Origin of the sequence: Synechococcus sp. NB0720_010 (assembly GCF_023078835.1) — a bacterium.
Lineage (GTDB): Bacteria > Cyanobacteriota > Cyanobacteriia > PCC-6307 > Cyanobiaceae > Vulcanococcus.
Map to the genome: position 1 here is coordinate 1,217,658 of NZ_CP090898.1, position 112,254 is coordinate 1,329,911.

Consider the following 112,254-nt stretch of genomic DNA (forward strand, 5'->3'; position numbering starts at 1 on the left):
CCTCGACGTTCTCCCAGGGGAGGTTCAGGTCACTGCGGCCGAAGTGGCCGTAAGCGGCGACGTCCTGGTAGAAGTCTCCGCCGCGCTGCTGGGGCAGGTTGCGCAGGCCGAAGGTGTCGATGATCGCGCCGGGGCGCAGATCGAAGTTCTCCTGAACCAGAGCGGTGAGGGCGTCATTGCTGACCACGCCGGTGCCGAAGCTCTCGACCAGGATGCTGACCGGCTTGGCCACACCGATGGCATAGCTCAGCTGAACCTCAGCCTTGCGGGCCAGCCCCGCGGCCACCAGGGCCTTCGCCACGTAGCGAGCGGCATAAGCCGCGGAGCGGTCCACCTTGGTGGGATCTTTGCCGGAGAAGGCACCACCGCCATGGCGGGCATAGCCGCCATAGGTGTCAACGATGATCTTGCGGCCGGTGAGACCGGCATCCCCTTGGGGACCACCGACCACGAACTTGCCGGTGGGGTTCACCAGGAAGCGGGTGCTGTCCTTAGAGGGCTTCAGGCTGAGGTCCGCGGTGGCGGGCTCCACCACATGGCTCCAGAGGTCCGCCGAGATGCGCTCACGGATGGCCTTCTCTTCGCTCACCCCATCGATCTCAGAGATGTGCTGGGTGGAGATCAAGATCGTGTCGATCGCCACGGGCTGGTCGTTCTCATAAACGACGCTGACCTGGGTTTTGCCGTCAGGCAGCAGATAGGGGAGGGTGCCGTTGTGGCGCACCTCAGCCAGGCGCCGCGAGAGGCGGTGGGCCAGGCTGATGGGGAGCGGCATCAGCTCCGGGGTCTCGTTGCAGGCGAAACCAAACATGATTCCCTGGTCACCCGCACCCACCAGATCCAGGGGGTCACCGGCGTGGTCGTCGGCCTCGTTCACGCCCTGGGCAATGTCCGGCGACTGCTGATCCAGGGCCACCAACACCGCACAGCTGTTGGCGTCAAAACCACCCGCGCGGGCTCCGGAGTAGCCGATCTTCTCGATCACACCGCGCACCAGGCCAATGTAATCAACCTTGGCGGTGGTGGTGACCTCACCAGTAATCAGGCAAAGCCCGGTGTTGACTACGGTTTCGCAGGCCACCCGGGACGCCGGGTCCTGAGCCAGCAGGGCGTCCAGCACCGCATCACTCACCTGGTCGCAGATTTTGTCGGGATGACCTTCGGTCACCGACTCTGAGGTGAAGACGTAACGACTCATTCCCGAGTGAAGCAAGTAATGCGTAGGGGCCAACTTAGGGGAGCGACGCACGCTCAACTCACTCCAGGCATGCACCAATGGATGCGGCTCCGCCAAGGGCGGTGGCGTGCGCCAGGCCGCGGTGTAACCCAGAGCCAAGGGATGGGGAATCCCTGCAGCGACGGCCATGCGCAGATCACTGTTGGCGTCGCCGATCAGGGCGCAGCGGCGCGGTTCAACGCCGAGCTCCGCGCACAGCCCGTGGACCGCCTCCGGGTCGGGTTTGCGCGGTCGATGCTCGGCGCTCCAGAGCCCGCAGAAGTAATCCCGCAGTCCATGGGCCCTGAGGAAGTGCTCAATGCCGGCCATGTCGTCGTTGCTGATCACAGCGCAACGCACCCCGGCCAACCGCAACTGCTCAAGCCAAGGCAGAAGGCCCTCGGTCGTCGCGCTCGTGGGCAGCGGGGCATCCGTGGAGCGGCGGGCATCCACGGCATCAGCCTCGGCAAAGACCCGCTCACTGAGGGCCAGCGCCTCGGGCCAGCCCAGACCGACCTGAACCAAGGCGGTGGCCGTCGCGATCAGGTTGTGATCGCGGCTAGCCACCGCCGTGATCCCCGCGGGACAGACGGAATCGGCACGCAGGCCATAGGCCCGTTGCAGCAAATCCTTGAGCGGCTCACGCCGCTCGGAGCTGACCAGCTCCAGACAGAGAAAAACCCTGGCTTCCGCCAGGGTGAGTAGCTGGGGCTCACTGATGCTGAGGGTGCCGTCCTTGTCGAACAGCACCGCATCAATGGCTCCAAGCTCCGTGCCACGCAACAGGAGCTCAGCCATGGCTCAGCTTCACTCGTAACCCATTTCGCCGTCTTCAGCCTGCTCAAGCAGCATCTGCTTGTAGCGAGCGGCCATTTCCTCAGCCTTCTCGAAGACCTTCTGGGGATCGGTGAGCATGTCACCGGGCTCGGGCTCGAGGGCTTTGGTCGAGAGGGAGATACGACCACGCTCGGCGTCGAGGTCGATGATCATGACCTTCATCTGGTCATTGACATTGAGGACCGTGTGAGGGGTCTCAATGTGCTCGTGGCTGATCTCAGAGATGTGCAGCAGGCCGCTGACACCGCCGATGTCGATAAAGGCGCCGTAGGGCTTGATGCCGCGGACGGTACCGATGACCACTTCGCCCACTTCCAGGCGGTTCATCTTGCGCTCCACCAGGGCGCGGCGATGGCTGAGGACGAGGCGGTTGCGCTCTTCGTCCACCTCAAGGAACTTCAGGGGCAGGAACTCAGCAACCAGCTCTTCCTTGGGCTTGCGGGTGCTGATGTGGCTGCCGGGGATGAAGCCACGCAGACCTTCCACACGCACCAGTGCACCACCACGGTTGGTGGCAAACACTTCGCTGTAGATGGTGGCGTCTTCCTTCTGCAGCTGACGAACACGCTCCCAGGCGCGCTGGTACTCGATCCGGCGGATCGAAAGGGTGAGCTGACCATCCTCGTTCTCTTCGCTGAGGATGAAGAACTCGCGCTCTTCGCCGGGCTCGAGCACGTCGCTGATGTGCTCAACACGGTTGATCGACACCTCCTGCATGGGCATGAAGGCGGCGGTCTTGGCGCCGATGTCAATCATCGAGCCCTTGGGCTCGATGGCGAACACGGTGCCCTTCACCACGTCGCCAGGCTTGAAGTTGTAGTCGTACTTGCTCAGCAGCGACGCGAACTCATCCAGGGTGAAGCCAACGCCGTCGAGATCGCGGGCCACAGCACGGCTGCTGGGGTCGTCGGCGCTGGGCACCTCTTCCGGAATATCCAGATCGAGCTCAGCAGCAGCGTCAACCACGTCTTGATCGACAGCCTCAACGGCCACGTCGGTCTCGCTGGTGTTGAGATCGGAAGGGGTCACGGTCATGGAGAGTCGGCGGACTGCCCGAGGCAGCGCGAAGGAACCGATGCGTCAGCCGCCACCGACGCAGGGGAATCCAAAACTATAGAGGTCAGCTGCGGACGGGCCCTTCAGGCGTCTCTAACCAACCGCTGCCAAGGATTTGCCCTTGGGCTTGCGGTTCAGACCGTCCAAGGTGGCGACGAAATCGGCAACGCTCTGAAACTGGCGGTAGACCGAGGCAAACCGGATGTAGGCCACATCGCTCATCCCCGCCAGGTGCTGCAGGGCTAATTCGCCGATGTCCTTGCTGGAGACTTCGCGGCCCGTGCGCCCCTGAAGCTCCAACTCCAGTTCATCGACGACCAGCTCAAGACGGCTGGGCTCGAGCCCGGTTTTATCGCAAGCCCGCAGCAGACCATGCAGCAACTTGCTGCGATTGAAGGCCTCACGATTCCCACTGCGCTTCAAGACCGTGATCGGTGCCGTCTCCACCCGCTCGTAGGTGGTGAAGCGGAACTCGCAGTTCAGGCACTCCCGACGGCGACGCACACTCCGGCCGGTGTCCGCGGAACGCGATTCGAGAACGCGGCTATCGGTGTGCTGACAGGAGGGGCACTGCATGCCCGAGATTCCGCCCGAGAAGATGCTCAAGTTTAGACAGAACAATTGCCTTTGAGAAGGGCTGCCGCAACTTGGGTCTTGCCAAGCAACAGGCCAACTCCCTGGTCGAGCCCGTGAGACTCAGGTGTCAATCAAGATCCCGCCAAGTCGAAATGAGATTGCCTTAAGGGAAGCCACGGCGTTCAAGCAACAAAAAACCCCCGCTTTTGGCGGGGGTCGTTGAACTCCTGAGAGTCAAATCACTTGCCGATCTTCGGGGGATCGCGGAAGGCGATCGCGAAAAACAGGGTGGAGATGGCTAACGCCAGGATCAGGATGTAAGCGAAGCTTTCCATGAGTTACCTCCGAGGCGCTCAGCTGAGGGTGGTGCCTGCGGGGGGCACATAGCCCTCCGGCAGACGACGGGTGGAACGGTCGCCCAGTTTCTGGAACAGACCGAACTCAACCTGCTCACCGAGATCGGGGTCGATACCGGCGAACACATCGCGGTAGAGGGTGCGAGCACCGTGCCAGATGTGACCGAAGAAGAACAGCAGCGCGAAGCAGGCGTGTCCGAAGGTGAACCAGCCGCGGGGTGAACTGCGGAAGGTGCCGTCAGAGTGATAGGTCTCACGGTCGAACTCGAAGGCTTCGCCGAGCTGGGCCTTACGAGCCAGGCGCTTCACGTCAGCAGGATCGGTGAAGGTCTGACCGTTGAGGGCGCCGCCATAGACGGTGGCGGTCACGCCGGTCTGCTCGAAGGAGTACTTCGCTTCAGCGCGGCGGAAAGGAATGTCAGCGCGGACGATGCCCTGGCTGTCTTCCAGAACCACAGGGAAGTTCTCGAAGAAGTTGGGCAGACGACGCACCTCGAGATCACGCCCCTGGCTATCGGTGAAGGACACGTGTCCGAGCCAGCCGGTGGGCAGGCCATCACCGTTCACCATCGGACCCACTCGGAACAGGCCGCCTTTGGCAGGGCTGTTGCCGACGTAGTCGTAGAAGGCGAGCTTCTCAGGAATCTGGGCGTAGGCCTGTTCCTTGGTGGCACCGTTGTCCAGAGCGGTCTGAACGCGGCGGTTGATCTCGGTCTTGAAGTAACCCTGGTCCCACTGGTAGCGGGTCGGGCCAAAGAGTTCGATCGGGGTCGCTGCAGCGCCGTACCACATGGTTCCGGCCACGATGAATGCGGCAAAGAACACAGCGGCAATGGCGCTGGCGAGAACGGTCTCGATGTTGCCCATCCGAAGAGCCTTGTAGAGGCGCTCGGGCGGACGAGTGGTGATGTGGAAGATGCCGGCAATGATGCCGACGATGCCTGCGGCGATGTGGTGGGCAACGATGCCACCGGGGTTGAAGGGGTTGAAGCCCTCAGGTCCCCAAGAGGGTTGAACCGCTTCAAGGTGGCCGGTGACGCCGTAGGGGTCAGAGACCCACATACCGGGGCCGAACACACCGGTCAGGTGGAACGCACCAAAACCAAAGCAGCCAAGGCCAGCAAGCAGCAGGTGGATGCCGAAGATCTTGGGGAGGTCCAGAGCAGGCTCGCCAGTGCGAGGGTCCTGCCAGATCTCCAGATCCCAGTAGGTCCAGTGCCAGATGGCGGCCAGCATCAAGAGGCCACTAAAAACGATGTGAGCAGCTGCCACACCTTCGAAGCTCCAGAAGCCGGGGTCAACACCGGTGGCACCGGTGATGCTCCAGCCGCCCCAGCTATCCGTCACGCCCAGGCGAGCCATGAACGGCATGACGAACATGCCCTGGCGCCACATGGGGTTGAGCACCGGGTCGGAGGGATCGAAGATGGCCAGCTCATAGAGCGCCATGGAGCCGGCCCAGCCAGCAACCAAGGCAGTGTGCATGAGGTGCACGGCGAGCAAACGGCCCGGGTCGTTAATCACGACCGTGTGCACCCGATACCAGGGCAATCCCATGGGGGTCAGGTCCGAGGAAACAATCCAGCCTTCCGCTTCAGAAAACCGAAATCGGAAGTCAGCGCGATCAGGGTTTGCCAGCGAAAGCCAGCAGACACTTGATCCGTGCTCGCGATCGTAAGGGGTTCAGCTGACGGAACGTTTTGATCGCCGCCGAGCTGAAACGTGCCGTGACGGGAAAACGACGCTGGGGCCCAAAGGCGTGGCCCCACCCGCGGCGGCGCGGTTACAAATCGCAATCCATTCCCTCAGAATGGAGGAATTCCGAACCTCCAGCCATGCCGGTCATTCGTTTTGTTCGCGAGGGGCGGGATGTGGAGTGCTATCCGGGCGAGAACCTGCGCGAGGTCGCCCTGCGCGAGGGACTTGAGCTGTATGGCCTGAAAGGACAGCTCGGGAACTGCGGCGGCTGCGGGCAGTGCATCACCTGTTTTGTTGATGTGGTGGGCGAAAGCAGTCCCGGCAGCCTCAGTGGCCGGACCGCCGTCGAGGAGCAGAAACTGCGCCGCCGTCCCCAGACCTGGCGCCTGGCCTGCCAAACCCTGGTCCAACAATCGGTGCTGGTGCTGACCCGGCCCCAGGTGCGTTTTGGGGACGCCGAGGCGCGCATCGCTGCGGCCAAAGCCAGCCCTCTACCCGCCGGACCCACGGCCTGGCCCGAGCCGGAGCCCCAAGACGAGGACAGCCTGGAATCCGCTGAGGACGCCGAAAGCACAACGAGGGATGAAGAGGCCTGATCAAGCCCCGTTGGCGGTGATACGGTCACCGAGCTCAAGACTTTTGCGATGGAAACCAACGACCTCGGCTTCGTCGCCAGCCTGATGTTCGTGCTGGTTCCGACGGTGTTCCTGATTGTTCTGTACATCCAGACCAGCAGCCGCCAGAGCTGACCGCTCCAGTTCAATGGTTCCGAAAAACCCTGGACGCATCCATGTGATGCATCCGGGGTTTTCTTTGTCTCAGTTCTGAATCAGCAGCAGAACAGCGAAAACCCCCTAGGGCCTGGAGTCCTAGGGGGTTTCTTCGTACTCGAGTCAGCCGCGACTGCAGGCGGCTACTGACGCCCTTCGGGTTCGCGCACCAGAAGAACCGGAGCCGGTGCATGGACCCTGATGTAGTCGCTCACCGAGGACCCAAGCAGACGATCGATATCGACCAGCCCGCGGGCCACCAGGGGACGACGGTCCTGCGAAGCAATCACGACCAAGTCAGCCTTGTGCTCTTCAGCGGCCTGACAGAAGCCGCGTCCGATGTCACCGGTGCCGTGGATCGCCTTCATCTCCACACCAAAGCCGCGGGCGCGCTGGACAGCCTTATCGAGCAACTCGTCGGCAGGGGTTGAACCGCCACGGGAAGGCGCGATGTCCTGGCGGCTGATGTGAACGCCGAGCAGGCTGCTGCCGGGCACATCACGCACTAATTCACAGGCCAGCTTCAGGGCATCGTCGCCAACCCCAGTGCCATCGATCGCCACCATCACGCGGTTGATGTGACGGACATAAAGGTCGTCACGCACCAGCAACATCGGGCGAGTCGAGAGCTGGAAGACGTACTGGCTGGCGCTGTTGCTCAGGATCGACTGGAGCCGGCCCAGGCCCCGCGAGCCCATCACGATCAGGTCGGCATCAAGCTCATCGGCCACCTTCAAGACCGTTTGCTTGGTGTCGCCCTGGCGAATGATCGTGTTGACCTCCGAAGGATTCAGCCCCAGCCGCTGAACGGCTTCAGCAACAATTCCAGCGGCTTTTTGGGAGTGCTCGGCATAGTCCTGACCCGCCTGCTCAGCGACGACATGGAGCAGATTGATGCGGGCCTGACGCACGGTTGGAATGTCGCGCAGCATGCGCACCATTTCCTCAACGTGACCTTTGCCTGAATCGGCGATCAGAAGATTGCGAAACACATCCCAGGGGCGCGTTGGGGCAGCCTATGGCTGAATTGCGCGCAACCTCGACTTGTGCCAGAGACCGTGACGGAGCAGCAACATGACCGCCCCTGGCGCCTCAAGCGCTCGGTCCTGCCGCAACACACCGACCATGCCGGAGTGATGTGGCATGGCAGCTACTTGGCCTGGCTTGAGGAAGCCCGGGTCGAGGCCCTCCGTCAGGCGGGACTGGCCTACAGCGCTCTCTCTGAGCGCGGCCTGGAACTACCGGTTGTCTCACTGCAGATCGATTACCGCCAAGCCCTCCTTCATGGCGAGCACGTACAAGTGCTGAGCTGGGTTCTGCCGCAACAGGGGGTCAAGCTGCCCTGGCGCAGCCAGTTCATCAAGACGGACGGCAGCGTCGCCGCCGAGGCGCGCGTGGAGCTGGTCCTGGTGGACCTCAGCCAAGGCCCAGGGCAGCGGCGATTGCTGCGCAGGGCACCTGAGGATCTGCGCGAGGCCCTCGCGCAACTCAGGGCAGGCCCAGGACCAGACTCAACCGTCTCGCTATAGTACAGACGTACTGTAGCGATTCAGTGGGTCAGCTCGTTCATGCCCCCTTCTGCGCCAGCCAGGAGCGAGGGCGGCCCCTCAGGATCCACTCGGGAGAGACCTCCCGGCTCTGGCGATCGATCTGGAGCCGCTGTCCCGGTGTGGGCCGGCGGCGGTTGGAGCAACTTGAAGGCCTGTTTGGAAGCCTGCATCAGGCTTGGCAGGCAACCGGCCAAGAGCTGGAACACGCCCTGAGCGGAACGCAGATCAATGCCAGAGCTCTGCAGCGCATCGAGCTCTATCGCCAACAGCTCGGGCCATCCCCCCTGAGCGATCCACCCACCCCCGATGAACGGCGTCGGTGGGGCGGCCAGCGCTGCCTCATGCCTGGAGACCCGGCTTTCCCACGGACTCTGGAGGACTTCGATCAACCCCCTCTGGCCTTGCATTGGGCCGGGCAAGGGAGCATCTGGGCTCCGCTGCGGCAGCGCCGCGCCGTTGCCGTCCTCGGAACCCGGCGCCCCTCGAAACATGGGCTCGCCATGGCCCAGGCCATTGGCCGAGCCCTAGCGCAGGCGGGATGGCCGGTGGTGGCTGGGCTATCGGAGGGCATTCAGGCGGCGGCCCATCAAAGCTGCCTCCAGGCGGGTGGAACGCCGGTGGCTGTCCTTGGAACACCGATCAATCAGTCATCGCCACGGGGGTTGGCCGGGTTGCAACAGGACATCTCAGCCCAGGGGCTGTTGCTCTCCGAATGGCCTGAGGGGACGGCATCACGGGCTGCCCATTTCAGCTTGAGACAACGCCTGGAGGTGGGCCTGGTGCAGGCCCTGGTCCTGGTCGAATGCCCGCAGCAGAGCGCAGCACTCCACACCGCGGAGTTGGGCTGGTCGCAAGGGGTTCCACTTTGGGTCGTCCCCGCCGATGCCGGACGCAGCAGTGCGGCTGGCAGCAATCGCCTGCTGGCCAGGGGAGGTACGCCCCTGCTGGATCCAGCGGACCTGGTCAAGCATCTGGGATGTGGCCCGAGGATCAAGCCGGTTCGGCCGCCGATGCCAAGGACGCACGCGACGTTGCTGCGGCGCGAGGCGGCCCTCATGGGAGCCCTCGGTCAGGGTGCAACGCTTGAGCAGCTCTGCCATTCACTGCGACTGAGCCCGGTGGGAATCAGTCAACGGCTGCTGCAACTGGAGCTGGCCGGATTGGTACGCAGCGCACCGGGGCTGTGGTGGCATCCCTGCTGAGACAGGGCTTCATAGGCTGATCCAATGGCGGAGTTGCTCACGGCTAAGGCAGTGCTGAGCTGGAGGCAGGCGATGCTCGGCCAGGGAGGCGAGAGCAGCGCGCTCGATTGGTTGCTCGATCTCAAGGGCGGGCTGCGCTGGCAGCAGTTACAAGCGCTCAGGCTCTACCCCGAATCCGAAATTGTGCTGGAGCAGGACCTCGGCACGCTCGAGCAGATCTGGAATCAACACCTCGAGCAGGCCATCCCCCTTCAGTACCTCGTTGGCCGCTGTCCCTGGAGGGACATCGAACTCGAAGTCGCACCAGGCGTGCTGATCCCTCGGCAAGAAACTGAAGTGCTGGTTGATCTGGCCTTGGACTGTGCCAAGGGGGCTCAACTGGGTTCAGCCCCGCGATGGGCGGAGCTCGGCACTGGCTCAGGCTGCATCGCCATCGCTCTGGCGAAGGGACTACCGAACGCCCAGGGGTTCGCCGTCGATCGTTCTGCCGAAGCGCTGCGGCAGGCAGAGAGGAATGCCAGAGAGATCCTGGGCTCGGCCTGCCTGGACTTCAGAGAAGGTGACTGGTGGGACGCGATCCGAGATCAGTGGGGCCAGCTGGATCTGGTGGTGAGCAACCCGCCCTACATCCCGGCTGCGGTCTGGGCGCAGCTCGAACCTGTGGTGCGTGAGCACGAGCCCGAACTTGCACTCAATGGGGGCAGCGATGGCTTGGAGGCCCTGCGAACCATTGCTGCAGGAGCAGCACTTGGCCTAGCGCCAGGGGGATGGCTACTGCTTGAGCATCACTACGACCAGAGCAGGGCTGTACTGGAGTTGCTCGAAGCGGCTGGACTGGTGAATGTGCAGGCCCACAAAGACCTCGAGGGGGTGCAGCGCTTCGCCAAGGCTCAGCGGCCACTCCAACCAGAGCAGAACCGGCCGTGAACCAATCCCTTGAGGCCGATCAATTCGCCGCTGTACTGCAGCAAGGCCAAGCCGGGGTCTTCCCGACGGACACCCTGCCGGCGCTGGCCACCAGACCAGAGCACGCCTCGCTGCTCTGGACGATCAAGGAGCGGCCTCAAAACAAGCCAGTGATCCTGATGGGTGCTGATGCTGAACAGCTCTTCAGCAACCTGGGGATGACGCCTGAACCGAACTGGTTGGGGCTAATCGAACTGCACTGGCCCGGAGCCCTGACGCTAGTGGTACCGGCTGAAGGGGAGCTGCTGGAACAACTCAATCCGGGGGGCTCAGCCCTGGGCCTTCGCGTTCCGGCCTGCGAGCAGGCCCGAGAGCTGCTGCGATTGAGCGGCCCCCTCGCCACCACGAGCACCAATCGCTCGGGAGAAGACCCCTGCACAAGCGCTGAAGAGGTGCAGGCGCGATTCCCCCAGTTGCTGCGCTTGGCCCCCGAACCCTGGCCAGCGCCCTCGGGGCAGGCCAGCACAGTGATCGCGCTGGAGCCAGGAGACGGTTGGCGCTTGCTGCGCGCTGGTGCTGTGATGCCCCAAGAGCTCCTGAGCTAAGCGGCCATGGCTTGGTTGCCCCTTCTACTGGTGGTCCTGCTGAGCCTGCATCAATGGCTGTTTCAGCCCCTGCAGGTGCTCAGCGCTGCTGTGTTTGAACTCAGGCCGCTGCCTTGGCTGATCCTTGCTGGCCTGGCCTGGCTACTCGCCGGCAACGGACCGACTGCGAAGCATTAGGTCAGGCCCCAAACCGCGCGAGAAGCCAAAAAAAAGCCCCCGGCTGAGCCGGGGGCGCTTGGTCGTCCCTCAAGGGATGCAAGTGTGCGGGTGATCGCTAAGGATCAGCCGAACTTGCCAGAGGTGGAAGCGATCAAGAAGGCGGCGTAGGTCACGAAGTAGCCCACGGTGAAGTGAGCCAGACCAACCACACGGGCCTGAACGATCGAGAGAGCCACAGGCTTGTCGCGCCAGCCCACCAGGTTGGCGAGCGGGGTGCGCTGGTGAGCCCAGACGATGGTCTCGATCAGTTCCTGCCAGTAACCGCGCCAGGAGATCAGGAACATGAAGCCGGTGGCCCAGATCAGGTGACCGAACAGGAACATCCAGGCCCAGACGGCGAGGTTGTTCGTGCCGAACGGGTTGTAACCGTTGATCAGCTGAGAGGAGTTGAGCCACAGGTAGTCGCGGAACCAGCCCATCAGGTAGGTGCTGGATTCGTTGAACTGAGCCACGTTGCCCTGCCAGATAGCGAGGTGCTTCCAGTGCCAGTAGAAGGTGAGCCAACCCACGGTGTTCAGGGCCCAGAAGACAGCCAGATAGAAGGCGTCCCAGGCACTGATGTCGCAGGTACCGCCACGGCCGGGGCCGTCGCAGGGGAAGGAGTAGCCGAAGTCCTTCTTGTCGGGCATCAGCTTCGAGCCACGGGCATCCAGAGCACCCTTGACCAGGATCAGGGTGGTGGTGTGCAGACCCAGGGCGATGGCGTGGTGCACCAGGAAGTCACCAGGGCCGATCTGCAGGAACAGATCGTTGCCACCGTCGTTGATGGCGTTCATCCAACCGCCCATGTAGGCGGCGCTGGCATTGCTAGCGGCGCTAGCGCCATTGGAGAGGAGCACGTCGAAGCCGTACATGGCCTTGCCAGAGGCGGCCTGCACGAACTGTGCGAAGACGGGCTCAACCAGGATCTGCTTCTCGGGGGTACCGAAGGCAACAACCACGTCGTTGTGGACGTAGAGGCCCAGGGTGTGGAAGCCGAGGAACAGGGAGACCCAGCTCAGGTGGCTGATGATCGCTTCTTTGTGCTCGAGCATCCGAGCAAGAACGTTGTTCTTGTTGGCCTCGGGGTCGTAGTCACGGATGAAGAAGATCGCACCGTGAGCGAAGGCACCGCACATCAGGAAGATGGCGATGTACTGGTGGTGGGTATAGAGGGCAGCCTGCGTCGTGTAGTCCTTGGCGATAAACGCGTAGGACGGCATCGAATACATGTGCTGCGCCACCAGGCTGGTCACAACGCCCAGGGAAGCCAGGGCCAGACCGAGCTGGAAGTGGAGCGAGTTGTTGATGGTGTCGTAAAGACCCTTGTGGCCAGCGCCCAGGTCACCAGGGGTGCCATTGGGGGGGTTGTGAGCCTCGAGGATCTCGCGGATCGAGTGACCGATACCGAAGTTGGTCCGGTACATGTGACCGGCGATCACGAACAGACAGCCAATCGCCAGGTGGTGATGGGCAATGTCGGTCAGCCAGAGGGCCTCACTTTGGGGGTGGAAACCACCCAGGAAGGTGAGGATCGCGGTGCCAGCGCCTTCTGAGGTACCAAACACCTGATAGGCGGTGTCGGGGTTCTGGGCGTAAACGCCCCAGTTACCAGTGAAGAAGGGAGCCAGGCCTGCCGGGTGAGGCAGCACGTTCAGGAAGTTGTCCCAACCCACGTGTTGACCACGGGATTCGGGAATGGCCACGTGAACCAGGTGACCGGCCCAAGCGATGGAGCTGAAGCCGAACAGCACCGCGAGGTGGTGGTTCAGGCGGGACTCAGCGTTCTTGAACCAGGCCAGGGAAGGCCGGAACTTGGGCTGAAGGTGGAGCCAGCCAGCGAACAGGGCCCAAGCAGACAGGATCATCATGAAGATGGAACCCTGGTACAGCTCGGCGTTGGTGCGCATGCCGATCGTGTACCACCAGTGGTACACGCCGGAGTACGCAATGTTCACCGGGGAGGAGGCGCCTGCCTGGGTGAAGGCAGTGATGGCGCCTTGGCCGAAGTGGGGATCCCAGATCGCGTGAGCGATGGGACGGACATGCAGAGGATCGGCGACCCACTGCTCGAAGTTGCCCTGCCAGGCGACGTGGAACAGGTTGCCCGAAACCCAGAGGCCGATGATCGCGAGGTGACCGAAATGGGTGGAGAAAAGCTTTTGGTAAAGCTTTTCCTCCGTCATTCCGTCATGGCTCTCGAAGTCGTGAGCCGTGGCGATCCCGTACCAAATACGACGGGTTGTCGGGTCCTGTGCCAGACCCTGGCTGAACGAAGGAAATTTCGTTGCCATTGGGAAAGGTCAGGAGAGGTCAGCCGACCGCAATGATGCGGGCCAGGAAGAACGACCAGGTGGTCGCGATGCCGCCCAGCAGATAGTGGGCAACACCAACGGCACGGCCCTGGGTGATGGAGAGCGCCCGCGGCTGAATGGCGGGAGCAACCTTCAGCTTGTTGTGAGCCCAGACGATGGACTCAATCAGCTCTTGCCAGTAGCCGCGACCACTGAACAGGAACATCAAGCTGAACGCCCAAACGAAGTGGGCACCCAGGAACATCAGGCCATAGGCACTGGTGGCAGAGCCATAGCTGTTGATCACCTGTGCGGCCTGAGCCCACAGGAAGTCACGCAGCCAGCCATTGATGGTCAGTGCGCTATTGGCAAAGTTGCCATTGGTGATGTGGGAGACGGAGCCGTCAGCATTGACGGTGCCCCACACGTCGCTCTGCATCTTCCAGGAGAAGTGGAAGATCACGATCGACAGGGAGTTGTACATCCAGAACAGGCCCAGGAACACGTGGTCCCAAGCCGACACCTGGCAGGTACCGCCACGGCCGGGGCCGTCGCAGGGGAAGCGGAAACCGAGGTTCGCCTTGTCGGGAACCAGACGGCTGCTGCGGGCATAGAGCACACCCTTCAGCAGGATCAGCACCGTCACGTGAATCGTGAAGGCGTGGATGTGGTGGACCATGAAGTCGGCCGTCCCCAGGGGGATCGGACCGGCGGCCACCTTGCCGCCGACGGCAACCACGGAGCCGTTGAACACTTCGCTCACGCCAGCAAGGGCGTTGGGAGCGGTGCTACCGGCTGCAGCAGCATGCAGACCCTGGATCCACTGCGCGAAGACGGGCTTCAGGGCAATGGCGGAGTCGCTGAACATGTCCTGGGGACGTCCCAGGGCACGCATGGTGTCGTTGTGGATGTAGAGGCCAAAGCTGTGGAAGCCGAGCCAGATGCACACCCAGTTCAGGTGGCTGATCAGGGCATCGCGAGCCTTGAGCACCCGGTCGAGCACGTTGTCCACATGCTTGGCGGGGTCGTAGTCGCGAATCATGGCGATGGCGGCGTGGGCGCCAGCACCAACGATCAGGAAGCCACCAATCCAGGTGTGGTGGGTGAAGATCGACAGCTGCGTGGGGTAGTCGATGCCGATGTAGGGATACGCAGGCATCGCGTACATGTGCTGAGCAACGATGATGCTCAGCGAGCCCAGCAGCGCCAGGTTCACAGCCAACTGGGCGTGCCAGCTGGTGGTCATGAACTCGTAAAGGCCGTCGTGGCCCTTGCTGGCGGGGAAGAGCAGGGGGTCGCCCTTCTGGCCCTCGAGGATCTCCTTGATGCTGTGGCCGATGCCCCAGTTGGTCCGGTACATGTGACCGGCAACGATGAAGAGCACGGCGATCGCCAGGTGGTGGTGAGCGATGTCGCTCATCCACATGCTGCCGGTCACAGGATTCAGACCACCTTTAAAGGTGAGGAAATCGCTGTAGGCCGCCCAGTTACCGGTGAAGAAGGCATTGATGCCAGCGCCGAAACCGGGGAACAGCTGAGCCAGCAGGTCCTGGTTAAAGAACTCGTGGGGCAGGGGGATGTCCGCCACGGTGGCGATGGTCTTGCCATTTAGCGACAGGGGGCTGCCGGCATCGATGGCGTCCATCAGCGCAGTGGTGGGCAGAGACACGTGGATCAAGTGACCCGCCCAGGACAGGGAACCCAGACCAAGCAGACCGGCCAGATGGTGGTTGAGCATGGACTCAACGTTCTGGAACCACTCGAGCTTGGGAGCTGCCTTGTGGTAGTGGAAGACGCCCGCATTGAGCATCAAACCGGCCATCACCAGGGCACCGATGGCCAGGGCCATGAGCTGGGTTTCAGTGGTGATGCCCCAGGCCCGCCAAACGTGGAAGAGGCCTGAAGTGATCTGGATGCCGTGGAAGCCGGCACCCACATCGCCGTTAAGGATTTCTTGGCCGAAGACAGGCCAAACCACCTGCGCACTGGGTTTGACGTGCGTGGGGTCGGCGAGCCAGCCGGAGTAGTTGGAGAAGCGAGCACCGTGGAAGAAGGCGCCGCTCAGCCAAACAAAGATCACAGCCAGGTGACCGAAGTGGGCCGAAAAAATCTTCCGGCTGACCTCTTCGAGATCGCTGGTGTGGCTGTCGAAGTCGTGAGCGTTGGCGTGGAGGTTCCAAACCCAGGTTGTGGTTTTGGGACCTTTGGCAAGGCTGCGATCGAAATGGCCGGGCTTACCGAACAGTTCGAAGGTGGCCGGGTTGTTCACCCGGTCGACCTGGGCCTTCGCCGTTTTCCCACGCTCTGGTGGGCTGATGGTCATCGAGAGGTTCCTCGAGGGACGGGGTCGAGGTGGAGGTCCACCCTTCTGGGCTGATCCTTCGACGAAGCGAGGGATCTCCAGTGGAGCCACGGACGCAAGCCAAGGACTCGCGCCATGGGCGCCGGGCCAAGAAAACCCGCTTCGACCGAGGCCGAAACTGCTCTTCCTGACTGGCGCTTTGGGCCCCAATAAGGGGACCGCTGGCGGAAGTATAAAAGCGGAATCCAAGCCTCTCGGCCCAGCAGTTACAAAGGTTCAACCCGGAGTCGGGCCAGTCAGGGACTGAGTTCTCGCGGGAGCAAAGAATCATCAAGTTTTCTCAGATTGCCCCCGTCTTGTTAAGCAAATAAGGCCATTTCCATAGCCCTATTTATCGAGAATCCGCTAGTCCTTCCGGTCAAATAGTCCGCAAACCTGCAGAATGTGTTCAGTCATTCGCCCAAACGAGTGGGGAGAGGCAAGCGCATGCGCCAGTCAGCACTAAAGGCCATCTCGGCCGTGGTGCTCTCGGTGTTGCTTATGGTCGCCAGTGGCTGCACATCCGGGACCAGCGCAAGAGGGAGCAGCTCAGAACCCTCTCCAGTCACCAGCTCCAAACCAAGTGGACAGCTGCAGGAAGTTGCCCCACCAGGAGCAGTGCAACAAGTCCGCGAAAGGTTGAACGACCGGGCGCCACAGATCGAGGTGTTGTCCCCTGCAAATGACAGCACTCTTCCGGCCGGCCCCTGGACGCTGAAGCTGAAGGTTCAGGACTGGCCCCTCTACGAAGACGAAACCAACGGACTGGGCCCCCACCTGGTCGTTCAACTCGACGATCAACCCCCTAGGCGCATCAGCAGCGCAGCCGAAGCCCAGGGACTCTCCATGCCGGAGCTCAGCCCTGGCAGCCATCGCCTGACGGTCTTCGCCGCCAGGCCCTGGGGGGAAGTGGTCAAAGCCCCAGGAGCCAGTCAGCAGTTACGCCTGCATCGGGTCGCCCGCAATCCGTCCCAACTGCCGGCTTCGGGCTCCCCGCAGCTGATTGCGGCCAGTCCCTCGGACCTGCAGCACAACGAGCCGGTCCTGATCGACTGGTTGTTGATCGACGCACCGCTGCAGCACCTGCGCGATGACGATGCCCGTTGGCGCCTGCGGGTCAGCGTCAACGGCGACAGCTTTCTGGTGGACCGGCAGACACCGCTTTGGCTCAAGGGCCTCAAGCGGGGCAGCAATGCGGTGCAACTGGAATTGCTGGACGGCCGAGGAGACCCCCTCAACCCACCCTTCAACAGCGTGGTGCGTGAGGTGGTGATCGACGCCAGCCCCAGACCGAGCTGGCAACAGGCCAGCCTCAGCGCTCAAGGCCTCGCGGCCCTGAGTGGCAGCCCGGAGCCAGAACCCGTCGAGCCGCCAGCGGCCGAGATTCAGACCAAGGAACCCGAGGCCGCTCCACCTCAGGCTGCGCCGCCTGAAGCGAGCGAACCGGAGCGCCCTGAGCCCCAGCCAGCTCCCCTAGAGAAGACACGCCCGGATCCCACCGAACCGCCAATGGCAGCTGAGGCGACACCCGCCCCAGCCGATCCCGAGCCGGAACCTGCTCCTGCGGAGCCCCCCTCGGCACCCGAACAAGCACCGGCGCCCCCCGCACCCACTGCGGTAGCACCCACGCCAGCGCCAGTAACACCAGTGCCCGCAGAGCGCACAGCTCCGAGCAGTCGTCTGGGTGGCTCGGCGCGGGATTTGGTCAGCAGTGACGGGTCCCTGATCGAAGCGCAGCCCAAGGGTCCCTTGGCCGGCCTGAAGGCGAAGCTGGGGGGATGAACGACAGCCTGATTTGGGGATTCAGCCTCAGCGCCAGCGGCCTCCCGCTGCTGCGACGCCTCCTGCAATCAGGCGAGATTGACCGTCTGGCCAGCCCGGCCGATGGAAACCACTGGGGGCCTGGGGAACTGCAGGCCCTGCTCGAGGCCAACTGGAGCACAAGTCGGGCCTTTGTGGCCGTCGGGGCCTGTGGGGCCATCACCCGACTGATCGCGCCTCAGCTCGAGAGCAAGGCCAGCGACCCAGCGGTGGTCGTCCTGGATCCAAGCGGACGCTTTGCCATCCCCCTACTGGGAGGCCACGGGGCTGGTGGCGAGGCCCTGGCTCGGACCCTGGCGGCCCGATGCCAAGGGGAAGCCGTGATCACCGGGGCTTCCTATGGAGAGGGCCGGGTTCCCTTGGACAGCTTTGGTCAGGCCTGGGGCTGGAGACGCAACAACGGCCCCTGGGATGCGCTCATGAAGGCAGCCGCCCGCGGCGAGGCGCTGGAGGCCCAACACCTGCAGGGCAATTCCCGCTGGCAAGAACTCCCCGGCCTGGCGCCAGGGGCCGAGGCCGCCACACAAAGGATTTCGGTCGGGATTGGGGCGGATTCGGGCTGCCGCTGGCACCCGCCCAGCGTCTGGCTGGGAATGGGCTGCGAGCGCAACACCAGCCTGAGCCTGCTGGAGCGCTGCTGCGACCAACTGATCGCGCAACACCAGATCGCACCGGAGGCGATCGCAGGCCTGGCCAGTGCCGATCGCAAAGCGGATGAGCCGGCGCTCTTGGCGCTGGCCGAACAGCGCGGCTGGCCCCTGCGCTGCTTCAGCGCTGAACGCCTGGCCACGGTGGAGGTTCCCAACCCCTCGGCGGTGGTCGCTGCCGAACTGGGAACCGCCAGCGTGGCGGAGGCCTCGGCCCTTCTGGCGGCAGGCCCGGAGGCAACGCTGCTGGCCGAAAAACAGATCAGCCGCGCCGAAGCAGGTGAACAGGGAGCGGCGACCGCAGCCCTGGCCCTGGCCGCCAGTCAATGGGCACCCCATCGCGGCCAGTTGCATCTGATCGGCAGTGGGCCAGGACGGCTGGACCTCCTGACCCCGGACGCCAAAGCGGCCCTCAGCCAGAGCTGCGTTTGGGTCGGCTACGGGCTCTACCTGGATTTACTGGAACCGCTGCGGCGCCCCGATCAACTGCGCAGTGATGGTCAGCTGACCCAAGAGCGAGAACGCTGCAGGCAGGCGCTGCGCCTGGCCTGCGAGGGACAGACCGTCTCCTTGGTCTCCTCGGGGGATAGCGGCATCTATGGGATGGCGGGACTGGCCCTGGAGCTCTGGCTCGAGCTCGATCCCCTGGACCGTCCGGGCTTCGAGGTCCATCCCGGCATCTCAGCCCTGCAGGTTGCCGCGGCCAGGGCCGGAGCACCGTTGATGCACGACTTCTGCACCATCAGCCTGAGCGACCGTCTGACCCCTTGGGAGGTGATCGAAAAACGCCTGGTGGCAGCGGCGGCAGGCGACTTTGTCGTCGCCCTCTACAACCCGCGCTCCAAGGGCAGGGATTGGCAGCTGGAGCGGGCCCAGCAGCTTCTGCTCTCCGGACGGCCTGCCAGCACGCCTGTGGTCCTCGCTCGCCAACTCGGGCGCCCCGAAGAGCAGGTGACCCTGCACGAACTCGGCGGCCTTCCGATCGAGCAGGTGGACATGCTCACCTTGGTGCTGATCGGCAACAGCAGCAGTCGCGCCGAGGACGGCCGGATGGTCACCCCGAGGGGATATCCAGGCGCGGAGCTGCAATAAGAATCGGGATGACAGGATTCGAACCTGCGGCCCCTTCGTCCCGAACGAAGTGCGCTACCAAGCTGCGCTACATCCCGATGGGCGGAGTGTAGGAGATGGTGGCCCAGTCGCTTCCTAGAGTCAGCCAGCCCTTTGGTGCCTTCGGCGCGCTCCTCATCCCTTGCTGAAACCCGACTGGCTGCGCGTCAAAGCTCCCCAGCGGGAACGGATCGGGGAAGTGGCCGATCTGCTGCTGGATCTCAAGCTCAACACCGTCTGCCAGGAGGCCAGCTGCCCGAACATCGGCGAGTGCTTCGCCGGGGGCACAGCCACCTTTTTGATCATGGGGCCGGGCTGCACCCGGGCCTGCCCCTACTGCGACATCGATTTCGATAAGAGCGTCCGCAGCCTCGATCCGACCGAGCCCGAGCGCCTGGGGGAAGCCACCGCACGGCTGGGCCTGAAGCATGTGGTGATCACCTCGGTGAATCGCGACGACCTGAGCGATGGCGGAGCCAGCCAATTTGTGGCCTGCATCGAGGCGGTCCGCCAGCGCTCTCCCCAGACCAGCATTGAGCTTTTGATCCCTGATTTCTGCGGGGACTGGGATGCCCTGGCCACGGTGATGGAGGCCGGACCCGATGTGCTGAACCACAACATCGAGACGGTGCCCAGGCTCTACAAAAAAGCCAGACCCCAGGGGATCTACGAACGCTCGCTCGAGCTGCTGCTGCAGGTGCGGGAGCGCTGGCCGAAGGCCTACAGCAAGTCCGGCCTGATGGTCGGCCTTGGGGAAAGCGACGAGGAAGTGATCGAGACCCTGCTGGATCTCAGGGAACACCGGGTCGACATCGTCACGATCGGCCAGTACCTCTCCCCGGGGCCGAAGCACTTGCCGGTGGATCGGTTCGTCACACCCGAGCAATTCGAGCGCTTCCGTCTCCACGGCGAGCAGGAGCTGGGCTTTCTCCAGGTGGTCAGCACTCCCCTGACCCGCAGCAGCTATCACGCCGGTGAGGTGCAGCGCCTGATGCAGCTGCACCCCCGCTAGGCCTGGCTTAAGCCTGGGGCTCCAGCAGAAATTCAGCTTCCAGAGCCTGGGCCGCAGCGCAGTCCCCAAGGGCATCCAGGCGCTGGTTCACCAGGCTCACGGGAGCATCCAGGCGGACACAGTGCTCGAGCAGGGCCAGGGTCATCTGGCGGGCAAAGAGCTGTTGAAAGGGTTGGGCGAACTCAGGAGGCATGGCTCCGTTGCGGTTGCCCAAACGCTATGGACGGTCTCGGATTGCAGCGGTCGAGCCAGCCGAACCAAAGGGTGGGGTGAGCCGACCCAGTGGTGCAGCAACCGAACCCGAAGGAGCGGAGAACCGGCGGCTCAGGCCGCCACCGCCTCCCGCTCCGCCAGGCCGACGTTGGCCTTCTCGCTGGGGGGAACCAGCACCTTGAAGCGCCCTTTCCAGCTGGACCAGTCGCCCAGGATCGTGGACGCCTTGCTGCTGCCGGTGGCCGCGAGATGGGCCTCGAGCAGAGGCTTGAGCATGGCCTCCTGCTCAGGGGTCGTGAGCTCACAGATCTCGACGATCTCAGGGTTGACGCGATCGCGCAGACCACCGTTCTCATCGAGGATGAAGGTGACGCCACCGGTCATGCCGGCGCCCACGTTGCGGCCCGTGCTGCCGAGCACCACGACCACACCACCGGTCATGTATTCGCAGCAGTGGTCGCCGGCGCCTTCCACCACGGTCTTGACGCCGCTGTTGCGCACAGCGAAACGCTCACCGGCACGGCCGAGGGCAAAGAGCTCACCACCGGTGGCGCCATAGAGGCAGGTATTCCCCAGGATCACCTGGGCACCGGGATCATTGCCACCGGCAGGGGGAACGACGGTGATGCGACCACCGTTGATGCCTTTGCCGACGTAGTCGTTGGCCTCACCCACCAGGCGCACATTCATGCCCTGAACGGTGAATGCGCCAAAGCTCTGTCCCGCCGCACCCTCATAGGTGAGGTCGAGTTGTCCCTGGAAGCCGGTGTTGCCATGGCGAGCCGCGATCTCACCGCCCAGACGGGCGCAGACGCTGCGATCGGTATTGATGATCGGCAGGGTCCTGGCGAGCTGGCCGTGGTTCTCAATGGCCGCCAGCAGCTCGGCATCGGCCAGCAGCTGATCCTCAAGGATCACGCCGTTGCCATGGGCCGCCTCGGCGTGGCGCAACCAGGCGCGATCGGCCGCCTGGGGGATGGGATCCAGCAGGCAGGAGAGATCCAGGGCCTTCGTTTTAGCCAGCTGCACGGCGCGGGGCTTCAGCAGGTCCGAGCGACCAATCAGATCCTCCAGACGGGCCACGCCCAGCACGCTCATCAGCTGACGCACTTCCTCGGCGACGAACAGGAAGAAGTTCACCACCTGCTCAGGCAGACCGGTGAAGCGCTTGCGCAGGGCCTCCTTCTGGGTGGCCACGCCGACCGGGCAGTTATTGGTGTGGCAAACGCGGGCCATGATGCAGCCCTCGGCGATCATCGCGATCGAACCGAAGCCGTATTCCTCAGCGCCCAGCAGGGCGGCGATGACCACGTCCCAGCCGGTCTTCAGGCCGCCATCGGCCCGCAGCAGCACGCGATCACGCAGGCCGTTCTCCAGCAGAGCCCGGTGAACCTCGGTCAGACCGAGTTCCCAAGGACCGCCGGCATGCTTGATCGAGCTCAGGGGCGAGGCACCGGTGCCGCCGTCATGGCCAGAGATCTGGATGACATCGGCATTGGCCTTGGCCACACCTGCCGCGATGGTGCCGATGCCGATCTCAGCCACCAGCTTGACGCTGACCTTGGCGGCGGGATGCACCTGGTGCAGGTCATGGATGAGCTGCGCCAGATCCTCGATGGAATAGATGTCGTGGTGAGGCGGCGGTGAGATCAAGGCCACCCCAGGCTTGCTGTTGCGCAACCAGGCGATGTAGGGATCGACCTTCGGACCGGGAAGCTGGCCGCCTTCACCGGGCTTGGCCCCTTGGGCCACCTTGATCTCGAGCTGCTTGCCGCTGCGCAGGTACTCGGGGGTCACGCCAAAGCGGCCCGAGGCGATCTGCTTGATCGCAGAGCAGGCGGTGTCGCCGTTTTTCAGACCCTTGATCGAGGGCAGGGTGGCGGAGAGGCCCTCCGCATTCACATCCCCCAGGACCTTGAAGCGAGCCGGGTCCTCGCCGCCCTCACCGCTGTTGCTCTTGCCGCCGATGCGGTTCATCGCGACGGCCAAGACTTCATGGGCTTCGCGCGAGAGCGCACCCAAGCTCATGCCGCCGGTGCAGAAGCGCTCACAGATGCTCTCGATGCTCTCGACCTGATCGAGGGGCAGCGGAGTGGCGGCGGGTTGCAGCTCCAGGAGGTCCCGCAGGGCCGTCACCGGACGGTTCTCCACCAGGGTTTTGTAGGTGGAGAAGTGGTCGTAGCCGGGCCCCTGCTTGATCGCCGCATGGAGCGCCTTGGTCATCTCCGGGCTGTTGAGGTGGTATTCCCCGCCGGTCCGGTACTGCACAAAGCCCATGAACTCGAGCTTGGTGCGGTTGAGTTCTGGGAACGCCTTGGCGTGGAAGGTCAGCGTCTCGCTGGCCAATTCCGCCAGGCTCAGACCAGCCACGCGGCTGGTGGTGCCCTTGAAGGCCCGCTCGATCAGATCGGCACCGACACCGATCGCCTCAAAGATCTGGGCTCCGTGGTAGCTGGCCAGCAGGGAGATGCCGATCTTGGAGAGGATCTTGCGCAGACCGTCTTCGAGGGCCTTGCGCACATTGGCCTGGACCTGATCGGGGGTCAGGGCGGGGAGCTTGCCCCGCTCAATCAATTTCTGCGTCTTGGGATGGGCCAGCCAATGACGCGTGGTCTCCCAGGTGAGCCAGGGGCAAACAGCGCTGGCGCCGTAGCCGATCAGGCAAGCCAGGTGGTGGGTGCTCCAGCACTGGGCGGTCTCAGCCACCAGGGAGGTCTGCAGGCGCAGTCCCTGGTTCAGCAGGTGATGGTGCACCGCACCCACCGCCAGGAGCGGGGGGATATAGGACGTGGTTGCCGTGATTCCCCGGTCAGAGAGCACCAGGATTTGGTTGCCGCTGCGCACGGCAGCTTCAGCGTCGCTGCAGAGCTGGGTCAGTGCAGCCTCAAGGCCGGCCGGTCCGCCGGTGATCGGCATCAGGGTCGAGAGCGTGCGGCTGGCAATGCCCTGCTGGGTGGCCGCCGCCAACTCGGCCTCATTGAGAATCGGGCTGTTGAGATGCAGAACCGCTGCCGCGGAGGCCTCGGGCTTGAGGGGAGAGCCCCGCTTGCCCAGATGCATCTCCAGGCTCATCACCAACTTCTCCCGCAGGGGGTCAATCGGCGGGTTGGTGACCTGGGCGAAGCGCTGCTTGAAGTAGTCGTACAGAAGGTGGGGCTTATCGGAGAGCACTGCCAAGGGGATGTCATCACCCATGCAGTAGGTGGGCTCCTTGGCCGCACCGGCCATGTCCTCGATCACCAGATCGAAGTCCTCGGCGGTGAAACCAAAGGCGGTTTGCTGCTGGAGCAGCTCCAGGTCAGCCAGCTGGCGCTCCTGGGTCCAGGGCTGGGCCGTCAGGGTGCGGCGGTGCTCCGCCAACCACTGGCCGTAGGGGTGACGCGCGGCCACCTCTTGCTTGACGTCCCAGTTATGGAGCAGGCGACCGTTCTCCAGATCAACAGCCAACATCTGGCCGGGGCCCAGGCGACCCTTCTCGATGATCCGGCTTTCCTCGAGCTCCACCACGCCGGTTTCCGAGCCCATCACCACAAAGCCGTCGCTGGTGATGCAGTAGCGAGCCGGGCGCAGGCCATTGCGATCCAAGGTGGCGCCAACGCTGCGGCCATCGGCGAAGACCAGAAGCGCTGGGCCATCCCAGGGCTCCTGGGTGCAGGCCGAATACTCATAGAAGGCCTGGACCGCTGGCTTGTCAGCCAGGGCCGGCTGATCGCGGAAGGCCTCCGGCACCAGGGTCAGCAGGCTCTCGGTGATCGGGCGACCACTGCGAACCAGCAGCTCGAGGGTGGCATCAAGGTTGGCCGAATCGCTGAAGGCGGAATTCACCACCGGCTTGAGGTCCGAGGCGGCCTCGCCCCAAACCGCATCGAGATCAGCCTCGGCGGCGCGGGCCCAATTCAGGTTCCCCAGAAGGGTGTTGATCTCGCCGTTGTGGCCCAGGAGACGCATCGGCTGGGCCAGGGGCCAGCGGGGCAGCGTGTTGGTGCTGAAACGACGGTGATAGACCGCGAAACTGACCGCGAAGCGTTCATCGCGAAGGTCCCCGTAGTAGGCGGAGAGGACCTCCGAGCGGACCATGCCCTTGTAGACAACCGTCCGGCTGCTCAAGGACGCGAAGTAAAGGTCGCTTGGGACGGCACCCCAGACACTGCGCGCACGATCGCCGCAGCGGCGCCGCAGGCGGAACAGCAGGGCCTCGAGGGCGTCACCATCGCAATCGGCAGCGAGCAGCCACTGCTCAATCACTGGAGCCGTGCCGCGGGCCAGAGGACCCAAGACGCTGGGGTCCACGGGAACGCTGCGCCAGCCCAGGCTGCGCAGTCCCAGGGCCTGGGCTTCCTCATCGCAAAAGGCCTTGGCTTGATCGCGCTTGCCCGCCTCGGCAGGCAGGAACACCATGCCCAAACCACGGGTTGCAGCTGAGGCGGCGGCAGCTTCAGGCCAAACCGCCTCGAGATAGGTCCAGGGGATGCCGCAGAGCACACCAGCGCCATCGCCGGAATCGCCATCGCCGCCGCAGCCTCCGCGGTGCTCCATGCAGTCCAGACCGCGCAGGGCCTGCTTCAGGACCCAGTGGCTGGTCTCACCTTTGAGGTTCGCCAGAAAACCAACGCCGCAGGCATCCTTCTCGCCGGCCACCTCTGCCGGGGCGGGGCTGTCGCAATGGGGCCAAACAGGACGAGAAGACAGCGGCATAGCCCAGCGACAACAGGTCTATCGGTAGTAACGAAGCAGCCGGGTCGACCGAACGGAAGGCGACGGATCGCCCTAAACCTCGGTCCCGCTGCGAGCTACTGAATCTAAAAGCTGGACCACCTGCAACTCAAGCAAGTGCTGGCGGACCGCTCCAAGGTCGCTAGCGTTTCGAGACTGAGCGGGCTGCTTCATGGCTTTGATGCCCGTCCTGGCAGCCCTGCATCCCGGGATCCCGCTCATTCCACCGCCTCCGCCACCGGCCGAGGTGAGACCGATCCGGCAGGCGGAAGGGTCACTGATTCGCGCCAACGGACGCACGCAACCAGCCCGCTGGCGCATCGAACGGGGCGAGCTCTGGCTCACCCTCGAATTCCTGGAGAACCAGCTCGGCGTCCAGCGCTCCAGCGGAGAGCGGGGCATGCTGCAACTGGAATGGTTTGGCAGCGAAATCAGCCTTCCCGCCAGGCGACAACAGAGCCTGGGGGATGAGGTCGCTGTTCCAGTCAGCGACCTGCTGCGCCGCGTCGGCGTGAGCTTTGAGCCCTTCGGGAAAAACGAACTGAACCTGGAGCTCCCGGTTCGCCCCCTAGAAGCGATCCGCGCCAGGGACAACGGCATCAGCGGCCGGCGCGTGGTCCTTGACCTCAAGGCCCCGGCGCTGGTGCGCAGCGATGACGGCCAACTGGCCATCAGTGCCGAAGGCAACCCAGAGCAACTACGGCAACTGGCAGGGCTGGGGCTGAAACCCCGTCAAGAGAACGGCTGGCTTCAGCTGGAGGCCAAAGGGGAACGCCTAACCCTGGGCCGGCCTTGGCGCCTGGTCCTCGACCTGCCCAGCGACACCGCACTCACCAGCCTCAATCGCCCGAGCGGCACCAGCCCCAACACCGCCCTTGCGACCCTGCAGCGCCAGGGGCTAGCCCTCAATCGAACGGTGGACCGCATCGGCAACCGCCAGGTCCTGATCAACAGCGTCCAGCTCGATCCACGCCGAGTCCCGGTCGACTTGCGCCCGCTCAACCGAAGCAACGGGATGAAGGGCCTCAGCAGCCTCAGTCAGCTGGCCCGCAATGAATCGGCCCTGATCGCCATTAATGGCGGCTTTTTCAATCGCGTGAACCGGCTTCCCCTGGGGGCGCTGAAGGACAACGGCCAGTGGCTCTCAGGACCGATCCTGAATCGGGGGGCCGTGGGCTGGGGCGATGGTGAACTTCCCCAGTTCGATCGACTCAGGCTTCAGGAGAGCGTGCTCGATCCACGCCAACGGCGCTGGTCGCTGATCAGCCTGAACAGCGGCTACGTCCAGAAGGGACTGGCCCGCTACACCGAAGCCTGGGGTCCGCGCTATCAGCCGTTAACCGGCCAAGAACTGGGGTTCGTGCTCCGCAATGGCGTTGTGCAACAGCGCATCGAGGGCATTCCCCAACCCGGGGTCCCCTTACGCGCCGGGGATGAACTGTTGGTGGCCCGCGGCGGGGTTCAGGTCGACTGGCAGCCGGGAGAACGCCTCGTGCTCAGCAGCCGATCGACTTCCGTCGTTGGGGACAAACCCTTTGTGGTCGGCGGTGGCCCGCTGCTGCTGCGCTCTGGGCTGGTGGCCCTCAACGGCCAAGCGGAGGGATTCAGCCCTGGCTTCATCCGTCAGGGCGCCCCAAGAACCGTGATCGCCAGCGACGGACGTCAGCTGTGGCTGATCACCCTGCAGGGGGTCAATAACGCCGGACCGACCTTGATGGAAACGGCGTTACTCCTGAAACAGCGCGGCCTCAAGGAGGCGCTGAACCTCGATGGAGGCAGCTCCACCGGCCTGGTTCTGGCGGATGTCCAAACCGTGAAAGGACGGGGCATCGCTGGTTCGGTCCACAACGGCATTGGCTTGATCCCCCGCGCACCGATGCCACGGCCCAACCGTCCGCCGGCGCGGCTGGCCTCCAGCCCGCCCTGACACACTGGGTCGACCCAGCCTTTTCTTTGCCATGCCCAAGGGCCAAGGCATGCAACTCACCGCAGCGGCTGCCGCAGAGCTCGGCCGCCAAGCGGCCGTCGCCGGCACCCCGGGGATGATGCACCTTGACCTGGTGGATGGCACCTGCGAGCGCTGGGTGATTCGCATTCGTCCGGGCCGTCTGGCCGGAGTTCCCGTGGCACGCGCCGACGGGATCACTCTGTTTGCCCCCGGCGACCAGGGCGAGCGACTCAACACCCTCGAGCTCGACTATCGAGGTGACCTCAGCGGGGGCGGGTTCTTGATCCGCACCGGCCGAGAGCACCGCGTTTGCGCTTGTGGTGCGGCCTTTGGCCCCGCTGACGAACCCGCTCTGGGTGGCAGCACCTCGACAAAGTAATGTGGCGGATTGTCGAAACGGTCGGCTCTCCGACCTCGCTTCCGGCCCCTCGAAAACTCCCGGCCCTCGATGCCCACGATTCAGCAGCTGATCCGCAGTGAGCGGACGCGCCTTACCCGCAAGACCAAGTCGCCCGCACTGCGCTCCTGCCCTGAGCGCCGTGGTGTCTGCACCCGCGTGTACACCTCAACCCCGAAGAAGCCGAACTCGGCTCTGCGGAAGGTGGCCCGTGTGCGCCTGACCTCCGGCTTTGAGGTGACCGCCTATATCCCCGGTATCGGCCACAACCTGCAGGAACACTCCGTGGTGATGATCCGCGGCGGTCGTGTGAAGGACCTGCCCGGTGTCCGCTACCACATCATTCGCGGCACCCTCGACACCGCGGGTGTGAAGGACCGTCGTCAGTCCCGCTCCAAGTACGGCGCCAAAACCCCCAAGGATTGATTTCCTTTCGACGTTCGTTTCTGACTTCCTCCCCTTAGCTCTATGTCACGCCGCAACGCCGCCGAGAAGCGCCCGGTTCTTCCCGATCCCCAGTTCAACAGCCGTCTGGCAACCATGATGGTTGCCCGTCTGATGAAGCACGGCAAGAAGTCCACCGCTCAGCGGATTCTTTCCGACGCCTTCACGCTGATCAACGAGCGGACCGGCAGTGACGCCCTCGAGCTGTTCGAAACCGCGGTGAAGAACGCCACTCCCCTCGTGGAAGTGCGTGCCCGCCGCGTCGGTGGTGCCACCTACCAGGTGCCCATGGAAGTCCGTCAGGAGCGTGGCACCGCCATGGCCCTGCGCTGGCTCGTGAATTTCTCGCGCGCCCGCAACGGCCGGAGCATGGCCCAGAAGCTGGCCGGCGAACTGATGGATGCCGCCAACGAAGCTGGCAGCGCCGTTCGCAAGCGCGAAGAGACCCACAAGATGGCCGAAGCCAACAAGGCCTTCGCTCACTACCGCTACTAAGCGGAACTGCGGCATCTCAGGTCGGATGTGACCGACTTGTAGAGTGACGCCCGCTTTTTTGTCGATTCCACCCTCCGGAGACCTGCCCCGTGGCTCGCGCTATTCCCCTGGAACGCGTCAGAAATATTGGTATTGCGGCACACATTGATGCCGGTAAAACCACCACCACTGAACGAATCCTGTTTTATTCAGGTGTGGTGCACAAGATCGGTGAGGTGCATGACGGCGCCGCCGTGACCGACTGGATGGCCCAGGAGCGCGAGCGGGGCATCACCATCACTGCTGCGGCGATCTCCACCAGCTGGAACGATCACCGCATCAACATCATTGATACCCCCGGCCACGTGGACTTCACCATTGAGGTGGAGCGCTCCATGCGTGTGCTCGATGGCGTGATCGCCGTCTTCTGTGCCGTCGGTGGTGTTCAGCCCCAGTCGGAAACCGTCTGGCGTCAAGCGGACCGCTACAGCGTTCCGCGCATGGTGTTCGTCAACAAGATGGACCGCACCGGCGCTGACTTCCTCAAGGTGCACGGTCAAATCAAGGACCGCCTGAAGGCCAACGCCGTTCCGATTCAGCTGCCCATCGGCGCTGAGGGTGAACTGAGCGGGATTATCGACCTGGTCAAGAACCGCGCCTTCATCTACAAGGACGACCTCGGCAAGGACATCGAAGAGACCGATGTCCCTGCGGACATGAAGGATCTCGTCGATGAGTGGCGCGCCACTCTGATGGAGACCATCGCTGAAACCGATGAAGCGCTGATCGAGAAGTTCCTCGAGGAAGGCGAGCTGAGCGAGGCAGAACTGGCCAAGGGCATCCGCGAGGGCGTGCTGAAGCACGGCCTGGTGCCCATGCTCTGCGGCTCCGCCTTCAAGAACAAGGGCGTTCAGCTGCTGCTGGATGCCGTGGTGGACTACATGCCCGCCCCGGTGGATGTGCCCCCGATCCAGGGTCTTCTGGCTGATGGCAGCGAAGCGGTGCGTCCCGCCGACGACAATGCCCCCTTCAGCGCACTGGCCTTCAAGGTCATGGCTGACCCCTTCGGCAAGCTCACCTTTGTGCGCATCTACTCGGGTGTGCTCCAGAAGGGCAGCTACGTGCTGAACTCCACCAAGGACAAGAAAGAGCGCATCTCTCGCTTGATCGTCCTCAAGGCCGACGACCGTGAGGAAGTGGACGAACTCCGCGCCGGCGATCTCGGCGCCGTTCTGGGTCTTAAGGACACCACCACCGGCGACACCCTCTGCGTCGACGCCGATCCGATCATCCTGGAATCGCTCTACATCCCCGAGCCCGTGATCTCGGTGGCTGTCGAGCCCAAGACCAAGGGCGACATGGAGAAACTCTCCAAAGCCCTGCAGTCCCTCTCCGAAGAGGACCCGACCTTCCGGGTTCGCACGGATTCCGAGACCGGCCAAACCGTGATCGCCGGCATGGGCGAACTCCACCTGGAGATCCTGGTGGACCGCATGCTGCGCGAATTCAAGGTGGAGGCCAACATCGGCGCTCCTCAGGTGTCCTATCGCGAAACCATTCGCGCCAGCGCCAAGGGCGAGGGCAAGTTTGCCCGTCAAACCGGTGGTAAGGGCCAGTACGGCCACGTGGTGATCGAAATGGAGCCCGGCGAGCCGGGTTCCGGGTTCGAGTTCGTCAACAAGATTGTTGGCGGCGTCGTGCCCAAGGAATACATCGGTCCGGCTGAAGCCGGCATGAAGGAAACCTGCCAGTCCGGTGTGATTGCAGGGTTCCCGATGATCGATGTGAAGGTCACCATGATCGACGGGTCGTACCATGACGTCGACTCCTCGGAGATGGCGTTCAAGATCGCCGGCTCCATGGCCTTCAAAGACGGCGTCAAGAAGTGCAATCCCGTACTTCTTGAGCCCATGATGAAGGTCGAAGTTGAGGTTCCTGAGGACTTCCTCGGAAGCGTCATCGGTGACCTCTCATCGCGCCGCGGTCAGGTCGAAGGACAGTCCATCGACAATGGTCAGTCCAAAGTCCAGTCCAAGGTGCCGCTGGCCGAGATGTTCGGCTACGCCACCCAGCTCCGATCCATGACCCAGGGTCGGGGTATCTTCTCGATGGAATTCAGCCATTACGAGGAAATTCCTCGCAACGTGGCAGAAGCCATCATCTCCAAGAATCAGGGCAATTCCTGATCTTTTCCCTACCCATTTACCCCCCGATTCTTTTTCATCATGGCTCGCGAGAAGTTCGAAAGGAATAAGCCCCACGTCAACATCGGCACCATCGGCCACGTTGACCACGGCAAGACCACCCTCACCGCCGCCATCACCAACGTGCTGGCCAAGAAGGGTCAGGCCAAAGTTCAGAACTACGCCGACATCGACGGTGCTCCCGAAGAGCGTGAGCGCGGTATCACCATCAACACCGCCCACGTTGAGTACGAGACCGCCGGTCGTCACTACGCCCACGTGGACTGCCCTGGTCACGCGGACTATGTGAAGAACATGATCACCGGTGCTGCCCAGATGGACGGCGCCATCCTGGTGGTGGCAGCCACCGACGGCCCCATGGCCCAAACCAAGGAGCACATCCTCCTGGCCAAGCAGGTGGGCGTTCCCGCTCTGGTGGTTGCACTGAACAAGTGCGACATGGTCGACGACGAGGAAATCCTCGAGCTCGTCGAGATGGAAGTGCGTGAACTGCTCAGCAGCTACGACTTCCCCGGCGACGACATCCCCGTGGTGAAGGTCTCCGGCCTCAAGGCGATCGAAGGCGAAGCCGACTGGGAAGCCAAGATCGACGAGCTGATGGACGCCGTTGACACCGCGATCCCCGAGCCCGAGCGCGAAATCGACAAGCCCTTCCTGATGGCTGTCGAAGACGTCTTCTCCATCACCGGTCGCGGCACCGTGGCCACTGGCCGCATCGAGCGCGGTGTGGTCAAGGTGGGTGAAACCGTCCAGATTGTGGGTATCAAGGACACCCGCGAAACGACCGTCACCGGCGTGGAGATGTTCCGCAAGCTCCTCGACGAGGGCATGGCTGGCGACAACGTGGGTCTCCTGCTGCGCGGCATCCAGAAGGAAGACATCGAGCGCGGCATGGTGCTCGTGAAGCCCGGCTCCATCACCCCTCACACCAAGTTCGAGGGTGAGGTCTACGTGCTGAAGAAGGAAGAAGGCGGCCGCCACACCCCCTTCTTTGCTGGCTATCGCCCGCAGTTCTACATCCGTACGACCGACGTGACCGGTCAAATCACCGCTTTCACCGCCGACGACGGCTCCAACGTGGAAATGGTGATGCCCGGTGACCGCATCAAGATGACCGGCGAGCTGATCTGCCCCGTCGCCATCGAGCAAGGCATGCGCTTCGCTATCCGCGAAGGCGGCCGCACCATCGGTGCTGGCGTGGTCTCCAAGATCATCGCCTGATCTAGGGTTGAGGGGTGGAGCTCGTCTCCACCCCTCTCTCACGCACCTCGACAATCCAGCTGCTTTGGGTTTGTTCCGGTTCCCGGCACCCAGCGCTTCCCTTCCTGTGCCTTGTCCCGCAAGGATCAAGCCAGAACCGTTGAACGCTTAACGACGTCAGACACTCCATGTCCACCGCTATCGCCCAGCAGAAGATCCGCATCCGCCTGAAGGCTTTTGACCGCCGCATGCTGGATCTGTCCTGCGAAAAAATCATCGAAACGGCTGATCACACCGCTGCAACTGCGATCGGTCCGATTCCCCTGCCCACCAAGCGCAAGATCTATTGCGTGCTGCGCTCGCCCCACGTGGACAAGGATTCCCGTGAGCACTTCGAGACCCGCACCCACCGCCGGATTATCGATATCTACAGCCCCTCGGCGAAGACCATCGACGCTCTGATGAAGCTCGACCTGCCCAGCGGCGTCGACATCGAAGTCAAGCTCTGATTCCTCGCTTTGCAGCTGGATCCCCAAAACCCGCCTCAGGGCGGGTTTTTTTGTGTGTTCGATCCACACGAGAGTGAATCATCGCTGCCTAGGATTCGCCCTCCTCAGGCAGAAGTGCAACGACGTGACGCAACTGGCCGTGAGAGAACTACCGCTGTTCCCGCTGCCGGATGTGGTGCTCTTCCCCCAGGAGGTGCTGCCGTTGCACATCTTTGAGCCGCGCTACCGCATGATGCTGCGCACGGTTCTGGAGAGTGACCGGCGCTTTGGGGTGGTCCGCTGGGACCCCCAGGAAGGCACGATGGCCAGCGTGGGCTGTTGCGCTGAGATCCTGCAGTGCCAAACCCAGGACGACGACCGCAGCTACATCGTCACGATGGGACAGCAGCGCTTCAGGTTGCTGGAGGTGGTGCGCGAAGCCCCCTTCAAGGTCGGCCTGGTGAGCTGGATTGAGGACGAGCAGCCCGAGGACCACAGCGGGCTTCAGGAACTCTCCGGAGAGGTCAGCAGTGCCCTCAAGGACGTGGTGGAACTGACCGGCAAGCTGATGGGAAAACCCACCAGCCTCCCCAGCGACCTTCCGGACCTGCCCAGGGAGCTCTCCTATTGGATCGGCTCCCACCTGGGTGGTCCCGTGGCTGATCAACAGCAGGCCCTGCTGGAGATCACGAACACCGAAGAGCGGCTGCGTCAGGAATTCGAACTGCTGGATGAGACCCGGCGTCAGCTGGCCGCTCGAACGGTCCTGGAGTCGACCCTGCGCGACCTGAAGACGGGCGAGAGCGAGGAGGACTGAGATGCCCACCCCTGCCGTTTTGGCGCTGCTCAGCCCCTGGGCGAGCGGCCTGATGCTGGCGGCCGCCGTGGCAGCGGTCCTGTTACTCATTGGCCTGGCGATTTGGTCAGCGCGCGATCGGGCCTTCGAGAGCACCGCCAGCGTGGCGGAGGCCTACGACCGCTGGACCGACGACCAACTGCTGGAGCGGCTTTGGGGCGACCACGTCCACCTCGGGCACTACGGCTCTCCGCCAGAAACCCGGGACTTTCGGGCCGCCAAGGCTGACTTTGTCCACGAACTGGCGCGTTGGAGCGGGCTGGATCAGCTGCCCAAAGGCAGCACCGTCCTGGATGTCGGCTGCGGCATCGGTGGCAGTGCCCGGATCCTGGCCCGCGACTACGGCCTGAACGTGCTCGGCATCAGCATCAGCCCAGGCCAAATTCAACGGGCGCAGGAGCTCACCCCAGAGGGCCTGAGCTGCCGCTTCGCGGTGATGGATGCCCTCGATCTTCAACTAGAAAACGGCAGCTTTGATGCGGTCTGGAGCGTGGAAGCAGGCCCTCACATGCCTGATAAGCAGCGCTACGCCGATGAACTGCTGCGGGTGCTCAAACCCGGTGGTCTCTTGGCCGTGGCCGACTGGAACCGCCGCGATCCGGAGGTCAAACCCCTCAACCGCAAGGAGCGCTGGGTGATGCACCAGCTCCTGGTGCAGTGGGCCCACCCGGAATTCGCCAGCATCCCGGGTTTTCGGCGCAACCTCGAGCAAAGCCCCTGGAGCAGCGGCGCCCTCGTGGAGACCGGCGACTGGAGCCGCGAGACCCTGCCCTCCTGGATTGAATCCATCCTCGAAGGAGTGCGCAGGCCCAAAGCAGTCCTCGGCCTGGGTCCTAAAGCTGTGCTGATGGGGCTGCGTGAGTCACCCACCCTGCTGCTGATGCATTGGGGCTTCGCCACCGGAATGATGCAGTTCGGTGTCTTCCGAACCCGCAAACCGGCGGCCTAGAGCTGGGTCATCGGATAGGCCCCAAACACCGCCAGGTGCTCGCATAGGGGCTTGAGCTCCTCCATGGCCTGTTGCAGCGGTTCGGGTCCGCTGGGCAGTTCCAGGTCCACAAAAAAGATGTACTCGCCCATCTCCCGCTTGGAGGGGCGGGACTCAATGCGGCTCATGTTCAGGTCCCGATGGGCAAAGCAAGCCAGGGCCTTGAGCAGAGCACCGGGTTGGTTCGCCTGGAGTGAGAAGGCCAAGCTGGCCAGCTCGCCATGCCAGTTGCGCTCGCCCTGACGCAGCAGCAAAAAGCGGGTGCAGTTGCCTGCCACATCGTTAATGGGATAGGCCAACTCCTTGAGGTCGTGCTCCTTGGCGGCCTGCTGGGACGCGATGGCCGCACGGAAGTGACTGCCGGCCACCATGCGGGCCGCCTCTGCGGTCGAGCTCGTGGGCAGCTGCAGGGCATTGGGCAGGTTGGTGCTCAGCCAGAGGCTGCACTGCGCCAGGGCCTGGGGATGGGAGAGGACTTCGCTGACCCCCTCCACGCTGCCGCTGCCGACCAGGGCATGGCGAATCGGCAACACCACCGCCCGGGAGATCTCGAGTTCTGGGTGCTCCCAGAGCGCATCCAAACAGGCCGTGACACCGCCCTCGACGGAGTTCTCGACGGGGACCACCGCGGCATCCACCCGACCGGCGGCAAGGGCCTGAATCACTGCACGAATTCCGGTCTGGGGCAGCAGTTCAGGCGCCTCCCACTGCTCGAGCTTGGCGAAGGCCTGGGCCGCCTGCTCCCCATAGGTGCCCACCGGACCAAGAAAAGCAATGCGCATGGGGCTGATCGGGCCGTGCTCGATAGGATCATGCCGCCCCGGCCGCCTTTTGATGCCCCTGGCCTTCAGTGCCAGCCAAGCGTTGCAGTTGCCGGTGCAGCAGAACGCTGAGCGTCTGGGTGCCTACCTGGACGATGAAGAGCAGGTGATTGAAGCCCTGCTCGAGGCCCAGCAACTCAGCAAGATCGCTCCTGGGCGCTACCGCTACACGGTGACCAAGCTGCAGGTCTTCCAACTGCAGATTCAACCGGTGGTGGACCTGGTGGCGCGGCGGAGCCCCAACCGGATCGAACTGGAGGCCATCGACTGCCAGCTCGAAGGCCTCGGGGTCGTCGATGATTTCCAACTCAGCCTGGGCTCCTGGCTGGAGGCCCGCGGCGGTGAGTTGGTCGGGGAGGCCAGCCTGGCCGTCAGTGTCAGCCAACCCAGCCTGTTGAAGCTGATCCCCACCAAAGTCCTGGAGGCCACGGGGCGCTCACTGCTCGCGGGCATCCTGCTGGGGATCAAAACCCGGGTGGGACAGCAACTGATCAACGACTTTCAGCGCTGGTGCAAGCAGCACGCCAGCGTCGAGGCCTAGGCCGCCAAGACCTTGCGCAGAAAACTGCGGCGATGCAGCTGCGTTGGCCCAAGGGAGAGGACGGCGGCGCGGTGTTGGGCGGTTCCATAGCCAGCGTGGCGCTCGAAGCCATAGCCGGGATAGCGCTGCGCGAGCCGGACCAGTAGGGCATCCCGCGCCTGCTTGGCCAGGACGCTGGCCGCCGCAATCTCCAGGTGCGCGCTGTCCCCGCGCACGACGGTCTCCTGGGAGCCGGACCACAGGCGCAGGGGCAGGTTGCCATCCACCAGGACGTGATCTGGGGCCGGGGAGCCCAGACGCTGCAGGGCCCGCAGCATGGCCCGTTCAGTGGCACTGCGAATCCCGAAGCCATCGACTTCCTGGGCCGAGGCCTGGCCCAGGGCCCAGGACTCGGCCTGCTCCAGGATCAAAGGGACCAGCTGCGAGCGGCGCTTGGCGGAAAGGGCCTTGCTGTCGGTCAGTCCAGCCGCCGAGAGGGTCTCCCGGGCTGCATCGCTCAACACGACGGCACCGGCGAAGACGGGGCCAAACCAACAGCCCCGTCCCACTTCATCGACCCCAGCGATCCGCATCGCCCGCTTTGGGCTCAGTCGCTCGCCGAGGAACGGCGGCGGCGACGGCGGGGCTCACCGTTGTCGTCGACCTCCTCCACAACAGGAACAGCAACCACCGAGGCTGCAGCAACAGGGGCCTCTTCGGTGACCGCAACCGCACTGCTGCGGGTGCGCGTCCGAGTGCGGCCAGCGCGGGCCGGAGCCTCGTCTGCGGGAGCGGGTGAAGCCGCGGAATCAACGATCGCCACCGCCGGCAGTGGGGCCTCAGTGATCGCCACTTCTGTAATCGAGACCGTCGGCAGGGGTGTGATCGCCACACCCGTGGGTTCGGCCTGGGCGACAGCCACCGGAGCGGGTGTCGCGCCATGGCCGTTGCTGTTGGCAGTACTTCCGCCGCGACCGCGGCGGCGGCGGCGGGGACCGGCGGCGGCCAACTGCTGACGGGCCTCCTCGAGGACCGCCTCGGCGTCTTGACCTGGACGCACCACCCGCACCAACAGGTTGTCGGGATTGGGGGCGGGATCCAAGAGCAGGGCTGGGTTCAGACCCAACCAGCCGTAGACCAACTCCTGCTCAGGCTCCATCGGCACAGCGACCAATTCAGGCTCAGGCCGGCGGTTATGGCCTTCCGAGCTGGCGGCAGCAGAACTCTCAGCCTGGCCGGTGGCCAGCGAGGCGCTGTCCTCGTAGGCCGCCACCACCTCGCCCTCGGAGCCGCGGCCACCGCGACCACGTCCGCGGCGGCGGCCACCACTACCGCTCTCCAGTGCCGCCGGGGTTGAGGCTTCAGCACGGGCCGAGGCGGCCGAGCGAACCAAGCCGGAGACGCTGGCCAGGGGCTGGAGGGTGTCCTGTCCAGGCAGCACCACCACATGACCCAGACCGCCGCAACTGGGGCAGGCCCGGCCAAACAGCTCATAAATGTTCTGCCCCTGGCGCTTGCGGGTGAGTTCCACCAGGCCCAGTTCGCTGATCTGGGCGATCTGGGGACGGGCCGAATCGGAGCGCACCTCAGAGGTGAAGTGCTCCAGTAGCTGGAGCTGATCGCGCCTGGACTCCATATCGATGAAGTCGATGATCACGACACCACCGATGTTGCGCAGCTTCAGTTGGCGCGCAATTTCTGTCGCCGCCTCATAGTTGGTCCAGAGCACCGTCTCGCGGGCATTGGCCGAGCGGGTGAAGGAACCCGAGTTGACGTCAATGACGGTCAGGGCCTCGGTCGGCTCGATGATCACGTAACCGCCCGAGGGCAGATCCACCCGGGGCTTCAGGGCATCGCGAATCGCCGCATTGACCTTGTAGTGCTCAAGGATTTCGGTGGGCTCGCTGTGATGCTCCACCAGCACCTGCTGATGGTCACTACCCAAGAAGGTGTTGACCCGGGCGACCGCGTCGGGCGCGTCCACCACGATCCGCGCCAGCTCAGGGGTGTAGTGATCGCGCAGGATGCGATGGATGAAGTCGTCATCCCGGTTGAGCAGCACCGGGGGCGTCGCTGCCTCAGCGGCCGTCTGAATGGCCTCCCACTGGCGCAGCAGCGCCTCAAGATCGTCAATGAGCTGCTCTTCGCTGATGCCCTCCGCTTCGGTTCGGATCAGCAGACCAGCCCCAGGGGGCTTGATCAGGACGCCAAGGGCACGGAGGCGATTGCGCTCACTCTCAGCAGTGATCCGGCGCGAAATATTGACCCCTTGGCCGTGGGGCTGCAGCACCAAGAAACGACCCGGCAGGGTGAGATTTCCGGTCAGACGGGGCCCTTTGGTGCCCGTGGGCTCCTTCATCACCTGAACCAGCACCTTCTGGCGGGGCTCGAGCAATTCCGTGATGCCAACGGTGCCCTTCTTCAGGCGAAGGGGACCGAGGTCGGTGACATGAATAAAGCCGTTCTTCTCGCCCTCTCCGATGTTGACGAAGGCCGCGTCAATGCCGGGCAGGACGTTCTCGATCGTCCCGAGATACACGTCGCCGATTTGGTAGCGACCCTGTGCGACGACAAGCTCGTCAACACGCTCATCGGTGAGAACAGCGGCAATCCGCAGTTGCTCGGCGATGACGATCTGCTGGGGCATGGAAGGTCAGGAGATGACCTGCGCAGGGCAGGAGGGGATAAGAAATGACGAACCCAACGCAGCGCGTTGGCCTGAGACAGAGATCTGATCGCGGCATCGCCGATGCCGGGTGACTCCTGCCCGTGGGATGTGAAAAAAGCTCAGAGCGCGACGCCGAGGCTGAGGCTGCGGCGAAAGGTGGGGCGTTCAACCATCGAGGCTGAACACGAAAGAGTTGCGGGTGCCAATTGGTGCCCGTCTGAACAGCGCCGCCTGGAGCGACTTTCAGGAAGGGAAACTCGTGAAAGCTGCTGAGGAAGTTCCGATCGCTCTTAGCCAACATCGGCTGGCCGGGCGAGGGAGAGATCAATCAACCGACTTCGGTCAATCATCTGCCGTCCTGAACGCAAGCTAGCACGGTTGATTTCAAGAGCCAGAAGGGCTTTGCAGCAGTAACGAACGCCGCCGCAAACCGACCATGGCCAGCGGCAAAGCCAAGCTGGTTGAGAACCACTGCTGCAGCTGTTCCGGCTTCAAACTGCGGCCTGCAGGATCGACCACCGCGCTGTACTGGAGCTCCTGAAGATCCGGGTCCTCAGCCGAGCGGGGACGCCGTTCAACCTGCTGGAGATAGGGCCGCAAATCCCGCTGCCTCGCTCGACCTTTCTTATCGGTGTCCTCCCAAATCCAGGACTCCTGAGCCAGCAGTTGGGAGACCGCCTCGTCCCACACCTCGGGAGCAGCCATGGCATGGCCCTGCTCGACGCGCCACTGCACAGCCCAGGTCGCACCCGAGAGCTCCTGGGACAAGCTTGAGCCGAAGACCTCCACGGGGTAGACCTCCAGCAGCGCAAACCCAGGGGGAAGTTGGCGTTGCAACTGCTGGCGGGCGTGCTCAGGATCGAGCGTGGCCGTGAACTCGATATCCATCCATTCCCCATCGGCCTCGGCGCCCAGGGGGAGAGCCAAGGCAAATTGCACCCGAGGCAGGGGATGGAAGCCCCCGGTGAAGCTCGCCGGCAAACGCGAACGGCGTAGGGCCCGCTCCATCAGGCGCACCAAATCCAGGTGACTCAGCAGGGCCAAGGACCCTGTTTTGGCAAAGCGGAAGCGCAGGCGCTGCACACGCTCACTGGCGGGAGGCCGCTGGGGGCTCGGCTCAGGAATCTGCGGAGGGGCCACCACCACGTTGTGCCCCAACTCGGGGCCACAGACACCGCAGCTGCTGCAGCCCTCAAAGGAGCAGTCCGGCACCACCGCAGCAGCCAGGGCATTGCGCAGGTCCTCGGCCAGCCAGGTTTTCTCGACCCCTGAATCAATGTGGTCCCAGGGCAGGGGCTGAGCGCAGAAGGCCGCCAGATCACTGGGGTCCATGCCCTCAGCGGAACTCCACTCCCCCATCTCAAGCTCGCGGTAGCGCCCGCCCAGATCGGCCGCCTCAATCGCATCGGTCCAGGCCTGATAGGTGCGATCCGCCGCTTCAAACCAGGCATCCAACCCGGCCCCGGCGCGCCAGGCCGCCTCAATCACGGGCGCGAGGCGCCGGTCCCCCCGCCCGACAAAGTCCTCCATCGCCGAGAGGCGCACATCGGTGAAATTCGTCTTCAGCCCGCGCAGTTGGCGCAGGGCCTCCCGCAAGAGCTGCTGCCGGCGAACAAATTCAGCCGTGCTGACGCTGTGCCACTGGAAGGGGGTGTGGGGCTTGGGGGTGAAATTGCTGATGGTGAGGTTGAGCTCCAACCGCCCCAGATCACGGCACTGCTGTTGCAAGGAGCGGCAGGTCTCCGCAATGCCCAGGACGTCGGAATCGGTCTCCCCCGGCAGGCCGATCATGAAATAGAGCTTGACCTTGCGATAGCCGCTCTCCATCGCGGTGCGGATCCCCCGCAGCAGCTCGGCGTCGGTCAGGCCCTTGTTGACGATGTCCCGCAGGCGCTGGGTGCCGGCCTCGGGCGCAAAGGTCAAGCCCGCCTTGCGGGTCCCGCCCAGGATGTGGGCGATGTTCTCGTCGAAGCGGTCGACCCGCTGACTGGGCAGGGTCAAGGTGACGTTCTTATCGGCGAGGCGGTTGCGCAGCTCCACCCCCACCGCCGGCAGGGCCAGGTAGTCCGAGCAGCTCAGGGAGAGCAAGGAGAAATCGGAATAGCCCGTGCGCTCCATGCCTGTTTCGATGGCCTCCACCACGGCCTGTGGTTCCACGTCCCGGGCAGGACGGGTGAGCATCCCTGGCTGGCAGAAGCGGCAGCCCCGCGTACAGCCGCGGCGAATCTCCACGGTGAGGCGGTCGTGAACCGTCTCGATATGGGGCACCAAACCCATGGCGTAGTGGGGCATGGGCGTCGCGGTGCGGCGCATCACCCGCTTGGGGACCCCGGGATGCAGCGGCTGCTGGCTCACCCCGTCGGGGCCAGGTCCATAGAGGGAGGGGACATAGACCCCTGGCACCTGGGCCAGATCCAACAGCAGCGCGCGGCGACTGAGGCCCGCAGCCTTGGCCTCCGCGACCACTAGGCCGAGCTCGGGGAGGACCTCCTCGCCGTCCCCCAGGACAATGAAATCGAAAAAGGCGGCGAAGGGCTCGGGGTTACTGGTGGCGGTGGGGCCGCCGGCAAAAATCAACGGCGGGGCCTCTGGATCGCCCAGGGGGAGATCACCGCGATCGGCCGCCCGCACAGGGACCTGGGCCAACTCCAACATCGCCAGGATGTTGGTGGCGCCGAGTTCGTAACTCAGCGAGAAGCCGAGAATGTCGAAGGCGGGCAGCGGCCGGCGGCTTTCCACCGCGAAGAGGGGCTGCCCCCGCTCACGCAAACGCTGGGCGAGATCCGGGCCCGGCAGGTAACTGCGGTCACACAGCTGACCCGGAACGCTGTTGAGGATCGAATAGAGAATGATGTGGCCGGTGTTGCTCGAGCCGACCTCGTAGATCTCGGGATAAGTCAGGGCCCAGCGCACGTCGGCGGCCGGCCAGACCTGATCCCAGTCCCGCTCCTGCACCCCCAACTCGTTGCCGAGATACCGGCCTGGCTTGGCGATGCTGCGATCCACCAGGGCGTCGAAATCCACCGGTGCATCGAAAACGGCGGTCACAACAGCAGGCCCTGCACTGACTCGATCGTATGCAGAGGCACCCCAGGGGAGCCCCCTCCGCATAGGACAATCCGGCCAGTACAACCGGGTCCGCGCGACCCTTCGCTGAGATGGCCCAGGTCAACGGCAACTACCTCAAGCTCAAAGCGGGCTACCTCTTCCCTGAAATCGCACGTCGCGTCAAAGCTTTCAGCGAAGCGAACCCCAACGCTCCGATCATTCGCCTGGGCATTGGCGATGTCACCGAGCCCCTGCCCCAGGCCTGCCGCGATGCCATGAAGGCGGCCATCGACGAGATGGGAACCCGGGAGGGCTTCCATGGCTACGGCCCCGAGCAGGGCTACGCCTGGCTGCGCGAGAAGATCGCTACCCATGATTTCCAGGCCCGCGGCTGCGAGATCAGCGCCGAGGAGATCTTTGTCTCTGACGGCTCGAAGTGCGATAGCTCGAACATCCTCGACATCCTGGGCACCGGCAACCGCATTGCCGTCACCGATCCCGTCTACCCGGTGTACGTCGACAGCAACGTCATGGCGGGCCGCACGGGCGATGCCGATGACGCGGGCCAGTACGGCGGCCTGACCTACCTGCCCATCAGCGCCGACAACGGCTTCAGCGCCCAGATCCCCAGCGAGAAGGTGGATCTGATCTACCTCTGCTTCCCCAATAACCCCACGGGGGCGGTGGCAACGAAGGAGCAGCTCAAGGCCTGGGTGGACTACGCCCGCGCCAACGATGCCCTGATCCTGTTTGACGCGGCCTATGAGGCCTTCATCCAGGACCCCTCGCTGCCTCACTCCATCTACGAGATCGAGGGGGCCCGGGACTGCGCCATCGAGTTCCGCTCCTTCTCCAAGAACGCCGGTTTCACCGGCACCCGCTGCGCCCTGACCGTGGTGCCCCGTGGCCTAATGGGCACGGCCGCCAATGGCGAGAAGGTGGAACTCTGGGGCCTCTGGAACCGCCGCCAGTGCACCAAGTTCAACGGTGTCAGCTACATCGTTCAACGCGGCGCCGAAGCGGTCTATTCCGCGGACGGCCAAGCCCAGGTCAAAGGGCTGATCAGCTTCTACATGGAGAACGCCGCGATCATTCGCCGCGAACTCAGCGATGCAGGCCTGACGGTCTACGGCGGCGAGCAGGCTCCCTATGTCTGGATCAAGACCCCGGCCGGCGTGGACTCCTGGGGCTTCTTCGATCTGCTCTTGAGCCAAGCCAACGTGGTCGGCACCCCCGGCAGTGGTTTTGGTGCCGCGGGCGAAGGCTATTTCCGTCTTTCGGCCTTCAACAGCCGCGAGAACGTCAACGAAGCCATGCGCCGGATCAAGGCCGCCCTCGCCCCTGCTGCCGCTGCGGCCTGAGGCGCTGACTAAAGTCCCTACCTCGTCATACCGGAGCTGATCAGGATGATCCGATCAACTCAGGCGCCTGGCCGCGAGAGCGGCGGCGCCGCTGTGATGGAAAAAGCGCCGGAGCGGGTGCGCAAACCCTCGCCCCGCTACAAGGTGCTGCTCCACAACGACCCGGTGAACACCATGGAATACGTGGTGACCACCCTGCGGCAGGTGGTGCCCTCCCTGAGTGAGCAGGACGCCATCGCCGTGATGATGGAGGCCCACAACACCGGCGTGGGCCTGGTGATCGTCTGCGATATCGAGCCGGCGGAGTTCTACAGCGAAACCCTGAAGGCCAAGGGTCTCTCCAGCACGATCGAGCCCGAAGACTGATGCAGTCCCCCACCAGATCAACGTTGCACTGGTGGGGGACGCTGCTCTACGTCCCGGTCCTCTACGGATTGGGTTGGCTCAGCTCGCGGCCGCTGGCGCTGGTCTTCCCCCAATGGCGCCCTGACCAGGTGGACCTGGCTGGGGTGGTGGTTTCGCTGCTGCTACTGCTACTGACCCTGCCTTGGCGCTTGCGCCGCAGCTGGGGTGTCGACCATCCCTGGCAACAGCTCGGGGTTGTGGTGCGTCCCACCGCGGGCCTTCGCGCCTTCCTTCGCGGGCTGCTCAAGGCCGCTGGGCTGCTGTTCGGTGTGGTGGTGGTCCTGCTGCTCAGCGGCCAGAGCCAATGGCAGGGACAACTCACGGCCGGCCAAGTGCTCAACGCCATCGCCCTGCTGCTCGGGGTGGGATTCGCCGAGGAGTTGCTCTTTCGTGGTTGGCTCTGGGGCGAATTGGAGCTGCTGGGGGGCCGGCAACGGGCCATCGGGCTCCAGGCCGCGTTCTTTGCCCTGGTGCATCCCTGGTACCAGCTGCCCCCCATCGAAGCCATCGCCCTGTTGGTGGGACTGGTGCTACTGGGCCTCGCCTTAGCGCTGCAAAGACGCGCCGATCAAGGGGCACTCTGGGGATCCATTGGCCTACACGGCGGCTTAGTCGGGGGCTGGTTTGCGCTTCAGGCCGGACTGATCAGCCTGCCGGCAACCGCACCCGTTTGGCTGCTGGGTCCAGGTGGCGCCAATCCCAACCCGATCGGAGGCCTGCTGGGTTGGGCCGGACTGGCGGGGTTGATCGTGGTGCGCCGTCGCTGGTGGCGCTGATCTAACGGGTCGCCGTTGCCAAGGCCTTTCGCCCCTCGACCGGAGCGCGCAACGCCTCCTCCAGTGGAGCCGTGCCGTAATCACGCTCCAAGAGATCAATCACCGTGCGACCAAAGTCGGCGGGATTGCGCTCAAACGCCTCCAGGCAAATGCGCCCAAAGGTGCTGCCCATCGGTTCGGGGTTCCAGAGGAGTTGCCGCGCCGTCCAGGGAAGCATGCTCATCGGGTTGTAGCCCGGCTTGATCAGGCCCTGATCAAAGCCGTACTGCTCCAGGTGCGTGTGGGGTTGCAAGCCAATGAAAAAGATCGCGGGCTCAACCTTGTCGGCACCAAAAATGCGCTCCAGCTCGCGGTGGTAGGCAACGGTCTGACGAATCGTCTCCGGACGCTCGTCGATGACGTTGAAGGAGTAGTTCACCGAGACGTGCTCCTTGAAGCCAGCCTCGGCCAAGAGGCGACAGTTCTCAAGCACGGTGCGGAGGTTGTAGCCCATCCGCATCTTGCGCACGAGCTCCTGGGACCCCGAGGTAATGCCGATCTCGAAGTAGTCCATGCCGGTGTCGACCATCAGCTGGGCCAGCTCGGCGTCGAGGTTGTCGGCTCGGATGTAGGCCGCCCAGCGGATGTCCGTCCAGCCCTGGGCCTTTACCGCCCGCAGAAGCTCCTTGGCATCGTCGATGTAGCGGCGCGCCGGGATGAATTGCGCATCGGTGAACCAGAAGCCGCGCACCCCACGCCGATAGAGCTGATGCATCTCGGCGATGACCTCCTCGACGGGATTGACCCGGACGGCCTTGCCCTCCACCACCGTGTAGACGCAGTAGCAGCAGTTGTGGGGGCAGCCCCGCTTGGTCTGAACGCCGACGTAGAAGTCGCCCCCATCGAGATACCAATCCAGCTGGGGCCAAATCGAGGCGATGTAGTCGTAGTCGCAGGCCGTCTTCTCCATGCCGGAGGGCTGCTCATGAATCAGACCGGGCCGAGGCGCTTCACCCGCCAGAAAACAGCGCTCGCCCTCGAGGGACTCCCCACGCAGGAGCTTCTCGAGCAAGGGCTCTCCTTCGCCAACGGAGACCACGGTGCCCCGGGGTAGCCGTTTGCCGAGCTGTTCGTAGAAGACGCTGACCGCGCCTCCGCCCAAGACCGCCTGGGCCTCTGGGTGATGACGGCGCGCGCGCTTCAGGCCACGGCGGACCAAGCGCAAATTGCGCCAGAGCTCCCCGTAAAAGGAGGCCATCAAACGCAACCCGCCAAAGGCACCGCGCAGACGGCGAACGGGATTCAGGGCGTAGAAGACCTCAAAGGAGTTCTGCAGAGGGTTGCCCCCGCGACCATCCACCGGGGCATAGATCTGAATGTCCCGCCAGGAAAAGACCAGAACGGTGGGCCGGAAGCTCTCGATCCGCTCCAGCAGCACCGCCTCGACATCCAGCAGGGGGACAGCAGCCAGATCAAGGATCTGCTGGGCCAGTCCGGGGAATTGTTTGTGCAGATGATCGGCCAGATACACCGGGCCAATCGGGAAAATCGGATTGCAGGGGAGCCGCACGAGCAACACCCGCTGATCAGCTGGCGGTAGTGGTCTCAAGCTGCGACGCCCATGGCGAAGTTGGACGCTAACAAGCAGCTGTTGTCCAACGTTGTTGGAGGGTTTCGTCGATCCGCTCGACCCTCTCCCGCAGAGCAGGCGGCAATCGACGCCACCAGTGCTGATGCGTGCAGGTGCGCGGTTTGAGTTGCCAGCCAGAGGCCTCAAGCACCGCGCGCAGCTGGCTGATCGCCGGTTGGGGATAGGCGGGATTAATCACGTCCTCCAGATCGATCCCGCCGAGGTCATCGATGCCAGCAGCCAAGGCAGAGGGCAGGGACGCCAAAGGCCAGAGATTGGGTGGCGTCTGCAGGTGCACCTCCTGCGGCAAGAGGGACCGGGCATCGGCGATCAACTCCAGGAGATCCCCTTGCTCGGATTCGCTCAGAACAACCGCTGAATCACCATCGGGTCGCCAGGGCTGAAGGATCACTTCCTGCAGGTGCCCCCAGCGCAACTGGAGATCCCGCAGCAGCTCCAAGGCCCTGATGCGATCAGCGCGGCTTTCGCCCACGCCCAACAGCAGCCCCGTGGTGAAAGGGATACCCAAGCGTCCTGCCTGCTCGAGTTGAGCCAGGCGAACCTCCAGACGCTTGCTGGGGGCGCGGGCATGCAGGGGCTCATAGGCAGGACCGAGCCCCTCCAACATCAAGCCCATCGAGGGATTGCTCCGGCCAAGGCGCGCCATTTCCTGACAGCTCAGGGGACCCGCATTCGTGTGGGGAAGCCGGCCCTGATCCAGGGCGAGCTGGCTGAGCTGCAGCAGACGGCTGAACCAGGCAGCGCGGCCCGCTGATCCAGGCGCCTCTTCACCGCTCAACAGCAACACCTCAGCAGCGGCGGGACGCTCACGCAGCTGCAGCAGGGCCTCCTCAGCCGTGAGTGGTACAGCCAGTGCTGGGGAGACGCGAAAACTGCAGTAGCCGCAGCGGTTGAAGCAGCCGCGGGTCGGAACCAACGTGACGCTGGGACTCCAGGTGACGACGGCCTCAGCAGGCACGGAACGCGCAGCGACAAGCGGGACTGATGCCACCGATTAGCAGGACTTGGGGGCCGGAAAGCCTGAGAAGGCGTTAACGCGTCGCAATGTCGCGCAAACATCCGTTACATTGGGTATGGCAGGGCGGGTTACCGACCTGTCCTTCCCTAACCGCCAAGCGTTCGCGCCCGGCACTTCTTTCCCGTACTCATGACGACCACCCTCCAGCAGCGCCAAGGCGCTTCTGCGTGGAACCAGTTCTGCGAGTGGGTCACCAGCACCGACAACCGCCTCTATGTGGGTTGGTTCGGCGTTCTGATGATTCCCTGCCTGCTGGCCGCCACCATCTGCTTCATCGTTGCGTTCATCGCAGCACCCCCCGTCGACATCGACGGCATCCGTGAGCCTGTTGCTGGCTCCCTGATCTACGGAAACAACATCATCTCTGGTGCTGTTATCCCCTCCAGCAACGCCATCGGCCTGCACTTCTATCCCATCTGGGAAGCCGCCAGCCTCGACGAGTGGCTGTACAACGGTGGTCCTTTCCAGCTGGTTGTTTTCCACTTCCTCATCGGCATCTACGCCTACATGGGTCGTGAGTGGGAACTCTCCTACCGCCTCGGCATGCGCCCCTGGATCTGCGTTGCTTACAGCGCACCCGTGGCTGCTGCTTCCGCTGTGTTCCTGGTGTATCCCTTCGGTCAGGGCTCCTTCTCGGACGCCATGCCCCTCGGCATCTCCGGCACCTTCAACTACATGCTGGTGTTCCAGGCTGAGCACAACATCCTGATGCACCCCTTCCACATGCTTGGTGTGGCTGGTGTCTTCGGTGGTTCCCTGTTCTCCGCCATGCACGGCTCCCTGGTGACCTCCTCCCTGGTGCGTGAAACCACCGAGAGCGAGTCCCAGAACTACGGCTACAAGTTCGGCCAAGAGGAAGAGACCTACAACATCGTGGCTGCCCACGGTTACTTCGGTCGCCTGATCTTCCAATACGCCTCCTTCAACAACAGCCGCAGCCTTCACTTCTTCCTGGCTGCCTGGCCCGTCGTTGGCATCTGGTTCACCGCCCTGGGCGTCAGCACCATGGCCTTCAACCTGAACGGCTTCAACTTCAACCAGTCGATCCTGGATTCCCAGGGTCGTGTGCTGAACACCTGGGCTGACGTGCTGAACCGCGCCAACCTCGGTATGGAAGTGATGCACGAGCGCAACGCTCACAACTTCCCCCTCGACCTGGCTGCAGCTGAGTCCACCCCCGTGGCTCTGACCGCACCCGCCATCGGCTGAGGTTGATCCTCAAACCAAAAGGTTCAATCTCGGTTGAACCAGAAGCCCCCTCGCAAGAGGGGGCTTTTTGTTGGGGGGGGCGCTAGGCCTTGGTCCAGGTCACAGGCCTGCGGCGGTTGGGATAGAGCTCCTGACAGAGGGGACAGACCCGCCCATCACAACCACGAGCCGTGCAGAACTCCCTGCCATAAAAAATGATCTGCAGGTGAAGCTTGTTCCAGGCGTCCTTGGGGAACAGCCGCTTGAGATCCGTTTCAGTGCGAGCCACGCTGACGCCACTGCTCAAGCCCCAGCGCTGAGCCAAGCGGTGGATGTGGGTGTCCACGGGAAAAGCCGGGACCCCGAAGGCTTGAGCCATCACCACACTGGCGGTCTTATGGCCCACCCCCGGCAGCGCCTCGAGGGCTGAAAAACTGGCGGGGACCTCACCCCCATGGCGCTCCAGCAGGAGCTCCGCGAGACGCTTGACATTGCGAGCCTTGGTTTTCGCCAAGCCCAGCTGCCGGATGTAGTCCAGGATTTCGGACTCAGGCAGCGCCGCCATGGCCTGGGGTGTTGCTCCAGCGGCAAAGAGGGCTGGCGTCACCTCGTTGACCTTCTTATCCGTGCACTGGGCACTGAGTAGGACCGCGATCAACAGGGTGAAGGGATCGCTGTGGTCCAACGGGATCGGCGTCTCGGGGTAATGCTCCTCAAGGCGCTGCATGATCAGCGCCGCGCGCTCCTGCTTCCTCAAGACCGAACGCTGCTGCAACCAAAGCCCAGTTTGTAGGCTCGCACCAGCGCACTCAGCCCATGGGAAGCAGCTTCGGCGATCTCTTCCGCATCAGCACCTTCGGCGAATCCCACGGCGGCGGGGTTGGCGTGATTGTGGAGGGTTGTCCGCCGCGACTGGAACTCGACCTCGAGGCGATCCAAGCCGAGCTGGATCGACGCAAACCAGGCCAAAGCAAGATCACAACCCCCCGCAAAGAAGACGATCGGGTGGAAGTCCTCAGTGGTCTGCTCGATGGGGTCACCCTCGGCACCCCGATCGCAATGGTGGTGCGCAACAAAGACCAGCGTCCCCAGGACTACAAGGAGATGGAGGTGGCCTTCCGCCCCTCCCACGCCGATGCCACCTACCAAGCGAAATACGGCATCCAGGCCCGTAGTGGTGGCGGGCGCGCCTCAGCGCGGGAGACGATCGGTCGGGTCGCCGCTGGGGCCATCGCCAAGCAGCTGCTGAGCAAAGCCCACGGCACAGAAGTGGTGGCCTGGGTCAAACGCATTCATGACATCGAGGCCGAGATCGATCCAGCAGCGGTGACCCTTGAGGCCGTCGAAAGCAACATCGTGCGCTGCCCCAATGCCGCTGTTGCGGAGCGGATGATCGAGCGGATCGAAGCCATCGGGCGGGAAGGGGACTCCTGCGGTGGCGTGATCGAGTGTGTGGTTCGCGGCGTACCCGCCGGCTTGGGCATGCCCGTCTTCGACAAGCTTGAGGCCGATCTGGCCAAGGCGGTGATGTCCCTACCGGCCACCAAAGGCTTTGAGATCGGCTCCGGATTTGCCGGAACCTTGCTCAAGGGCAGCGAACACAACGATGCGTTCTTGCCCACTGGAGATGGCAGCCTGCACACCGCCACCAACAACTCTGGCGGAATTCAGGGGGGGATCAGCAACGGCGAGGCGATCGTGATCCGTGTGGCCTTCAAGCCAACGGCCACGATCCGCAAGGCCCAACAAACGATCAATGCCCGGGGTGAGGCCACGACCCTGGAAGCAAAAGGTCGGCACGACCCCTGCGTGTTGCCCAGGGCCGTACCGATGGTGGAGGCGATGGTCGCCCTTGTGCTGGCTGATCACCTGCTGCGGCAGCAGGGTCAGTGCAGCCTCTGGTGAGAGCGGATCAACGCAGGCTGGTCAGCTGAGCAGCGCCGTTGTTGCCGTTGGTCGAGGGTGCGGAACCCAAACGGCCGACGGCCTTCGCCATACGCTTCGCCACTGAGCCACCGCGGGTGGCCCCGGTCTTCTTCACCGGGTTGCGTGCTGCTTTTTTAGCGACCGGCTTGGCCTTGGGCGCAACCTTGGATTTCGCAGCAGCGGCAGGCTTGGCCTTCGCGGCAGTGCTCGCAGCTTTCTTCGGAGCTGCTTTCTTCACCGCTGTGGCTTTCGCCGCAGGCTTGGCCTTGGCGGCAGCGCGCTTGGTGGTGGTTGCCGATGCCTTTTTGGCAGCGGTCTTCTTGGGGGCGGCTTTCTTGGGCGCCGCTTTACTGATGGTGCTGCGGCTGCGGTGGCTCAGGATCAGAGCCCATTCCGCATCCGAGAGGTTCGCGGGCTTGGCGCCATGGGCATTGGCGAGCTTGGCCGCTTTCTCAATGTCGGAAATGAGGTTTTTCCAAGAGGTCGCGAAACGCTTGTCGGATTGCGACTTAGCTCCGCTTTCAACCAGGGTCTCGACGACCCCAGCTGCAGAGACCTTCTTGCGGCGGCGATTGAAAATCTCCTTTTGGAGCTGAGCGATCAGAGCATCAGCTTTATCGCTCAACTTGATGGTGAGTTGAGACATAGGTCGAAAGACGTCTATCCCATGAGTAACACTCTGGACTCAACCTGACAACAAGTCGCCATTGGCGCGCTGCTCGAGCCATGCCAGCAGCGCCGTCAACCCTGGCCGCAATTGCAGGGGTTGCTGTGGGCCTTGAGACGTCTCAAACAAGCTCCCTCCCAAGGCCACCGCATCGACTCCGGACTCCAACCAGAGACGTGCATCCAGGGCTGACAACCCTCCTGCCGCAATGCAATAGGGCAATGGCGACAGGGGTCCTGCAAGCGAGTTCCAATAGCTCGCACCCAGACTGCTGGCCGGGAAAAGCTTCACTGCGGGCGCACCCAAGGCCTGGGCCCGTGCCACTTCCGACGGGGTGTAGACACCAGGAATCAAGGTGATCCTGGCCTGTTGCGCTTTCGCCAAAAGCTCAGGCTCAAGGATGGGCGAGACGACATAGTCCAAACCGGCGGATTGAGCCGCCGCCAATCCTTTCAGGCATCGCACCGACGCAGCACCCAGGCGCAGTGACGGAAAAGACTGGCGCAGCTCCATCGCCAACTCAACCCAGGCGGGAGTGAGAGCAACCGCCAGCTCGACATGGCGCAGACCTGCTTCAACAAGGAGGTTCAGTTGGTGCTGGGCCTGCTGAAGCTCAGAAACACGAAGCACCGCCAGCACAGGCTGGCGGTGCAATCCCCTGAGAAGCCCAGAGGGATCTGAGGCGAGGACCTCAGACGTATTCAGCAACTCGGACATCGCTGCGGATCAACAGCTCCTGCAGATCCTCAGCATCCACCGTCTCGCGCTCAACGAGCATCTCAGCGAGCTCATCAAGAACGCTGCGGTTTCCATTGAGAACGGCGATCGCCCGCTTGTAGGCCTCTGCCACCAGCAAGCTGACCTCTTCATCGATCGCAGCGGCAGTGTCTTCCGAGAAGTCACGCTCAGCTGCGATGTCACGGCCGAGGAACATGCCGCCCTGGCTGCGACCCAGGGCCACAGGACCAAGGCGATCGCTCATGCCAAAGCGCGTGACCATCTGACGGGCCACCCGAGCCACCTGCTGGAGGTCGTTGGAGGCGCCGGTGGTGACTTCGTCTTCGCCATAGACGATCTCTTCGGCAACCCGGCCACCCAGGGCAACAGCCATCTGGTTCTGGAGATAGGCGCGGGAGTACAGACCGGACTCCATGCGCTCTTCACTGGGGGTGAAGAAGGTCAGACCACCAGCGTTACCGCGGGGAATGATCGAGATCTTCTGCACCGGGTCGTAGTCGGGCATCAGGGCGCCAACCAAGGCGTGACCCGCCTCGTGATAGGCCACAAGGCGCTTGCGCTTCTCGCTCATCACCCGGTCCTTCTTCTCAGGACCAGCCATGACCCGCTCAATCGCATCATTCACCTCGTCCATGGAGACTTCGGTGAGCTGACGGCGAGCCGCCAGGATCGCGGCTTCGTTGAGGAGGTTGGCGAGATCGGCGCCGGTGTAGCCAGGGGTCCGGCGGGCGATCTTGTCGAGATCAACGTCCTTAGACAGGGTCTTGCCGCGGGCATGGACCCCAAGGATCTGCAGACGACCGGCGTAGTCCGGGCGATCGACGACCACCTGGCGATCGAAACGACCGGGACGCATCAGTGCTGCGTCCAGAACGTCAGGGCGGTTGGTTGCCGCGACGATGATGATGCCGGTGTTGCCCTCAAAGCCATCCATCTCCGTCAGGAGCTGGTTGAGGGTTTGTTCACGCTCGTCATTGCCACCGCCGAGACCAGCGCCGCGTTGACGACCGACAGCGTCGATCTCGTCGATGAAGACGATGCAAGGGGCGTTCTTCTTGGCCTGCTCAAACAGGTCACGGACGCGGCTGGCGCCCACACCAACGAACATCTCGACGAACTCCGAACCGGAGATCGAGAAGAAGGGGACACCGGCCTCGCCGGCAACGGCCTTCGCCAGAAGGGTCTTACCGGTACCGGGAGGACCCACAAGCAGGACACCTTTGGGGATCTTCGCGCCGACGGCGGTAAAGCGGTCGGGGTTCTTGAGGAAGTCGACGACCTCGGTCAACTCGAGCTTGGCGCCTTCAATGCCGGCCACATCACCAAAGGTGACCTGGGTCTCGGGCTCCATCTGAACCCGGGCCTTGCTCTTGCCGAAGTTCATCGCGGGGTTGCCGCCACCGCCCTGGGCGCGGCGCAGCAGGAAGAACAGGCCACCCAGCAGCAGCAGGGGGAAAATCAGGGAACCAATGGCCTGCTGCCAAGCCTGGGGCTGACGGGAGGGCTCAACGGCGATATCGACCTTGTGACCTTCCAGGAGCTTCAGCAGGTCCTTGTCAGGAGCGAGGTTGACCACGGCGCGCTGGCCGTCGTTCTCCACCACCTGGGCCGTGCCCCGATCGGGAGCGATCAGCACCCGGGAGACCTCGTTGGCTTCAACGGCTTCCACGAAGTCGCTGTAGCGGAGGGTGCGCGGCGCATTGGCGGGATCAGGACGATCCAGGAAGGCCGTACCCACGGCGATCACCACTACGGCTAGGAGGACGTAAAGCCCCGCATTGCGCCAGCGCTTCTTCACTTGCTTCTCCGCTTGTTCGAGGACAGTGATTAAGGAATGTTAACCGGACTCAGGCTGCTGAACGCAGAACCTCGACAACGCTCTTGAAGGCGAACCATTCGGGGATTTCCTCACCGCCCCGCAGCATCTGGCGGAACTGGGTGCCGCTGAGCTTGCGGATGTGCAGACCGCGGGCATCGGCGTGCTCGGCCGTCACATAGCCCTCTTCCTCGGTGTAGACGAGGTTCAAGGACGGCACAGTCTCCATGCCCAGTTCAGGAGCGTTCTCACGGGCGAAGTCCTGGGCCTGATACGGGCCATAGAAGTCCTCACCGCTGATGGAGGACTTACAGCCAGCCATGTCGCGGCCAATGATGAAGTGGGTGCAGCCGTAGTTCTTGCGGATGATCATGTGCTGCAGCGCCTCCCGGGGCCCAGCCATGTGCATCGAGTAGGGGAGGTAGGCCCAACGGATGCGGGGGTTGTTCACCTCAGCCGCCAGGCGCTCATAGGTCTGGAAGCGAACAGCACCGGGGATGTCGTCGTCCTGGGTCGGTCCGCAGGTGGGGTGCACCAGGACCACGCCCTGATCGCTCACGTTGGTGGCATCAAGAGCCCGGGTGAAGAGCTCGTAGTGGGCGCGGTGGATCGGGTTACGGCACTGGAAGGCCACGACGTCCTGGCCCTCAGGCAGGTTGGCGCGCACCTCAGCCGGGGTTTTGCAGGGGAAGACACGCTCAGGCAGCTCCAGGCCTTGAATCGAGCCACCCAGGTAGAAGCGACCGCGCTCGGTGGCGATCATCTTCACGGCAGGGTGCTCCAGGGAGGAGGTGCCGTAGCAGCCGACGGCTTCACGAGCCTTGTCCGGCTCCCACTTGCTCTCGACCGTCATCACCGCCAGCTCTTGACCGCGATAGGTCAGCAGCAGCTTTTGGCCGACGGCGATGTCATCGCGATCGGTATCCATCACGATCGGCAGGCCAAAGAGAAGGCCGCTGGTGGTGCGGTTCTTCTCCACCACCGAGAGATAGTCGTCCTGGTGCATGAAGCCGCGCAGCGGCGAGAAGCCACCCACCATCAGCAGCTCGACGTCGCAGGCATTGCGATCGGAGCACTCGACCACGTGATCCACGCCGGCCTTGAGCGCATCACGCTGATCGGCAGGCACCCGCAGGTCCACAAGGGTGCCGCCGTGGGGAGCGATCAAACCCGAACGGGTTGCTGCAGCTGCGGAGGTCATGGCGGCGAGGGATGGATCCAATGCCGGCGATTCTCCCAGAGCACTCGGGAAACCATGAAAAAGGGGGCTCCGAAGAGCCCCCTAATCAAAGGTTCTGAGACCGGGAAGGGGATCAGGCCTTCTCGAGGCGGCCGTAGAGCTGACCAACGATCTTGACGTCGACAGGGTCATGGCTGCCCATGTCGGTGTCAGAGGGCTGAACAGCGGTGAAGACGCCTGCGAACTCACCGGTGGAAGCATCCACCTTGGTGATGGAGAGGTTCATCTCACCGGTGCCGTCGATGTAGCGCTTGCTGTTCTCACGGGCCAGCTCATCGTCCTGACCGTTCAGAGCAATCAGACCTTGGGCGTACTGAACACCGGTGGTCAGTGCACGACCCTTGGGATCGAGGAAGTTGGAAGTGCGGTAGCTGGGAACGCGATAAGCACCGTTGAGGTCGGTGCTGGTGCTGATGGCGGCGCCATCAGCGGTGGCGTCGAGCTCCTTGGAGGAGAAGGTGAAAGGCACTTCCTCACCACCGGGCAGCAGCACGGTGACGATCTGGAAGTCGATGCCGCCGAGCTCCTTGAAGTTGATGCCGTTACCGGTCACGGCCAGATCGCCGTAGACCTGATCGAGGCTGGTGGTGAAACGGGTCAGGATCTTGGTGGCCACGAACTGGGCCTCCTGACGCTTGTTGGCGGGCTCGCCCTTCACGTACACCTCAGCGGGGTGCATGCAGACCTCGCGCAGCTGGTACTTGGTGTTGCTGTCGAGGGGGATGGACCCGCGGGCGGAGTCAGGAAGGGTCGGGCAGTCGTTGGCCAGACCGGTGTTGTGGATGTCGTCGTAGGTCAGATCAGCCCGATCAATAGCCTTCGCGCCGCCACTGCAAGCGGTCACGAGGGTCAAACAAAGGGCCAGCACGACGGCCAGCAAAGGACGGAAACGCATGGGGAGAAACCGGTCTGGCGGGGAAAACCTCAGGGATTGGGGTACGCCCGATCGGGATACTACCGGTGCAAAACGCCCATTCCGCGTACCATGTCGCGGCTCTCAACAACCTGTATGCGAGAGCGGCCGATTGAATTCCTTTATGAGCGACGCGAGCACCACCACACAGATCGACGAGAGCCTGGTCCGAGGCGACTGGGAAGCCCGCCTGAGCTCAGAGCTGGAGAGCCTCGAAGAGCTGGCCGCCGAGGTGGATGGTGAAGCACAGGCCCTTCTCCTGCTGCTGCGCCGGCTCGAGGAGCTGCACCGCACGATTCAGGACGGTGCCTTCCGCTCCAGCCTCCCTTCTGATCGCGGCGAGCTCTTCAACCTGCTGAAGGGCATGGAGAAAAGCGGCGGCTGGCCCTACATCCCCCGCCTGCAGCTCCGCACCTTTATGGATCTGCTTCAGAACGACGACGATTCAGCCATGGCCGCCTGAACAGGCCGCCAGAGCGGTCAGCAGCCGATGCGCCAAGGCGAGCTTGCCCATCGGTTCAACCCGCTGAACCGCCTCACCAGGGCCAAGGATCCAGCCCTCATTGGTCAGGTCACCAAATCCTGCTCCCGGCCGATCAATCGGGTTCGCGAAGAGCAGATCGCATCCCTTGCGAGCCCACTTGGCCTGGGCCTGAGGCAGCACGTCTCCAGTGTGGGCCGCGAAGCCGAGGATCCCTTGCCCAGCCGGACGGCGCTCGACCAGTCCCCGCAGAACATCCGGGATGGGCTCCCAACCCGCCTCCATCGCCAGCGCTAGGTCCTGCTTGTCGGGTTTGTGGCTGAAGCGTTGCTTCGGGCGGTGGTCCGCAACAGCCGCGGCCATCGCAATCGCATCGGCCTTGGGCTGAAGCGCCTCGAGGGACGCCTGCAGCTCCGCTCCGGTCTCAATCGGATGGCAGTGCAGGCCCTCGAGCCAAGCCGGCTCGAGCTGGAGGGGCCCATGCACCAGATCCACCTCAGCCCCGCGCAGACGAGCGGCCTGGGCAAGCAGGACCCCCATGCGACCGCTGCTGGGATTCGTGATGCAACGGGCCGGATCAAACCACTCGCGGGTGGGGCCAGCACTCACCAGCAGCCGGCGTCCCTGCCAATCGCGCTGCCAACCCCAGAGCGCCAGCGACTCCAGCGCCAGCAGCAGGGATTCAGGCTCGGCCATCCGCCCAGCCCCTTCGCGATCACAGGCCAGCAGTCCAGCGCCGGGCCCCAAGGGCAAGACCCGCTCGAAGTCCTGGAGGTTTTGCCAATTGCGGCTGACCCCCGGTGAAGACCACATGGCTGTATTCATCGCCGCAGCCGCCAGGACTGGCGCTTCCGTGGCCAGCAGCAGAGAGGCCAGGAGGGTGTCGCCCAGCCCGTAGACCCAGCGGCCCAGGCTGGTGGCCGACAACGGGGCCAGCAGCACCAGCTCTGCCCACTCGGCCAACTCCACATGCAGCGGGCGGGCGGCGGTGTGACTCCACTGGTCGGCGTCCAGATAGCAGCGCTGACGGCTGAGGCTGGCCAGGGCCACCGGACTGACCAGTTGCGCAGCGCTGGGGGTCAGGACACAACGCACCTCGGCGCCGCGCTTGGCCAAAGCACTGACCACCAGCGGGAGCTTGACCGCGGCGATGCTGCCGCTGATCCCGACCAGAACGCGACGCCCCTTGAGGGGATCAGCCAAGGACTCAGTCCTCATCGAAAGGCTCTTGATCCACCAGGTGCACGTAGGGCCGCGCCAACTCCGGACGGTGAATGGCGATGGCACGGAGCAGGTGCCAATCGTTCAAGGCCGCAAACGGACTGGGGTAGTCGTCCTGATCCAAACGTCGCCCCAGTTCCTCCATCGAGGCCTCGGTCTGGGCAGCGATCAACTCAGGGGTGATGGAAGGGGAAGCGGTCATGGCCGTTGAAGACTGATAAGTTCTGGCCAGGACAAGGATTCTTCCTGGTCTTTAGGGGAATTAGCTCAGCTGGTAGAGCGCTGCGATCGCACCGCAGAGGTCAGGGGTTCGAGTCCCCTATTCTCCATCCACCCTTGAAGTCCCTGTGCGGATCTGGCCATGAACTGGAAACCAGAAGCAGAGGCCAAGCTCAAGGAGATCCCTTTTTTTGTGCGCCCAGCCGCCCGCAAACGGATTGAAGGGATGGCCAACGAGGCTGGACTGGATGTGATCGACGAAGCCTTTTTCGAGGACGCCAAGGCCAAGTTCGGCCAGAAATAGGGCCGCGATCCACCCTTGTGGGGTTTGACGGGCTGGCTGCGGCCAAGTCTCTGCTAAAGGGCGATGGGGTAAAAGGGTTTAGCTTTCGAGACCTTTCCCGCTCATGTCGCAGTCGAAGCGCGAGCAAGTGGTGAGCCACCTGCGTTACATCCGCCAAGAACTGCGCGAGATGCATCAAGGCGTGATGGAAGACGGTCTCCTGCCTGAAGCCGGCGAGGTGCGGGGCGTGATGGCCCAGATGGAGGCACTGCTGGAACTGCTGGAAGGCAAGGGCAGCCGCAAAGCCAAAGATGCCGACAGCTGAAGTCAGCTGATCCACTCAGCCCGGGTATCCCCGGGCTTTTTTAATGCCCCTGCGGTAAACCTCAAGGCAACCCGCCCGCACCGACTCCCCTGACCCTGACGCCCCCACCTCAGCGCACCAGGCTGCAGCGCAACCTGGGTGGAGCCTGGCCGCGCCTAGAGCGCTGGGCGAGCAATCCCTGGCGACGGCTCTCGGTGCTGCTGATCGTGCTGCTGAGCACCTTCTTCCTGGGGAATGCCATCGCCACCCTCACCGGGGCGCGCTCCTTTCTGGATCCCCCAGCTGCCCTGCTCTGCGTCTTGGCAATCGAAGCCGCGATTCGCCTGAGGGGCCCACTGCTGCGGAACACCAGCAACCGTTTGGGTCTACAGCTCTTGGACATGAGCCGGGTGGGGTTTTGCTATGGCCTGCTGCTGGAAGGCTTCAAGCTGCTCTGAGCTAGCCGGCGGCCAGGAGATAGAGCAGGGCCATCCGAATCGGGATGCCGTTGGTGACCTGCTCCTCCACCAGACAGAGCGCCGGGTCATCCAACAGAGCACCACTCATCTCGACCCCACGGTTGACCGGACCGGGATGAAGCACAGGAATCTTGCCCTGCAGGCGCCCATGGGTGAGGCCAAAACGGCGGTGGTAACTCTCCAGGCTGGTGAGCAGGTTTTGGTTCATCCGCTCCTTCTGCAGGCGCAGGGTCATCACGGCATCGGCGCCGACCAAGGCCTGATCGAGATCGCGCTCGATCCGGATGCGGCCCCGTTTGGCGACTGGGTCGCTGGCCTGCCCTGGCGGCGGGGCGTCCACGAACTGCTCAAAGGCCTGCGGCAGCAGGGTGGCGGGCCCGCAGAGCACCACCTCGGCGCCGCAGGCGGTCAGGGCCCAGAGATTGGAGCGGGCCACACGGGAATGGAGGATGTCGCCGACAATCACAATCCGCCGGCCCCGCAGCGCTTCAGGCGTTGGGCTCTCGGGGTTGAACTGACGCGCCAGGGAGAACAGGTCCAGCAGTCCCTGGCTGGGATGGCTGTGCAGGCCGTCTCCACCGTTTAAGACCGCCACGCGATCACCGCTGAGGTCAAGGTCGTGGGCCAACGAGGCGGGAATCCCGGTGCAGCGGTGACGCACCACCAGCAAGTCAGCTCCCATGGCCACATAGGTGCGCACCGTGTCGAGCAGGCTCTCCCCTTTGCTGAGGGAACTGGAGGAGGGAGAGAAGCTCTGGACATCCGCCGACAACCGTTTGGCCGCCAGCTCGAAGCTGCTGCGGGTGCGGGTGCTGGGCTCAAAAAACAGGGTGGTGACGAGCTTGCCCTGCAGGGCTGGCAGCTTGCGGGCGCCACTGGTGGGCATCGCCCGAAACCGCTGGGCCAGCTCTAAAACAGTGGTGTAGTCCTCAAGCGAGAAGGCCGCCAGATCCAGCACATGGCGGTGGGTCCAGTCGCTCAAGGTCTGAGGCAAGCGTCAACAGCAGGCTAGAAGCCCGCGACGCAAGAGGCCACGTCCCAGGCCTCAGCCAAGGGCGGACTGCGATCTCCCTTGGCACGTCGACTGATGCTGCGGCTGCTGCGGAGGTACCAGCGCCAAGGCCAGTCCTGCCCCTGACTGATGCCGATGCGGGTGGTTTGAACCAACTCCGCGTGACTGAGCTCTGGCAACCGAGGGGCCAGCCAAAGCCCCTGCGCAGGGCTGCTGGGGCAGCAGTCATGGCTGCGGTCCAGGCCAAAGCGACGAGCCAGCAGGGCCGGACCCGCGGCAATCCGCTCCGGCTCCCCCGGCATCGCTAGGGCACGCAGCAGAACGCCGTTGGCCCAGTCAGCCCTGTGGGTCACCACATTCACGCAGTGGTGAATGCCATAGCTCACATAGACGTAAAAACGCCCTGGCTCACCGAAGAGCGTTTCGTTGCTTGGGGAGCGGCGGCGGAAGCCGTGGCATGCGGGGTCGTCCTGGGAATACGCCTCGGTTTCCACCACCACACCCCAAAGCAAGCTGCCGTGCTCTTGGCATTTCACCAGCAGGCAACCGATGAGGTCGGGGGCGACCAGCTCGGCGGGGCGGGCGAAGAAGGCTTGGGGGAGCGCTGGGGGGTGCTTCGGCATCGCCGCCTCCAGGCAGGCAGGTCACAGTTAACCGACCCTGCGCTGCGCGCGAAAGCCGCGGACGCCAGAATCAGCCCATCGGCTCAGCCCCGGCGATGCACACCGAAGGATTCACCCTGGCGACGGTCTTGATTGGCGGCAGCGGGCTATTTGTCTTGGCCACCTTGTTCTTCGGAACCAAGGGCGGCTACTACGACACGGACAAGTACGACGGCAACGGCACCGCACACTGACGCGGCCGAGATCTAGGGATACTGAAGCGATCTCACGCCTCACCCCCGTGACTGCTCACTGCACCGAAGACATCCGACTGCAGCTGCGGAGCTGGCCTGAAGTAGAGGCCTATCTGACCCAGAACAAAGGGGTGATCATTCCCCTGGGCTCCACCGAGCAGCACGGACCCACCGGAGCCATCGGCACCGACGCCCTCACCGCCGAAGCCGTGGCCCTGGAGGTCGGACGGCGCCTAGGAGTGCTGGTCACCCCGGCCCAGGCCTTCGGTATGGCGGAGCACCATCTGGGCTTTGCTGGGACCATGAGCCTGCAGCCCTCCACCCTGCTGGCGGTGCTGCATGACCTGATCCTCTCCTTGGCCCGCCACGGGTTTGAGCGGATCTACGTGATCAATGGCCATGGCGGAAACATCGCCACCTGCAAGGCAGCCTTTGCCCAGGCCTACGGCACCGCTGTCGCCCGCGGACTGCCCAATGCCGCTCGACTGCGCTGCAAGCTGGCCAACTGGTTTATGACCTCAGAGGCCATGGGCCTGGCCAGAGAGCTCTACGGGGACAAGGAAGGCCACCACGCCACCCCCAGTGAAATAGCCATCACCCTGGCGCTCGAGCCCAGCCTGGAGAGCAAGCAACAACCGTTGCCCGACCCAGCACCCGCCGGACCAATTCACAGCCCCGAGGACTTCCGCCGCCGCCACCCCGATGGCCGCATGGGCTCCCATCCCTCCTTGGCCACTGCAGAGGACGGCCGCCGCTTTTTGGACGTGGCCGCGACGGGGCTGGTGGCTGATCTGGAGCGCTTTTTAAGCGAGTCGGCCAGCTAGGTTCACCCCATGAGCAACATCAGTGCCGACGACGTCCGCAAGGTGGCCAAGCTGGCTCGCCTGGATCTGCCCGAAGACAAGATCGCGACCTACACCGGTCAGCTCGAGCGGATTCTCGATTACGTCGACCACCTGCAGGCCGTCGATACCGATGGCGTTCCCGCCACCACCCGGGCTGTCGAAGTGGTCAACGTGACGCGCGAAGACACCGTTGTTGCGACCGACGTGCGGGAGCAACTGCTCAACGAAGCACCTCTGCGCGAAGGCGACTTCTTCAGGGTTCCCAAAATCCTGGCTGAGTGAATCTCAGCGCCTGGGCGAGACAGCCGTGCGGTGGAGCAGAGCCACCACGTGGCGCCTTGCCCTGAAGGACGGCAGCAGTCCTGCAATCGGACGAAGTTTGCTGCGGCGGCGGCGGTGACTGCGCACGCCCAGAACGATGTCGTAGAGGAAGTTCGTTAAATCGCTCTTGGTTTCAAACAAACCGAGGCGCTGAGGCGAGCCCTTGGCATCCAGGATTGGCTTGGTGGCGTGATAAGCCGGCCGATACTCAAACCAGGGAATTGAAGGCCATAGGTGATGAACCAAGTGATAGTTCTGACCCATGATCAGCCAATTCATTAAACGCCCCGGATAGACCCTGGCGTTGTGCCAACGGTTGCGGGACGAGAAGGGGCGGTGGGGGAGGTAATCAAAGAACAAGCCCAGGGTCACCCCGACCATCAGGGCTGGCGCGAACCAGACATTGAAGATGAAATCAATGAAGCCATATTTGATCCCAGCTAGCACAATCGCGAAGAAGATTCCCCGGGCAATCCCCCACTCAAGAAGCTCATGTCCGCGCCAAAGCTTGCGCTGGAAAAAGAAGTACTCGTGATAGAAAAAACGGGGCGCAATCAGCCAAAGCGGACCGAAGGTGCTGACGATGTGATCCGGATCATTCTTCGGATCATTCACATGGGCGTGGTGCTGCAAGTGCACCCGGGTGAAGACAGGAAAGCTGAAGCCCAACAGCATTGCGGCCCCATGCCCCATGAAGGCATTCCAGAAGCGACTGGGGTGCGCCGCGTTGTGGCAAGCGTCGTGAATGACCGTGCCTTCGAGATGCAGGGCGAGAAAACCCGTGGCCAGAAGCACAGGCAGGGGCCAACCCCAGAGGAACCAGCCCGCGATGCTCAACGCCGCAAGGGCATATCCCCCGAGGAACAGACCCACCGTTGGGTTCCAGGGCGCCGGGGGATCGAGGTATTCCCGAGGCACTGCGCTGACGGAAGCACGCACCTCTTGGCGTCCAAGCTCTTGCAACTCAGATGGGGCCAAGGTTTGCGTCATTCCTACTGAATAAGGGCCAGCTTAGAAAAACCGACCTCTCGAACGGATGCCCACCGGGGGACTTGAACCCCCACGACCGAAGCCACTGGTACCTAAAACCAGCGCGTCTACCAATTCCGCCAGGTGGGCAGGCGACGACTGTAGAGAGCGGCCCAGAATGGGGTCAACGCCTCAATTCCGATGCTGGCCACCCTTGGCGGAACCCTTGCCCTGCTGGTGGGCCTGACGGTGATGCTGCTGCCGCTGCTCGCCACCGAGCTCAGTCGCCCCCGCGATGCCGCCTGGGGGGCTGTGGTTCTGCTGCTGGGGCTGACCCTGGTCACCAGCGCGGACCGGCTGACGGGCTCCCCGATGCTGGCCGTGCTCTGCGGAGGCCTACTCATTGCCCGCCTCGGCAGCGAGGTCCTGCAAAGCCGTTGGCGCATGCTCAGCCTCGAGGAACAGCAGCGCATCGCGTCCATCGAGCGCTGGCAAACCAGCCTGAGAGAACTCTTCAGCAGCAGCACCCAGGCCGCGTCGGTCCTGAACGAAACGGGTGGATCGCTCCTGAACGCTTTCAAAGGCGGGCCCAAACCGGGCAAGAGCAGCAAGCGCTGGGTTCGCGCCGAAACCGAGAACGCTCCTGAACCCCCTTCCGCTGTTGAGCCCACCATCGAACCCACTGTTGAGCCCACCGTGGTGGCTTCCTTTGATGAGGTGGAGGAGCTGATCGAGGCCTCCAGCCCCCAAGCGGGATAATCGACCCTTGCTGCCCCAAGCGCTGTGACCGCCAGCACTGCTTCCGAGTCCTCCGCCAACGCCGGGCAGATTTCCTACAAGGACACCCTGAACCTGCTGAAAACGCCCTTCAACATGAGGGCCAATTCACAGGTGCGCGAGCCCGAGATCCAGGCGTTCTGGGCTGAGCAGCAGCTCTATGAGCGCCTGAGCGAAGAGAACACAGGTCCCTGCTTCACCCTCCACGACGGGCCGCCCTACGCCAACGGCGCCCTGCACGTCGGGCACGCGCTGAACAAGATCCTCAAGGACATCATTAATAAGACCGCCCTGCTGCAGGGCAAGCGGGCTCGCTTCGTCCCCGGTTGGGACTGCCACGGCCTACCGATTGAGCTGAAGGTGCTGCAGGGGCTCAAGAGCAGCGAGCGGGCCGAGCTCACCCCCGTCAGCCTGCGCAAGAAGGCCCATGCCTACGCCCTCGAGCAGGTGAAAGGCCAGAAGGCTGGTTTCCGCCGCTGGGGCATCTGGGCCGACTGGAATCAGCCTTACCTGACCCTGCAGAAGGACTACGAGGCCGCCCAGATCGGGGTGTTCGGAGCCATGGTGCTGGCCGGTCACATCTACCGGGGCCTCAAGCCGGTCCACTGGAGCCCCAGCTCCCGTACGGCCCTCGCTGAAGCCGAGCTCGAGTACCCCGACGGCCACAGCTCCCCCAGCGTGTTTGCCGCCTTCCCTGCTGTGGCACTCCCCAGCGAGCTGGCCGGCACCCTCGAGCAGGCGGGCCTGAGCCCCGCACAAGCCACGGCCAAAGGCGGCCTGGCTGTCGCCATCTGGACCACGACCCCCTGGACGCTGCCCGCCAACCTGGCGGTCTCCGTCAATGAACGGCTCGACTACGCCATCTGTGCCATTGAGGCCCAGGGCGACAACCCCGCACCAGCCGCCAGCCACCTGGTGGTGGCCGCCGAACTGCGGGAAAGACTGGAAACCAGCCTGGGCCTGACCCTCAAACCCCTGGTCAGCGTCAAAGGGAGTGCCCTTGAAGGCCTGCAATACCGCCATCCCCTGCTGGAGCGCACCAGTCCGGTCGTGATCGGCGGTGACTACATCACCACCGAAGCAGGCACCGGCCTGGTCCACACCGCCCCGGGCCATGGCGTCGACGACTTCAATACCGGCCGCAAGTACAAACTCCCGGTGCTTTGCCCGGTGGATGAGGCCGGAAACCTGACAGCAGAAGCCGGCCCCTTCGCCGGCACCAATGTCCTCAAAGACGCCAACCCGACGATCATCAGCGCCCTGGAAGAGACGGGCCTGCTGCTGAAGCAGGAGCGCTACGAGCACCGCTACCCCTACGACTGGCGCACCAAAAAGCCGACGATTTTCCGGGCCACCGAGCAGTGGTTCGCCTCGGTGGAGGGCTTCCGCCAGGCCGCCCTCGATGCCATTGCCCAGGTGGAGTGGCTACCGGCCAGTGGCCGTAACCGCATCGAAGCGATGGTGAGCGAGCGGGGGGACTGGTGCATCAGCCGTCAGCGCACCTGGGGTGTGCCGATTCCCGTCTTCTATCACCGTGAAACCGGTGAGGTGCTGCTCAACGAAGCCACCCTCAGCCACATCCAAGGGCTAATTGCCGAGCACGGCGCCGATGTCTGGTGGGAGCGCGACGAAGCCGGGCTCCTGCCTGAGACCTACGCCGCGGAAGCCAGCCAATGGCGCAAGGGCACCGACACGATGGATGTCTGGTTTGACTCCGGCTCCTCCTGGGCCGGCGTGCTCGGGGGCATCGAGGGCGCCAGCAGCCGCGCACCCCAACTGCACTACCCGGCTGATCTCTACCTCGAGGGCAGCGATCAACACCGCGGCTGGTTCCAAAGCAGCCTGCTCACCTCCGTTGCAGTTAACGGACACGCCCCCTACAAGCGAGTGCTCACCCACGGCTTCACCCTCGATGAGAAAGGCCGCAAGATGAGCAAATCCCTCGGGAACGTCGTCGATCCAGCGGTGCTGGTCTCGGGCGGCAAGAACCAGAAGCAGGAACCGCCCTACGGCGCCGATGTCCTTCGGCTCTGGGTGAGTTCCGTCGACTACTCGGCCGACGTCCCCCTGGGCCCCGGCATCGTCAAACAGCTGGCGGACGTCTACCGCAAGGTGCGCAACACGGCGCGCTACCTGCTGGGCAACCTCCACGACTTTGACCCCAGCCAAGACGCCGTTCCCTACGAAGAGCTACCGCTGTTGGATCAGTGGATGCTGCAGCGCACCGCGTCCTTGATTGACAGCGTCAGCGGAGACTTCGAGCGCTACGAGTTCTACCGCTTCTTCCAGGCCCTACAGAACTTCTGCGTCGTCGATCTCTCGAACGTCTACCTGGACATCGCCAAGGATCGCCTTTACGTCAGCGGTGCCAACGACTTCCGCCGCCGCAGCTGTCAAACGGTTCTCGCGCTGGTGGTGGAGCGACTCGCGGGCTTGATCGCCCCAGTGCTGTGCCACATGGCAGAGGACATCTGGCAGAACTTGCCCTACTCCGTTGCCGAGACCTCAGTGTTTGAGCGGGGCTGGCCCACGGCACCCGAGCAATGGCGCAACAGTGCCCTTGAGCAACCGATGGCCCAGATCCTGGAGCTGCGCGCGCTGGTCAATCGGCAACTGGAAAGCTGCCGCAGCGCCGCCAAGCTGGGGGCCTCCTTGGAAGCGCAGGTTCAACTGAGCCTCGGCGAAGGGAGCGAGGCAACCCAGGCAGCCCTCACCTGGCTGGAGAACAGCGCCCACCCCAAGGTCGACAACCTGGCGGATTGGCTCCTGGTCTCGGCCTTGGAAATCGGCGGCTCAAACCCCGAAGGCGTGCTGGCCGAAGCCAGTGAGAACGGCATCACCGTCCAGATCCGCAAAGCGGCCGGTCAGAAGTGCGAGCGCTGCTGGCATTACGAGAGTGACATCGGCGAGCACCTCGCCCATCCGACCCTCTGCGGCCGCTGCGTCGAGGTTCTCTCTTAAAGCCAAGCGGATGGGTCGAGGTAAGTCTCGGCCCCGGAGACGCGTGAGAGGCACTGCTCGGCCTGTGGGTTGAGCGGGCCCTGCAGCAGTTCGGCCTGCTCGATCCGTGCCGCCTCCGGCAGCAGTGGCTGATCAGGATCGAAATCCGTGGGATGGGAGACGCTGCTGGAGAAGCCACGGAAGATCAGCAGCTCAAACGGCTCCCATCCCTCATCCACCGGCCAAGCCCCCCGCAAACGCAGGACCCGATCAGCCCGGCTTCGGCTGATCTCCTCCAACTGCAGTAGCAGTTCAGCAACGCTGATCGCCATCGAAACGCCCCTACGCCCCTAGAAGCCGCCTGCGACCCGGCCCTGCTTGGGCAGGCGCACGATCAGCCATTGCAGAAGGCCAACGCCATAGGCCACGAGGGAGACGTAGCCGACAAAGGCAGCGATGGCCGCGGTCCAGCTGCCGCCAAAGACGAAATCAAAGAAACCGGCGACTCCGCCATGGAGATCATCGGGGGCCTCGAGCCAAACCCTGCAGATCGGACGGGTTAATCCGCCACCAACGCAGTTGAGGGCCACGGCACTCAAGGCCGCACCCAACAGACCGAAAAGCGTGAGACCCCAACGCCAGGCGCGCACGACAAAGGGCAAGGGGCGCCAGGGGGGCAAGTCCGCCAACTCCTCGTTGAGATCCACCCAGAACCAGACGCTGATCACCACCAGCAGCTGGGAGAGAACCGCCAGCAGATAACCCAGGGGACGGTTGTCCGTCAGCAGCAGCACCGTGATCAGCAGCAGGCTGGCGACCTTCCAATAGATCCCCATCAAGCGGGTGAGCGCCTGCTCCCGCTTCAATGCCGACCAAATCAGCAGCACCAGGGGCAACCCCAGGGCAAAAACCGCAGCCAAGCGGTAATCCAGCCAGACGAGGGTGCGATAGAGCAGCAGATCTGGCACTCAGCAACAGGCAGTCAGTGGTCATTATCCAGCGGCTGTAAGGTCCGCCGATGGCTTGGACCGCTCGCCTCTCTTCGTTGTTGCCCTGGCGACAAGCGCCGCAGCAGGCGCAGTGCACCACGGCACTGAGCTGCGAACCCGCCCTCGAAGCCGCCATCGCCGATCTGGCACAGCAGCTCAAACAGGCCGGTCAACGGGGTCCGGCGGACCTTGGTCTGGTCTTCTGCGCCAGCGCCTATGCCAGCGATCTGCAGCGGTTCATGCCCCTGCTGAAGCAGGCCATCGGAGCCCAGCACTGGCTGGGGTGCTGCGGCGGTGGCGTGGTCGGCACCAACACCGAGGGATTGGCCCAGGAGCTGGAACACCAGCCCGCCATCAGCGTGACCCTGCTCACCCTGCCCCAGACGCAGATCGAGCTCTTCAGCCTCAACAGCGATTCCTTGCCGGATCTCGACGGATCCCGGCAGAGCTGGATCGACTGGGCCGGGGTCGACCCCAACGGCGGGCATTCCATGCTTCTGCTCCTGGATCCCACCTGTACGGCGATCAACGACGTCATCAGCGGTTTGGACTTCGCCTACCCCGAGGCCCAAAAGATCGGAGGCATTGCAGGACAACACAGCGCCCAGCACGGCTCACTCTTGATCGGCAATGACGTCGTCGATGGTGCCGTTGGCTGTTTGATCAAAGGGGACTGGCGCCTTGATCCGGTTGTCGCTCAGGGCTGCAAGCCGATCGGCCCAGTCTTTGAAATTGAGCAGGCCGAACGCAACGTGCTGCTGCGTCTCAGCCATGACGGGGAAGCCGACACGCCTGTGGCCTGCCTGCAAACAATCCTCAAGGGCCTCTCCCCAGAGGAGAAGGAGCTCGTGCGGCACTCGCTGTTTTTAGGGGTGGCCAAAACCAACTTCCAGCTGCCCAGCGATGGCGCACCGGCATCAGGGCCAGCGGTCCTGGTCCGCAACCTGATCGGCGTCGACCCACGCACCGGTTCCGTGGCGGTGGCCGAGCGGCTGCGGGTGGGGCAGCAGGTGCAGTTTCAATTGCGGGACGCCGAGACCTCCAGACAGGAACAACAGCAACTCCTGGGGCAACAGCGAAGCCGCAACGCCGAGCCAATGGCCGCACTGCTCTTTGCCTGCCTGGGCCGAGGCGAGGGGCTCTACGGCGGCCCCAATGGCGATGTGGACGGTTGCCGTGAACAATTCCCTGATGTGCCCATCAGCGGTGCCTTCTGCAACGGCGAGATTGGCCCGGTCGCCGGTGCAACCCACCTGCATGGCTACACCGCCAGCTGGGGCTTTCTGGTGCCGAACACTCCCTGACTTCCGATGGTGCGCCAACACGTCAACCCGCTGAGCCGCTTCTTCCAGTTGCCGCTGGAGCTGCCCCCACCCCAGGAGCTGTTCTGCGATCCAGGCCGACCAGTGCACCTCGACATTGGCTGTGCTCGGGGCCGCTTTCTCCTGGCACTGGCCCAGCAGCAACCCGAGCTCAACCACCTGGGGGTCGAGATCCGGCGCGCCCTGGTGGCCGCAGCGGAAGCGGACCGTCAGCAGCTCGGCCTTGGCAATCTGCACTACCTCTTCTGCAACGCCAACATCAGCGTTGAGGGTTGGCTGACGGCATTGGCTCCGGGTCAGTTGGATCTGGTCTCCATCCAATTCCCCGATCCCTGGTTCAAAAAAAGGCACCACAAGCGACGGGTCCTGCAGCCTGCGCTGCTGCTGGCCATCGCCGCGGCCCTGGAGCCGGGTAAGCGGCTCTTTATGCAGAGCGACATTTTGGACGTCATCGAACCGATGGTCGCCGTCACCGAAGCGAGCGGCTGCTTCAGCCGACCGGCAATTGACGCCCGCCCCTGGCGGGCAACCAACCCCCTGCCCGTGCCAACCGAGCGGGAGACCTACGTCCTCGAGCAAGGGCTACCGGTCTACCGAGTGCTCTATGAACGCAACGAAACGCCGTTGCCGAGCCTCCAAGAGCTGGAGCAACAGCTCGAAGCCGCCGATAATCCCGAGACATCAACCCACCCCTCGGCATGAGCGCAGGATCGGCGCCATCCACCCCCTGGCTGTTGCGTTGGCAGGGGATCTTGGGCGACGCCAGCGAGGGGCCCCTGGGATCACGGTTGAGCCTGATCGCCGGAAGCGTGCTCTGCGTGCTGCTGGCCGCAATGCCCTTCGTCACGCGGGCAGGCCTCAGCCTGCTGATCCTCGCGTCGGGATTGCTCTGGCTGGTCTGGTCGCTCTGCCTCCCCGCCGGTCGCATCGGCCGCATCAGCGGTTGGCTCCTGCTGATGCTCGGCATCGCCGTTCTGGCCACAGGGTTTTCAACGGTCACCCCAGCCGCGTTCAAAGGTCTGCTGAAGCTGATCAGCTATCTGGGGGTCTACGCCCTACTGCGGCAGCTGCTCGAGCAGGCGCCGCTCTGGTGGGATCGGCTCGTGGCAGCCCTCTTGGGGGGTGAGCTGCTCAGCAGCGTCCTCGCCATACGGCAGCTCTATGGCGACACCAGTGAGCTGGCCCGCTGGGCCGATCCCAACTCCGTCGCCGACGGAACGATCCGGGTCTACGGCCCTCTGGAGAACCCGAATCTGCTGGCGGGCTACCTGATCCCGATCCTGCCCATTGCCTTGATCGCTCTGCTGCGCTGGCGCTCATGGCCCCAGCGCCTCTTTGCCGCCAGTGCCCTGCTCTTGGGCTGTAGCGCCCTCTTCCTCAGCTACAGCCGGGGCGGCTGGCTTGGAATGGTGGCAGCCCTTGGGGCCGCGGTGCTGCTGCTGGTGCTGCGGCAAACGCGCCATTGGCCGCCCCTCTGGCGCCGCCTCTTCCCCTTGCTGCTGATCGCGGCAGCCGTCTGCGTGCTGGTGATCGCCGTGACGCAAATCGAGCCCCTACGGATCCGGGTCATGAGCCTCGCGGCAGGCCGCGGGGATAGCTCCAACAACTTCCGCATCAACGTCTGGCTCGCCGCCATCGAGATGATCCAGGAGCGGCCCTGGCTGGGGATCGGCCCCGGCAACAGCGCCTTCAACCTGATTTATCCCCTCTATCAACAGCCGAAGTTCAACGCCCTGAGCGCCTACTCGGTGCCGCTTGAGCTGCTGGTGGAAGGAGGCATCCCCAATCTCATCGCGGCCCTCGGCCTGCTCTTCGCCAGCCTCAGGGCTGGCCTGAGCCAACTCAAAGGCGAGTCCAACTGGGCCCTGCCGGCCCTGGCCGCGGTGGCCGCCATCGCTGGCCTCTGCGTCCAGGGCGCGACCGACACGATCTTCTTCCGGCCCGAAGTCCAACTCACCGGCTGGTTCTGCCTGGCAACCTTGAGTGCCAGCAGCAGCGATGGCTGAAGGGCAGCTGCTCGCTGGCTTTGATGCCGGACAAACCCACACCAGCTGCAAACTGGCTCGACTGACGAGCACGGGAGCGCTGATCCCCATCGCCCTGGGCCAGGGTCCGGGGGTTCGCCATCTGGCCGCACCAGGCGGTGAGGCCTGTTTCCAAGATGCTCTCCAAACGAGCCTGCGCGATGGGCTGATGCAGGCCGGGCTGGGCGGCGAGCAGCCCCTCGCCGCAGCCGGAGTGGGGGCCAGCGGCATTGAGAGGGGCAGCGCCGTCCAAAGCCAAGGGGAGGCATTGGCAGCAGCCGCCCTAAAGCTTCCCCAGCCCGCTGTTCAAGTCAGCGGTGATGAGCACACCGCCCTGCTGGGCGCCCATGGCGAAGCCGCTGGCGTGCTCGTCATCAGTGGCACGGGCTGCATTGCACTAGGGCAAACGAGCTCCGGGCACTGGCATCGCACGGGTGGCTGGGGCTGGCTGCTGGATGGGGCGGGCTCCGCGATGGATCTGGGCCGGGACGGCTTAGCGATCAGCGTGCAGATGGCCGATGGACGGCTGAGCGAGACCTCCCTCAAGCACCAGCTCTGGCAAGCCCTCGGGGTCAGCACCCCGCAAGAGCTCAAGGCCGCCGTCGTAGCCGAAGGGTTTGGCGCGGCCGGCTTTGCCCGGCTAGCTCCCGTGGTGGACGCCTGCGCCGCAGGCGGCGATGACCACGCCCAACGCATCGTTGAACGTTCAGCGCTGGCCCTCAGCCAGATGGTGCGCACCATTGCCTCCACCCTCGAGCTGCAAGCTCCGCGGGTCTGTTGCAGCGGCGGCGCGCTCACACACTTGGGGACACTGCGCCGCGCCTTCGCCGCGGACCTCGAGCAACGCTGCCCCGGTGCTGCCTTGGTGGCCCCCAAGGGCGATGCCTGTGATGGCGCCCTGCAAATGGCCGTTCAGGCGGCGTTGAGGTGCTGATCGGCGAGTTCCGCCAACTGGCGACTCCAATGGTCGACATCAGCCTGCTCAGCCGCCTCCACCATCACCCGAAGCAACGGCTCGGTACCGCTGGCCCGCACCAACACACGCCCAGTACCGTCCATCGCCGCTTCCGCAACCTGCACAGCCTCAAGCAGCGGCGCGCAGCTCTCCCAACCGGTGCGCCTGCTGCGATCCGGAACGGTGACATTCACCAGCTTCTGGGGATAGGGCTGGAAGCTGCCATCGAGCCAGTCGCTCAGGGAACCCCCCTGGGCCTGAATCAATCGCGCCACCTGCAGCGCCGTTAGCAGACCATCACCACTCATGCCGTGGCGGGCCGAGAGGATGTGACCGGATTGTTCACCGCCCAGGGACGCGCCGAGTTGCTCCATGGCGGCATGCACGTATTGATCACCGACGGCAGTGCGCTCCAGCACGCCACCTCGCGCTTGCCACGCACGCTCAAAGCCGAGGTTGCTCATCACCGTCGCGACGATCCGGTTGTCCGGAAGGGCCCCCTCGGCCATCAGGGCCAGGCCCCAGAGGTAGAGGATCTGGTCACCATCGACGACCCGACCACGGCCATCGACCGCGAGCATCCGATCGGCATCGCCATCAAAGGCAAAACCCATGGCCGCCCCCTGGGCGATCACCTCCGCCTGGAGAGCCTCGAGATGGGTGCTGCCGCAGCCCTGGTTAATCCGGGTCCCATCGGGCTGGCCATGGAGCACCGTGACCTCAGCGCCCAGCTCACGAAAGACGCGTTCACCGCAGCTGGTCGCCGAACCCCAGCAAAGATCCAGCACCACCTTGGCGCCATCCAGCCGAGCTGAACCCACGCTCTCCAGCAGGCGTTGGCGGTAGTCGTTCAGCAGATCCGGGCGGTGCACAAGCCGTCCATTGGCACTGAAGCCGCCCAGCACATCGCCACTGCCATGCAGGCCCGCTTCGATCTCGGCCTGCTGCTGCTTGGCCAACTTGGCCCCGCAGGCTCCAAAGACTTTGATGCCGTTGTCATGGGGCGGGTTATGGCTGGCCGACACCATCAGGCCGCCACTGGCTCCGAGCTGACGAATGGCGCCGGGAACGGCAGGCGTGGGACACAGGCCGATATCCAACACCTCACGGCCCGCTGCGGTCAGCCCAGCAGCCAAGGCGGCCACCAACATCGGTCCGCTACTGCGGGAATCCATTCCCAACACGACCGGACCACCGGCAGGGAGGACCCGACCGCACCAGTAGCCAACCTGCAGGGCCAGGGCGGGCGTGATCACCTGCCCAACCCGGCCGCGGATGCCATCGGTTCCAAAACTCGCCGTACCAGACGGGAATGGCGCCCCAAGCGGAGACATGGCGAGCTGATGGATCAAGGCTCGCGGCAGGTTACGCCGGGTTTGCGATGCAAGCGGAGCGCATCTCACCAAGAATGCGCAGAGTTATCCCACTGCTTTGGCCCAGCGCCCCCGTTCCGCTGAAGGACGCCAAAGCCTTCTGGGCACAGCACTGCTGGGTCTCTGCTGCCTGGGAACGGGCGTCGCCCTGGCTGCCGGACGGCAACTTCTGGTGCAGCTGGCTCCGCCCCTCACCCCCAACAGCAGCCCAGCCGAGCTGACCCGCAGCCGCAAACACAGCCTCGATCCAGACCGGCGAAGGGATGCGGCACTGCTGCTGAGCGCTCAAGCCAAGAGCAGCCCTGAGGATCGGCGCCATTGGCTCCAGGGCCAGGGCTGGGGCAACCGCGGCAGCAACAAGGTGCTGGCGGCGATCAGCCTCAAACGCGCGGCCCTCGCAGCCCAAGCGAGTGGACGTCCCCAGGAAGCCCAGGCCCTCTGGGCAGAACTGCTGCGGCGCTTTCCGCGGGAACCCGCCAGTGCCGATGCCCTCTATGCCCTGGGCCGGCAGCAACCCAAGTTGCGGCTGACGCTGCTGGAGCGCTTTGCCGCCCACCCGGCGGCCCTGGCGGCAGCCCTCGAAGCAGGCGATGCCCTGCACCTCGCCCGCTGGGGTGCCCGCTGGCCCGGAGCCGAAGCGCTCCTGCTGCAAACCTGCGAGACCCGTGCCGCTGCGCTCAGCGCCGAAGACAAGCAGCTACTTGCCGCGGGGCTCGCGCAACTGGGACGGAGTGAAGCCGCCCTGCGCTGCCTTGGGGACACGCCCGCCACAGCAGAACTACAGCTGCGCCTGGCTCAAACCCTGCTGCGGGGGAACCGCGCGCAACAAACGCAGGCCGAAGACTGGCTCTTGCGCATCGCCCAGAGCGAAGGCCCGCAGGGTGCAGAGGCAGCACGCCTCTTGGCGCAATCTCCGGCAGCAGGAGCGGTTGAACGGCTCCAACAACTGCCGCCAACCCTCCAGGACAGCGCCCCCGTGCAGGCTCGCCTTGCCGAAGCGGGACAGGTCGATCCGGCCACCGTGCTCAGCCGCTGGCCCAATGACCCAGCCAGCTGGGAACTCCAGTGGAGCGAGGCGCGCAAGGCCTTGCTGCACCGGGACTGGCGCCAAGCGAGTCGCTGGCTCAGCCAACTGGAGAGCGCCAACCTGCCCGCACCACTAGCGGCGCGCCAGTTGTTCTGGCGCGGCTGGAGTGCCCAGCAGCAGGGGGACCAGGCGAGCGCAGAGCAGTTCTGGCGGCAAACCCAAAGGAGCCAACCCCTGGGCTACTACAGCTGGCGGGCCAGCGAACGCCTGGGACAGTCCCACCAGGAACTCAGCAGCACAGAGCCGATTCAGCCCTGGCAACCCCTGACCAGTGGTGACACACGCATCGATGCCCTTTGGCAGCGGGGGCAGGCACTGGAGGCCTGGGAAAGCTGGCGCACCAAGCAAGGGGGCAGGTCCCCCAGCCGACCTGAGGAGTTTCTGATCGAAGGTCGACTGCGCACGGCAATCGGCGATGACTGGACCGGACTCGGACAACTCGAGCGGGCCAGCTTTCGCCTGCCCCAGATCGGCTGCCGGGGACAACTTGATCGGGAACGGCAGCTGCACCCCCGGCGTTTTGGCGCAGAACTGGGCACCGCCAGTGAAGCGACGGGTGTCGATCTCGCCCTCTTGCTGGCGGTCGCCAAGCAGGAATCCCGCTTCAGCCCAAGTGTGCGCTCAGGGGCTGGAGCCAGTGGCCTGCTGCAACTGATGCCAGCCACCGCCAGCGAACTAGCGGGCGAACCCCTGGACCATCAGGCCCTGATCGATCCAGCCCGCAACGCAGCCCTGGGGGCGGCCTACCTCAAACAACTGCTCAGCAGCACCGGGGGCAACCTGTTCCAAACCATCGCCAGCTACAACGCTGGCCCCGGTGCCGTCGCCAGTTGGCTCAACTCTCGGGGCTTTGATCTGCAGCGCGAACCGGAGCTCTGGACCGAGGCCATCCCCTACCCCGAAACCCGGCTGTACACCAAAAAAGTGCTCGGCAACTACTGGAGTTATCGGCGGCTCGCAGAGAGCGCCGAGACCCTCTGCCGCTGATGCCGGCCCCTAAGCAAAGACAAACCCGAGGTGGGCATAGAGGGAGCGGCCCACCAGGATTCCCGCCAGGACCCAACTGCAGAGCACAAAGGCTCCGAGCAGGGGCGCCGGTGCAATCCGAAGCCGGGTGAGATCAAGCCGGGCGAGCAAGACCGCCGAGGCCAAGACCAACACCTCAGAGAGCACCGCCAAGTGCAGGAGGTAAAGGCCCCCGGTGATCACCACCAGCAAGGTCACCACCAGGGTCAGCGCCTTACTGGCCGCCATCAACTGCGAGAGCTCCCGCAGAAGCAGATCGGGCATGGTGCAGAGCACCACCACCAGCAGCGCCTGCATGCACTGGAGCGGCCAGAACCAAGGGCCCGCGAACTCCTGCTGCACCGGCGTGCTGGCCTGGGTCAGCAACTGCGGAGACACATCAGCCCAGTGCAATCCCATGAAGGCGCTGACGGCAAAAAGCACCAGCAACATCGGTGCCCGCAGGGGCAGGACCAGGAAGCGAAGAACAGCAGTCACAGGGCGCATGGACAGGCGCATCACTGGGCAGCGCCCACAGCTTGATCCAACACCAGGGCGATCGCTTCAAACGGACACGAGGGGATGCATTGCTCGCAGACCAGGCAGCGCTGCGCGTTGAACTCCAGTCGCCAGTGGGGAGCGGTGAAACTCAGGGCGCCACTCGGGCAAACGCTGCTGCAGATGCCGCAGTCCACACAACGCTGGGGATCAATCGCGATCTCACCGGAGGCCCGGTTCAAGCCCAGACCTTGCCCCTCCAACCACTGCTCAGCGGCATCGAGATCATCGATGTCACCCGAGAGCTCCACCACCATTGTTCCGCTCTGGTTCGGAGCGATCTGCGCCCGCAGGATCTTGGCGGCGATATCAAATTCGACCGCCAGGCGATAGGTGATCGGCTGATGCACCGCCTCCCGCGGGAAGTGAAGGGTGATGCGGCGTTTCAAGGGCGCAACTCATCCACCGTCAGGGTATCGACGCGGAATGGGAACAGCCCTGGCAGATTGGCGCCAAGCATCAACACACCACCTGTGGACAGCAACACGGCAGCCCTGGGACGGCGCGAGCGCATGCTGCTGGCTGCAGTGGCCGCCCTTCTGGCCCTAGGGCTCTTCCTTCTGCGCGGCGGGCTCTCACCGGCGGCGCCCCTGGAGAAGCTGGCCCGCCAGTCGCTGGAGCCCGCCGTTGCCCTCAGCAATGGCCGGCCCAGCGTGGTCGAGTTCTACGCGGACTGGTGTGAGGCCTGCCAAGCCATGGCCCCAGCGATGGAGAAAGTCGAGAGCCAACACCACGATCAACTCGATGTGGTGCTGCTGAACGTCGACAACCCCCGCTGGCAACCGGAGGTGGATCGCTACGACGTCAACGGCATCCCGCAGCTGGAATTCTTCGATGCCAGTGGCACCCGCGTGGGCCGCGCCGTCGGCGCCCGCAGCCAAAGCGAATTGGAAGCCCTGACTGAAGCCTTGGTGGCAGGCACCCCCTTACCGGCCATGGCGGGTGTCGCCGAGACCAGCGTCCTGCCCCAAGTGGAGGCGACCACCATGGCAGGCCCCCGCAGCCACAGCTGAGTCCCCCAAAGCCCGTTACCCTGCAGCACCAGCTCCCCACGCCATCGCCCGCCCATGAAACGCTTTCGGGTTGAGCTGATTGCAGCGACCCCCAACCCCCAGCAGTGCGTCTATGCAGGGATGCACCAGGACTACAGCGAAGGGTTTGTGGCGGCCGATCGCGCCGAGTGGCCCGATGAGACCAAGGCTGGCGAGATCTGCGTCAAACGTCTCCTAGCTGGTGAGCGCGGTCACTACGGTCCGCTGGAGCACGCCCAGATCGTGCTGAACGTGGGCTGGTTCCCCCACTCCGTGATGCAGCAGGCCCGCACCCACCGGGTGGGCGTGAGCTTTGACGTCCAATCCATGCGCTACACCGGCGAGCGCATCTGCCGGGCGGCCAACGGCGAGCTGGAACTCGAAGAGGTCTTCTACCTGCGCCCCGAAGGGCAGTACAGCGATCGGCAAGGCAAGAAGTACACCTACAGCGCAGACGAGCGCGCCAAGGATCTCGCCCTCTGCCAAGTCGCCGCCGAGCGCTATCGCGACATGCTCGCGGCGGGGTTCGCCGAGGAGCATGCCCGGGGCATCCTTCCCTTCGATTACCGCCAGCACTTCGTTGTGAGCTTCTCGCTGCGGGCGTTCCTGCACTTCATGGACCTGCGCGCCAAGCTCGATGCCCAGGAGGAAATCCGGGTGCTCTGCGATCTGATGTGGCCCCACCTCCAGGCCTGGGCCCCAGAGATCGCGGCTTGGTACGAGAAGACCCGCCTGCACAAGGCGCGCCTGGCCCCTTAGGGCTCAGACCTTGGCCAAGGTGACCCGCTCGGGCTGGTGCTGGTACTTGCCAGCCCGGTCCTTGTAGGTCGTCTCGCAGGGATCACCCTCGAAGAAGAGCAGCTGGCAAATGCCCTCATTGGCATAGATGCGGCAGTCCGCTCCGGAGGAATTGCTGAACTCCAGGGTCAGGTGACCTTCCCAACTGGCCTCAGCTGGGGTGGTGTTGACGATGATCCCCAGGCGGGCATAGGTGCTCTTGCCCAGGCAAATCACGGTGATGTTGGGAGGGACGCACATCTTCTCGAGCGCCACACCCAAGCCGTAGGAGTGGGCCGGGAGGATGAAGTACGAGCCGTCCTCGTCCTCGTGCAGGGGCACCGGCTCCAGGTTGGCGGGGTTGAAGCGCTTGGGATTCATGATCGTTCCGGGGACGTGCCGGAAGATCAGGAACTCCTGCGGGGAGAGACGCAGGTCGTAGCCGTAGGACGAGCAGCCAAAGCTGAGGACGGGCTTTTCGCTGTTCTCCGGATCGAGATGGCGAACCAGCTGTGGCTGAAAGGGCTCGAGCATGCCCAAGGCGGCCTGCTCGTTGATCCAACGGTCGTTTTTGAGCATCAGAAACCTCGGCGCAGCTGGGTGACCTGATCGGCCATGGCCAACAGAGCGGTGGGCATGGAGGGCCCCGTCAGGATCACATCCAGGTGGGACGGCCGCTGCTCCAGGGCTGAAACGACCTCCGCCTCGGACAGGTAGCCCAATTCGACGGCCAGGCCCAACTCATCGAGCACCAACTGATCCAGCTGACCGCTCAGAAACTGCTCACGGGTGTACGCCCAGATCTCGCGCACAGCCTCGACATCGGCCTGGGAGGCCGGCACAGGCTCAGAGAGGCAACCCGCCACGGCTGGCCTCAGCCACTGAAGGCGGCCACAGAGCCACACACTGCGCTCCAGACCCTGATCGACCCCACCTTTGAGGAATTGGCTCACCAGAACGCGGCTACCAAGCCCGGCACTGCGCAGGGCCTGACTGAACACCCCACTGAAGCTGCCGCGGAAGGGAGCGGTGTGCACCTGGAGCTGACCCTCCTGCTGAGCTGCCAGGCGCACGCTGCGAGCGGGGGCCGACGCCGGGACCACAGCCAACGGACGCAGGTGTCCAGCACGGGGCGTGGCTGCAATGCTGGCCGTCATCGAGTGCATGGCTGCCGCTTGGGATCCTGAATGTAGCGGCGTTAGGCCGTCCGGCAAGCAACAAGCACTACCTGTAGTGCAAACACCCGTACCATCGAGGCACTGAGCCAGCCCGCGATGAGCAGCACCCAACCCAGGCGGGACGGCCGCAGCGCAACGGACCTGCGCAGCACCCGCTTCGCTTGGGATCCGATGGGCTTCGCCCTGAGTTCCGTCACGGTGTACACGGGCAACACGGCTGTGATCTGCAGCGTTTGCTTAGAGGAGGGTGTTCCGAAGTGGCGTAAAGGCTCCGGCAAGGGCTGGCTGAGCGCCGACTACCGGCTGCTTCCCGCCAGCACCCCCAGCCGGCAGCCACGGGAGCTGATGAAGCTTTCCGGTCGGACCCAAGAAATCCAACGCCTCATCGCCCGCAGCCTCAGGGCCTGCCTTGATTTGGAGGTTCTGGGGGAGCGGACCCTGCAAATCGACTGTGACGTCCTCCAAGCCGATGCCGGCACCCGCACCGCCAGCATCACTGGAGCCTGGGCCGCCTTAGCCCTCGGCCTGCAACGCCTGGAGCAGCGCGGAGTGCTGGAACGATCGCCCCTGGTGGGGCAGGTGGCGGCGGTTTCCGTTGGCCTCGTGGATGGCGCCGCACTCCTCGATCTCGACTACAGCGAGGACAGCCAAGCAGAGGTCGATCTGAACGTGGTGATGAATCAAGAGCAACATTTGCTCGAAATTCAAGGCACCGCGGAGGGCGCACCCTTCAGTCGCCAACAGCTTTCCGGTCTGGTTGACCTAGCGGAAAGCGGCATCGATCAACTGATGCAGGCCCAGAAGCAGGCCTTGGCAGAGGCAGCAAATTAGTTTCAATGGCTACAGGGCGGCCCTGGACTGATCCGTAGGTTCCAAGCAACTCAGTCGCGCTGACATGGTCGTGGCAACGCAAGGATTCAGCCGCTACTCCCCTAGCCCTACGACCGGTACGTCAGTGATCGCACCGATCGCGGGCAGTCCGCTGCCACCCAATGCCACGCTTCTGGATGTCATCCGGGGCCTGAGCGGTAGCACCACCGAGATCGTTGAGCGGGGCAAAACAATCTTTTTCCCCGGCGACCCCGCCGAAAAGGTTTATCTGCTGAAGCGGGGTGCGGTCCGGCTCTCCAGGGTCTACGAATCCGGCGAGGAAATCACCGTGGCACTGCTGCGGGAGAACAGCCTGTTCGGTGTGCTGTCTCTACTCACGGGCCAGCGTTCAGACCGCTTCTATCACTCGATTGCCTTTACTCGCGTCGAGCTGGTGACGGCTCCCGCAACCTCCGTCCGCAAAGCGATCGAACAGGACCCGGCGGTTGGTCTATTGCTTCTTCAGGGTCTCTCCTCTCGGATTCTTCAAACCGAGACCATGATCGAAACCCTCACCCACCGCGACATGTCCTCGCGACTGGTGAGCTTCCTGCTGGTGCTCTGCCGCGACTTTGGAGTGCCCAGCAGCGAAGGGATCACGATCGACCTTCGCCTGTCCCACCAGGCCATTGCCGAAGCAATCGGATCGACCCGCGTCACGATCACCCGACTCTTGGGCGACCTCCGCAACGACGGGCTGGTGCAAATCGACCGCAAGAAGATCACCGTCTTCGATCCGTTGGCCCTCGCCAAACGCTTCAGCTAAACGGCTGAACTGGTGGCCGATCCCAGCTGCGTTCCAAGCCACCGCAACCGATACTGACCGTCGTCGCACAACGTCGTGTCCGGCTGGATCCTGATCCTGGCGTTGCTGATCCTCGGGGGAGTGCTCTCCACCCTGGGGGATCGCTTGGGATCCAAGGTCGGCAAGGCGCGGCTGAGCTTGTTCCGGTTGCGGCCCAAGAAAACCGCCGTAGTGATCACGGTGCTGACCGGCAGCTTGATCAGTGCCATCTCCCTTGGGCTGATGCTGCTCGTCAGTGATCGCTTGCGCACGGGGCTCTTTGAACTCGATCAGATCGAACAGCGCCTACGGGACAGCCGCGATGCCCTGAGCTCAAGTCGCCAGGACCTGGCCCAAAGTCGCAACGCCCTGCGCAGCGCAGAGAACGAGCGCAGCGAGGCCCAACGCCAACTCAAGGTGGTGGCCGAGCAGGCCAGCCGGCTGCAGAAGGAACTGGCTCCCCTGATGGAGCAACGCAAACAACTGGAGGCCGAGCGCGACCGCCTCAGCCGTGACATCGCCGCGAAGGATTCCGATCTCCAGCGCAACCGCACTGAGCTCGCCAAGCTCAACAGCAAGATCAAAAGCAGCAGCCAAGAGCTCGAGCGTCTCGAACGCAACCTGATTGCCCTACGTCAGGGTGATGTGGTGATCAGCAGTGGCCAAATCCTGGAGGTGGCCAAGGTGCGGATCGAGAAGCCCAGCCAGGCCCGAGACGTGATCCACGCCCTGCTGCAGCGCACGAATTTGAACGTTTACCAGCGCGTGCTGCCAGGCGAAACACCGAACCGTCAAATCCTGTTGGTGCCGCGCAGCGACATCAGCAAATTGGAGACCACCCTCAGCAAACGCGGCGAGTGGGTCGTGAGTCTGATCTCAGCGGCCAATGTGCTCAAAGGGGAGCGTCAGGTCGTGGCATTCCCGGATGTCAGACCCAACAAACGGGTGGTGCGTAGTGGAGAACAACTGGCCACCACCGTGCTGGAGGCCGATGAGCGCTCCCCAGACCAGGTGCGTAGCCGTCTGAACCTCCTCCTCGCCGCAGCCTTTACCCGAGCCCAACGCCAAGGGGCCCTGGCCAACGGCCTGCAATTTGACCCGGCACGCCTCAATCAACTGGCTGAGGCCCTGGTCAACCGCCCCCTGGGCGAGACCGCCAAGCTCGAAGCCATCTCCAGAGGCAACAGTGATCTGGCCGACCCGATTGCCGTGGACATTCGCTGGCAGCGCCCGCAATGACTTGGATCGGACTCGATCCCGGCCGCAGCAAATGCGGCTTGGTGCGCTCTGACCACAGCACAGGCCAGATCGAGGTTGCCGCCGTGCTCTCCCCGGAAGAGTGCTTCAAGCAGATTGCGATCTGGCGAGAACGTCCGGGTCTTGAGGGTGTTGTGCTCGGCGATGGCACGGGCAGCAAGCACTGGCAGCGGCAACTCAACGACCTGGGCCTGGCTATCCAGCTCATCCCTGAAGCGGGAACCACCCTGGCCGCACGAGCCCGCTACTGGCAGCTGGAGCCCCCCAGGGGCTGGCGGCGAATGCTCCCCGAGGGCCTGAGGTTGCCCCCACGGGACTACGACGATGTCGTGGCTCAACTGCTGCTGGAGCGCCATTGGAGAACGGAGCTCAAGCGGGAACCTGGCTTGGTCGTCTTGCGCCAGCTCGCTGCCTAAAACCTGGCCCGCACGCTGAAGGCGTAGTCCCCACCCGCCTCCAGCTGGTAGTCGGTTTTCAACAGGAAGCGCAGCAACGCGTCCTGGATCAAGGCCCGGCCGAGGGAAGGTTCCACCTGCAGCTCGCCGCGGTCAAAGAACCAGGCGAACGTCCACTCGAACCCTCCAGCGCTGACCTCGCCCTCCAGCACCCGCTGGCTAAAGCTTTGGCGCAGCACCCGCAATTGCGCCGTTGTCGTGGGGAGGCGACTCACGCGGACTCAGGCAGTGGGTTGCTCGACCAGCTTGGCGGCAGAGGGAGCAACAAAACCGTTGAGCCTGTTACCAGCCCGCTCAAACCCCAGGCGCTGAATCAGATCCAGACCAGCCAAGACCTCATCGATGACCTCCTCGAGCACCGGCTGTTCGGCGACGGCAAAGCGGCCGAGGACGTGGCCGACAGTGCGCTGCTTACGCTCCACCGGATTCAAGGCCGGAGCGCCAATCCCGATGCGCAAGCGGGGGAACTCTTGGCCGCCGAGATGGGCAATGGTGCTGCGCAGACCGTTGTGGCCGCCAGCACCACCCGAGAGCCGCAGGCGCAAGCGACCGAGGGGGAGATCCATGTCGTCCACCAGGATCAGCATCTGGTTGGGCTCGAAGCCAAACCAATCGAGCGCAGCACGAATCGAACGACCGCTGTCGTTCATGTAGGTCTGAGGCATCAACAGACGCAGGCGTTCAGCACCTTGTCCAACCTCCGCGGCGAGGGCGTGGAGCTTGGACTGCTGCTTAAAGCTGCTGTTTTGACGCTTGGCCAGCTGCTCCAGCGCCATAAATCCGACGTTGTGGCGGGTTCCGGCGTACTTCTCGCCCGGGTTCCCTAAACCAACAACAAGACTCAGGGGAGTCATGGAGTCCTTCAACCGGCCGCTTGCTCGTCGTCGGCCTTGAGTTGAGGCTGGGGCTCAGTAGAAGCCTGGGTGACTTCCGCTTCCACCGTGTCGACCGCCTTTCGAAACTCCTGCTCGAATTCCTTCGAGGCGGACTGAAAACCCTTCAGGGTTTTTCCAAGGGTGCGGCCTAATTCAGGTAGGCGCTTGGGACCGAACACCAAGAGACCCACGGCGGCAATCACCGCCATCTCAGGCAATCCGATCCCAAACACGTTCATCGGATCAGCCGATGCCGTTCCAGTTGACGGTGATGCCGTCGAGGATCAGGGACTTGTTATACAGCTGGAGGATCACCAGCAGGAACACCAGGAACAGGGCCATGAACACGCCCATCACGGGGGTCGTGCCCCAGCCGGGCACAACCTTGCCGTACTCGGAGTTCAGGGGGCGAAGCAGATCTCCCAGGCGGGTGCGTTGAGCCATGTCGGGCTGTGCTCTCTGGCAAGGAGTAGGTCTCGTTACTGTAAGGGGCCTGGCCGCCTGAGCGGCTGGCCCCGTCGAGAGTTGTGATGGAAACCACCTCCCCAGCCATATCCGTGGCACTGGCCGTCTTGGCTGTGCTGCTGGGCCTCACCGGCTTCGGGATCTACACCGCCTTTGGTCCTCCGTCGAAGCAGCTCAGCGACCCCTTTGACGACCACGACGACTAAACCAGCTCTAATGCGACGACCTGCCAGGGCTTGAGCACAAGAGCTCCGCTCTGCCAGGTCTCAGCATTCCCCCGGCGCCAACGCCGTGGCGAGTCCAGCGTCCAGCTCTGTCGCTGAGGGCTGAGGTTCTGCAGCCTCAGCGCCAGCTGCCCTGGGCTTGAGCCGGGCCTGCAGCTGAGCACGCGGATCTGGGGATTGGCTGGACCGATGCCCTCCATCAAGTCGATCGGAGCGGAGACCTCTGCCTGCTGGGCCGCCTTTTGGGCCGGGCGAATCCATAGCGGTTCTCGAAAACGCTGCGCCAAACGAGGCACCCCGGCCGACGCCCACCCGGCTGCACAAGGGACCAACGCGAGCCGAAGCCGTTGATGTCCGTTATCGGCCGAGGGGTCAGGCCAGGTGGGTGCTCTAAGCAAGGAGACCCCCAGCTGATCGGGGGTGGCGGAGACGCCCTGGGGCCCATCCAGCAGCACCGCCAGACCACCCGCTCCAGCCTTCGCCTGACTGGCCAGCCAACTGATGGCCGTCACTTCCCAGCGCGCCTGCTCCCTAGGCGTCAGGGCCTGGGCCGGCCGCTCGAGCACCCCCGCAGAGGTGTCCGCGGCATAGCGCTGAGCAACCTGCGCCAAGGGCAACTCCAGGCGCAAGAGCTCATGGTGCTGGCGCCAATCGACCGTCAAAGCCAGCTCCAGATACGGCGAGGCGGCCCGCAGCTGAATGTCGAGTCGAAGCGTGCTTTGGCCGCAGCGGCCGCGCATGACAAAGCGGCAACAGAGCGGTCCCTGCTCAACCAGTTCCGGTGCTCCCTGCCAGGTCAAGGGCAGTGGCTGCTCGCGGTATTCCGCCGCAATGTCCCAGGCATCCCAAAACTCGCCCTGATCACTCCAACGGCGCCATTGCAAAGGGCCTGAGAGTTGGGGCACACCATCGGCTCCCCAGAGCTGCTGAACGCCGTCCGCCCCGATCTCGACCCGCACCAAGCCATTGTCCAAGCACCAGTGCCCAGTGCTCGCCTCGCACACAATCGGGGCTGTGATTGCAGCCGCGGCCTGCGGCAGCCAATCCGCGCGCTCAAGGGGAAGCGCCTGAACAGTCGAATCCAAGGGGAGCTGAACCCATGTCCCACCGGCTGACCGCGCCTGGCTGGGGAGCTGCTCCTGGGCCCCCTCGATGCACCAGGCGCCAGCGGGCAGGCGCAGGGTGACCCGCTCCGCAGGCTCGGGCTGGAGTTGTACCAGCCACCAAGGTTCATCTCCGCCGCGCGCGGGGAGCAGGGCCTGCAGCCCGTGGTCGCGCTGACGGGCGGCCAGGCGCCGCGCTTGGCGCCACTGCGGTTCCGCCTGCTCAAACACCTCAGGAATTGAGGTGCCCGGAAGGATGTCGTGGAACTGCTGAAACAGCAGCGTTCGCCAGTCCGCACCGGGCTGCTCGCTGCCTCGGAGGTGCAGCAGGGCCTGCACCCAATCGAGCTCCCGGAGCAGACGCTCCAGGGTTCGGTTGTGGCGCTTTTGATCCGGGCGGGTGGTTGCACAGCCGCGATGCAGTTCGAGATAGAGCTCGTCTCGCCAGACCGGCAATCGGCTCGCCAGTGGCTCCAGTCCCTCGAGATAACTGCGCAGGGTTCCGTGCTGCTGGGGGCAGGCCACGGGCTGCTGCTGCCAGAGGGCCAGCTGCTCCAGCATCTCCGCGGTTGGGCCACCGCCGTGGTCGCCAACCCCCGGGAGCCATAGGGCCTGATCCACAGCCGTCGCCGCCTGCCACTGCTGGCGGTAGGTCTCCATCCCCTGGGGATCGCCGCCCGTACCGATGGGAGCCGTCGCCAGGGCCAACAGCTCCGAGCCGTCGGCGCTGCGCCAGCGAAACAGGCGATGGGGGAAAGGGTTGCTGCTGTTCCAGGCCAACTTGTGGGTGCAGAACCAACGCACTCCGCTCAGCTGGGCGATGGCAGGAAGCCCAGCTGCGAAGCCAAAACTGTCGGGCAACCAACAGAGCTCGTGTGTCCACTGGGGGAAGCGGCTGCGGCTGTAGGCCTGACCCTCCTCGAACTGCCGCAGCAGCGAGGGGACCCCAACCAAGACGCAATCGGTTTCCACCCAGGGGCCATTGACCGGCTCAAAACGACCCTCTGCCGCGGCCACTTGCAGGCGGGCAAAGAGCGCCGGACGGTGCTGCTCCATCCAGGCGTAGAGGGCCGGGGTGGAGTGGGCGAAGTGGAGCTCCGGAAAACGCTCCATCAACGTCAGGGCCGAATCGAAGGTGCGAATCGCCGCCTGCCAGGTATCCGCCACCGGCCAGAGCCAGGCCAGATCCAAGTGGGCGTGGCCCAAGAGATGGAAACCGCCCGGGGGGCGAGCCTGGGCCATCAGCGCCAAAACGTTGGGAAGGGCCCCCTCCTCGAGCTCTGGCTGCAACGCAGCCAAGGCGTCCCCAGCAAGACGCGAGGCGCCCAGAGACAGAGCTTCGGCCGCCAGCACCCCAGAAGGGTCAGCGGGATCCGTCGGCTCCTGCTCGAGCCGGCTGTGGATCAAGGCCCCGTCGTCATGCAGCGGGGAGCGCAGCCGCAGCTCCAGCTGCAATGGCTGGCCTTCCCACCAAGGGGACGGCAGGACCCAGCGGCAGGCGCTGTCGAACAGGTCGCCCTGGTGCACCAAGGCCCCATCCGCCCAGAGCTCCACGGCATCGGCCCACCAACAGAGGGCCAGACGGGCACGCCGATCGCCGCGCTGAGCAACTTGCCAGGACTCAGGGCAGACCAGCTGCAGGCGCAGGCTGATCCATCTCCCGCCGCGCGGCCAGCACAGCAATCCACGTTGATGCCAGTCGGGGCGGTGGCATGCACCCCAGGGGTCATCCAGGGCCAAAACGCTGTCTCCATCTGGCGCCTGCACGCTCCAGAGCGGCAGCAGGTCCCAACGGGTTTGTGCCTGAAACGTTTCAATCCAGGAGCGAACAGCGCCCTCTGGCCCCTCTGACATCGGTCAACGCGTTCACGACCCATAGGATGATGCGGCTGCCGCCGGCTCGTTCAGGGCCCATTTGGCGCTTGTCACTCCCTGTCACCCGCCGGACAGACCCATGCTTGCCCTCAAGATCTCGGTTTACTCGGTCGTTTTCTTCTTTATCGGGATCTTCGTTTTCGGCTTTCTGGCCAGCGATCCCAGCCGGACGCCGAGCCGCAAAGACCTGGAGGAGTGATCCCCAGGCTGGCTGAGGTGGGCTGAACAACCGGCACCGCCTTGTCCTTTTTGACCCTGTGGCCGTGGCAAGATCGCGGCCCTGCGCAACTCCTTGGTGACTCAGCTCCGGAAGAGACTGATCCAGGGGGTTTCTGCATGTTCGATTGCTGTCACCGGCCTGGCGCCTTGTGGTGCTGCTTTGGCAGCCGAGCCAGCAGCGGTCACCCCTGTTTCAGCGCTCACCAAGGCCAGCACTGACCAATCCCCACCGGTGGTGATCAAGCTGCTCGCCAATGAGCAGGGCTTTGATCAACGCATCAATCGTTTCGTCGCGCGAGGCGACGTTCAAATTGACCTGGCAGGAGGCCGGGTCCTGGCGGATCGGCTGGAATACGAGACCGCAACCCGCACCCTGCTGCTGACCGGTCGTGTTCGCTTCCAGCGCGGTGAGCAGTACTTCCAGGCCAACAGCCTGCGCTACAGCCTGATCGAAAACAGCGGCGATGCCGATGCGGTCTACGGCGTCATCGACTTCGACAGCAGCGACCTTGATCTAAATCTTGAGAAGGATCCCAGCGCTCCCCTTGATAACCGGAGCTACTGGCCAGTCGAGCAACCCACAGCGATTCCCCTCCCTAGCTACTGGAAAGATGCAAAAACAGATCGCATTGATCAGAGCTCACCTAAAAAGGGTCTCAAGACGAGCAACCAAGCCTGCGACTGGTCAAAGATCTCTCTGACATGCGATACCAACCCAAATAGCATTCTCCATCAGGGAGACTTCAACCCTGGAGTCTCGAAGCACTCCAAACAGAAGAGCACCACTGAAGCATGCCTGAATGGCAACAATGCAAGCTGCACACTTGAAACAGTCAACGCAACGCTAGCCAATACTCAAAGCCACCAACACCCGATCTATACTCCAGGTGAAATCTGGCTGACCGAAGAAAGTGATTATAAATCTTTCGACTACCAATTGGCGAAGGAATCAGCTGACGGCTTGGACCCCATTTCATTTAGGAAGAGCGACTACAAGTCGACGCTGTTCCTGACCTCAAGCCCATCAACTGTTATTACCGACCCCAATGGTCGCCTGATATCCATCAAAAGCCTTCAAGAGTCAACAGATGAGGTGGAACGGGGCCTGGAACAACATCCAACCGAAGATTTTCTAGAAACCCCCACAGCCTTCTCTCCTGCGAACGACACTTCAGCTAGCTATGCAGCAGCAAGGACGACGGTCGAATCCATAAAGATCGACGAGGTTCTTACGGCGCCTGCCCAGATTCAGCCAGAGGCAGAATCAATGGCATGCTCACCGCTGATACCCAAAGTGCCAAACTGGCACCCTTATCCGTTAGCGGTCACGGCCTGGGGGTTCGGACAGGCAATTGATGCCAACTTCGGCGACTCTTTCACATTTAATGGCCGCTGGCGGCCCGAAAACATCTGGGGCTTGAACTTCAACAAACGCCTAGTCGATGCAGGTCCGCTTGCCTTTGAATTTGACTCCAACGCCTTACTGCACAAGACAAGCTGGCAGCCTGGGGGTGAATTCAACAACAGCCAACCATTTGCCCCTCTTCCTCCACAAACTTTTGGGGAGTTCACCGCGGCACTCGGACTCAGAGCCTGGCTCCAACCCTGGCTGAGCTTGGGTTTTTTTGAAGGAGTCAGCTTGTTCACCAGCAATAGCCTGTACGAACAAACCTTCCGTCAGAATTACCAGACATTCCTGAATTACTTGGGCTTTGAGGTCGAGGCTTTGGTGAAGCCTCAGTGGTCTGTTGTCGGTCGCCTTCACCATCGCTCGGGAGCCTACGGAACCTATGGCGGTGTCAGCGAAGGCAGCAATGCCTACCTTCTTGGCATTCGCTACCGGTATGGACAGGACAAGCCAGCACAGATTGCACCCTCGATGCCCCCTGCCAAGGGCTGCTTGGGCGCTCCAGATGGGAATAAGACTAGAAAACAACCCTTATCCGATCAGCTCAATGCGGTTGCAACCTCCAGCCAAAAGGATGCAACTGGCTCCAGCCAACCGCCATCGCCACAACCTCCTTCTGAACGCTCTGCCTCAGATCTAGAAGCTGAACGGCATCAAGCAATTGCTGCTACATCGAATCAGCGTGTTCGCGATGTCAGTTACGTAAGGAGCTTGAAAGTCGAGAGACGACAGGGAATCCCGCAACTTGGCAGGTCCTCCGAAGAAGAACAGTTCAGTGGCGCCAGACCAATACAGCTTTCTGGTTTTTATGGAGAGCAAAGACTGATCGAAGGAATGGTGAACCGCTGGAGATATCAAGCTGCTTCGATCAAGATCACCCCATCAGGATGGTCTGCCGACCGAGCTGCTTTTAGCAACGATCCCTTTACACCATCCCAGTCCTGGCTCGACCTCGAGTCTGTCAATGCGTTTCAGGAAAGTAGTGAGCGAACCAGGATCACAGCCAAACGCAGCCGCTTAATCCTTGAGAACCGCCTCCCAATACCAGTCAGGAAGAACCTTACGCTTGAAAAAGACAAAGAGACCGATAGCCGATGGGTCATCGCAGATGATGGAGTTGACCGGAGCGGCCTTTATATCGGCTACAGGCTCAATGATATCGAACTCAAGAAAGAAGGCTCACCTCTAAAACTACAACTTGAGCCTCAGTTTATGGTCGCTCGGGCACTCAATGGAGAGGTCAACAGCTATCCCTTACCAGGAACTCCCGCCGGGGGCCCCAATGGATCGCAACCAGCCCAAATTGGCGACCTTTTTGGAGGACTCGTCAAACTGAAGGGCTCCATATTCGGCTTTGCAACAAGCGACTTTACGCTAGACTTATCGACTCTGAATCCTCAAAACCTTGCCTACGGCACACGTAGCTGGGGAGATTTCTCACGGTCGTTCTATTTACCAAGACTAGGCATATTTCCCGCAGGAACGTATACCAGTCGACTCTTTGGAGCCTATCGCTACCGGACTTACAACGGGTCCCTAGGATATCAAGACGTTTACTCAGCGCTGGGTGGAGCGCTTGAGAAGTCAGGCTCTCTAAAACCTTGGTGGTCAATTAATCATAACTACTTTTGGCGGTTTTCTGTTGGCAATTATCAAGCAAACGCTTTCGATGAGAGCTCTTTGATTGACAAAACCCGAGGCAGCTTTTTTGGCGCTGTCAACAGCTCGCTTCCTATTTGGACGGCCAAGGCAGCCAATCCAGACAATCCCTCGAATACCATCAACACGCCAACACCAATTACACCTGGACTCAGCCTCAACACAACAACAAGTGCAAGGCTTGACTATTACGGATCAGGCACGAGGCAAAACACCATTACCCTGAGCGGCGGCCCTAGCCTTACTCTTGGCAGGCTAAAGAAAAACTTTTTTGATTACACTCAGCTATCGATTACTGGTGGTGGAAGCCTCCAGCAGGGCGAAAGCCCTTTCACTTTTGACCGAAATGTAGACCTCGCCACTCTGGGAATTGGTCTTCAGCAGCAAATAGTTGGACCGTTGATCTTTAGCGGCGGCATTGGCCTCAATGTCGACGCCAGCTCTCCTTATTACGGTGATATCACCGGCGCTTACACCGAGCTCCGCTGGCAGCGTCGGGGCTACGAATTCGCCATCTACTACAGCCCTTACGAGCAGATCGGCGGCGTACGCGTAAAACTTAATGATTTCAACTTCAAAGGCACTGGCCTGCCGTTTGTGCCCTACACCCCGACCGATTTCACCAAGAAACGCCAGGGCCTCTATTGAGGCGGTAACGCCGGCAACGGGCTGGGGCCATCGAGAACTTCACCGCCAACCATCACCTGGCTGCCGGTGAAATCAACACCGACGAGGATGGCCTGATCGAGCCTCAGCCCAGGGGTCAAGGCCTGAATCATCACCGCTCCGCTCAAATCTGCGCTGCTCAAGTTGGCTCTCGATAGATCCGCATTGCTCAGCCGGGTCTCCTGCAGCCGTGCACCCTCCAAGTTGGCGCCACTGAGGTCAGCTCCCTCCAAGTTGCTGCCCCTTAGGTCCGCCCCGCGCAGATCCGCTTCGCGCAGATCGATGCCGTTCAGCATCAATCCACTCAGGTCCGCCCCGCGCAAATCACACCCTCGGCAGTCAGACCAAGCCGGAGCAACCAGCACCGGCGCCTCCGTAAACGGCTCCACAGTCAGAGGAGCAGATCGCCCGGCGCCAGGGCAGCCGATCAAAGCGAGCACCAGGGCTGTCGATCCGCCCCCAAGCCAGCCGCTCGCCATGCCCCCTACGCCGCTATCTCATTCATAGACAGTGGAGCAACTGTCCGCCACAGATCAGGCGGCTTGGAACTGACACAGATAGGGAAGGCGCTGGGCCGTGGCCTTGAGTGCCTCGTCATTGGCCAGCAACTGGCCCGTGGCATCCCACTGGCCGCTCAGCAGCATCTGCTTGGGACCCGCCGCCAAGGTCAACGCCCACTGCTGGTCGCCGCACGAGAGCGTCAAGGACTCCACATCCACCACGAAAGCGGCCGTTGCATCGGCTTCAGCGACGGACTGAATGGCCAGCATGGTGTCGTGGTCGGCTGAGAGACAGGGGATCCCCAGAGCCAGGCAGTTCCCGTAGAAGATCTCGGCGAAGCTCTCGCCGACCACGGCCCGGATACCCCAGCGCATCAGGGCCTGCGGGGCATGCTCGCGACTGGAGCCACAGCCGAAATTGCGGTTCACCAGCAGCACGGAGGCCTCTTGATGCTCCGGGCGATCAAAGGGATGGGCACCGGCCAACTCAGCGCGGTCATCCGCGAAGGCCGCGGGCCCGAGGGCATCAAAGGTGACGCACTTGAGGAAACGGGCCGGAATGATCCGGTCGGTGTCGATGTCATCGCCGCGCACCACAACGCTGGTGCCAGAGACACGGCCAATTGAACCGGAGGGGAAAGAAGTCGAGCTAGCCATCGGTTGAGAAGAAAAACGCGAGCAATCAGGCGTTGAGCAACGCGCGCACATCACTGACGCGGCCATGAATCGCTGCCGCGGCCACCATCGCTGGGCTCATCAGCAGGGTGCGGCCACTGGCAGAGCCCTGACGTCCCTTGAAGTTGCGGTTGCTGGAGCTGGCACTGATCTGGCGACCTTCCAAACGATCAGGGTTCATGGCCAGACACATCGAGCAGCCCGGCTCACGCCACTCAAAGCCCGCCGCTTCAAAGACCTTGTCGAGACCTTCAGCCTCGGCGGCGGCCGCCACCTGCTCGCTGCCGGGGACCACAAAGGCCTTGATCCCGTCTGCAACGTGGCGTCCCTTCGCCACCGCTGCCGCGGCCTGAAGATCGCTCAAGCGGCCATTGGTACAGCTGCCGATGAAGCAAACATCGACCGGCAGACCGGCGATCGGGGCACCGGGCTGCAGATCCATATAGCGGTAGGCCTCTTCCGCCAGGGGCCGCTCATCGGGCTCGGTCTGCTCCAGGGTGGGCACGGCTTCGTCAACGCCGATCCCTTGGCCCGGGGTGATGCCCCAGGTGACCGTGGGCGCGATGGAGGCCGCATCGAAGCGCACTTCATCGTCAAAGACCGCGTCACTGCCGCTGGCCAAGCCACTCCACCAGCGCACCGCCTCAGCCCAGGCCTCACCGCTCGGAGCAAAGGGACGGCCCTGCAAATAGTCAAAGGTGACCTGATCGGGATTGACGTAACCGCAACGGGCACCGCCCTCAATCGCCATGTTGCAGAGGGTCATGCGCTCCTCCATCGAGAGGGCCTCAATCGCCGGACCGGCGAATTCGTAGGCATAACCAACGCCACCCTTCACCCCCAGGGTGCGGATGACGTGCAACACCAGGTCCTTTGCGTAGACCCCCCGCTGGAGCTGACCGTCCACCCAGATTCGGCGGACCTTGAGCTTGCCCATCGCCAGGCTCTGGCTCGCCAGCACATCACGCACCTGACTGGTGCCAATGCCAAACGCAATCGCGCCGAAGGCCCCGTGGGTCGAGGTGTGGGAGTCACCGCAGGCCACTGTCATGCCCGGCTGGGTCAAACCCAGCTCGGGGGCAATCACGTGCACGATCCCCTGGCGACCGCTGCCGATGCCGTGCAGGGTGATGCCGTGCTCGGCGCAGTTGGCCTCGAGCGTCGCCAACATTTCCTCCGCCAGGGGATCGGCGAAGGGGCGCGCCTGGGAGGTGGTCGGAACGATGTGATCGACCGTGGCGACCGTGCGCTCGGGATGCCGCACCGCCAGCCCCAAATCCTTCAAGCCGGCAAAAGCCTGGGGACTGGTGACCTCGTGGATCAGATGCAGGCCGATAAACAGCTGGGTGGCCCCACCCGGCAGCTGGGAGACCTGATGCAGATCCCAAACCTTGTCGTAGAGGGTGCCGGAGCTCACGCCGATGCCTGCAGCGGAATCGACGAGCCTACTCAGGCCAACTGCAGCCTCAATCGGTTGAGGGCCTCACCGGCGCTGAGGGTCTGAATCCAGGTCCGCCCGCGACTCGTACCAAAGCGCACCCCCTCGCTGCTGCAGCCATCCGGACCGGCGATCGCCAGATGCACCAAGCCCACGGGTTTCTCGTCGCTGCCACCACCGGGTCCTGCCACACCGGTAATCGCCAGCCCCCAATCAGCACCCGTTGCGCGCCGCGCTCCTTCCGCCATCGCCTGCGCGACCGGATCACTCACGGCACCGTGGGCCTGCAACAGCTCCGCCGGAACGCCCAATAGAGCCTGCTTCACGCCATTGGCGTAGGCGATCACCCCGCCCAGGAACACATCAGAGGCCCCGGGGACAGCGGCCAAGGCCGCGCCCAATCCGCCTCCGGTGCAACTCTCCGCAACGGCAACGGTCTGCCCCCGCTGCCGCAGCTGCTGCAGAACAACCTCAGCCAGGCTCTGCTCATCCACACCAAAACAGCTCTGCTCGGTGCGGCGGCGGATCTCGCGCTCCACGGGCAGGAGCAGAGCTTCAGCATCCGCCTGATGCTCGGCCCTGGCCGTGATGCGCAACTTGACCTCCCCGGCACCGGCATAGGGGGCCACGGTCGGGTTGGCCTGCTCAAGCAGATCCGCCATCTCCTCCGCCAAGGCTGATTCCGAGACCCCCCAGAACCGCAGCATCCGGCTAGCGAAGACCCCCGCGGCCAAGCCGGACTGACGCAGCCAGGGAGCCGCGGTCTGCTGCCACATCGCCTTCATCTCACTGGGAACCCCCGGGAAGGTCAGGACCGTGAAGCCTGGAACTGGGCTCCAGACCATTCCCGGAGCCGTGCCGGTGGGGTTCGGCAGCACGGCAGCACCCTCAGGCAAAAAGGCCTGGCGGCGGTTGCTCGGGGAGCAGATTCGGCCGCGAGCAGACAGGCGCGCCTGGATCTCGGCCCAGATCTCGGGGTGCTCCACCAAGGGGGTCTCAAACGCAGCGGCGATGGCCTCCGTTGTGAGGTCGTCTGGGGTGGGACCCAGTCCCCCGGTGGTGATCAAGACGCGGCAGCGCCCAGCCGCCTGGCGGACCTCAGCCATTAAGCGCTCTCGGTTATCCCCCACCACCATCTGACGTTGGTGGGGCACCCCAAGGGCCGCCAATTGCTCCGCAATCCAGCGGGCATTGCCGTTGGTGATGTTGCCCAGCAGCAATTCACTGCCGACGCATAGGACCTCAGCCGTCAACGCCCTGGTCCTGCTGGGCCCGCTCGCGGCTCAAGCTGCGGCGGCAGATCGTCACCGCGGCAATCAAGACCGCGGTGGCCAAGGTCAACCAAAGGAAACGCAGTTCCGCCCCGGCAAAGACCAAAGCCAAAGCAGCAAGCCACTGGGTGAAGGCGTAGATCAACAGCACCGTGCGGCGATGGCTGAAGCCCGCCCTGAGCAAGCGGTGATGCAGGTGGCGGCGATCGGGATAGAAGGGGGAGTGCCCCTCGCTCACCCGGCCCATGATCACGGCGGACATGTCCGCCAGCGGCAGGGCCAGGATCAATAAGGGGAACAGCAGGCTGACGCTGGTCAAACCCTTTGCCGGGCCAATGATGCTGATGGCGGCCAAGGCAAAGCCCAAGAAATAGGAGCCGCCATCGCCCATAAAAATCTTGGCTGGATTGAAGTTGTGGCGCAGAAAGCCCAGGCAACTGCCAGCCAATGCCGCGGCCAGCAGACCAGGGGCCGGCTGCGAGAGGCTGTAGCTCACCGAAAGCAAGGCAACCGCTGCAATGCCGCTGACACCGGCGGCCAAGCCGTCCAACCCATCAAGCCAATTGATGGCGTTGGTGATCCCCACGAGCCAGATCACGGTGAACAGCAGGCTCAGCGGTTCAGACAGAGGAATGACCCCTGCGCTGCCAGCGAAGGGCAGATCGATGGCACCAATACGGACGCCTTGGCTCCAGACGGCCATCGCCACCGCGACCTGCCCTCCGAGGCGGGGCAACGGTGGCAAGGCAAACAGGTCATCGGCCAGGCCAATGACGAAGTAGCAAAGGGAGCCGGCCAGGGTGGTCCAAATCAGGGCATCCCGCTGAGGCGGCAGCTCCACAAAGCCGCCTAGACGCCAGATCAAGAGCAGCCCGAGCACAAAGCCGGAAACGATGCCAATACCCCCCAGGCGCACCATCGGCGTGGTGTGCTGCTTTCTGGGGTCAGGTTGGTCAATCAGGCCCCAGCGCAGCCCGAGTTGCCGCACCAGAGGGACGATCAAAGCGGTCAGCAGTGCAGCGCTTCCGAAGGCCAGAACAGCGGCAAGATCCGGCCGGCTGGAAATCATCGAAGGCGGTGCTCAATGCAGTGCGCAGTGCCCCATACAAAAGGCCCTGCCAGCCAAAGCTTAAGCAGGGCCTGGGAGTTCGGCGATAGGCAAGACCCCCCTGAGGGGCCAGTCGCTCAAGCGGGCTGCAGCTCGCGCTGGTGGGCGTAGAGGGGGAAACGCTCACACAGCGCAGCGACGCGCTGGCGGCAACGCTCCTCAATCGCTGCGTCCTCCGGGTTGAGCAGGCGATCGGCAATCACATCGGCCACCTCACGGAAGGCCTCTTCATCGAATCCGCGGGTGGTGCAAGCGGCGGTACCCAGCCGCAGACCGCTCGTCACAAAGGGGGACTGGGGATCAAAGGGAACCGTGTTCTTGTTCGCCGTGATGTGCACATCGCTCACGAGGAGGTCGGCGACCTTGCCGGTCATGCCGATGCCCCGCAGATCCAACAGCACGATGTGGTTATCGGTGCCCGCACTCACCACGTCAATACCGCGCTCTTTGATGCGAGCGGCCAGGGCTTGAGCGTTGGCAACCACCTGCTTGGCGTAGGCCTTGAAGCTGGGCTGCAGGGCCTCACCAAAGGCCACTGCCTTGGCCGCGATCACGTGTTCCAGGGGACCGCCCTGGCTGCCGGGGAAGACGGCTTTATCGAACTGCTTGGCGAACTCCGCATCACGGCAAAGGATCAGGCCGCCGCGGGGACCACGCAGGGTCTTGTGGGTGGTGGTGGTGACCACATCACAGACGGGCACCGGGTTGGGGTGAACACCCGCAGCCACCAAACCAGCGATATGGGCCATATCCGCCAGCAGGTACGCGCCGACCTCATCGGCGATGGCTCGGAAGGCCTGGAAGTCGATCGTGCGGGGATAGGCGGAGTAGCCGCAGACGATCAGCTTGGGCTTGTGCTCGAGCGCCAGCTTGCGAATGGACTCGAAGTTGAGCTGCTGGGTGGTCTCATCGACGCCGTACTGGACGACGTTGAACCACTTGCCACTGACGTTGACCGGTGAACCGTGGGTCAGGTGACCGCCATGGCTCAGGTCCATCCCCATGATCGTGTCGCCGGGCTTCAACAGCGCCAGGAACACCGCGAAGTTGGCCTGAGCGCCGCTGTGGGGCTGGACATTCGCCCAGGCCGCCCCAAAGAGCTCCTTGGCCCGCTCAATCGCCAGCTCTTCGATCGCATCGACGTGCTCGCAACCGCCGTAGTAGCGCTTCGAGGGCAGACCTTCGGCGTACTTATTCGTGAGAACGGAGCCCTGGGCTTCCATCACAGCCTGGGAGGCGAAGTTCTCCGAGGCGATCAGCTCCAGGTGGGTCTGCTGTCGCTGCAGCTCCTTGCCAATCAGGGCAGCGATGGCGGGATCGCTGGCAGCCAAGGGGCGATTGGTGGCTGCTGCGGTGGACTCCGCCATGACAAATCAGGGCTCAGGTTGACCTGAATCGTAAGAAACCGCAGCACTGCTCGCTGGCCGGTGCCTCGCCAATAAAAAAGTCGCCCCGAAGGACGACTCTTTGAAGGCGCGCCTGGAGAGATTCGAACTCCCGACCCTCTGATCCGTAGTCAGATGCTCTAATCCGCTGAGCTACAAGCGCCTGCGCTTGCCAGGACATTCTGCCCACATCGAGGGCCCACACGTCAACCGACCAGACTGGAGTCAACGAGGAGCCGCCCAGACATGCCGATCCGTTGGTATGGCCCTGCCAACCCTGAGGACCCCACCTACCGGCACTTCAACCGGATCGTGAATCTGGTGCTGCACGGCATGGTCTTTGCAGCCCTGAACAGCGGCCTCTGGTTTGTCCAGGAAATGCGGCATCCCTGGAGCCACCTCAATTGGCTCACCAGCGCCTGGGCCGTGCTGTTGATGGCCCACCTGATCAGCGTGGCCGCGCAACGTCCGAAGGCGTCATCCTGAGCGCAGCTCTGAGCTCGGCTGGAATGGCCCTCTCCCCTGGCGAGATCCGCGACCTGCAACTCGCGATTGCCGATCGCATCTACATCCAAATCGGAGGTTGGCACCTCTACCTCGGAGACGCTGGCCTCGCCGAAACCCTGGCAATTGAATGCGCCGCCAGGCTCGATCAAGGCGCCGGTGTCTGCGCACGGCAGTCCCTCGAAGCCGTGCAAGTTCCGATTGGTGGCGGGAGCAGCAAGCTTCCCCTTGCCCGCCTGGTCCCGGCCGGACAACTGCAGGACCTGGAGGATCTGCTGGAGAACCACAGTTAGGGTTGCTCCCACCTGCCAGGGCCCAGTGCTGGTCATCGAGGTCACCAACGCTCGCGAGGTGGTGCGTCAGCGCATCGGTCGTCTGGGCAGCCGTTTGATCGGCAAAGTCGTCGATGCGGAGGCTCAGGTCGAGAAAGCCTTGATCCAAGAAATGGAAACGGCCTTTCGCGACTTCGGCATCGAAGCCCGGATCTACTCCGTCGATGGTCCAGCGATGGTGGGCAAAAGCCACCTGGAGCTGCCGATCCAAGTCCGCGAGGAGCGGGTCGTCGAGCTCTAACCCCGGCCGGGCAGACGCGCCCGCAACTGACGGCCGATCTCTAGGGCCTCAGGCACCTTCGCTCCGCCTGCAATCAAGCCATAAACCAAAAGGCCCAGGCCACCGCTGAAGCAGCACTGCAGCACTAAGCCGAGCAGATCCTGGGGCCAGGCAATCGCCTGGGCTGTCCCCCAAGCGATCCAACCAGCCACCAGAGCGGCCGCCAGCAAGAGCACGCTGTCCCGTGCCCAGTTGGCGAGCGGCATCCCTGGAACGCGGCGCTGCAGGGCCAACAGCAAACCAAAACAAGTGATCAGATTCACGCCAACCGTGGCGAGCACCAGCCCAGGCGCCCCGAAGTTCAGCGCGGGCAGCTGCAGCCCCCAGGGCGTCGGTCCACCCACCAGGACCCAGTCGAACAGGGCATTCAGCGCGATCCCCGCCATCGAGAAGCGAAACGGGGTCGTGCCGTCTCCGAGGGCATAAAAGACGCGCACCAGTACGTCCCGCCCCAGGTAGGCCGGCATCCCGACGCCGTAGGCCATCAGCAAACTGCCCACCAGGGCAGCCGCTCCAGCGTTAAAGGCGCCGCGCTCGTAGACCAAAGCGACGATCGGACCCGCCAAAGCCACCATCAGCGCCCCCAGCGGCAGCATCGAGGCATTGGAGAGCATCAAGCCCTGGCGAATCCGAGCAATCAGCTCCGGGCGATCCCCAGGGGCTGTGAGCCGTGCAAAGACCGGTAGAAGCGGCACCAGCAGCGCATTGGAGAGCAGACCCAAAGGGGTCTGCACCAGAAGGTTGGCGTAGCCCAAACCCGCCGCCGCACCGACGATCCCTGAGGCAAAGAAGAGATCGGTGAAGACGTTGATCTGCAACATCCCCGACGAGAGGGTGGCCGGACCCATGACCTGAAGCACCTCCTGAACGCCAGGGTGCTTCCAATCCCAGACCAGCTGGAATTTGTGCAGCCCCTGCTTCGCCAGGGCCGGCAGCTGAATCAACCACTGAAAGATGGCCCCCAGCAGGGTCGTTCCCGCCAAGACCGCACCGCCCAGGAAGGCGTACTGGGGAAGAGCAATGTCGGAACCCAGGTGCAACCACAGAATCCCCAGGCCGGCGATCACCGCCACGCTGGAGAGCAGGGGACTGACCGAGGGCAGCCAGAACTCATCGGCCGCGTTCAGGGCCCCAAAACCCAGCCCAATCAAGCCGGCGAACAGCGCCATCGGCGCCATCCAGCGCAGCTCCAGCACCGCGATCGCATGGCGCTCGGCATCGAGCCCCGGACCCACCAGGTCGATGAGCGGATCAGCAGCCACAAACAACAGCAGGGTGACGCCAATCAGCGCCGCACCGACCAGGGTGTTGATGGCGGCGAGGACATGGGCCCCCTCCTCGCGGGGACGACGGGCCAGGGCGCTGACCATGGCGCTGTGGAACGGGCCGTTAATCCCTCCGAGCAGGATCAACAGAAAGCCCGGGAGCACATAGGCGTAGTTGTAGGCGTCGTAGGCCGCCCCCACGCCAAAGGCAGCGGCGATGGCCTGCTGGCGCACCAGGCCAGCCAATTTGCTGAGGGCCGTTGCGACCGCCACGATGAGGGCGATTCGCCGCAGTGAGCGGTTGGATTGGCTCATCGAGGCGCCGCAGGGACCAAACTCGGGCGATTCTTGCCGCTCCGCATGCCAGCTGCCACTTCCCTGCCAGTACTGGCACTGGAGGACCTGCATGAGGGGGTCCTGCTCAAGCGCTACAAGCGCTTTCTCGCGGATGTGCAACTGAACAGCGGCGAGGTCGTGACGGCCCACTGCGCCAACACCGGACCGATGACCGGCGTGCTGCACGTCGGCGGGCGCGTCCGCCTGCGCTACGCCCCATCACCGACCCGCAAGCTCGCCTGGACCTGGGAGCAGGCCGAGGTGCCCGGTGCTGGCGGCCAGCCGGTCTGGGTCGGGATCAATACGGCCCTGCCCAACCGACTGGTGCGCGCCACGATCGAGACCGGCTGCCTTGAACCCTGGCTGGGTCCGATCGAGAGCATCCGTGCGGAGGTGGCCTATGGCCTCAACCGCCGCAGCCGCATTGACCTGCTGCTCACCCCAGCCGAGGGTGCGAAGGACCCGCGGCCGATCTACCTCGAGGTCAAAAACACCACCTGGTGCGACGGCGATCTCGCGCTCTTCCCAGACACGGTGACCGAACGGGGGCAGAAACACCTGCAGGAGCTGATGGGGGTCCTACCGGAGGCCCGGGCGGTGCTCGTGCCCTGCCTGAGCCGCTCCGACCTCGGGCGCTTCGCCCCCGGCGATCAAGCCGACCCGCGCTACGGCGAACTTTTCCGCGAAGCCCTGCAGGCTGGTGTGGAAGTCCTGCCCTGCCGCTACAGCTTCAGTGCAACGGGCATCGATTGGCTTGGGGTGGCCAGCGTCCAAGCCCAGAGCGAGGGCTCATAGAGTTAGGGACCTCGAGCCAGCCGTTGTGGATACCCGCGCGTTTAAGCGATCGCTGCATCACTCCGATCGCTACAACCGCCGCGGCTTTGGTCTGGGGGAAGAGGTGGCCGGGAGCCTTGAGCAGGCTTATCAAAGCAATCTGATCGCCAGCATCCGTGAAAACGGATACGAGCTCAAACATGGTCGACTTCAGGTGAAGTTGGCCGAAGCCTTCGGTTTCTGCTGGGGGGTCGAGCGGGCCGTGGCCATGGCCTACGAAACCCGCAAGCACTATCCGACTGAGCGGATCTGGATCACCAACGAGATCATTCACAACCCCTCGGTGAACGATCACCTGCGGGAGATGGACGTGCTGTTCATCGACGTCGAGAACGGCGTCAAAGACTTCTCCAAGGTCGCCAGTGGCGATGTGGTGATCCTTCCCGCCTTTGGCGCCACCGTCCAGGAGATGCAACTACTCAACGAGCGGGGCTGCCACATCGTCGACACCACCTGCCCCTGGGTCTCCAAGGTGTGGAACACCGTGGAGAAGCACAAGAAGCACGACATCACCTCGATCATTCACGGCAAGGTGAAGCACGAGGAGACCCTCGCCACCAGCTCCTTTGCCGGCACCTACCTGGTGGTGCTCGATCTGGCCGAAGCGCAGCTGGTCTGCGATTACATCCTCGCCAGCAGCGGTGGAGCAAACCCCAGCGCGGAGCAGCGTCAGGCGTTTATGGAGCGCTTCTCCAATGCCTGCTCACCGGGCTTTGATCCCGACCGGGATCTCGCTCGCGTCGGCGTGGCGAACCAGACCACCATGCTCAAGAGCGAAACCGAAGAAATCGGTCGCTTGTTCGAGCGCACGATGCTCAAGCGCTTTGGTCCCGCTGAGCTCAACGACCACTTCCTGGCCTTCAACACCATCTGCGATGCCACCCAAGAGCGGCAGGACGCGATGTTCGCCCTGGTGGATGAGCCCCTCGATCTGATGGTGGTCATTGGCGGCTACAACTCCTCCAACACCACCCACCTGCAGGAGATCGCCATCACGCGCGGGATTCGCTCGTTCCACATCGACACCCCTGAGCGCATTGGCCCCAGCAACCGGATTGAACACAAGCCCCTGGGGGCCGAGCTGGAGGTGGTCGAGCCCTTCCTCCCCAGCGGTCCGCTGCGGGTGGGCATCACCTCCGGCGCTTCCACTCCCGATCGCGTTGTGGAGGATGTGATTAGCCGTTTGATGGCCTTAGCCGACGCCTAGTCGAGCTGTCACAGACGCTGCAGAGCCTGGCCCCGGGCGCGCTTTACATTGATTCACCTGACCCACAACCAGGCCCTCCAACAGAGCCTTCTGCGTTGATCTCATCGGTGACCACACCTGGACCTGAGGTCGACGCCAGCGACCTGCCCCTGCGGCGCAGCGAGGACACACGGGTCCGCTGCTACAGCAGCCAATTCGCCGATGTGATGGAGATGCGGGCCCCCGCCAAAACCGTGGCGGCCTACCTCGATCGCCACGAAGGTTGGTTCCGCCGTTGCGCGGCCCCCATGGAGGTCAACAGCCTGGGGCAAAACGGCTATCGGCTCACCCTCGGCCGCTTCGGCAACTTCGGCTTCGAAGTGGAACCGACGATTGGCCTGGAACTTCTGCCTCAAAGCCAAGGCGTCTATCGCATTTGCACAGTGCCGCCTGAGCAGTTCCAACCGGGCCTGCGGGAGCTCTACGACGTGGAGTTCAATGCGGCCCTCCGTCTGGAAGAGCAAAACGCAGAGATCCCCCAGACCGATGTGCGCTGGGAGCTGGACCTCAGCGTCTGGATCAAGCTCCCGGCGGTGATTGGTCTCCTGCCCGAAAGCCTGGTGCAGAGCAGCGGGGATCATCTACTGCGTCAGATCGTGCGCCAAATCTCTAGGCGCCTGACCTGGAAGGTCCAAGAGGACTTCCACGCCACCCATGGGCTGGACTGCCCGCCAAGACGGCGGGCCCAGTTCTGATCAAGCGGGGCGGTTTTCCCAGATCTTGTTGAGGATTTGCATCCCGCTCACGGCTTGCCAGAGGAACAAGGTGAAGACCCCCATGTTCAGCATCACGTGCAGCTTGCGGGCGATCAGATTGCCCTGCTGCATTAGCGGGGACAGGGCAGCAGCCATCGCGAGTCCGCAGGTCATGGCGATGCCCACCAGCAGGTGAGGGCCGACGAACAGCTTGCCGTTGTTCAAGTAGGTGACGGCCATGCCGCCAAAAGTGCCCAGCACCATCACCGCCAAGACGGCACTGCCATAGAGGTAATGGCGTTTCGCGAACTGCCCCTTGATCAGGGTCTTACGCGCTTCGGCATCAGCGGTACGCGTTTTCTTGGCCTTGATGCCAAGGAACATCGCGTAGCCGCTCAGGGCCAGCAGGCCCCACATAGCCAGCGGGTGCAGGAAGTTGAGATTGAAGGCGAGAGCTTCCGGCATGGAGCGCTGGCGTGGTGGACGGACCGCGCGACGCTAGATCAGTGCAGGAAATGGCGGCGGCCCGTGGTGACCATCACCAGGCCCAACTCGTCGCAGGCGGCAATCGAGTCCGCGTCGCGGACGCTGCCCCCGGGCTGAATCACCGCCGTGATGCCGTACTGGGCCGCCAAGCGAACGGTGTCATCGAAGGGGAAGAAGCCATCACTAGCCAGTACGGCTCCACGGGCCTTGTCCCCAGCGGTCTCCAGGGCAATCTTGGCCGAACCCACACGGTTCATCTGACCGGCGCCGATGCCAAGGCTTTGACCGCCGCGGGCCACGGTGATGGCGTTGGAGCGCACGTGACGCACCAGACGCCAACAGAAGGCCAAATCCGCCAGTTCTTGCGGGCTGGGCTGGCGCTTGCTCACCACCTGCCAAGCGGTCTCGTCGACGGGCTGATCGTCCAGGTCCTGCACTAGAAGTCCACCCAGAACGCTGCGGAGCTGTTGCCGGCTGGCCCGCTCAATCGCCTCCGGTGCCAGCTCGAGCAAACGCAAATTGGCCTTCGCCGAAAGCAGCTCGCGGGCCTCCGGATCAAAGGAGGGCGCAACCACGCACTCCAGGAACAGGCTGGTCAGATGTCCGGCGGTGGCGCCATCGACGGGACCATTGATCGCAACAATGCCGCCAAAGGCCGAGAGGCGATCCGCATCCAGTGCCCGCTCAATCGCATTGGCGCTGCCTGTCCCAGTGGCCACGCCGCAGGGATTGGTGTGCTTAACCACGACCGCCGCAGGCTTGAAGGCGTTGCCCCCCGCAGGCTGTCCGCCGTAGCCGAACTCACGCACCGTGGCGAGGGCAGCCTCGAGATCAAGGATGTTGTTGTAGCTGAGCTCCTTGCCCTGGAGCTGCTCGCCAGCACCCAGGCCAGCCCCAGGCTGGGCGTACCAGGTGGCGCTTTGGTGGGGATTTTCGCCGTAGCGCAGGCTTTGGCGCGCGGGCAACTCCAGGCTGAACGTGCCGGCGCTCTGCGATGCCAGCTGCGCACTCAGCCACTGGCTGATGGCGGTGTCGTACTCAGCGGTGTGGCTGAAGGCTTCCAGGGCCAGCTGACGCCGCAGCTCAGGGCTAATCGCTCCAGAGGCCAGGGCCTTCAGAAAGGCGGGATATTGCGCCGGACTGGTCAGGACCGCCACGTCCGCATGGTTCTTGGCAGCTGCGCGCACCATCGCTGGCCCGCCGATGTCGATGTTCTCAATCGCCGCGTCCCAGCTGACATCGGGCCGAGCAATCGTCTCGCGGAAGGGATAGAGATTGACCACGACCACATCGATCGGGGCAATGCCCTGGTCGACCAGATCACTCTGGTGGGAGGAGTCCGAGCGCTTGGCCAGGATTCCGCCGTGAATCCGGGGGTGCAGTGTTTTCACGCGTCCCCCAAGGATCTCGGGGGCACCGGTGTGCTCAGCGACCTTGGTCACCGGAACCCCAGCGGCCGACAACGCCGCGGCCGTACCGCCGCTTGAAATCAGCTGATAACCAGCCGCCAACAGCCCCTGGGCCAAGGGCACCAGCCCTTCCTTATTGGACACGCTGAGCAGGGCCGTGGGCGCCATGGCGATGCAGAGGTCGGCAGAAGGTCCAACCTACGCAGGAGCAGCTCCCGGATCCGCCCATGACCAGCCATCCCGACCAGCTCCAACTCGGGCCTGAGAACGCGCAACAGCGACTCGTTCTGCTGCACGGCTGGGGAGCCGATGCCGATGACCTCCTGGATCTCGGGGAACTGCTCGTCAACCCAGGGACCAGTGTTGTCGCCCTGCGGGCGCCAGAGCCCCACCCCTATGGGAGCGGACGGCAGTGGTACGACCTGCAGCCCATCGATTGGGACGCCCTGCCCTCAGCACGCTCCGGCCTCCAAGCCCGGCTTCTCGCCCTCGCCGAGAGCGTCCCCCTCGAGCGGACCGTGCTGCTGGGGTTCTCCCAGGGCGCAGCCATGGCCCTTGATGTCGGCACAGCACTGCCCTTAGCCGGCATTGCCGCCTGCAGCGGCTACCCCCATCAAGGCTGGCAAGCGCCGTCTGCCTGCCCCCCCGTGCTCCTGACCCATGGCCGCCAAGACCCGGTGGTGCCGTTCATGGCCAGCGAAGAACTGCTGCAGCAACTCCAAGCCAGCGGACAGTCAGCGCAATTGCTGGCCTTTGACGGCGGCCATGGCATCGATGAATCGCTCTTCCCTGAGCTCAAACGCTTCATCACTGAGCGGATCGCGCCCAGCCAAGGCCTGCCTCAGTGAGCAACAAAAAAGCCGGCCCCATCGGGAGGCCGGCTGATGCCCTTCTGAAAGCAGAGTCTGAGAATCAGACGAAGGCGTATTCGTACTCTTCCATTTCTTCCCAGTCGTCGGCGGCCATCGCCTCGAGACCAGCAAAGAGGTTGTCTTCGCCAATGCGATCGACGATCTCTCGTAGGGAAGGGAAGAGGAAGTGGTTCTCCTCGGCGTATTGGGCACTAAACAGACCTTTTTCGCCCCAGAAGAAGCGGTCCGTGGTGTGCTCGTTACGACGCACGTTCACCAGAGCGGGAGGAACGATCCCTGACTCGGCGATGTAGCGGCGGGCAGCCGTCACCGGCTTGTATTCACCGGTCTCGATGTTGTGAACACCGACATGAGCCAGGACTCGCTGGCCAGCAAGCCGGCGGCGGCTGATGCGCTTGCGCTTTTTGGACATGGTTCAGGAACCCCGAAGGGCGGAGGGGACGAAGAGACGAAGGCAAGAGACCTTCAACAACGCCCAAACGTCTGACAGCCCAAACTGACAGCAAAGCGAGCGTTGGCGTTCAACCAGCAAAGAGACGTGTCTCTCCTGCTGTAACCTCGATGCAACAAAGTTGCAACCAAGGGCAGAAGCCATCGCCGTGCTGCCTGCGTCAGGCCGCTCGGTATTGGTCGATACCCAAAATCTTAAGACTTTTTCTCGGATTTGAACCAAGTCTCCGAAAAAAGTTCCGTTTAAGGCCGTGGACCACCACCAGAACGCCGCATAGATGCAAGTCTCCAAGCGGTTTCTCGCGCTGCTGAAACAGCAACTTGCCCAATTCGCAGATCGTCCTGATCTGCGGTCATTGGTGGTGTACGTGGCCCTCCCCAGCGCCAGTGGAGAACCCTCCCTGCTCTCGATTGGCGGCTGGCCCAAGCAAGTTTTGGCCCTCGAAAGCGATGCCAGTAGGCCATCGCAAGACGAGCGCAGTACGCGCCGTTGGCTCGCCCTGCGAGATGGACCGCTCCTACTTGGAGCCCTGCGAATCGACACCGACTGCTGGCCCTGGCCCACGCCCCTGAGTGATCGGCTGGAAGCAACAGCGCTCTGCCTCACCGAAGCGCTCAAGCTCGATCTGGAGCAACAACGACTCGGCCGTCAACTGGCCCTGCGGGACGACCAGCTCAAGCTGCTGGTCCATCAACTGCGCAATCCCCTGGCGGCCCTGCGCACCTTTGGACAACTGCTCAGGCGTCGACTCGATGGCGATAGCGCCAATCAAGCGTTGGTGGACAACCTGCTGAGCGAGCAGCACCAGATCAATCGCTATCTCGAAGCGATTGATCAACTCACCCAAACTCCCCTGCTGCCCCCCGCCCAAGAAGGCCTGCAACCGCTGCTGCTGCCGCCAGCCTTCAGCAGTGAGGACCTGCACTCCCTCAACCAAGTGCTAGAGCCCTTGCTGGAGCGCGCCGCTGGAACCGCCGCCTTGCAAGGCCGGCGCTGGGTGCCGCCTGGAGAGCTTCCGACGCAAGCGTGCAATGCCGCGGCCGTCTCCGAAATCGTGGCCAACCTGCTGGAGAACGCCTTCCGCTACAGCCGCTCTGGTGGCGGCGTCGGCCTGGTTTGCCAGGAGCAGGGCGATCAGCTCGTCCTGGCGGTATGGGATGAAGGGCCCGAAATACCCAGCGCCGAACGGGAGAAAATCTTCCGCAAAGGGGAACGGGGCAGCACCGGCCTTGCCCTCGACGGCAGCGGTCTGGGGCTGGCGCTAGGCCGGGACCTCGCGGAACGCATCGGCGGTGCACTGGAGCTACGGGTGCCGCCCTCCGGTCTCGATCCCAAACTGCCCAGCGCTGGCAATGCCTTCCAACTCAGCCTGCCGAAACGGCCAACAGCAACAGGATCCAACTAAGGCTCCACTCCACGCAAGCGCCGTAGCTGTCGCCGCTGTGGCCGCCCAAGCGCCGGCCCAACACCCAAGGAATCAGCATGGCCGGCAGCACACCGAGCCAGCCCAACCCGGCCCATGGACTGAGCCCGAGTCCCAGCAGCAGGCCGCTGAGGGCAAAAGCCAACAGCAACGAGGGCACCAATTCAGCCAGCAGACCCTGCCAATGGCGCAGGTGAAAAGCCGCCGTGCCCTCGCTCTGGCGCAGATAGGGAAACCACTGCATCGCAAACAGCGGTGAAACCCGCGCCCAAACCGAAGCCCAGACCAGGGCGAAAGGCGCCAGGGGGCCAAGCCAGGCCAACGCCGCAGCGCGCAGCAAGAGAGCCACCAACAGCGCCTGGACCCCGCTCGCCCCAACCCGGCTGTCGTCCATGGCCTCCAGACGACGTTCAGCAGGGGCGGCCAGGCCATCGGCCGTATCCATCAGCCCATCGAGATGCAGCCCGCCGCTCAGGCTGATGCCCAGGGCCAAGACCAGGGGGATCTGCACCAGCGGACCCGCGGGCGCGAGCAGCTGCCACAGCGCTGCCTCCAACAGCCCAATCGCCAGACCCACCCAAGGGGCAAAGCGGGCAATGCGCTCAAACCGCGGCGTGACCCCGGGCGGCAGCGGAAGGACGCTGTAAAAAATCCAGGCTCCAGCCCAATCCCTGAGCATGCAGGCGGCCAGCAACGATGGGGCTAGATGATCCTGCCGCCTCGATGAGCTTCCACTTCGAGATCACGGCCCGCTGCACGCGCACCGCCGCCCGTTGCGGCTGCTTTCACACCCCCCATGGCGTCGTCACCACCCCGCGCTTCATGCCCGTGGGGACGCTGGCCACGGTGAAGGGCGTCACGCCGGCGCAACTCAAAGCGACCGGGGCGGAGATGGTGCTCTCCAACACCTTCCACCTGCACCTTCAACCCGGTGAGCAGATCGTGGCGGATGGCGGCGGCTTGCACCGCTTCATGGCCTGGGACGGGCCAATGCTCACCGACTCCGGCGGCTTTCAGGTCTTCAGCCTGGGAGACATCAACACCATCAACGACCGCGGCGTGGTCTTTCGCTCCCCCCGCGATGGGGCCCGGATCGATCTCACCCCAGAGCGATCGATGGCGATCCAAATGGCCCTGGGTGCCGATGTGGCAATGGCCTTTGACCAGTGCCCGCCCTATCCCGCCACGGAAAGCGAGGTGGAGACAGCCTGCCGCCGCACCCATGCCTGGCTGGAGCGCTGCATCACGAGCCACACCAAGGACGATCAGGCCCTGTTCGGGATCGTGCAGGGGGGCTGCTTCCCGCACCTGCGCGAAGAATCGGCACGCGTCATCAGCGCCATGGGACTGCCAGGCATCGCCGTCGGTGGTGTGAGCGTGGGCGAGCCCGCCGAAGAAATGCACCGGATCGTGCGCCAGGTCGGCCCCTTACTTCCCGATGACAAGCCCCACTATCTGATGGGCGTTGGCACCCTCCCTGAAATGGCTATCGCCGTGGCCAATGGCTTCGATCTCTTTGATTGCGTGCTGCCCACCCGCCTGGGACGCCACGGCGCGGCCCTGGTGGGCGGCGAGCGCTGGAACTTGAAAAACGCCCGCTTCCGCCATGACCACAGCCCACTCGATCCCAGCTGCAGCTGCCCGGCCTGCACGGTCCACAGCCGCGCCTACCTCCACCACCTGATCAAAACGGATGAGCTGCTCGGAAAGATCCTGTTAAGCCTTCACAACATCACCCAACTAGTGCGCTTCAGCACAGCGATGGGACAGGCCATCCGTGACGGCTGTTTTTCAGAGGATTTCGCTCCGTGGGAACCAGCCTCTCCGGCCGCCCACACGTGGTAGCTTCCGTCCTTAGCCAACGACGAAACCAGGATGGCCGCCTACGCCCTGCAGACCCTGGCCCAGCTGCCCGAGGCCTACCAAGCCTTCGGTCCTCTGATTGACATCCTGCCGATCATTCCCCTGTTCTTCCTGCTGCTGGCCTTTGTCTGGCAAGCCTCCGTCGGCTTCCGCTGATTCCCGGCTGAGCAGTTGAGAGAAAAAAGCGGTGGGGGCTATTTGGTCTCCACCGCTTTTTGATGGCCATCCGGGATTAGCACCCGCGCAAGACGGCCCAGGCAAATTCCGGCAGCGCCAACATCCGGCGCCAACGGCTTGGCTCTTGAACGAGGCGATACAGCCATTCGATCTGCAAACGGCACATCCACTGGGGAGCACGCTGTTTCGCGCCCGACCAGACGTCAAAACTGCCGCCAACTCCCATCCAAATACCGGGCTGATCGGCATGCATGCGCTGGATCCAGGTCTCTTGGCGCGGCACACCCAAGGCCGCGAGCACCAGATCCGGCCTGGCCTCGCGGAGTTGCTGCTCAATGCCGGGCCACTGCTCCGGGCTTTGATAGCCGTGGATGCTGAACTGCAGGTTCAGGCCAGGAATCTCTTTTTTCAGCCGGGCCGAGACCAGCGCCATCACCTCGGGGCTAGCGCCCACCAAAGCCACACGCCAGCTGCGGGCAGCCGCCTCGACCAGGAGCTGACGGGCGAGCTCAATACCTGGACTGCGGCGCACCCGGTAACCCTGGCGCTTGAGAGCCCAGACCACACCGGCACCATCAGGGATCACCAGATCCGCCGCCGCGATCGCCCCACCTAGGGCGGGATCGGCCAGGGCCGACATCGTCATCTCGGCGTTCAAGGTGACGATCTGACCGCCCCCCCGTTGCTTCAAGGCCAGGGCGGCCTCGAGCACATCGGCGGCCACGGCCACCTGCACACCCAAGACCTGGGCGGTCTCCCAGGCGGGCTGATCAAACGCATTGGGGCTGGCGGGAGTCGCCATTGATGCCGTCGTGGATAGGCCGCACGGGAGAATCTATGGCTGGCCTTCAGGCAGTGCTCGCCCATGACCCTCAGCAGCGCCCCGGTTGCGAACAGCGCCGCACCGCTGCAGCTGAGTGCCGCTGAGGCTTGGCAGCGCCTCCAAGAACTGGACCGGCAGATCGATCAGGTGGTGCTGCAGCGCCAACACCCGATCACCGGCCTGCTCCCCGCCAGCACCGCCAACAACGTCCACGGCAACTACGGCGATGCCTGGGTGCGGGACTGCGTCTACTCGATCCAATGCGTCTGGGGCCTCGCCCTGGCCCATCGGCGCCTGAGTGGCACCACCGCCCGCGTCTACGAGCTGGAGCAGCGGGTGCTGCAACTGATGCGGGGTCTACTCAACGCGATGCTGCGCCAGGCCCACAAGGTCGAGCGCTTCAAGCAGACCCTCTCCCCGCTCGATTGCCTGCACGCCAAATACGACACCGGTAGTGGCGACCCGGTGGTCCCCGATGACGGCTGGGGGCACCTACAGCTCGATGCCACGGCCCTATTCCTGCTGCAGCTCGCCCAGCTGACCCGTTCGGGACTGGTGGTGGTTCAAACCAGCCACGAACGGGACTTCCTGCAAAACCTCGTCTATTACGTGGCTCGGGCCTACAGGGTGCGCGACTACGGCATCTGGGAGCGGGGGGACAAGGGCAATCACGGCCTACCCGAGCGCAACGCCAGCTCCATTGGTCTGGTTAAGGCTGCCCTCGAGGCCCTGGAAGGCCTAGATCTCTATGGCCACCACGGCAGTGGTCAGTGCCACCTGCACATTCCCCACGACGCCATCGTGCGGCTGCGGCGCGCCCTCAGCGGCCTGTTGCCCCGGGAATCAGCCAGCAAAGAAGTCGATGCGGCCTGCCTCTCGGTGATTGGCTACCCGGCCTGGGCCGTGGAAGACAGCGCCCTTGTGGAGCGCACCCGCGACAAGATCCGCACCGAACTGGGCGGGCCCTACGGCTACAAGCGCTTCCGCCGGGACGGCCACCAGACCGTCGTCGAGGACCACAACCGACTGCACTACGAACGGGAGGAACTGGCCCAGTTCGAGCACATCGAATGCGAATGGCCCCTGTTCCTGGCCTATGAGCTGATCACGGCCTGCTGCGAAGAACGCTGGAGTGAGGCCTGGAGCTGGCGGGAGCGACTGCGCAAGGTTGCCGTCGACGTGGACGGAATCGAGCTGCTGCCGGAGGTCTATGTGGTGCCGAAAGCCAGCATCGAGGCCGAGCGCAAACAACCGGGAAGCCAGGAGCGCATTGCCAACGACAACGTCCCCCTGCTCTGGACGCAAAGCCTGACCTGGCTGAGCGACCTGATGCTGCTGGGCCTACTGGAGCCGCAGCAACTGGACCCCAGCGAACGGCGCCGCAGCCGCAGCCTGGGGGCGCCTCAGGTCCTGGTGAGTTTCGTCCCCGCCCGCGAGCACATCGCAGCGGCCTTTGAACAGGCGGGACTGGCCGTCAGCCGCCCAGGTCCCAGCAACATCGCCAGCTCCAAAGAGTTGGGCCAGCGGATGGCCCAGGTGGGCGCCAATGCGCGACTGGGCCTGAGCGGTCATCCGCGGCTGCGCATGGAGACCATGGCCACGGCCCGGCTCTACCGCCAAGACGGCCAAACCCTGGCCTTTTTGCCAGCGGTGCTGGAGGAGGACACCTTCTATCTCTCCGATGACCCGGAGCAACTGGTGGATGCGGTCACCAACGAAATCAGTCAGTTGCAACGCCACTGGCGCGGCAGTGGGCTACCGCTGCTGCTGATCCCTGTCGAAGAAGGACCCTTCCAGCGCAGCCCTGACACCTTCTTGCGACTTGGGGAGACCCTGCGGAGCGGCGTGCTGGGTGGAACCGCGGTGCAACTCGGCAGCTTGGACGACCTGGCCAACCAAGCCTGCTGGGCGGATCTGCCCAATGCGCAACCGGAGGCTGCCGTGAGCGCTGCGGAGCCCATCCAAGGACTGCAGAGCAGCGGCCTGGACAAACCGCTGACCGCCGAACAAGAGCAAGAGCTGGAGGAATCCAGCCTGGATGCGCTGCTGGAGCGGCTCTGGCAAAGCGCCTCCCTACAGGAGCAAGCCGAGTTGCTTGAGCTCTTGGTCCGCCGGCTCGGCCTCTCGGCCGTCCTGACCGGACCCAAGGGCAATGCAACACCCAAGGCCCTGTTGGAGGAGGCCTATCGCCGCGCCCTCAAGGATGGGGACTGGAACGTGGTGCGGCGCTGCGCTGGAGTCCTGGGCTTGGTGCATCCCCAACTTGAAGATGCCCTCACCGATCTCTTGGTGCGCCAGAAACAGGTCGTTGTTGGACGCAACTACACCAACGACTCCCTGATCACCCAGCCCCTCAGCAGCAAGGCGATTGCAGCCATGATCCGCCTCTACAGCGGCGAGGACAGCCGCGAATGGGTGCTGCAGCAGGAACTCCTGCTGGCCCTCGATGGTCTGGCCCGACGTGATCCCGCCCTCCTCAGCGGCAGCCTGACCCTGCAGCTGGGACAACTGCTGCTGCTGCTCACCAGTGAAGTGGCCGGGGAGCAGAACCTCTCACCGAGTGAAGCCTTCGAGGCCCTCTGCGACACGCCGCCCCACGCCATCGGACGGCGGCTCAAGCAGGTGCTCAGCGATGTGGAGCACGCCAAGGCCGCCCTGCAACGCAAGGAGCAACTGCACCTCAGTGGCCGGGTGAGCTGGGAGGCTCCTGAACCCTTGGAGGAGCTCGAAAAGGGTGAAAACTGGCTGAAACACCGGGAGCGTATGGGTGCGCTGCAGAACGTGCCCCGGGACTTCCACCCCGGAATCTGGAGCCTGCTGCACCACTGCCGCGGCCTGGTCATCGGCGACAAGCTCGAGCGCCGCAACCGGCTCGAGAGCGCGCCGCTGCTCAAGGAGAAGACCCCCGGCGAGCGCAACTTTGCGGTCCACGTCGAGCACCTGCTCAGCAAGATTGAGGCGCCCGAATACCGCCGCCTCTGCATCGAGACCCTGGTCACCCTTATTGCCTTCGTCGATGCCAACCCGGAGGTCAGCGTCGCTGACGACCTGGTGCTGGATGTGGTGATTGGCCACGCGGTCCGCGTCGGCTGGCAGCAGCGCCATCCGGAGATCGATCCCGCGGAATACGGCAGCCACAAAGGCGATGCCTGGGATGCCT

The 112,254-nt window shown here is 63.8% G+C and carries 110 protein-coding genes, 4 tRNA genes and 1 pseudogene (2 of these 115 running past the window's edge); 60 read left to right on the top strand and 55 right to left on the bottom strand.

Going from position 1 to position 112,254, the window contains the following annotated elements; genetic code table 11:
• The 6 genes and pseudogenes from metK to psbB all read right to left on the bottom strand — a co-directional run.
• On the bottom strand, window positions 1-1,198 hold the 5' portion of the coding sequence (gene metK / locus LY254_RS06560; RefSeq protein ID WP_010314693.1) for a methionine adenosyltransferase. Its footprint begins 38 nt before the window's first position; only the first 1,198 of its 1,236 coding nucleotides appear in the window; it begins with the start codon at window positions 1,196-1,198; its stop codon lies off the left edge, out of view.
• 201 nt (window positions 1,199-1,399) lie between these two features.
• Window positions 1,400-2,014: pseudogene (locus tag LY254_RS06565) on the bottom strand (HAD family hydrolase); the annotation flags it as partial.
• A 9-nt stretch (window positions 2,015-2,023) separates the two neighbouring features.
• Window positions 2,024-3,088, bottom strand: coding sequence for a 30S ribosomal protein S1 (locus LY254_RS06570; RefSeq protein ID WP_247476231.1), 1,065 nt, complete (start codon window positions 3,086-3,088; stop codon window positions 2,024-2,026).
• Window positions 3,089-3,202: 114 nt separating this feature from the next.
• Window positions 3,203-3,685 carry a transcriptional regulator NrdR gene (gene nrdR, locus LY254_RS06575; protein ID WP_010314686.1) on the bottom strand — a complete coding sequence of 161 codons (483 nt, stop codon included), beginning with the start codon at window positions 3,683-3,685 and terminating at the stop codon, window positions 3,203-3,205.
• Window positions 3,686-3,924: 239 nt separating this feature from the next.
• Window positions 3,925-4,020, bottom strand: a complete 96-nt coding sequence (locus LY254_RS06580) for a photosystem II reaction center protein T (RefSeq protein WP_010314684.1) — start codon at window positions 4,018-4,020, stop codon at window positions 3,925-3,927.
• Between the two features lie 18 nt (window positions 4,021-4,038).
• Window positions 4,039-5,598 (bottom strand): photosystem II chlorophyll-binding protein CP47, encoded by a 1,560-nt coding sequence (gene psbB, locus LY254_RS06585; protein WP_010314680.1) that lies wholly within the window; start codon window positions 5,596-5,598, stop codon window positions 4,039-4,041.
• Between the two features lie 278 nt (window positions 5,599-5,876).
• Here psbB and LY254_RS06590 point away from each other — a divergent pair, with 278 nt between their 5' ends.
• Complete coding sequence (locus LY254_RS06590) at window positions 5,877-6,335, top strand: 2Fe-2S iron-sulfur cluster-binding protein (RefSeq protein WP_247476233.1); 459 nt, start codon at window positions 5,877-5,879, stop codon at window positions 6,333-6,335.
• Window positions 6,336-6,383: 48 nt separating this feature from the next.
• Window positions 6,384-6,488, top strand: coding sequence for a photosystem II reaction center protein PsbM (gene psbM / locus LY254_RS06595; protein ID WP_010314676.1), 105 nt, complete (start codon window positions 6,384-6,386; stop codon window positions 6,486-6,488).
• A 164-nt stretch (window positions 6,489-6,652) separates the two neighbouring features.
• On the opposite strand, the gene LY254_RS06600 is transcribed toward psbM, so the two are convergent.
• Window positions 6,653-7,501, bottom strand: a complete 849-nt coding sequence (locus LY254_RS06600; protein ID WP_247476235.1) for a universal stress protein — start codon at window positions 7,499-7,501, stop codon at window positions 6,653-6,655.
• Window positions 7,502-7,567: 66 nt separating this feature from the next.
• Between LY254_RS06600 and LY254_RS06605 the strand changes: the two genes are divergently transcribed.
• Genes LY254_RS06605 through LY254_RS06625 form a run of 5 tightly spaced genes read left to right on the top strand, consistent with a single transcriptional unit; the run spans window position 7,568 to window position 10,949 of the window.
• The gene (locus tag LY254_RS06605) at window positions 7,568-8,038 is read left to right on the top strand and encodes a thioesterase family protein (RefSeq protein ID WP_247476237.1); all 471 of its coding nucleotides are present in this window, start codon (window positions 7,568-7,570) and stop codon (window positions 8,036-8,038) included.
• Between the two features lie 23 nt (window positions 8,039-8,061).
• Complete coding sequence (locus LY254_RS06610; protein WP_247476239.1) at window positions 8,062-9,261, top strand: DNA-processing protein DprA; 1,200 nt, start codon at window positions 8,062-8,064, stop codon at window positions 9,259-9,261.
• Between the two features lie 24 nt (window positions 9,262-9,285).
• Entirely contained in the window at window positions 9,286-10,188 is a 903-nt protein-coding gene (prmC, locus tag LY254_RS06615; protein ID WP_247476240.1) for a peptide chain release factor N(5)-glutamine methyltransferase, read from the top strand.
• A complete protein-coding gene (locus LY254_RS06620) occupies window positions 10,185-10,772 on the top strand; it encodes an L-threonylcarbamoyladenylate synthase (RefSeq protein ID WP_247476242.1) in 588 nt (195 codons plus the stop codon). Before prmC ends, LY254_RS06620 begins: the two co-directional genes overlap by 4 nt.
• Window positions 10,773-10,778: 6 nt before the next feature.
• Window positions 10,779-10,949 (top strand): hypothetical protein, encoded by a 171-nt coding sequence (locus tag LY254_RS06625; RefSeq protein ID WP_247476244.1) that lies wholly within the window; start codon window positions 10,779-10,781, stop codon window positions 10,947-10,949.
• A 104-nt stretch (window positions 10,950-11,053) separates the two neighbouring features.
• Here the strand turns inward: LY254_RS06625 and psaB are convergent, their stop codons facing one another.
• Window positions 11,054-13,264: a photosystem I core protein PsaB gene (gene psaB / locus LY254_RS06630; RefSeq protein WP_247476245.1), complete on the bottom strand. Its 2,211-nt coding sequence runs from the start codon at window positions 13,262-13,264 to the stop codon at window positions 11,054-11,056.
• Window positions 13,265-13,283: 19 nt separating this feature from the next.
• On the bottom strand, window positions 13,284-15,587 hold the full coding sequence (psaA, locus tag LY254_RS06635) for a photosystem I core protein PsaA (protein WP_247476247.1): 2,304 nt from the start codon (window positions 15,585-15,587) through the stop codon (window positions 13,284-13,286).
• Window positions 15,588-16,271: 684 nt separating this feature from the next.
• Here psaA and LY254_RS06640 point away from each other — a divergent pair.
• Together LY254_RS06640 and cobJ are read left to right on the top strand one after the other, a co-directional pair.
• Window positions 16,272-17,387: a hypothetical protein gene (locus tag LY254_RS06640; protein ID WP_247476249.1), complete on the top strand. Its 1,116-nt coding sequence runs from the start codon at window positions 16,272-16,274 to the stop codon at window positions 17,385-17,387.
• A complete protein-coding gene (gene cobJ, locus LY254_RS06645; RefSeq protein ID WP_247476251.1) occupies window positions 17,384-19,165 on the top strand; it encodes a precorrin-3B C(17)-methyltransferase in 1,782 nt (593 codons plus the stop codon). The genes LY254_RS06640 and cobJ overlap by 4 nt, the downstream gene beginning before the upstream one ends.
• A 3-nt stretch (window positions 19,166-19,168) precedes the next feature.
• Here the strand turns inward: cobJ and LY254_RS06650 are convergent.
• Window positions 19,169-19,242 (bottom strand) — tRNA-Pro (locus tag LY254_RS06650).
• Window positions 19,243-19,325: 83 nt separating this feature from the next.
• On the opposite strand from LY254_RS06650, the gene lipA reads away from it, so the two are divergent.
• Entirely contained in the window at window positions 19,326-20,195 is an 870-nt protein-coding gene (lipA, locus tag LY254_RS06655; RefSeq protein ID WP_247476252.1) for a lipoyl synthase, read from the top strand.
• 7 nt (window positions 20,196-20,202) lie between these two features.
• Here lipA and LY254_RS06660 read toward each other — a convergent pair whose 3' ends face one another.
• Together LY254_RS06660 and gltB are read right to left on the bottom strand one after the other, a co-directional pair.
• On the bottom strand, window positions 20,203-20,388 hold the full coding sequence (locus LY254_RS06660; RefSeq protein WP_247476254.1) for a hypothetical protein: 186 nt from the start codon (window positions 20,386-20,388) through the stop codon (window positions 20,203-20,205).
• 131 nt (window positions 20,389-20,519) lie between these two features.
• Window positions 20,520-25,103: a glutamate synthase large subunit gene (gltB, locus tag LY254_RS06665; protein ID WP_247476256.1), complete on the bottom strand. Its 4,584-nt coding sequence runs from the start codon at window positions 25,101-25,103 to the stop codon at window positions 20,520-20,522.
• A 199-nt stretch (window positions 25,104-25,302) separates the two neighbouring features.
• Between gltB and LY254_RS06670 the strand changes: the two genes are divergently transcribed.
• The 9 genes from LY254_RS06670 to LY254_RS06710 all read left to right on the top strand — a co-directional run bounded on the left by LY254_RS06670 (window position 25,303) and on the right by LY254_RS06710 (window position 34,081).
• Window positions 25,303-27,048, top strand: coding sequence for a phosphodiester glycosidase family protein (locus tag LY254_RS06670; protein ID WP_247476257.1), 1,746 nt, complete (start codon window positions 25,303-25,305; stop codon window positions 27,046-27,048).
• Window positions 27,049-27,079: 31 nt separating this feature from the next.
• Window positions 27,080-27,448 carry an AIR synthase gene (locus LY254_RS06675; RefSeq protein WP_247476259.1) on the top strand — a complete coding sequence of 123 codons (369 nt, stop codon included), beginning with the start codon at window positions 27,080-27,082 and terminating at the stop codon, window positions 27,446-27,448.
• A gap of 69 nt (window positions 27,449-27,517) precedes the next feature.
• Complete coding sequence (gene rpsL / locus LY254_RS06680) at window positions 27,518-27,892, top strand: 30S ribosomal protein S12 (RefSeq protein WP_010314630.1); 375 nt, start codon at window positions 27,518-27,520, stop codon at window positions 27,890-27,892.
• A gap of 42 nt (window positions 27,893-27,934) precedes the next feature.
• Window positions 27,935-28,405, top strand: coding sequence for a 30S ribosomal protein S7 (gene rpsG, locus LY254_RS06685; protein ID WP_010314628.1), 471 nt, complete (start codon window positions 27,935-27,937; stop codon window positions 28,403-28,405).
• Window positions 28,406-28,494: 89 nt separating this feature from the next.
• Window positions 28,495-30,570, top strand: a complete 2,076-nt coding sequence (fusA, locus tag LY254_RS06690) for an elongation factor G (protein ID WP_247476261.1) — start codon at window positions 28,495-28,497, stop codon at window positions 30,568-30,570.
• A gap of 39 nt (window positions 30,571-30,609) precedes the next feature.
• Entirely contained in the window at window positions 30,610-31,809 is a 1,200-nt protein-coding gene (tuf, locus tag LY254_RS06695) for an elongation factor Tu (RefSeq protein ID WP_247476263.1), read from the top strand.
• A gap of 167 nt (window positions 31,810-31,976) precedes the next feature.
• The gene (gene rpsJ, locus LY254_RS06700; RefSeq protein ID WP_006910513.1) at window positions 31,977-32,297 is read left to right on the top strand and encodes a 30S ribosomal protein S10; all 321 of its coding nucleotides are present in this window, start codon (window positions 31,977-31,979) and stop codon (window positions 32,295-32,297) included.
• A gap of 124 nt (window positions 32,298-32,421) precedes the next feature.
• A complete protein-coding gene (locus LY254_RS06705) occupies window positions 32,422-33,093 on the top strand; it encodes an LON peptidase substrate-binding domain-containing protein (protein WP_247476265.1) in 672 nt (223 codons plus the stop codon).
• 1 nt (window position 33,094) lies between these two features.
• Window positions 33,095-34,081, top strand: coding sequence for a methyltransferase domain-containing protein (locus LY254_RS06710; protein WP_247476266.1), 987 nt, complete (start codon window positions 33,095-33,097; stop codon window positions 34,079-34,081).
• Here the strand turns inward: LY254_RS06710 and pheA are convergent.
• A complete protein-coding gene (gene pheA / locus LY254_RS06715) occupies window positions 34,078-34,902 on the bottom strand; it encodes a prephenate dehydratase (protein ID WP_247476268.1) in 825 nt (274 codons plus the stop codon). The genes LY254_RS06710 and pheA overlap by 4 nt on opposite strands.
• A 52-nt stretch (window positions 34,903-34,954) precedes the next feature.
• Here pheA and LY254_RS06720 point away from each other — a divergent pair, with 52 nt between their 5' ends.
• Entirely contained in the window at window positions 34,955-35,482 is a 528-nt protein-coding gene (locus tag LY254_RS06720) for a DUF1997 domain-containing protein (protein ID WP_010314612.1), read from the top strand.
• Here the strand turns inward: LY254_RS06720 and LY254_RS06725 are convergent.
• The 3 genes from LY254_RS06725 to LY254_RS06735 all read right to left on the bottom strand — a co-directional run bounded on the left by LY254_RS06725 (window position 35,479) and on the right by LY254_RS06735 (window position 41,177).
• Window positions 35,479-36,054, bottom strand: coding sequence for a ribonuclease HII (locus LY254_RS06725; RefSeq protein ID WP_247476270.1), 576 nt, complete (start codon window positions 36,052-36,054; stop codon window positions 35,479-35,481). The genes LY254_RS06720 and LY254_RS06725 overlap by 4 nt on opposite strands.
• A gap of 14 nt (window positions 36,055-36,068) precedes the next feature.
• A complete protein-coding gene (locus tag LY254_RS06730; protein WP_247476271.1) occupies window positions 36,069-38,108 on the bottom strand; it encodes an Rne/Rng family ribonuclease in 2,040 nt (679 codons plus the stop codon).
• A gap of 405 nt (window positions 38,109-38,513) precedes the next feature.
• Window positions 38,514-41,177: a TIGR03960 family B12-binding radical SAM protein gene (locus LY254_RS06735; protein ID WP_247476273.1), complete on the bottom strand. Its 2,664-nt coding sequence runs from the start codon at window positions 41,175-41,177 to the stop codon at window positions 38,514-38,516.
• A 110-nt stretch (window positions 41,178-41,287) separates the two neighbouring features.
• On the opposite strand from LY254_RS06735, the gene LY254_RS06740 reads away from it, so the two are divergent.
• The 3 genes from LY254_RS06740 to LY254_RS06750 are packed head-to-tail and all read left to right on the top strand — an operon-like array spanning window position 41,288 to window position 43,719.
• Window positions 41,288-42,538 carry an LL-diaminopimelate aminotransferase gene (locus LY254_RS06740; RefSeq protein ID WP_247476275.1) on the top strand — a complete coding sequence of 417 codons (1,251 nt, stop codon included), beginning with the start codon at window positions 41,288-41,290 and terminating at the stop codon, window positions 42,536-42,538.
• Between the two features lie 45 nt (window positions 42,539-42,583).
• Window positions 42,584-42,904, top strand: a complete 321-nt coding sequence (gene clpS / locus LY254_RS06745; RefSeq protein ID WP_247476277.1) for an ATP-dependent Clp protease adapter ClpS — start codon at window positions 42,584-42,586, stop codon at window positions 42,902-42,904.
• Window positions 42,904-43,719 carry a CPBP family intramembrane glutamic endopeptidase gene (locus LY254_RS06750; RefSeq protein ID WP_247476278.1) on the top strand — a complete coding sequence of 272 codons (816 nt, stop codon included), beginning with the start codon at window positions 42,904-42,906 and terminating at the stop codon, window positions 43,717-43,719. Before clpS ends, LY254_RS06750 begins: the two co-directional genes overlap by 1 nt.
• 1 nt (window position 43,720) lies before the next feature.
• Here LY254_RS06750 and LY254_RS06755 read toward each other — a convergent pair whose 3' ends face one another.
• Both LY254_RS06755 and cofG read right to left on the bottom strand, forming a co-directional pair.
• On the bottom strand, window positions 43,721-45,277 hold the full coding sequence (locus LY254_RS06755) for a photosystem II high light acclimation radical SAM protein (protein WP_247476279.1): 1,557 nt from the start codon (window positions 45,275-45,277) through the stop codon (window positions 43,721-43,723).
• A gap of 58 nt (window positions 45,278-45,335) precedes the next feature.
• Entirely contained in the window at window positions 45,336-46,307 is a 972-nt protein-coding gene (gene cofG / locus LY254_RS06760; protein ID WP_247476281.1) for a 7,8-didemethyl-8-hydroxy-5-deazariboflavin synthase subunit CofG, read from the bottom strand.
• Window positions 46,308-46,496: 189 nt separating this feature from the next.
• On the opposite strand from cofG, the gene psbA reads away from it, so the two are divergent.
• Window positions 46,497-47,576: a photosystem II q(b) protein gene (gene psbA / locus LY254_RS06765; protein ID WP_247476282.1), complete on the top strand. Its 1,080-nt coding sequence runs from the start codon at window positions 46,497-46,499 to the stop codon at window positions 47,574-47,576.
• An 82-nt stretch (window positions 47,577-47,658) separates the two neighbouring features.
• Here psbA and nth read toward each other — a convergent pair whose 3' ends face one another.
• On the bottom strand, window positions 47,659-48,312 hold the full coding sequence (gene nth / locus LY254_RS06770) for an endonuclease III (protein WP_247479781.1): 654 nt from the start codon (window positions 48,310-48,312) through the stop codon (window positions 47,659-47,661).
• Window positions 48,313-48,371: 59 nt separating this feature from the next.
• On the opposite strand from nth, the gene aroC reads away from it, so the two are divergent.
• Window positions 48,372-49,460 carry a chorismate synthase gene (aroC, locus tag LY254_RS06775; protein WP_010314571.1) on the top strand — a complete coding sequence of 363 codons (1,089 nt, stop codon included), beginning with the start codon at window positions 48,372-48,374 and terminating at the stop codon, window positions 49,458-49,460.
• A gap of 7 nt (window positions 49,461-49,467) precedes the next feature.
• Here aroC and LY254_RS06780 read toward each other — a convergent pair whose 3' ends face one another.
• The 5 genes from LY254_RS06780 to LY254_RS06800 form a co-directional block, all read right to left on the bottom strand.
• On the bottom strand, window positions 49,468-50,127 hold the full coding sequence (locus LY254_RS06780) for a hypothetical protein (RefSeq protein WP_247476284.1): 660 nt from the start codon (window positions 50,125-50,127) through the stop codon (window positions 49,468-49,470).
• Window positions 50,128-50,166: 39 nt separating this feature from the next.
• A complete protein-coding gene (locus tag LY254_RS06785) occupies window positions 50,167-50,865 on the bottom strand; it encodes a bifunctional 4-hydroxy-2-oxoglutarate aldolase/2-dehydro-3-deoxy-phosphogluconate aldolase (RefSeq protein WP_247476285.1) in 699 nt (232 codons plus the stop codon).
• Window positions 50,840-52,684 (bottom strand): ATP-dependent zinc metalloprotease FtsH3, encoded by a 1,845-nt coding sequence (ftsH3, locus tag LY254_RS06790; protein ID WP_010314566.1) that lies wholly within the window; start codon window positions 52,682-52,684, stop codon window positions 50,840-50,842. The genes LY254_RS06785 and ftsH3 overlap by 26 nt, the downstream gene beginning before the upstream one ends.
• Window positions 52,685-52,733: 49 nt before the next feature.
• The gene (gene sat, locus LY254_RS06795) at window positions 52,734-53,903 is read right to left on the bottom strand and encodes a sulfate adenylyltransferase (protein WP_247476287.1); all 1,170 of its coding nucleotides are present in this window, start codon (window positions 53,901-53,903) and stop codon (window positions 52,734-52,736) included.
• A gap of 112 nt (window positions 53,904-54,015) precedes the next feature.
• Window positions 54,016-54,837, bottom strand: a complete 822-nt coding sequence (locus tag LY254_RS06800) for a photosystem II manganese-stabilizing polypeptide (protein ID WP_010314562.1) — start codon at window positions 54,835-54,837, stop codon at window positions 54,016-54,018.
• Window positions 54,838-54,979: 142 nt separating this feature from the next.
• Between LY254_RS06800 and LY254_RS06805 the strand changes: the two genes are divergently transcribed.
• Window positions 54,980-55,318 carry a hypothetical protein gene (locus LY254_RS06805; protein ID WP_010314559.1) on the top strand — a complete coding sequence of 113 codons (339 nt, stop codon included), beginning with the start codon at window positions 54,980-54,982 and terminating at the stop codon, window positions 55,316-55,318.
• On the opposite strand, the gene coaBC is transcribed toward LY254_RS06805, so the two are convergent.
• Both coaBC and LY254_RS06815 read right to left on the bottom strand, forming a co-directional pair.
• Window positions 55,301-56,554 carry a bifunctional phosphopantothenoylcysteine decarboxylase/phosphopantothenate--cysteine ligase CoaBC gene (gene coaBC / locus LY254_RS06810; RefSeq protein WP_247476288.1) on the bottom strand — a complete coding sequence of 418 codons (1,254 nt, stop codon included), beginning with the start codon at window positions 56,552-56,554 and terminating at the stop codon, window positions 55,301-55,303. The two genes, LY254_RS06805 and coaBC, sit on opposite strands and share 18 nt — an antisense overlap.
• A complete protein-coding gene (locus tag LY254_RS06815) occupies window positions 56,544-56,759 on the bottom strand; it encodes a DUF2555 domain-containing protein (protein WP_010314555.1) in 216 nt (71 codons plus the stop codon). Before LY254_RS06815 ends, coaBC begins: the two co-directional genes overlap by 11 nt.
• Window positions 56,760-56,813: 54 nt before the next feature.
• Here LY254_RS06815 and LY254_RS06820 point away from each other — a divergent pair.
• The 4 genes from LY254_RS06820 (at window position 56,814) to LY254_RS06835 (ending at window position 57,821) form a co-directional block, all read left to right on the top strand.
• A tRNA-Ala gene (locus tag LY254_RS06820) sits at window positions 56,814-56,886 on the top strand.
• Window positions 56,887-56,918: 32 nt separating this feature from the next.
• Window positions 56,919-57,080, top strand: a complete 162-nt coding sequence (locus LY254_RS06825) for a PCP reductase family protein (RefSeq protein WP_010314554.1) — start codon at window positions 56,919-56,921, stop codon at window positions 57,078-57,080.
• A 103-nt stretch (window positions 57,081-57,183) separates the two neighbouring features.
• Window positions 57,184-57,384 (top strand): hypothetical protein, encoded by a 201-nt coding sequence (locus tag LY254_RS06830; RefSeq protein ID WP_010314552.1) that lies wholly within the window; start codon window positions 57,184-57,186, stop codon window positions 57,382-57,384.
• A 194-nt stretch (window positions 57,385-57,578) separates the two neighbouring features.
• Window positions 57,579-57,821 (top strand): DUF565 domain-containing protein, encoded by a 243-nt coding sequence (locus LY254_RS06835; RefSeq protein WP_010314550.1) that lies wholly within the window; start codon window positions 57,579-57,581, stop codon window positions 57,819-57,821.
• A 1-nt stretch (window position 57,822) separates the two neighbouring features.
• Here LY254_RS06835 and LY254_RS06840 read toward each other — a convergent pair whose 3' ends face one another.
• Both LY254_RS06840 and LY254_RS06845 read right to left on the bottom strand, forming a co-directional pair.
• Window positions 57,823-58,824: an aspartate carbamoyltransferase catalytic subunit gene (locus LY254_RS06840; RefSeq protein ID WP_247476290.1), complete on the bottom strand. Its 1,002-nt coding sequence runs from the start codon at window positions 58,822-58,824 to the stop codon at window positions 57,823-57,825.
• Window positions 58,825-58,850: 26 nt separating this feature from the next.
• Entirely contained in the window at window positions 58,851-59,477 is a 627-nt protein-coding gene (locus LY254_RS06845; RefSeq protein WP_247476291.1) for a DNA-3-methyladenine glycosylase, read from the bottom strand.
• Between the two features lie 95 nt (window positions 59,478-59,572).
• Here LY254_RS06845 and LY254_RS06850 point away from each other — a divergent pair, with 95 nt between their 5' ends.
• The 3 genes from LY254_RS06850 to gatC are packed head-to-tail and all read left to right on the top strand — an operon-like array spanning window position 59,573 to window position 60,837.
• The gene (locus LY254_RS06850) at window positions 59,573-59,710 is read left to right on the top strand and encodes a hypothetical protein (RefSeq protein ID WP_247476292.1); all 138 of its coding nucleotides are present in this window, start codon (window positions 59,573-59,575) and stop codon (window positions 59,708-59,710) included.
• Window positions 59,711-59,757: 47 nt separating this feature from the next.
• Window positions 59,758-60,534 (top strand): creatininase family protein, encoded by a 777-nt coding sequence (locus LY254_RS06855; protein ID WP_247476293.1) that lies wholly within the window; start codon window positions 59,758-59,760, stop codon window positions 60,532-60,534.
• A 9-nt stretch (window positions 60,535-60,543) separates the two neighbouring features.
• On the top strand, window positions 60,544-60,837 hold the full coding sequence (gene gatC, locus LY254_RS06860) for an Asp-tRNA(Asn)/Glu-tRNA(Gln) amidotransferase subunit GatC (RefSeq protein ID WP_010314539.1): 294 nt from the start codon (window positions 60,544-60,546) through the stop codon (window positions 60,835-60,837).
• 3 nt (window positions 60,838-60,840) lie between these two features.
• On the opposite strand, the gene crtR is transcribed toward gatC, so the two are convergent.
• Entirely contained in the window at window positions 60,841-61,866 is a 1,026-nt protein-coding gene (gene crtR / locus LY254_RS06865) for a beta-carotene hydroxylase (protein WP_247476295.1), read from the bottom strand.
• 47 nt (window positions 61,867-61,913) lie between these two features.
• A tRNA-Leu gene (locus tag LY254_RS06870) sits at window positions 61,914-61,995 on the bottom strand.
• 51 nt (window positions 61,996-62,046) lie between these two features.
• Between LY254_RS06870 and LY254_RS06875 the strand changes: the two genes are divergently transcribed.
• Both LY254_RS06875 and ileS read left to right on the top strand, forming a co-directional pair.
• Window positions 62,047-62,604: a Ycf66 family protein gene (locus LY254_RS06875; protein WP_247476296.1), complete on the top strand. Its 558-nt coding sequence runs from the start codon at window positions 62,047-62,049 to the stop codon at window positions 62,602-62,604.
• 114 nt (window positions 62,605-62,718) lie between these two features.
• A complete protein-coding gene (gene ileS / locus LY254_RS06880) occupies window positions 62,719-65,583 on the top strand; it encodes an isoleucine--tRNA ligase (RefSeq protein ID WP_247479783.1) in 2,865 nt (954 codons plus the stop codon).
• Here ileS and LY254_RS06885 read toward each other — a convergent pair.
• Both LY254_RS06885 and LY254_RS06890 read right to left on the bottom strand, forming a co-directional pair.
• Window positions 65,580-65,894, bottom strand: coding sequence for a hypothetical protein (locus tag LY254_RS06885; protein WP_247476298.1), 315 nt, complete (start codon window positions 65,892-65,894; stop codon window positions 65,580-65,582). The genes ileS and LY254_RS06885 overlap by 4 nt on opposite strands.
• 18 nt (window positions 65,895-65,912) lie before the next feature.
• Window positions 65,913-66,530 carry a DUF3177 family protein gene (locus tag LY254_RS06890; protein ID WP_247476300.1) on the bottom strand — a complete coding sequence of 206 codons (618 nt, stop codon included), beginning with the start codon at window positions 66,528-66,530 and terminating at the stop codon, window positions 65,913-65,915.
• 50 nt (window positions 66,531-66,580) lie between these two features.
• Between LY254_RS06890 and LY254_RS06895 the strand changes: the two genes are divergently transcribed.
• The 4 genes from LY254_RS06895 to LY254_RS06910 are packed head-to-tail and all read left to right on the top strand — an operon-like array spanning window position 66,581 to window position 70,831.
• A complete protein-coding gene (locus tag LY254_RS06895; RefSeq protein WP_247476301.1) occupies window positions 66,581-67,855 on the top strand; it encodes an FIST N-terminal domain-containing protein in 1,275 nt (424 codons plus the stop codon).
• 9 nt (window positions 67,856-67,864) lie between these two features.
• On the top strand, window positions 67,865-68,575 hold the full coding sequence (gene trmB / locus LY254_RS06900; protein WP_247479786.1) for a tRNA (guanosine(46)-N7)-methyltransferase TrmB: 711 nt from the start codon (window positions 67,865-67,867) through the stop codon (window positions 68,573-68,575).
• Complete coding sequence (locus LY254_RS06905) at window positions 68,572-69,879, top strand: IctB family putative bicarbonate transporter (RefSeq protein WP_247476303.1); 1,308 nt, start codon at window positions 68,572-68,574, stop codon at window positions 69,877-69,879. The genes trmB and LY254_RS06905 overlap by 4 nt, the downstream gene beginning before the upstream one ends.
• Window positions 69,872-70,831, top strand: coding sequence for an N-acetylglucosamine kinase (locus LY254_RS06910; protein ID WP_247476304.1), 960 nt, complete (start codon window positions 69,872-69,874; stop codon window positions 70,829-70,831). The genes LY254_RS06905 and LY254_RS06910 overlap by 8 nt, the downstream gene beginning before the upstream one ends.
• On the opposite strand, the gene glmM is transcribed toward LY254_RS06910, so the two are convergent.
• Window positions 70,810-72,186 (bottom strand): phosphoglucosamine mutase, encoded by a 1,377-nt coding sequence (gene glmM / locus LY254_RS06915; protein WP_247476305.1) that lies wholly within the window; start codon window positions 72,184-72,186, stop codon window positions 70,810-70,812. The genes LY254_RS06910 and glmM overlap by 22 nt on opposite strands.
• A 97-nt stretch (window positions 72,187-72,283) precedes the next feature.
• Between glmM and LY254_RS06920 the strand changes: the two genes are divergently transcribed.
• Window positions 72,284-74,299, top strand: coding sequence for a lytic transglycosylase domain-containing protein (locus LY254_RS06920; protein ID WP_247476306.1), 2,016 nt, complete (start codon window positions 72,284-72,286; stop codon window positions 74,297-74,299).
• A 9-nt stretch (window positions 74,300-74,308) separates the two neighbouring features.
• Here the strand turns inward: LY254_RS06920 and LY254_RS06925 are convergent, their stop codons facing one another.
• Together LY254_RS06925 and LY254_RS06930 are read right to left on the bottom strand one after the other, a co-directional pair.
• Window positions 74,309-74,836, bottom strand: a complete 528-nt coding sequence (locus LY254_RS06925; RefSeq protein WP_247476307.1) for a hypothetical protein — start codon at window positions 74,834-74,836, stop codon at window positions 74,309-74,311.
• Window positions 74,836-75,264, bottom strand: coding sequence for an NIL domain-containing protein (locus LY254_RS06930; protein ID WP_010314511.1), 429 nt, complete (start codon window positions 75,262-75,264; stop codon window positions 74,836-74,838). The genes LY254_RS06925 and LY254_RS06930 overlap by 1 nt, the downstream gene beginning before the upstream one ends.
• 84 nt (window positions 75,265-75,348) lie before the next feature.
• On the opposite strand from LY254_RS06930, the gene LY254_RS06935 reads away from it, so the two are divergent.
• Both LY254_RS06935 and thyX read left to right on the top strand, forming a co-directional pair.
• A complete protein-coding gene (locus tag LY254_RS06935; protein ID WP_247476308.1) occupies window positions 75,349-75,888 on the top strand; it encodes a thioredoxin domain-containing protein in 540 nt (179 codons plus the stop codon).
• A 54-nt stretch (window positions 75,889-75,942) separates the two neighbouring features.
• Entirely contained in the window at window positions 75,943-76,665 is a 723-nt protein-coding gene (gene thyX / locus LY254_RS06940; RefSeq protein WP_247476309.1) for an FAD-dependent thymidylate synthase, read from the top strand.
• 3 nt (window positions 76,666-76,668) lie between these two features.
• On the opposite strand, the gene dcd is transcribed toward thyX, so the two are convergent.
• Window positions 76,669-77,262 (bottom strand): dCTP deaminase, encoded by a 594-nt coding sequence (dcd, locus tag LY254_RS06945; RefSeq protein WP_010314503.1) that lies wholly within the window; start codon window positions 77,260-77,262, stop codon window positions 76,669-76,671.
• A complete protein-coding gene (locus LY254_RS06950) occupies window positions 77,262-77,840 on the bottom strand; it encodes a cob(I)yrinic acid a,c-diamide adenosyltransferase (RefSeq protein WP_247476310.1) in 579 nt (192 codons plus the stop codon). The genes dcd and LY254_RS06950 overlap by 1 nt, the downstream gene beginning before the upstream one ends.
• Before the next feature lie 117 nt (window positions 77,841-77,957).
• On the opposite strand from LY254_RS06950, the gene rph reads away from it, so the two are divergent.
• The 4 genes from rph to LY254_RS06970 all read left to right on the top strand — a co-directional run bounded on the left by rph (window position 77,958) and on the right by LY254_RS06970 (window position 81,188).
• On the top strand, window positions 77,958-78,692 hold the full coding sequence (rph, locus tag LY254_RS06955) for a ribonuclease PH (protein ID WP_247476311.1): 735 nt from the start codon (window positions 77,958-77,960) through the stop codon (window positions 78,690-78,692).
• A gap of 64 nt (window positions 78,693-78,756) precedes the next feature.
• On the top strand, window positions 78,757-79,497 hold the full coding sequence (gene ntcA, locus LY254_RS06960) for a global nitrogen regulator NtcA (protein ID WP_029626096.1): 741 nt from the start codon (window positions 78,757-78,759) through the stop codon (window positions 79,495-79,497).
• Between the two features lie 75 nt (window positions 79,498-79,572).
• Window positions 79,573-80,754: a DUF3084 domain-containing protein gene (locus LY254_RS06965; RefSeq protein WP_247476312.1), complete on the top strand. Its 1,182-nt coding sequence runs from the start codon at window positions 79,573-79,575 to the stop codon at window positions 80,752-80,754.
• On the top strand, window positions 80,751-81,188 hold the full coding sequence (locus LY254_RS06970; protein WP_247476313.1) for a resolvase: 438 nt from the start codon (window positions 80,751-80,753) through the stop codon (window positions 81,186-81,188). Before LY254_RS06965 ends, LY254_RS06970 begins: the two co-directional genes overlap by 4 nt.
• Here the strand turns inward: LY254_RS06970 and LY254_RS06975 are convergent.
• From LY254_RS06975 to psbH, 4 genes are read right to left on the bottom strand one after another with little or no spacing between them, the layout of a single operon-like run.
• A complete protein-coding gene (locus tag LY254_RS06975) occupies window positions 81,185-81,442 on the bottom strand; it encodes a DUF3146 family protein (protein WP_010314492.1) in 258 nt (85 codons plus the stop codon). The genes LY254_RS06970 and LY254_RS06975 overlap by 4 nt on opposite strands.
• Window positions 81,443-81,448: 6 nt before the next feature.
• Window positions 81,449-82,081: an aminoacyl-tRNA hydrolase gene (gene pth / locus LY254_RS06980; protein WP_247476314.1), complete on the bottom strand. Its 633-nt coding sequence runs from the start codon at window positions 82,079-82,081 to the stop codon at window positions 81,449-81,451.
• Between the two features lie 8 nt (window positions 82,082-82,089).
• Window positions 82,090-82,341: a TatA/E family twin arginine-targeting protein translocase gene (locus tag LY254_RS06985; protein WP_247476316.1), complete on the bottom strand. Its 252-nt coding sequence runs from the start codon at window positions 82,339-82,341 to the stop codon at window positions 82,090-82,092.
• A 4-nt stretch (window positions 82,342-82,345) separates the two neighbouring features.
• Window positions 82,346-82,546, bottom strand: a complete 201-nt coding sequence (psbH, locus tag LY254_RS06990; protein ID WP_010314489.1) for a photosystem II reaction center phosphoprotein PsbH — start codon at window positions 82,544-82,546, stop codon at window positions 82,346-82,348.
• A gap of 86 nt (window positions 82,547-82,632) precedes the next feature.
• On the opposite strand from psbH, the gene psbN reads away from it, so the two are divergent.
• On the top strand, window positions 82,633-82,773 hold the full coding sequence (gene psbN / locus LY254_RS06995; protein WP_247476317.1) for a photosystem II reaction center protein PsbN: 141 nt from the start codon (window positions 82,633-82,635) through the stop codon (window positions 82,771-82,773).
• Here psbN and LY254_RS07000 read toward each other — a convergent pair.
• Window positions 82,770-85,748 carry an alpha-mannosidase gene (locus tag LY254_RS07000; RefSeq protein WP_247476319.1) on the bottom strand — a complete coding sequence of 993 codons (2,979 nt, stop codon included), beginning with the start codon at window positions 85,746-85,748 and terminating at the stop codon, window positions 82,770-82,772. The genes psbN and LY254_RS07000 overlap by 4 nt on opposite strands.
• A 100-nt stretch (window positions 85,749-85,848) precedes the next feature.
• On the opposite strand from LY254_RS07000, the gene LY254_RS07005 reads away from it, so the two are divergent.
• Together LY254_RS07005 and LY254_RS07010 are read left to right on the top strand one after the other, a co-directional pair.
• Window positions 85,849-85,968, top strand: coding sequence for a photosystem II reaction center protein I (locus LY254_RS07005; protein ID WP_010312075.1), 120 nt, complete (start codon window positions 85,849-85,851; stop codon window positions 85,966-85,968).
• A 96-nt stretch (window positions 85,969-86,064) separates the two neighbouring features.
• Window positions 86,065-89,703: a DUF3769 domain-containing protein gene (locus tag LY254_RS07010; protein WP_247476321.1), complete on the top strand. Its 3,639-nt coding sequence runs from the start codon at window positions 86,065-86,067 to the stop codon at window positions 89,701-89,703.
• On the opposite strand, the gene LY254_RS07015 is transcribed toward LY254_RS07010, so the two are convergent.
• The 7 genes from LY254_RS07015 to LY254_RS07045 all read right to left on the bottom strand — a co-directional run bounded on the left by LY254_RS07015 (window position 89,697) and on the right by LY254_RS07045 (window position 96,261).
• The gene (locus LY254_RS07015) at window positions 89,697-90,200 is read right to left on the bottom strand and encodes a pentapeptide repeat-containing protein (RefSeq protein ID WP_247476322.1); all 504 of its coding nucleotides are present in this window, start codon (window positions 90,198-90,200) and stop codon (window positions 89,697-89,699) included. The genes LY254_RS07010 and LY254_RS07015 overlap by 7 nt on opposite strands.
• A 54-nt stretch (window positions 90,201-90,254) precedes the next feature.
• Window positions 90,255-90,878, bottom strand: a complete 624-nt coding sequence (leuD, locus tag LY254_RS07020) for a 3-isopropylmalate dehydratase small subunit (RefSeq protein ID WP_247476324.1) — start codon at window positions 90,876-90,878, stop codon at window positions 90,255-90,257.
• Between the two features lie 25 nt (window positions 90,879-90,903).
• Entirely contained in the window at window positions 90,904-92,313 is a 1,410-nt protein-coding gene (gene leuC, locus LY254_RS07025; protein ID WP_247476326.1) for a 3-isopropylmalate dehydratase large subunit, read from the bottom strand.
• A gap of 32 nt (window positions 92,314-92,345) precedes the next feature.
• Window positions 92,346-93,587: a competence/damage-inducible protein A gene (locus tag LY254_RS07030; RefSeq protein ID WP_247476327.1), complete on the bottom strand. Its 1,242-nt coding sequence runs from the start codon at window positions 93,585-93,587 to the stop codon at window positions 92,346-92,348.
• Window positions 93,577-94,674, bottom strand: coding sequence for a glycosyltransferase family 4 protein (locus LY254_RS07035; protein WP_247476329.1), 1,098 nt, complete (start codon window positions 94,672-94,674; stop codon window positions 93,577-93,579). Before LY254_RS07035 ends, LY254_RS07030 begins: the two co-directional genes overlap by 11 nt.
• Window positions 94,675-94,790: 116 nt before the next feature.
• The gene (glyA, locus tag LY254_RS07040; RefSeq protein WP_247476331.1) at window positions 94,791-96,080 is read right to left on the bottom strand and encodes a serine hydroxymethyltransferase; all 1,290 of its coding nucleotides are present in this window, start codon (window positions 96,078-96,080) and stop codon (window positions 94,791-94,793) included.
• Between the two features lie 107 nt (window positions 96,081-96,187).
• A tRNA-Arg gene (locus tag LY254_RS07045) sits at window positions 96,188-96,261 on the bottom strand.
• Between the two features lie 83 nt (window positions 96,262-96,344).
• Here LY254_RS07045 and LY254_RS07050 point away from each other — a divergent pair.
• From LY254_RS07050 to LY254_RS07060, 3 genes are read left to right on the top strand one after another with little or no spacing between them, the layout of a single operon-like run.
• A complete protein-coding gene (locus LY254_RS07050; protein ID WP_247476332.1) occupies window positions 96,345-96,584 on the top strand; it encodes a hypothetical protein in 240 nt (79 codons plus the stop codon).
• A 23-nt stretch (window positions 96,585-96,607) separates the two neighbouring features.
• Entirely contained in the window at window positions 96,608-96,895 is a 288-nt protein-coding gene (locus tag LY254_RS07055; protein WP_247476333.1) for a DUF3181 family protein, read from the top strand.
• Window positions 96,896-96,920: 25 nt separating this feature from the next.
• Window positions 96,921-97,175 (top strand): hypothetical protein, encoded by a 255-nt coding sequence (locus LY254_RS07060; protein ID WP_010314477.1) that lies wholly within the window; start codon window positions 96,921-96,923, stop codon window positions 97,173-97,175.
• Here LY254_RS07060 and murJ read toward each other — a convergent pair.
• Window positions 97,172-98,794, bottom strand: a complete 1,623-nt coding sequence (gene murJ, locus LY254_RS07065) for a murein biosynthesis integral membrane protein MurJ (protein ID WP_247476334.1) — start codon at window positions 98,792-98,794, stop codon at window positions 97,172-97,174. The two genes, LY254_RS07060 and murJ, sit on opposite strands and share 4 nt — an antisense overlap.
• Before the next feature lie 45 nt (window positions 98,795-98,839).
• Here murJ and sfsA point away from each other — a divergent pair, with 45 nt between their 5' ends.
• The 3 genes from sfsA (at window position 98,840) to LY254_RS07080 (ending at window position 101,590) form a co-directional block, all read left to right on the top strand.
• Window positions 98,840-99,610: a DNA/RNA nuclease SfsA gene (sfsA, locus tag LY254_RS07070; RefSeq protein ID WP_247476335.1), complete on the top strand. Its 771-nt coding sequence runs from the start codon at window positions 98,840-98,842 to the stop codon at window positions 99,608-99,610.
• Between the two features lie 25 nt (window positions 99,611-99,635).
• Window positions 99,636-100,856: a 4-hydroxy-3-methylbut-2-enyl diphosphate reductase gene (locus LY254_RS07075; protein ID WP_247476336.1), complete on the top strand. Its 1,221-nt coding sequence runs from the start codon at window positions 99,636-99,638 to the stop codon at window positions 100,854-100,856.
• Between the two features lie 95 nt (window positions 100,857-100,951).
• A complete protein-coding gene (locus tag LY254_RS07080; RefSeq protein ID WP_247476337.1) occupies window positions 100,952-101,590 on the top strand; it encodes a DUF1997 domain-containing protein in 639 nt (212 codons plus the stop codon).
• Here the strand turns inward: LY254_RS07080 and LY254_RS07085 are convergent, their stop codons facing one another.
• Both LY254_RS07085 and purH read right to left on the bottom strand, forming a co-directional pair.
• Window positions 101,591-102,055 carry a DUF4079 domain-containing protein gene (locus tag LY254_RS07085; protein WP_010314472.1) on the bottom strand — a complete coding sequence of 155 codons (465 nt, stop codon included), beginning with the start codon at window positions 102,053-102,055 and terminating at the stop codon, window positions 101,591-101,593.
• Window positions 102,056-102,093: 38 nt separating this feature from the next.
• Complete coding sequence (purH, locus tag LY254_RS07090; RefSeq protein WP_247476339.1) at window positions 102,094-103,653, bottom strand: bifunctional phosphoribosylaminoimidazolecarboxamide formyltransferase/IMP cyclohydrolase; 1,560 nt, start codon at window positions 103,651-103,653, stop codon at window positions 102,094-102,096.
• A gap of 59 nt (window positions 103,654-103,712) precedes the next feature.
• Here purH and LY254_RS07095 point away from each other — a divergent pair, with 59 nt between their 5' ends.
• The gene (locus LY254_RS07095) at window positions 103,713-104,333 is read left to right on the top strand and encodes an alpha/beta hydrolase (RefSeq protein ID WP_247476341.1); all 621 of its coding nucleotides are present in this window, start codon (window positions 103,713-103,715) and stop codon (window positions 104,331-104,333) included.
• Between the two features lie 64 nt (window positions 104,334-104,397).
• Here the strand turns inward: LY254_RS07095 and LY254_RS07100 are convergent, their stop codons facing one another.
• Entirely contained in the window at window positions 104,398-104,769 is a 372-nt protein-coding gene (locus LY254_RS07100; protein WP_010314468.1) for a DUF3155 domain-containing protein, read from the bottom strand.
• A gap of 316 nt (window positions 104,770-105,085) precedes the next feature.
• Here LY254_RS07100 and LY254_RS07105 point away from each other — a divergent pair, with 316 nt between their 5' ends.
• Window positions 105,086-106,213: a sensor histidine kinase KdpD gene (locus LY254_RS07105; protein ID WP_247476343.1), complete on the top strand. Its 1,128-nt coding sequence runs from the start codon at window positions 105,086-105,088 to the stop codon at window positions 106,211-106,213.
• Here LY254_RS07105 and LY254_RS07110 read toward each other — a convergent pair.
• A complete protein-coding gene (locus LY254_RS07110) occupies window positions 106,173-106,910 on the bottom strand; it encodes an adenosylcobinamide-GDP ribazoletransferase (protein WP_247476345.1) in 738 nt (245 codons plus the stop codon). The two genes, LY254_RS07105 and LY254_RS07110, sit on opposite strands and share 41 nt — an antisense overlap.
• A 44-nt stretch (window positions 106,911-106,954) precedes the next feature.
• On the opposite strand from LY254_RS07110, the gene tgt reads away from it, so the two are divergent.
• Together tgt and LY254_RS07120 are read left to right on the top strand one after the other, a co-directional pair.
• Window positions 106,955-108,076, top strand: coding sequence for a tRNA guanosine(34) transglycosylase Tgt (gene tgt, locus LY254_RS07115; protein ID WP_043705370.1), 1,122 nt, complete (start codon window positions 106,955-106,957; stop codon window positions 108,074-108,076).
• A gap of 30 nt (window positions 108,077-108,106) precedes the next feature.
• On the top strand, window positions 108,107-108,250 hold the full coding sequence (locus LY254_RS07120) for a photosystem II reaction center protein K (protein ID WP_010314460.1): 144 nt from the start codon (window positions 108,107-108,109) through the stop codon (window positions 108,248-108,250).
• A gap of 76 nt (window positions 108,251-108,326) precedes the next feature.
• On the opposite strand, the gene LY254_RS07125 is transcribed toward LY254_RS07120, so the two are convergent.
• On the bottom strand, window positions 108,327-109,073 hold the full coding sequence (locus tag LY254_RS07125; RefSeq protein ID WP_247476347.1) for a WecB/TagA/CpsF family glycosyltransferase: 747 nt from the start codon (window positions 109,071-109,073) through the stop codon (window positions 108,327-108,329).
• A 63-nt stretch (window positions 109,074-109,136) separates the two neighbouring features.
• Here LY254_RS07125 and LY254_RS07130 point away from each other — a divergent pair, with 63 nt between their 5' ends.
• On the top strand, window positions 109,137-112,254 hold the 5' portion of the coding sequence (locus LY254_RS07130; protein ID WP_247476349.1) for a glycoside hydrolase family 15 protein. It continues 74 nt past the right edge of the window; only the first 3,118 of its 3,192 coding nucleotides appear in the window; the start codon lies at window positions 109,137-109,139; its stop codon lies off the right edge, out of view.

Bases quoted from the DNA above. Each gene is read 5' to 3' on its own strand.
- LY254_RS07035 (WP_247476329.1), bottom strand. From the start codon at position 94,674: ATGATTTCCAGCCGGCCGGATCTTGCCGCTGTTCTGGCCTTCGGAAGC.
- glmM (WP_247476305.1), bottom strand. From the start codon at position 72,186: ATGTCTCCGCTTGGGGCGCCATTCCCGTCTGGTACGGCGAGTTTTGGA.
- leuD (WP_247476324.1), bottom strand. From the start codon at position 90,878: ATGGCTAGCTCGACTTCTTTCCCCTCCGGTTCAATTGGCCGTGTCTCT.
- LY254_RS06805 (WP_010314559.1), top strand. From the start codon at position 54,980: ATGAGCGACGCGAGCACCACCACACAGATCGACGAGAGCCTGGTCCGA.
- sfsA (WP_247476335.1), top strand. From the start codon at position 98,840: ATGCCAGCTGCCACTTCCCTGCCAGTACTGGCACTGGAGGACCTGCAT.
- LY254_RS07055 (WP_247476333.1), top strand. From the start codon at position 96,608: ATGGCCCTCTCCCCTGGCGAGATCCGCGACCTGCAACTCGCGATTGCC.
- rpsJ (WP_006910513.1), top strand. From the start codon at position 31,977: ATGTCCACCGCTATCGCCCAGCAGAAGATCCGCATCCGCCTGAAGGCT.
- psbA (WP_247476282.1), top strand. From the start codon at position 46,497: ATGACGACCACCCTCCAGCAGCGCCAAGGCGCTTCTGCGTGGAACCAG.
- LY254_RS06590 (WP_247476233.1), top strand. From the start codon at position 5,877: ATGCCGGTCATTCGTTTTGTTCGCGAGGGGCGGGATGTGGAGTGCTAT.
- gltB (WP_247476256.1), bottom strand. From the start codon at position 25,103: ATGCCGCTGTCTTCTCGTCCTGTTTGGCCCCATTGCGACAGCCCCGCC.
- LY254_RS06825 (WP_010314554.1), top strand. From the start codon at position 56,919: ATGAACTGGAAACCAGAAGCAGAGGCCAAGCTCAAGGAGATCCCTTTT.
- LY254_RS06580 (WP_010314684.1), bottom strand. From the start codon at position 4,020: ATGGAAAGCTTCGCTTACATCCTGATCCTGGCGTTAGCCATCTCCACC.
- LY254_RS06710 (WP_247476266.1), top strand. From the start codon at position 33,095: ATGCCCACCCCTGCCGTTTTGGCGCTGCTCAGCCCCTGGGCGAGCGGC.
- thyX (WP_247476309.1), top strand. From the start codon at position 75,943: ATGAAACGCTTTCGGGTTGAGCTGATTGCAGCGACCCCCAACCCCCAG.
- LY254_RS06875 (WP_247476296.1), top strand. From the start codon at position 62,047: ATGCTGGCCACCCTTGGCGGAACCCTTGCCCTGCTGGTGGGCCTGACG.
- LY254_RS06740 (WP_247476275.1), top strand. From the start codon at position 41,288: ATGGCCCAGGTCAACGGCAACTACCTCAAGCTCAAAGCGGGCTACCTC.
- clpS (WP_247476277.1), top strand. From the start codon at position 42,584: ATGATCCGATCAACTCAGGCGCCTGGCCGCGAGAGCGGCGGCGCCGCT.
- LY254_RS06895 (WP_247476301.1), top strand. From the start codon at position 66,581: ATGGCTTGGACCGCTCGCCTCTCTTCGTTGTTGCCCTGGCGACAAGCG.
- LY254_RS06985 (WP_247476316.1), bottom strand. From the start codon at position 82,341: ATGAACGTGTTTGGGATCGGATTGCCTGAGATGGCGGTGATTGCCGCC.
- ntcA (WP_029626096.1), top strand. From the start codon at position 78,757: ATGGTCGTGGCAACGCAAGGATTCAGCCGCTACTCCCCTAGCCCTACG.
- psbB (WP_010314680.1), bottom strand. From the start codon at position 5,598: ATGGGATTGCCCTGGTATCGGGTGCACACGGTCGTGATTAACGACCCG.
- dcd (WP_010314503.1), bottom strand. From the start codon at position 77,262: ATGCTCAAAAACGACCGTTGGATCAACGAGCAGGCCGCCTTGGGCATG.
- LY254_RS06905 (WP_247476303.1), top strand. From the start codon at position 68,572: ATGAGCGCAGGATCGGCGCCATCCACCCCCTGGCTGTTGCGTTGGCAG.
- LY254_RS07005 (WP_010312075.1), top strand. From the start codon at position 85,849: ATGCTTGCCCTCAAGATCTCGGTTTACTCGGTCGTTTTCTTCTTTATC.
- LY254_RS06785 (WP_247476285.1), bottom strand. From the start codon at position 50,865: ATGTCCGAGTTGCTGAATACGTCTGAGGTCCTCGCCTCAGATCCCTCT.
- aroC (WP_010314571.1), top strand. From the start codon at position 48,372: ATGGGAAGCAGCTTCGGCGATCTCTTCCGCATCAGCACCTTCGGCGAA.
- cobJ (WP_247476251.1), top strand. From the start codon at position 17,384: ATGAACGACAGCCTGATTTGGGGATTCAGCCTCAGCGCCAGCGGCCTC.
- LY254_RS07100 (WP_010314468.1), bottom strand. From the start codon at position 104,769: ATGTCCAAAAAGCGCAAGCGCATCAGCCGCCGCCGGCTTGCTGGCCAG.
- LY254_RS07095 (WP_247476341.1), top strand. From the start codon at position 103,713: ATGACCAGCCATCCCGACCAGCTCCAACTCGGGCCTGAGAACGCGCAA.
- LY254_RS06670 (WP_247476257.1), top strand. From the start codon at position 25,303: ATGCCCGTCCTGGCAGCCCTGCATCCCGGGATCCCGCTCATTCCACCG.
- LY254_RS07085 (WP_010314472.1), bottom strand. From the start codon at position 102,055: ATGCCGGAAGCTCTCGCCTTCAATCTCAACTTCCTGCACCCGCTGGCT.
- LY254_RS06675 (WP_247476259.1), top strand. From the start codon at position 27,080: ATGCCCAAGGGCCAAGGCATGCAACTCACCGCAGCGGCTGCCGCAGAG.
- nrdR (WP_010314686.1), bottom strand. From the start codon at position 3,685: ATGCAGTGCCCCTCCTGTCAGCACACCGATAGCCGCGTTCTCGAATCG.
- LY254_RS06830 (WP_010314552.1), top strand. From the start codon at position 57,184: ATGTCGCAGTCGAAGCGCGAGCAAGTGGTGAGCCACCTGCGTTACATC.
- psaB (WP_247476245.1), bottom strand. From the start codon at position 13,264: ATGGCAACGAAATTTCCTTCGTTCAGCCAGGGTCTGGCACAGGACCCG.
- LY254_RS06950 (WP_247476310.1), bottom strand. From the start codon at position 77,840: ATGACGGCCAGCATTGCAGCCACGCCCCGTGCTGGACACCTGCGTCCG.
- LY254_RS07125 (WP_247476347.1), bottom strand. From the start codon at position 109,073: ATGGCGACTCCCGCCAGCCCCAATGCGTTTGATCAGCCCGCCTGGGAG.
- murJ (WP_247476334.1), bottom strand. From the start codon at position 98,794: ATGAGCCAATCCAACCGCTCACTGCGGCGAATCGCCCTCATCGTGGCG.
- rph (WP_247476311.1), top strand. From the start codon at position 77,958: ATGAGCAGCACCCAACCCAGGCGGGACGGCCGCAGCGCAACGGACCTG.
- LY254_RS07120 (WP_010314460.1), top strand. From the start codon at position 108,107: ATGGCCGCCTACGCCCTGCAGACCCTGGCCCAGCTGCCCGAGGCCTAC.
- LY254_RS06780 (WP_247476284.1), bottom strand. From the start codon at position 50,127: ATGTCTCAACTCACCATCAAGTTGAGCGATAAAGCTGATGCTCTGATC.
- coaBC (WP_247476288.1), bottom strand. From the start codon at position 56,554: ATGAGGACTGAGTCCTTGGCTGATCCCCTCAAGGGGCGTCGCGTTCTG.
- tuf (WP_247476263.1), top strand. From the start codon at position 30,610: ATGGCTCGCGAGAAGTTCGAAAGGAATAAGCCCCACGTCAACATCGGC.
- LY254_RS06660 (WP_247476254.1), bottom strand. From the start codon at position 20,388: ATGCCTCCTGAGTTCGCCCAACCCTTTCAACAGCTCTTTGCCCGCCAG.
- LY254_RS06730 (WP_247476271.1), bottom strand. From the start codon at position 38,108: ATGCCCCAGCAGATCGTCATCGCCGAGCAACTGCGGATTGCCGCTGTT.
- LY254_RS06970 (WP_247476313.1), top strand. From the start codon at position 80,751: ATGACTTGGATCGGACTCGATCCCGGCCGCAGCAAATGCGGCTTGGTG.
- LY254_RS07015 (WP_247476322.1), bottom strand. From the start codon at position 90,200: ATGGCGAGCGGCTGGCTTGGGGGCGGATCGACAGCCCTGGTGCTCGCT.
- glyA (WP_247476331.1), bottom strand. From the start codon at position 96,080: ATGGCGGAGTCCACCGCAGCAGCCACCAATCGCCCCTTGGCTGCCAGC.
- rpsG (WP_010314628.1), top strand. From the start codon at position 27,935: ATGTCACGCCGCAACGCCGCCGAGAAGCGCCCGGTTCTTCCCGATCCC.
- LY254_RS06750 (WP_247476278.1), top strand. From the start codon at position 42,904: ATGCAGTCCCCCACCAGATCAACGTTGCACTGGTGGGGGACGCTGCTC.
- tgt (WP_043705370.1), top strand. From the start codon at position 106,955: ATGAGCTTCCACTTCGAGATCACGGCCCGCTGCACGCGCACCGCCGCC.
- gatC (WP_010314539.1), top strand. From the start codon at position 60,544: ATGAGCAACATCAGTGCCGACGACGTCCGCAAGGTGGCCAAGCTGGCT.
- pheA (WP_247476268.1), bottom strand. From the start codon at position 34,902: ATGCGCATTGCTTTTCTTGGTCCGGTGGGCACCTATGGGGAGCAGGCG.
- LY254_RS07110 (WP_247476345.1), bottom strand. From the start codon at position 106,910: ATGCTCAGGGATTGGGCTGGAGCCTGGATTTTTTACAGCGTCCTTCCG.
- LY254_RS06800 (WP_010314562.1), bottom strand. From the start codon at position 54,837: ATGCGTTTCCGTCCTTTGCTGGCCGTCGTGCTGGCCCTTTGTTTGACC.
- LY254_RS06910 (WP_247476304.1), top strand. From the start codon at position 69,872: ATGGCTGAAGGGCAGCTGCTCGCTGGCTTTGATGCCGGACAAACCCAC.
- LY254_RS07050 (WP_247476332.1), top strand. From the start codon at position 96,345: ATGCCGATCCGTTGGTATGGCCCTGCCAACCCTGAGGACCCCACCTAC.
- LY254_RS06720 (WP_010314612.1), top strand. From the start codon at position 34,955: ATGCCCCTGGCCTTCAGTGCCAGCCAAGCGTTGCAGTTGCCGGTGCAG.
- purH (WP_247476339.1), bottom strand. From the start codon at position 103,653: ATGGCGCCCACGGCCCTGCTCAGCGTGTCCAATAAGGAAGGGCTGGTG.
- psaA (WP_247476247.1), bottom strand. From the start codon at position 15,587: ATGACCATCAGCCCACCAGAGCGTGGGAAAACGGCGAAGGCCCAGGTC.
- LY254_RS06885 (WP_247476298.1), bottom strand. From the start codon at position 65,894: ATGGCGATCAGCGTTGCTGAACTGCTACTGCAGTTGGAGGAGATCAGC.
- ileS (WP_247479783.1), top strand. From the start codon at position 62,719: ATGAGGGCCAATTCACAGGTGCGCGAGCCCGAGATCCAGGCGTTCTGG.
- psbM (WP_010314676.1), top strand. From the start codon at position 6,384: ATGGAAACCAACGACCTCGGCTTCGTCGCCAGCCTGATGTTCGTGCTG.
- prmC (WP_247476240.1), top strand. From the start codon at position 9,286: ATGGCGGAGTTGCTCACGGCTAAGGCAGTGCTGAGCTGGAGGCAGGCG.
- LY254_RS06725 (WP_247476270.1), bottom strand. From the start codon at position 36,054: ATGCGGATCGCTGGGGTCGATGAAGTGGGACGGGGCTGTTGGTTTGGC.
- psbN (WP_247476317.1), top strand. From the start codon at position 82,633: ATGGAAACCACCTCCCCAGCCATATCCGTGGCACTGGCCGTCTTGGCT.
- LY254_RS06570 (WP_247476231.1), bottom strand. From the start codon at position 3,088: ATGACCGTGACCCCTTCCGATCTCAACACCAGCGAGACCGACGTGGCC.
- rpsL (WP_010314630.1), top strand. From the start codon at position 27,518: ATGCCCACGATTCAGCAGCTGATCCGCAGTGAGCGGACGCGCCTTACC.
- sat (WP_247476287.1), bottom strand. From the start codon at position 53,903: ATGACCTCCGCAGCTGCAGCAACCCGTTCGGGTTTGATCGCTCCCCAC.
- LY254_RS06845 (WP_247476291.1), bottom strand. From the start codon at position 59,477: ATGCCGAAGCACCCCCCAGCGCTCCCCCAAGCCTTCTTCGCCCGCCCC.
- LY254_RS06815 (WP_010314555.1), bottom strand. From the start codon at position 56,759: ATGACCGCTTCCCCTTCCATCACCCCTGAGTTGATCGCTGCCCAGACC.
- LY254_RS06850 (WP_247476292.1), top strand. From the start codon at position 59,573: ATGCACACCGAAGGATTCACCCTGGCGACGGTCTTGATTGGCGGCAGC.
- LY254_RS07105 (WP_247476343.1), top strand. From the start codon at position 105,086: ATGCAAGTCTCCAAGCGGTTTCTCGCGCTGCTGAAACAGCAACTTGCC.
- pth (WP_247476314.1), bottom strand. From the start codon at position 82,081: ATGACTCCCCTGAGTCTTGTTGTTGGTTTAGGGAACCCGGGCGAGAAG.
- crtR (WP_247476295.1), bottom strand. From the start codon at position 61,866: ATGACGCAAACCTTGGCCCCATCTGAGTTGCAAGAGCTTGGACGCCAA.
- LY254_RS07000 (WP_247476319.1), bottom strand. From the start codon at position 85,748: ATGTCAGAGGGGCCAGAGGGCGCTGTTCGCTCCTGGATTGAAACGTTT.
- LY254_RS06625 (WP_247476244.1), top strand. From the start codon at position 10,779: ATGGCTTGGTTGCCCCTTCTACTGGTGGTCCTGCTGAGCCTGCATCAA.
- psbH (WP_010314489.1), bottom strand. From the start codon at position 82,546: ATGGCTCAACGCACCCGCCTGGGAGATCTGCTTCGCCCCCTGAACTCC.
- LY254_RS06925 (WP_247476307.1), bottom strand. From the start codon at position 74,836: ATGCGCCTGTCCATGCGCCCTGTGACTGCTGTTCTTCGCTTCCTGGTC.